Source organism: Flavobacterium sp. Arc2, from assembly GCF_041431385.1.
Lineage (GTDB): Bacteria > Bacteroidota > Bacteroidia > Flavobacteriales > Flavobacteriaceae > Flavobacterium.
This window is the reverse complement of record NZ_JASMRH010000005.1, coordinates 57,672-173,014: the sequence shown is the minus strand read 5'-3', so window position 1 is coordinate 173,014 and position 115,343 is coordinate 57,672. Positions and strand designations below refer to the sequence as shown.

The window sequence follows — 115,343 nt, the reverse complement described above, 5'->3', positions numbered from 1 at the left end:
TAGAATTTATGTCAAGAGGTCCTATTGTTGCTGCGATTTTAGAAAAAGACAACGCTGTTGAAGATTTTAGAACACTAATTGGTGCTACTAATCCAGCTGATGCTGCTGAAGGTACTATCCGTAAAGCATATGCTACTTCTATTGGAGAAAATGCAGTTCACGGTTCTGACAGTGATGAAAATGCAGCTATCGAAGGTGCTTTTCATTTTGCAGGAAGAGAGCAGTTTTAATCTCTGAATAAACATAAAGTATTTAAAAATAATAATTAAATGCTATAAAAAAGTCATTCAACATTAGTTGATTGTACTAAAAATATAGACGAATTGATTATTAATTATAATAAAAATGAGCCCGATATTGTATCGGGCTCATTTTTTTTTAGGCTCAAACTCACTCGAGAGCAACTATTGTATTTTACATGCTTTTTATTTTATGGATTCATGCTCCGCATATCTGTTCCCAGTAACTTTACGCTGTGATTTAAAATGTGCAACAGCATAAAAATCCATTCGTTGAGGACCTTCTATTCTTATGAATTCTAGATCCGTTTTCCTTAACGTACGGCTGCCAAGCACACCCAGCCACAAACAATTGAAATCTAAAAATTTAGTTTTTCTAATGGTAGATTTACTTCCCCATTTTTTTAAAAAACTCACCTTTAGAATTAAAAACTCTCTAAATTATTAATTAAAACTAATACTTCTTTTGGAATCGGAATTTTACTTTGGGTTTTGAAATCAAATAAAATAACCTCGTGGGTTTTTATTGCCGCCAATTTTTGGCTTTTTTCACTATAATAAAAAGATTTTAGGACGATTCTGTCATCCCTGATTTCTTCCGTTTTTGTACCAATATGAATTGTATCGGGATAGGTTACCGGAGCAATATATTTAACCGACTGGAATCCTAAAATAATACCTGCTTTCATTTTCTCGCCTTCAGAGGAAAAGAATCCAAGTGCTCTAAAATAATCAATCCTGGCTGTTTCTCCCCATCGAACATATACCACATTATTAACGTGTTGCAATGCATCCATTTCTCCCCACTGTACTTCAATAGTCGAAATAACAGGGTACTGTTTTAAAATATCTTTCATTTTTTCAATAGGTCTTTAAACAATCCACGGGCGATTACTATTTTCATAATTTCATTAGTTCCTGCATAGATACGGGCAACACGATTGTCAGCATACATACGTGCTATGGGATAATCCCACATATATCCATAACCTCCAAATAATTGTAAACATTCATCCACTATGCTTCCACACATATCCGTTGCCGAATATTTAATCATTGAAGCAGTTTCAGTAGTCAATTTATGATCCACTAATAACTCTATACAGCGATCTAAGAAAGCCTGATGTATTTGCATTTGGGTAGTACATTCGGCTAGTTTAAACTGGGTATTTTGAAACCCGGCAATCTGAGTTTTAAAAGCTTCTCTTTCGGTAGTGTAAGCGATGGTGTTTTCAATGGCACCTTCGGCTGTTGCTACTGCAAAAATCCCTACTGTTAGACGTTCACGTGCCAATTCTTCCATCATGATTTTAAAACCCATTCTCTCCTCGCCCAATCTATTCTCCTTTGGTACTTTTACATTATCAAAAAATAACTCGCAGGTGTCTTGAGATTTCATTCCTATTTTCTTGAAGGGAATTCCTTTACTGAAACCTTCCATTGCTGTTTCCATAATAAGCAAGGTAACTCCTTCCTGATCTGTATTGACATTTGTTTTTACTGCTACAATAGCCATGTCGCACATAAAACCATTGGTGATAAACGTTTTTTGCCCGTTTACTACATAATGGTCGCCTTTATCTTCAGCAGTGGTTCGAAGTGCTTTCAAATCACTCCCACAATTAGGTTCGGTCATCCCTATGGCAGTAATCATGTCGCCTTTGGCCATTTGCGGCAAATACTTCTGCTTTTGAGCCTCTGTTCCATATTTCAATAAATAAGGAGCTACAATGTCAGAATGCAGTGAAAAACCAGGGCCGCTAATTCCTTTTTTGGCAAACTCTTCTATTAATAAGGCATTAAATGTAAAGTCCAATCCTCCACCTCCGTACATTTCTGGCATATCAATGCACAACAATCCTAATTCCCCAGCTCGTTTCCATATTTCACGGCTTACCATACCCTCTTTTTCCCATTCATCAATATGATCGATTATTTCATTCGAAATGAATTCCTGAATCATTCCTTGCATCATTTTATGTTCTTCTGATGCGTAAATCTTTCTTTCTATTAGTATATTCTGTAACATATATTTTAGTTTTTTGATTACTTTATTTTTAATTTTCGTAGAAAACACGGTTGTTTCCTGCATTTTTTATTCGCTCTTTTAAACTTTCCGGCATCTTAAATCTCGCTCCATATTTCGATTCTAATTCCGCACTATACAAAGCAAATTCCTTGGCTCCTACATAATCAATGTATGACATGACGCCTCCTGTATGTATTGGAAATCCTAATCCTAAAATCGAACCTACATCAGCATCTTTGGGTTCTTGAAGCACTCCGGAGTCTAAGCATTTATATGCATCGATGACCATGGCGAATAATAACCTTTTACCCACTTCCTCTTCATCATAACTGGCTTGAGGAGGGTAGATTTTTGACCATTCTTTCCAAATCGATTTCTTTTCTCCTTTTGGATAATCATATAAACCTCTGCCTTCTTTTTTACCTGTTCGCCCATGAGTTTCAATAATAGTGACCAAAGTCTGTCGTAAATTAATTTCATGTGGCGTTAAATTTGAGTCTTCACTCATTATTGCCAACATTAATTTCAAATTAATCTCATCTGAAATCGCCAAAGGACCTACTGGCATACCTATCTTTCTTGCCACATTTTCAATTACGGCAGGTGGTACCCCTTCGGTAAGCATTGTAATTCCTTCATTTATAAATTTTCCAAAAACTCTTGAAGTAAAAAATCCCCGACCGTCATTTACGATAATAGGCACTTTTCCAATTGCTATTACATAATCCATGGCTGCTGCCAATGTTTTTTCGCATGTTTCCTTACCTACAATTACCTCTACTAACCGCATCTTTTCTACTGGTGAAAAGAAATGCAACCCTATAAATTTATCTGGTCTAGAGGAGGATTTCGCAAGTTGGGTTATCGGAATCGTTGAAGTATTCGAAGCATAAATCACCGTTTCATTAATCACTTTTTCGGTTTCGACAGTAATCGTGTTTTTTAGTTTTTCATTTTCGAAAACGGCCTCAATAATCAAATCACAAGACGCTAAATCAGTATTTGAAGCTGAAGTTTTAACTTTTTGCAATAGCGCATCAATTTTATCTTCAGTTGTATATCCGTTTTGTAGTTTTTTCTGCTCTTGTATCTTTATATAGTCTTTCCCACTTTCTGCTTTTGCTACACTCACGTCTTTCAGCACCACATCTATTCCTGCCTTTGCATTAACATAAGCAATCCCTGCTCCCATCATTCCTGCTCCTATAACTCCAATTTTTTTGAAAGAAACCCGGTCATAGCCTTTGGGTTTTGATTTCCCTCTGGCGGCATCGTTTATAAAAATAAAGGAAGCCCGAATGATATTTTTGGTTTCCTTACTGAATAAGGTATCCACAAAATAGCTTGCTTCAACTTCTAATGCTTTATCAATGTGGCAGGCTGCTCCGTAATAAATCGCACTGAGTACATTTTTTATATGTGGTAAATTTCCATGAGTTGTTTTATAAGCCATCGCATTCGAAACACTGAAAAATTCAGTAACTCCAGAAATTTGTCCCACACCCATTGGAGTTCCCGGTACTTTAAATTTTTTGTTATCCCAAGGTTGCATACTAGTTCCCTTCGTACGTATCCAGTCTTTAGCCAACATTACGATATCGTCTTCGGGATTGCATATTTCATCCACAAGGCCATCTTTTAAGGCTTGTTCTGCAGTTAGTTTTTTGGATTGTGTAATGTATTGGATCGTTTTCTGTGGGCCAAGCATCCTCAAAAAGCGTTGTGTACCTCCCGCTCCCGGGAACAAACCAACAGAACATTCGACCAATCCGATATAACTTTTTGAATGGGTACTCATGATCCGGTGATGGCAAGCTAATGCAATTTCGCATCCACCACCAAGTGCAAGACCGTTTATCGCAGCTACAACTGGTTTGCCACAAGTCTCCATTTTTCGTAAATAGGTATTGGTTTGCATGAGCATATCAAAACATTCCTTTTTTGATTTATCATAATTTAAAAACCATTTTAAATCACCGCCAGCTATAAAATCCTTTTTGGCGGAAGCAATAACAATCCCTTTAACGGCATCATCTGTTATGGCTTGGTTTATAGTCAAAAAGAATTCGGCCATCGTAGATTCATTCATGATGTTTACCGGTGAATCTGCGACATCCCAAGTAACAACTGCAATACCTTCACTATCAACACTATATTTTATATGTTTATTAATCATAATCTAAAGGATAATTAGTTTCTAAATACGTTCAATAATCGTTGCTATTCCCATTCCTCCACCAACACATAAAGTTGCCAAAGCGGTACTTTTATTTTGACGTTCTAATTCGTCCAAAGCAGTTCCAAGAATCATACAGCCTGTTGCTCCTAATGGATGCCCCATCGCTATTGCTCCTCCATTGGTATTTACAATTGAGTGATCGATATTAAAATGATCCATTAAACGCATTGGAACGACTGCAAAAGCTTCATTAACTTCAAAAACATCAATATCACTCACATTCATTTTGGCATTGCGCAATGCTTTATTAGTAGCTGGAATTGGCCCTTCAAGCATTATCAAAGGCTCACTGCCCAATACAGCTCCCATTCTGATTATTGCTCTTGGTTTTAACCCGAGCTTCTCCCCTATTTCTTTGGAACCAATCAACATTAATGAAGCACCATCCACAAGCCCAGAAGAGTTACCGGCATGATGCACATGATTTATTTTTTCGATTTCTAAGTATTTATCAATCGCCGTTTGATCAAACAGTTGTTCTCCCATTTTTTCAAATGCTGGCGATAAATTAGATAAAATATCTATGGTGGTATTTGCTCGAATGTATTCATCCTTTGCCAGATGAACCAAGCCATTTATATCCGTTACTGGAATTATTGATTTATCAAAAAAGCCGTTTTGTTGTGCAAACGCAGCACGTTTTTGAGAATTTACCGCAAAGCTATCTACATCGTTTCGGGAATATCCATATTTCGTCGCTATCAAGTCGGCCGAAATTCCTTGAGGAACAAATTTTCCAAAAGCGGCATCGGGTTCCATTAACCAAGCAGAACCGTCAATTCCCATGGGCACTCTAGACATGGATTCTACTCCCCCAGCAATAATCAACTCAGACCATCCTGATTTAATCATAGCTGCAGCCTGATTAATTGCCTCTAGTCCAGAAGCACAATAACGGTTTAGAGAAACGGCAGAGAGATGATCTCCATAATTAGAACATTGTGCAGCGACTTTGGCAACATTTCCTCCTTGTTCTCCTACCTGAGTGACACAGCCTACAATTAAATCTGCAACAAAACTAGTGTCTAAATTGTTTCTTTCTTTTATAGCGGTCAACAAGGTAGTTAATAATTGAACTGGACTGACCGCTGCTAAAGAACCGTTCCCTTTTCCAATCCCCCTTGGCGTCCGAACTGAATCGTAGATATATGCTTCCATTTTTATTAATTATAAGTTACCACTTGGTAACATAATTTAAAAAATGTTACCATACGGTAACAAATATACTCTAATTTATCTAAATTTAAATTATTAAAGCATTATTTTTGCAGGTAACCAATAGGTTACCTAATTTATTCGCTATGGAACAATACACTCAAGAAACCTATCACTTTGATTTAGCCGACGATAAAATACAAGCTATACATGCCTCTTTAACCACAGATGAAGCAACAACACCTAAAGAATTTGCGATAAAAGCTTACAAATACGTTCGCGATAACTGGCCGTATTATCCTTATCGCTTTAGTTTAATAAACGAAGAATGGCGTGCCTCTGAATTAACAACTCACAAAAGTGGTCATTGTATTGACAAAGTAATTATTTTGATTGCGATTTTAAGAGCAGAGAATATTCCGGCTAGACTTGGATTGGCAAAAGTAAAAAACCATATAGCGGTAGATCAAATTGTCGAAAAATTTGGTTCAGACGTGCTCGTACCTCATGGTTATATCGAAATCTACCTGAATAACAAATGGATAAAAGCAACTCCCGCATTCAACAAGGAACTCTGTGAGATGCTCAATGTAAAAGTTCTAGAGTTTGACGGAGAAAATGATTCTATATTTCAAGAATTTGATGAAAGTGGAAAAAAAGCTTTTATGGAGTACCTTGAAGATTACGGAACTTTTAATGAAGTACCTTTACCATATATGTTCCAATTATTACAACAACATTACCCCCGCATAATTGAATCCGGAATAACATTAGGTGGTGTATTACATCTATCCAAATTATAATGAAAAAAGACAGAGCAGCTACCGAAGAAAAGATTTACAAAGCCTTTTTGGATATTTTAAAAGAAAAAGGCCCTCAGGGAGTAGGGATAAATGCAATAGCTAAAGAAGCTGGAGTTTCTAAATCATTAATTTACCGTTATTTTGGTGGGATGAAAGGCTTATTGTTACGTTTTGCCGAAAAAGGGGACTTCTTTAAATCTTTATCAGTCATTGATGATAAAAAGGATAATTTAGAAAACTTAAAAGGTTTCATTAAAGAAGGAACCAAAGAACTTCGACAAAACACTTTAACCCAAGAAATTCTGCGCTGGCAATTGATTGAAAATAATGAAGACACTAAAAGTCTTTTTAAGTATTTCAATGCACAAGTAGGAAAAACATTTACTACAAATACAAAAGACGAATCCCTTAACGCCGCTTTTCATCTGATGTTAGGCGGTTATGTCTATTTTACGCTGTTATCAAAATTTAATAAAACATTTATCGCAACAGATTTAACCTCAGAAAAAACTTGGGAAAATTTTGACGATGCAATCGCCAAAACAATTGAACTATTCAGTAAAACGTAATATGAACCTAAAATCACTCCCTCTTATTGCAACCAAAATCTGTTACGACTGAAGACCTATCAATACACTATCTTTCTGAAAAGCACAATTATAAAGCTTTACAAATCTGTCAAATTACTCAAATCATGACTGAAAGGCTTAAATAAGCAGCGCAACTTCAGTCACACAATCGAGACTTAAATAGGAGTAATGTCATTTTAAAAACACAAATAGGAATTTTCGAAAATAGTTACATAATTACTATTTAGTATCACAAAAGGCATGTTGTTTGCTTTATAATAAAATGGGGTTCTGCTTTTGACTCAGAACTATATTTTTTTTTTGACTAATCTGTTTAAAATAAAGAATATAGTAAGAACAAAAATGGAGGATTATCGCAGAATCAAATTAAAATTAATAGCATCCATTAAAATAACGCCTATGAATACCTATTACTTACATGACGGAACAATACTTAGCGGTCCTTTTAATTTTGCCGAATTAAAAGCAAAAAAAATAACCAAAACCGCTTCCGTGTGGTGCGAAGGAATGGAAGATTGGAAACAAGCAGGAGAGGTGGAGGAATTAAAGAAATCATTGTTTTCCATACCCCCGCCAATTAAGTGTTTCGTTGGCCCTCCAACACCTTCAAAAAACGAATCTGAAAATGAAATTAAGAAGTTTGCACGTGTAAATAAAAAACCCTTATTTCTGGTTGCTGGAATGTTAGTTTTAATTATCGGAACCTTAATTTTTAATACTATACTAGAGAGTAGAACTTTAAAATTAGAGGAGAGAAACAACCAAACTGAATACAACAACCATCAGTATAAAATACAGGAAAAAGAAATTGAAGATCAGAAGAACTTTATTGCTGAACAAGAGAAAATAGAATCGGAAAGGATTGGAAAAGAAAGAAAGCTAGCCATCAATAATCGGCTTTCATCCATTAAAAATTTACTTACGGTCACACATTCCAATTTAAACAATTCCAAAAACGAATTAAATGATGCCCGAGAATTTCATTTTTTAAGAACAAATGGCGAACGCGAGGACGAAATTAGCTCAATAGCAAATAAAATTGTTTTTTGGCGGAATGAAATTGAAAAACTTGAAGATGAAATGAGTATGAAATATCTGGAACTTGAAAAAATACACTAATCCAATTCTCAACTTTTAGTAACTTCCTGTACTGCTATTTTTAAATCATAATCAAGAAACAGCCTTTATCCTAATCAGGATTAAAGGCTGTTTCTTTTTGCATTAAAATTTAAACAACACGATATCTTCACACCTAAAAATACACCAGAAGTCACAACGCCTAAAAATTACAATTAAAAAATTACTCACTAAATGTACTCATTTAAAAAAATATACTGTCCTTTAAAAAGCTTTAAAATAGTATATTTTATAAAAATAAAACATACGCCCCGTAAAAAATAGGGGGTGTTGTTAAAAATATCAATTATGAATATTTCGATATTTCAGTCTAAAAATACCGAATAACTAAAATCAGGAAGCCATTTTTTGTAATTGATAATTCTTTCAAATATGGATCAAAAACATTTATTAATCTTTCTTCTCTTAAAGAAAAGTTAATAAATTCGTCAAAATCAATGACTGAAAATAGTATCAACAACGAATTAATTTAAGCTATTTAAAACGTTGGATCAAGAACAAAATAACAACCAAAACCAATTAATCAATATTAACTAAATTATTTATCTAATGAAAAAAATCGAAGCTGTTATTCGAAAATCAAAATTTGATGAAGTTAAAGAAGCTTTACACAAAATCGAAGTCAATTTCTTTACCTATTGGGATGTTACTGGAGTGGGTAATGAAAAAGAAGGGCATGTATACAGAGGAATAACCTATAGTACCACAGACATTCAACGAAGATATATTTCCGTGGTCGTTTCAGATCAATTTTTAGAGAAAACGATTGATGCGATTTTAGAAGCGGCATCATCAGGAATGGTTGGCGATGGAAAAATATTTGTTTCTGAAATCCAAGAAACTTATAGAATCAGAACAAAAGAAAAGGGATCAGACGCTCTTAACTAACCAACCTCTATAACTAACTAATAAAAAAATATACTATGGATACGAATGCTGTATTAGACTTAATGTGGGTGTTAATCTGCGGAATTTTAGTGTTTTTTATGCAAGCAGGTTTTACGCTTGTAGAAGCTGGATTTACCAGATCAAAGAACACAGGGAATATAATAATGAAAAACTTAATGGATTTTTGTATTGGTAGTGTCGCTTTCTGGGCAATAGGATACTCATTAATGTATGGAGAATCAATACATTCTGTGATAGGAACTCCAAGTTGGTTTTTTGATACTGCTGCAGACATGCATAGTTTGTTTTTTCAAACTGTATTTGCCGCAACGGCTGCAACCATCGTTTCTGGTGCTATTGCTGAACGAACAAAATTCACTACCTATTTAATCTTCTCCTTATTAATGACTTTAGTTATTTATCCAATTTCTGGTAGTTGGGTTTGGAATGGAGGCGGATGGTTAGCACAAATGGGCTTTACTGATTTTGCCGGTTCAACTGTTGTACACTCAGTTGGTGGTTGGGCATCATTAGTTGCTGCTGCTTTAGTAGGACCTAGAATTGGAAAATATAATGCTGACGGAACCGTAAACGCAATACCTGGACACAATCTAACGATAGGAGCATTAGGGGTATTTATTTTATGGTTTGGATGGTTTGGTTTTAATCCAGGGTCACAATTAGCAATTTCTGGTGACAATGCTTTGAAAGTAGCTGCTATTTTTATCACAACAAATCTTGCAGGAGCTTCTGGTGCATTGGCTGCTATGTTCTTGACTTGGGCTGTGTATAAAAAACCAGATATCTCTATGACTCTAAACGGAGTATTGGCTGGACTTGTGGGTGTTACCGCTGGTTGTGCTGTTGTAAACCCAATGGGAGCATTCTTTATCGGACTTATTTGTGGTGGAACGGTTGTATTCTCAATTGAATTTATTGACAAAAAACTAAAAATTGACGATCCAGTTGGAGCTATTTCTGTACACGGTGTATGCGGCGCCTTAGGTACTTTATTAGTAGGTGTTTTTGCTACTGATGGTGGTTTACTTTACGGTGGTGGATTTGAAAAACTAGGTATTCAGGCTATCGGAGTGTTCTCAATAGCGGCATGGGCAATGGCTGCTTCCTTTATAGTTCTTTTTATTCTAAAGAAAACTATGGGATTAAGAGTTAGTAAAGAAGAAGAAATTGATGGTTTAGATATTCATGAGCATGGCTCAAATGTTTATAATGATTAACCCTTAAAAAAATGAAGTAAAACTCATATGTACAAAGCGCGAACTCTATAAAATACAACGCCAAATAATAAAAATAAAACCTGCAACAAACTACTTTTTTGTTGCAGGCTTTATTTTTTAAGATTCAGAATAATTAATGTGTTACTATTCTATCCGCTCTTTTTAAAAATCCTCTAACATAATATGTGACAACACCGTATTATCTTGTATCACTACATTGTTATAACTTGGATAGCCTTCGTTTTTTTATTAAAAGCCAGGCATTATCCTATGTTTCCTTAGTTTTACTAATGTAAATTTGCCTACAGTTTAAGTCCTTTCAGAATAATAGACAGCGCACTTTTTCAATATCAGGTATAAAAATGCTTTCTATCTAGCCTTCCTCAGGAGTACCAGTCAGCCAATACGTTCCTCTATCACATACTATCACTTTACCAACTCCATAATTTACTTTGAGATCCCGCCCACAAAATCATTGTAATCGTAAGGATGATTTTTTAGCCCCGCATTAGAGGCGTGAGAAACAATGAGTTTTTCTTTTTAGACTAACTGATATTTATGCCTAAATTTTGCTACTTCATAGGTTTTCGACTTGCTCCATGATCTCCTACCCTAATCGCTACTCTTTTATCAGACTGATTCATCGACAATCCTTTGGCTACAGCCCAAATTTTCAATACACCGTTCATTTTTAAACGGAAATCATAATGCAAAATTGATAAATCATGTTTTTGCACCACAAAGACCAACTTCTCTTTTGACTTTGCAATACCCCTTCTTGGCTCTAGTTTAGAACTAAAAGTAAGTTTTCGATGTGTTTTTTTCTAGAGACATATCACTTGCGATTTAGAATAAAACATTGATAAAAATTAAGATATTATATTTATGGATTAAAAATCTACTTTTGCATTATCTCTTAAGATCCAAAACATCACCTTCAACAATGCACTTTCATGAGGAATGTGCGACAGAATAGGTAGACTATTTATAAAAAATAACAGTATGTTAAATCTTGTGAAATTAATAAAAATACGTTTTAAAAGTTTAATAACTTTACAACTTGGAATTGATTCCTACTAATTGCCCATGTCAAAAGAAAAAATACGTCTAGATAAAATCTGCCTCAATTGCAATCATGTTGTCGATCAACGGTATTGTCCAAATTGCGGACAGGAAAACACCGTGAGTCGCAAGACTTTTCACCATATCTTTATTCATTTTTTTGAAGACTTAACACATTATGACAATTCGTTTTGGAAAACAATATTTAATTTGTTTTTTAAACCCGCCGCTTTAACTAAAGCATATATGGCCGGAAAACGTTTGTCTTATTTGAATCCCATAAGACTTTATATTTTTATTAGTTTTGTGACTTTTTTAATGATCTCTTTGTTTCCTAATAATACGGAAAAAGAAATAACCACAACTGTAATAAAACACGAACAAATAATCATCCCTACAATTGACTCTTTACATATAGAAGAGAAAAGTGTGGATGGATTAACAAAAGTTGGAATATTATCGCAGCAGAATAATGATACCATAAAAAAAATACTACAGCAAACAGATAAAATTGATAAAATAAACCACAACCAGCCCAGTCCTTCGGTTCCTAAAAAAGAAGTGGCTGATTTTGGATATAAATCCATCATCGAATTAGATTCTATTCAGAAACATGGTAGTAAAAAGGCACAAGTAAGCGACACAGAATATTGGTTTCTTAAAAAGTGGCTAACCGTAAAAGAAGAAAATACAAACGAACAAATTATTGAAAAGTTCACTGATTCATTTGTACATAATTTACCAACTTTGTTGTTTATGTATATGCCAGTTTTCGCCTTTTTTTTATGGCTTTTTCATGACAAGAAAAAATGGTATTATTATGATAGTGGTATCTTTACCTTGCATTATTTTTCGTTTTTACTCTTACTAGTACTAACCCTATTTTATACCGATAAAATCTTTCCTTTATTTGAAAAAAACCAAGTTATGGAATGGGCTCACTTTAGTTTAAAGTCGCTAGGGATATTTTGGATGATCTACTATTTCTTTCCAGCGCACCGTCGTTTTTACGGACACAAATTTGTAGTCTCTTTAGTCAAAAGCAGTGTGATTATCATTATTAATTTAGTTGTGATCACTTTTCTATTAGTACTTTTTGCATTGTACACCTACAATAACATTCATTAGTATCAGCAACTGACGTTTAGTTTTATGTGTGTCGATGTAATAAGTCAACATTAAGGACTAAGGTTCCACAAGCTATTTTGACTTTTAATTAATTATCCATTGTCTTCATCTAAATCATTATGATTATCACCACCAATGCTGTAATAGTTATTTTCTTCGTCCTCACTTCCTATCTTTTCTTGTGCATCGTCTAACTCTGAACCAGGAACATCTAAATCACTACCTGACATATCTTCCTCAAAACTTTTCTCGTTTAATTCTCTTTCGTTATTAATTTCAACTGGTATTTTCTTTTTGGTGATATCAGCAGGATTTATATCACCCTCTTTATGTCCCTTATTATAGATATCTTCACTTGGCGGATAGTTTAAAGATTCAAGATTTTTTTCTTGATCTGTTTCTTCCATTTTTAGAGATTTAGAGCTTGGTTTATTATCTTTATTTTCCATCTTTATTAAGGTTTAAACTTATTATTATTTAATATACTAAGTTAATCATTTTTTAATAAAACAGCTGTTCTATTTTTCTTTAAATAGTAACGGATAATTAACCTGCTACACTTAAAGTCTATTTGTTGCTAATTGAATAGTTACAAACTACTCCAATTTTCACAGTCATGCACAATTAAAAATAGCAGACTTATTTTTATAGTTTATACCTAATAAATCACTAATTTTAAACAGCCAAAAAAGTTCGTTTTCACGTGCTTTTATTATACTAATCTTAAAACAACAAAAAACATGAGTTTACTATCACAAAATATTATCCCAGGAAATCACGGTAAAATTTTTGGAACAAATGCTATGGAAGAAAAAGATTTAATAGAAATTAAAAATAGCCTATTAGAATTGGAGGGAATTAATGATGTAATCGTTAATATTGAAATTTTCCCAAGAGAATTTACGGTACATACTAAACAAATAGTTTCATTAACGGATATCGAAAATAAAGTAAAATCTGTAGGGTTCCATGCCATTCCAAAAGCCACGTTTGAGTTATAGTACTCAGTAATCAATTAAAACAGGACCAAAACCTGACTGTTTCAACACAAAAAAAGCACCTCCAAGTACTCTTTTTGTGTAAAAAAATAATTACTCTAAATTTGCTTGTCACTATTACTTATCGTAATATTGCAATATAAATATATAACGATGGGAATTACTAAAACAGAACATTTTACAGAAGAGCAAAATGAGCTAGCTATCTTAGCTAAAGCAATTGGCCATCCCGCTCGCATTGCCATCATTCAGCATCTGATAAAAGTAAATAGCTGTGTTTGCGGAGACATCGTAAATGAATTGCCTCTGGCACAACCCACCGTATCGCAACACTTAAAGGAATTAAAAAACGCCGGACTCATCAAAGGAAGTTTTGAAGGAAATGCTATTTGCTATTGCCTAGACGAAGAAGGCTTCTCTAAAATACGCGGTTTTTTCCAGCAAGTAAACACGTATTTAGAAAGCAAAAAAAATCAATGTTGTTAATTTTTAAATTATAAAAAAATGAAGTTATCAGAAATTAAAAAACAGCTAAGCACTTTAGAAAATGTTACTTTTCAATTGCCAAACGGCACTTATGTTCCAGAACATTTTCACGTCACTGAAGTAGGTTTAATTACCAAAAATTTCATTGACTGTGGTGGAAAAGTAAGAAACGAAACCGTGGTGAACTTCCAGTTGTGGGATGCTAACGATTTTGAGCACCGTTTAAAACCAAAGAAACTATTGGATATCATTACACTATCTGAAAAAGTTTTAGGAATTGAAGACTATGAAATAGAGGTCGAGTATCAAGCAGAAACTATTGGTAAATACGACTTAGGATTCAACGGAAAGGATTTTACATTATTGAACAAAAAAACTGCCTGCCTAGCAGAGGACGCATGCGGAATTCCGCAGGAAAAACAAAAAACAAAACTCTCTGAAATACCAACTCAAACGAACAGTTGTACTCCAGGAGGAGGTTGTTGTTAATTAAAACCTGCTTTTTATATGTCTCAATTAAAGACCAGCCTATTCACTTCGATAGAAAATGAAATTCGTTTTTTTAAATTCGAAACTATTTCTCCCGAACGTAAAACGGTACTATTACCTCTTATTGACTTTATCCAAGAGAAAGTGAGTAAGGAAAAAGAAGTCCGACTTAACTTTATTTGTACACACAATTCAAGGAGAAGTCATTTATCTCAAGTGTGGGCGCAAACAGCTGCAGCACATTTCAATGTGAAAAATGTATTTTGCTATTCAGGCGGGACAGAAGCTACGGCAGTATTCCCTATGGCAGCCAAAACATTAGAACAAGCAGGATTCCAGGTGAAACCCCTTTCTGAAGGTAAAAACCCCGTTTACAGTATCAAGTATAGTGAGAATGAACATCCTATTATTGGGTTTTCTAAAACTTATGACGACAGTTTTAACCCGCAATCCGCCTTTGCGGCGATACTGACCTGCTCACAAGCAGATGGTGGCTGCCCGTTTATTGCTGGTGCTGAGAAACGAATCCCAATTACTTTTGAAGACCCAAAGGCATTTGACAACACACCTCAACAAGAAGAAAAATACAAAGAAAGGAGCATCCAAATCGCAACGGAACTTTTCTACGTATTCTCACAAATAAAAAAATAATATGTCTGCAACTAATTGCGCTCCTGCAGTGAACAGAAAAAAACTTGGCTTTCTCGATAGTTATTTAACCCTATGGATATTCCTTGCCATGGCAATAGGAGTTGCCATTGGGAATTTTTTCCCTTCCAGTGGAGACTTTATCAATTCGTTTTCCAGCGGAACCACTAATATTCCCTTGGCAATTGGACTTATCCTGATGATGTATCCACCATTGGCAAAAGTAAAATACGAACAAATGGGAGAAGTATTTAAAAACACAAAAGTATTAGGTGCTTCCTTATTCTTGAATTGGGTCCTAGGCCCAATCTTAATGTTTGCCCTAGCGCTCATTTTCCTGAATGGCTATCCTGAATACATGATTGGCGTTATCCTTATAGGACTTGCTCGTTGTATAGCAATGGTTGTAGTTTGGAACGACCTTGCTGACGGAGACAGAGAATATGCAGCGGGATTAATTGCCTTAAACAGCATTTTTCAAGTATTACTTTATAGTGTTTATGCGTATATTTTTATCACCGTACTTCCTCCCTATTTTGGCTATACCGGTTTTGATGTCAATATCAGTATTGCCCAAATCGCAGAAAGTGTTGGTATTTATTTAGGAATTCCATTTGCATTGGGAATCATAAGTCGATATACTTTAATCTATTTAAAAGGCGAAGACTGGTTCCAGAATAAATACGTGCCTTTTATCTCCCCAATTACCCTTATCGCTTTATTATTCACGATTGTGATTATGTTTAGCTTAAAAGGAGAATTGATTGTTCAGATACCGATGGATGTGGTTCGAATCGCCATTCCACTAGTTATATACTTCACTTTGATGTTTGTTTTGAGCTTCATGGTTGGTAAATACTTTGGTGCCGACTATTCTAAAAGTACTGCTATTGCATTTACAGCAACAGGAAACAATTTCGAATTAGCAATCGCAGTTGCCATAGGTGTCTTTGGAATTAATAGCGGACAAGCTTTTGCCGGTGTCATAGGCCCGTTAGTCGAAGTCCCAGCATTGATAGCCTTAGTGAATGTCGCTTTTTGGTTTAGAAAAAAATACTATCCTACAACTGCATAATAATTAAATTATCCTAAAATATAAAGACCATCCTTTTATCGCAAAATAAGAGGGTGGTTTCTTTTTTAAGAGCTATTTCCCGTTATACGCTATATCTTTACACCTGCCGAAAAGGGCAGTTATAAAGGATGCCGCTTCTACCGGGGCTAGGGTATTTTGTATGAACATGACGCTTCAACTTATTCAAGCCCTAAATTTTAAATACAATAAAACAGTTATATTAGCATTACAATGCTTGTTTACTCAAATAAACCAGAATCAGTAATAATGGATAACGAATTAATTACTACAACAAGGTGGTGGAAAACAAATTGGAAATGGTTTCTACCAACTTGCATCGTACTATTTACAGTTGGCGCAATTGTGATTGGAACAACTAGCATCAACAGCACAGTAACTGATTTTGCTCAAGCTTATTCTGATAATTCACTTTATAATAAAGCTATTCAAAAAGGTAATGCAAACCAAAGAGTAAAAGAAGTCCTTGGAGCAATCGAACCTATTGATAAGTTAGCCATTCTAGAAGGAGATACAAAATACACGAATGATAATACAGCTGTAACAATAACAGTTAGAATCAAAGGCAGCAAGGCAAATGGTAAAATGGATATTTCTGCTTATAAAAATGGAACAGAATGGGAGTACAAAAAAATAACTGTTCGAATAAAACAACCCAAAGAAGAAATTGCGATTATAAACTAAAGTTATCGAATTAAAAAAGCAATTACAGCTTTGTTGATTTACCCACCGTTAAATAAATGTGGTTGTTGGGATATAGGAATTCCATCTTAGTGTTCTGTTTGTTGATTTTCATCTCTACATGACCTTCTGCATTTTCTAAGGAATAAAGCGTATAATTTGGATCTTGAGAATAGACCACAGCCTTGATGATTTTATATTTCAATTTCATATTGGTAAAAAAGAATACCACATCATCCTTTTTTCTATCGACGAACACAAAGGAATATTCGTTTCCTGAAATGTCACATTCCCCTATCTTAAAAGGGAACTCGTCAACACAATAGCGCTGCACATTAAAAACCTGTTCTTGAGAATACACAGAACTAGACAGCAGCAACAGCAAGATAAAATACTTCATTTTTTTGATTTTTTTTCAATTGTACTATTCTAATACAATCCGCTGCAGTAATACAAAAGACATGCCATTAAAAAACCAAGCAGCAACAGAGCACTCTTCTTTTTTACTTAAAGAGTCGGTTTACTTCTTTAGGATTTAAAAAAAAATCGTTTCTTTGAAAACTGTTTTACAACAGTTAAGAAAATTGTAAAACAACTGGAATTTGCATTAAAGTACAGATTAAAATAAATTTTAAATAAATCATGAGTTTAAAAAAAGACATTAACGTATTGAGACGAAAATTAATGCGTAGCCTTACTAAAAACGTTGGGAGTTCACAATTTGATAAAAATGTCGATTTGACCAAAGTGAAATTTAAAAAAATCTTAATTAGTAGACCAAACCCAAGATTAGGAAATCAGTTGTTGATTACTCCCCTATTACAGGAAGTCATTACAACCTTTCCTGATTGCGAAATAGATTTATTTGTGAATGGTGGATTAGCTCCCATTATATTTAAAAATTACACAAATATAAATCGAATAATTCAACTGCCTAGAAAACCTTTTAAGGATCTTACTAAATACGTTAAAGGATGGTTATCGTTAAAAAAGTACAGTTACGACATTGTTATTAATGTAGTAGAGAACTCTTCATCAGGAAGATTATCTGCTCAATTTGTGAGTTCAAAGTACAAATTTTTCGGCGATGATGTTGACGATATTCAATTAAAGCATAATGATTATGAACACATTGCAAAATATCCCGTTTACAACTTCAGACATTATCTAACCAAGCTTGGATTTAAAGAAAACAACAATCCTATCCCTAATTTAGACTTAAAGCTAAGCGATTCTGAACTTGCTGAAGCAAAAAAAACACTGCAAAGTATTGTACAAAACGACAAAAAGACCATTTGCATCTTTACTTTTGCAACTGCAGATAAATGCTACTCTGAGTCATGGTGGGCACCCTTCTATGATCGCTTAAAAGCGGAATATTCAGACTACAATATCATTGAAGTACTTCCCGTTGAAAATGTTTCTCAAATAGGCTTTAAAGCACCTACATTTTACAGTAGAGACGTTCGTGAAATAGGAGCTCTAATAGCAAATACAGAAGTGTTTATTGGTGCCGATAGTGGAATTATGCATTTGGCCAGCGCATCAAAAGCGACTACAGTCGGACTTTTTTCCCGTGATAATATCAACATGTACGCCCCTTACAATAAAAACAGTGTGGCCATAAATACCAACACTGAAAATATTGATAACTATATTACAGTATTAGACAAAATTTTAAGATAGTCTTGATTTTTAAAATTGACAAAAACTAGCAGAATCGGTCTTCGCGAATTAAAAAAAACGAATTTAGTATTTGCTCTAGATTTGGAATTTCCCGATTTGAAAAACTAATTCCCTGAAAAGTTACTTTATAAAGATGGATTCGATGAAACTCGAATCCATTTTTTTGTTGCTTAATCATTTGTTTTATTACTTTTACAATTCATAAAAACATAACTATGTCTGTCGCAAAAAAAGATTATAAAAGAATTACCACTAAATCATTGATTGAAATGAAAGCCAATGGAGAAAAAATCTCTATGCTTACCGCTTATGATTACACCATGGCTAAAATTGTGGATACAGCCGGTATTGATGTGATTCTTGTGGGTGATTCTGCTTCAAATGTGATGGCTGGACATGAAACAACTTTACCGATTACTTTAGACCAAATGATATACCATGCCTCTTCTGTTGTTAGAGCAATAGAAAGAGCACTAGTAGTGGTTGATTTGCCTTTTGGAAGTTACCAGTCAGATCCAAAGGAAGCCTTGCGTTCATCAATTAGAATTATGAAAGAAAGTGGTGGGCATGCAGTAAAACTGGAAGGTGGAAAAGAAATTAAAGAATCAATAAAAAAAATATTAAATGCAGGTATTCCAGTAATGGGGCATTTGGGTTTAACACCACAGTCAATCTATAAATTCGGAACCTATACCGTTCGCGCAAAGGAAGAAGAAGAAGCAGACAAATTAGTTGAGGATGCTCAATTATTAGAAAGACTAGGCTGTTTTGCTTTAGTTTTAGAAAAAATTCCAGCACATTTAGCTGAAAAAGTTGCCAAAAGTATTTCGATTCCAGTAATAGGAATTGGTGCCGGTGGTGGCGTTGACGGACAAGTGCTTGTAATTCACGATATGTTAGGGATGAACAATGAATTTAGTCCCCGTTTCTTAAGAAGATACATGAATCTATACGAAGGAATGACGACCGCTATTGGTCAATATGTTGCCGATGTAAAATCGAGTGACTTCCCTAATGAAAAAGAACAGTATTAAAAACAGAATATCAACTCCTTAAACTATTAAGTTTAAGGAGTTGATATTTAAAGTCGATTATACTTTTCTTACAATACCTAAATTATAAAATTCATTTTGAAAATAATTTCAAACAAAAACAATCTCCAAGTCTTACATGAAGACAACCATATTATTGTGGTTAATAAACGAGTAGGCGATATTGTACAAGGCGATAAAACAGGAGACAAACCTTTATCTGAGGTCGTAAAAGAATATCTCAAAGAAAAACACAACAAACCAGGTGAAGTTTTTCTTGGTGTGGTGCACCGTTTAGACAGACCCACAACTGGAATTGTAGTTTTTGCCAGGACCAGTAAAGCACTACCTCGCTTGAATGAGTTATTTAAAAACAGGGAAACGCAAAAAACCTATTGGGCCATTGTAAAAAATAAACCTGCCAACTCTCAAGACAAGTTAATCCATTTCATCAAAAGAAATGAAAAAAACAATACTTCAAAAGCGCATATAAAAGAAGTTCCAGACAGCAAGTTAGCCAGCTTGGACTATACCGTTTTTAAGGAATTAAACAATTACTTTGCGCTGGAAATTAACCTTCATACGGGAAGACACCATCAAATTAGGGCACAACTTTCTGCTATAGGCTCTCCTATAAAAGGAGATTTAAAGTACGGTTTTGATCGAAGCAATCCTGACGGTGGCATCCATTTGCATGCTAGAAAATTAGTCTTTGTACATCCGGTATCTAAAGAAACATTATCAATCATTGCCCCAGTGCCTAATGAAGTAATCTGGAATGCACTATAATTTTAGTTGATTAAAAAATCATTATTAAAATTTAAGAATTAACTTGCATATAAATTAATTACCCCTATTTATAATGAACTATAAGACTAATATAGAATATAGAAAAGAGACTTTAACAAAACTGCTCAATAACATTATAATCCATGAAGATGATATCATTAAAGCATTGTATGATGATTTCAAAAAGCCTGCTTTTGAAGCAGTCTTAACGGAGACCAGTTATGTTATTTCTGAATTAAAAGACACTATTAAGAACTTGAGTAAATGGGCGAAGCCAAAAAAGGTTTTTCCATCGCTACTCAATTTTCCGTCCAAAGATTATATTTACAAAGATCCCTATGGAAAAGTATTAATTATTGCTCCATGGAATTATCCGTTCCAGTTGGCTCTTTGTCCTTTGGTTTCTGCAGTTGCGGCAGGAAATCAAGTCGTACTTAAACCATCTGAATTAACACTTAAAACATCTGCTATTATTGCTGAAATAATAGCAAAAACATTCCATGTCAACCATGTGGAAGTTATTCAAGGTGGTGTGGATGTGTCCAAAAATTTACTATCACAACGATGGGATTACATCTTTTTTACTGGAAGTGTTCCTGTTGGAAAAATAGTTGCGCAGGCGGCAGCACAACACCTGACTCCCGTTACATTAGAACTTGGCGGAAAAAATCCATGTATTATTGATGAAACTGCTAATTTGAAACTTGCAGCTAAAAGAATTGTTTGGGGAAAATTTATAAATGCGGGACAAACTTGTATTGCTCCAGATTATATCATGATTCAGAAAGACATGAAAAGCAAGTTTATCGACTATATGAAAGAGGAAATAACCGCTGCGTATAGCAATAAACCCGAAGAATCCCCTGATTTTGCCAGAATTGTAAATACTAAAAATTGGAGTCGACTAACAGAAATGATTGACAACGATAAAGTAATTTTTGGTGGACAAACGAACGAGTCTGACTGTTACATAGCACCAACGCTTATTGATGAGTCTGATGTTGACAGTCTTGTTATGAAAGATGAAATATTTGGACCTTTATTACCCATACTTGAATATTCCAGTACTGCAGACATACATGCCGTGATTTCAAAATATGAGAAACCATTATCCTTATATATTTTCACTGAGAATAAATCATTTGCAAATAAAATCATTCAAAATTACTCTTTTGGAGGAGGTTGTATAAATGATACAGTAGTTCATTTTTCAAATAAACGCTTACCTTTTGGAGGCGTAGGCCATAGTGGTATTGGTGCCTATCATGGATCCTTAAGTTTTGACACTTTTTCACATAAAAAGTCAATTGTAAAAAAAGCAAACTGGTTAGATTTACCAATGCGATATGCGCCTTATAAAGACAAACTAGCAACGATCAAGAAATTATTGAAATGGATCTAATCAAAGAGAAGTCAGTAAGCGAAGCAATAGAATACAGACGTTCTGTACGTGTCTTTAAAAAGGAAGCCCTTGATGATGAGAAAGTAAAAGAATGCATTCGTCTGGCTACTCTTGCCCCTACAAGCAGTAATATGCAGCTGTGGGAATTCTACCAAATTACTACAGCCGAAGTTTTAGAAAAAATTACGGAGGCTAGTTTTAATCAAAATGCAGCCAAAACTGCAAGCCAAATGATTGTCGTGGTAGCTAGAAAAGATTTATGGAGAAAAAGAGCACAGTCAAATGTAGCCTTTTTAAAATCTCAGTACGGAGAAAAATCACCTGTAGACTATTCGAAAAGAGAAAAATTTGCCCTGAACTATTATCAAAAAATTGTTCCTACGCTCTACTTTGACTTCATAGGAATTCTGGGTGCTCTAAAGTTTCTTATTTTTCAAGTCATCGGACTATTTAAACCTATTTATAGACAAGCTAGAAGAAGCGATATGCGAATAGTAGCCCAAAAAAGTGCTGCTTTAGCCGCGCAAAACTTTATGATTAGCATGGCCTCCATAAATTATGACAGCTGTCCTATGGAAGGCTTTGATTCTCTAAGGGTAAAAAAAATATTAAATTTACCAGCCGCAGCTGAAATAAATATGATTATAGGCTGTGGAATACGGGAAGAATCTGGCGTTTATGGTGAACGCTTCAGGGTTCCCTTTGAAGAAGTCTATTTTAAATTATAACCTCACTTTACAATTTTAAACCAATACAAAACCAACCAAAAAATGAATCAAAAAAAAGACCGAATAGAAGAAATAATACGCAATGGATATCAGTTGGATTTCGAAAAAGTTTTTAATAAAGCATTTGAAAATTATAAAAAAATAGCCCTATATGCGGGGCTTATGATATTTGTATTTACCGTTATCTTGATGACAATCGCAGCAAGTATAACTATAAGCCTTTTAGGGCTGGCAGCACTATCTCAGGAGTCTATGAAAGAGTTGAGTATAAATCTAGAAAGCCTTAGCGGATTGAATCTAATTATCTACGTGGGAGCATCTGTTTTGTTTTCATCTTTAACTAGCCCATTAACTGCAGGTTTAATAAAAATGGCTTATTGCGCAGATCGAGATGAGGAATTTCACGTTTCAACCGTTTTTAGTTACTACACACCTAAGTATTTCTCTCAAATTTTTACAGCAACATTTCTAATTTTGCTAGTCAGCAACGGAGTATCAATGTTATTAAATTATAGCGGAGTTATTCTGGTGGGACCTATGATCTCTGTTGCGGTATCTTTTTTTACAATGCTAACCATTCCACTTATCATTTTCAGTGATTTAACAGCGGTAGATGCGATACGATATAGTTTTTCAATTGTACTAAAACAACCCCTAATTCTTCTTGCCTTGATAATTGTAGCTATTATAGGTGCAATGGTTGGCTTTATTGGATGTTGCATCGGAGTATTTTTCACAATACCCTTTGTTTACTCTATGTACTATGCAATGTACAGCGAAATTATCGGTTTTGATCATGAGGAGGAATTATAGAAAAAATTACAGACAACTAATTTGTTTTAAATAATAGGAAACGCGATTTTATTTATCATAAAATCGCGTTAATGTCATAAAAAAAACATTAAATTACCACTCTGTTATTTTCATTTCCTCAATTCAAAAAAAATATTCTCTATGGTGTTTTACTATAGCTTTTTTCATACGATTCTTTCAAACCATACCCCTTATTGCTGGCTATCCTCACCAAAAGCCATACTGTCAACTGCTGGCATGATTGAAATGATTTTTTCAAATAAAACATCTTTATTGTGGTTTTTTTTATTAATTTTTATTGCCTTCTTATTTTTTACTCTTAACAAAACAAAAACAAAATTAAAGAGCACATTAATAGAAAAAAATAATGAAGAATATATACGCAATAAAGAATATCAACTCTATCTTCTCTTCTTTGGATTTGTAAATATTATAGCTGAAATTAATTATGAAATTTTTAGTGTAAGACCAAAAAGCTTATTCTTTTTTAATATCAGTACCGCTTTATTTTTTTTAATTATATATGTAATTAGTACCAAATCGGCTTTCCTTTTCCGGAACATACAAAGAATCTTCATTGTATTTTACCTGCTCTATTTTGGTTTGATATGTAAAAATTTACTTTTTGCACCGACCGATATCATACCTATCCTCGCTTTTATTGTAACTTTTTACTTTGCTTATACCGTTTTTAAACCTATAAAATTATATTGGTTTTTTGTAGCCTCCACTTTTTCATACATTGTCATTGTTACTTACTTAGAAATATTACCCATTAAAACAACTATTGCATTGTTCAATTTTTCTTTAATTGTTTTTACCATAAATTATATTCAGCATATTGTAGGTTTAAATGTTAAAGACAAATTCCGTTTTTCTGATCAAATAATAAATAATGGAAACTCTCTTATTGTTGTATCTACTAGAAAAGGGGAAATTTTATTTTGCAGCGAAACGATTACTCCTATTTTAGGATATTCCGTAGATGAAGTTATGGGAATGTTATTTTGGAAGGTAACTGAAGATCCTGATTTCATTGGGGAAAAATTTCATACAAATACGACTTCCGAAAGAGTCTTTGTACGGAAACTAAAAACTAAAAGTGGAGCATACAAGCACATAGAATGGCATGATAAAAGATATTCTGAGGATCTAATAATTGGTATCGGGCATGAAGTAACGCAACAAATAGAAACACAAAAACGATATGAAAACATTGTTGAATCTGCCTATGATATAATTTATGAGCTAGACCGTGATGGTGCTTACGTTTTTATAAATAAAAATTCTGAAATAATCACTGGATTTAGTTTAACAGAATTGTATGCCTCGAAATTTAATCATTTAATCAAAGATAGTTTTAAACAAAGAGTTCTTGAATTCTATTCTAATCCCTCATTAGAAATGGAAAACTTTCCTACTTTAGAATTTCCAATTACTACTAAAGATGGAGGTGAAATATGGCTTTCTCAAAAGGTAACAATCAATAGAGATGAAAGCAGAAAAATAACTGGATATTCAGTTATAGCTAGAGATATTACCTTCTTAAAAAATATTGAAAAAGAAAAAGCAGAAAGACAACTAAAAAATCTAAAATACAGCGCTGCTTTAAAAGGGTTCACGGCAAAGAGTTATTCTAATAATGAAAGTTTAGAATACAAATTGCAAACAATTTTAGAAATCAGCTCTAAAACAATAGGAGTCAGTCGAGCAAGTTATTGGAATTATTTTGAAAACAGAATCAGTTGTGTACAACTATATGATTTTACAACTAATAAATTTTCAAGTGATCAGGAAATAACTAAAAAATCATCCCCAAAATACTTTTTAACGGTTGAAAATAAAATACAAATTGTCGCTTCAGATATATGCACAAATGAAATCACTATGGAATTATGTGGTGATTATATTTATGAAAACAATATTGTTTCACTGATCGACACTCCCGTTTTTATTAATGGTGAACTAAAAGGAATTCTTTGTATTGAAGCTACAGAAGAAACGAGACAATGGGATAATGAGGATATTAATTTCTCAAGATCTGTTTCTGATATCATTGCAATTGCGTTTGAGTCAAAAATGAGATTAGATATCGAAAACAGATTAACCTATAAAAGTGAATTGCTGGCAGCAATGACCAAGTGCACGGAGAAATTTTTAAATAGTAAAGATATCGATGCTATTTTTTCTGATGTATTGATCATTATGGGTAATGCCACTAAATCACATCGTGCCTATTATTATGAAAATGATTCCGCTACTAAACTAATAAGCCAAAAATACAGATGGATATTTAACAATACGTGTTTAACGCAAAATAATCCTAACCTTCAAAATATGCCTTATGCCTTTTTTGAAGAATTAATTGAACCCATATTAAATAATGAAATTTATGAGGCTACCGTATCAAAAATAAATAATTTGTCATTAAGAAATAAATTATTGAATGTCGATGTAACTTCGTTAATCCTTTTTCCAATTTTCATACAAAATAGATTTCATGGCTTTTTAGGGTTTGATGACACCTCTGAAGAAAAGAAATGGACGGAAGATGAAGTTAACATTCTTCAAACATTAGCTCGAAACATTGCATCATCTATCGAACGTATCGCAGGAGAAACAGCAATTTATGAAAGTGAAGAAAAGTTCCGTTTGTTAGCTAATAATATACCGGGGACTGTTTATCTTTCAGAGAACGACGAAAAGTTTACAAAAATATACCTCAATGATGAGATTAAAAAATTAACAGGCTACGATAAAATCGAATTCTTGGAAAAAAGAATTTTTTATATCGACCTAATTCATCCTGAAGATTACCATAAAATACTTAGTGAGTCCAGAGACCATTTATCCAAATCTGAACCTTTCCATTTCACGTACCGAATCATTACTAAAACTGGTGAAATTGTCTGGGTAGAAGAATTTGGTGATGCTGTAATCAAGAATGGTAAAATCACTTACATTGAAGGTATAATGCTGGATATCACTAAAAAAAGAAGGACTGAAGATGCCATAAAAGGACTTGAATACGCTGAAGCGGCTAATAAAGCTAAATCAGAATTTCTAGCTAATATGAGCCATGAAATCAGAACTCCACTAAATGGAATCATTGGCTTCACCGATCTATTAATGAAAACAGAACTTGGAGAAGTTCAGGAAAAACATATGATTACCGTTAATCAATCAGCTCATTCCTTATTAGGGATCGTAAATGACATCCTTGATTTTTCTAAAATTGAAGCAGGAAAACTTGATTTGCATATCGAAAAACATAAAATTAAATATATTTTAGACCAAATTATTGATCTAATCCACTATGAGTCCAATCAGAAGATGCTACACTTAGAACTCGTACTAGCTCCTGAAATACCAACCCATTTATGGATAGACAATATACGTTTAAAACAAATCCTAATTAACCTTTTAGCTAATGCAGTAAAATTCACGGAAAAAGGCTTTGTAAAATTAGAAATTTCAGTGATCAAAAATAATAAAGCCACTACTACAATCCGTTTTGCGGTGCTTGATTCTGGAATAGGGATTTTACAAGAAAATCAAAAGAAAATTTTTAAAGCATTTTCACAAGAAGATAGCTCCACAACTAAAAAATTTGGTGGTACTGGCTTAGGCCTTACAATTTCAAATAAGTTATTAGGACTAATGGACAGTCAGTTAAAACTCAGCAGTGAAATTGGAATTGGCAGTACTTTTTATTTCGATTTGGATTTAAAAACGTCTAATGATGTAGAAGTAGAATATACTCCTATAGATAATAAAGATATAGTTGATATTTTTACTATTCAAAACAATAAACGTTTGGAAGCATTGACAATAATGTTAGTTGAGGACAATAAAATTAATATGTTATTGCTCAAAACAATTATTAAAAACGTCCTCCCCAAAGCAATTATTCATGAAATTCCGAATGGGCAGGTTGCTGTAAATGAGTATGAAAACATTATGCCAGATATTATCTTTATGGACATACAGATGCCATTAATGAATGGTTATGAAGCTACAAAAGCAATAAGAAAATTAAATACAGGCGCATCAGTTCCCATAATCGCTATAACAGCAGGAACTGGCTTAGAAGTAAATGAAAAATGTATTGAAGCAGGTATGAACGATTATATATCAAAGCCAATTATAAAAAGAGTAATAGAAGACGCAATAATAAAATGGACTTCATCATAGAGTTATGAAAAGTTTATTTTTGATTAAAAAATTAATTATCTTCGGTTCCTCTTTTATAAAAAAAGAATAAAAATTGAAATTATATGAAATGGCAAGGTAGACGTAAAAGTGATAATTTAGAAGATAGAAGAGGAATGTCTTCTGGTGGAAAAACAATTGTAGGTGGTGGAATCATCGGGGTTGTAATCTTATTGTTAAATGTTTTTGGAGGTGAAAACGGTCAAATGGTGGGTAATATCTTAGAACAAACTCAAGGAAAACAGACTGCACCAACAGAACAAAGAGACCTAACAGCAAAAGAACTAGAAGAACAAGATTTTATTAATGCAATTTTAGTTGATAACGAAGATGTTTGGACGAAAATATTTAATGAAAACAACCTCAACTATAAAAAACCAAATTTAGTCCTATTTACTGGTGGAGTTGAAACTGAATGCGGTAATGCAACGTCAGATTCTGGCCCATTCTATTGTCCTGCTGACCAAAAAGTATATATGGATTTAGCATTCTTTGAAGAATTAAAAACTCGATTTGGGGCTCAAGGTGGAGATTTCGCCACTGCTTATGTAATTGCGCATGAGATTGGACACCATGTTCAAACCTTACTAGGAACATCTAATAAAATGCGTGAAATGCAACAAGGAAAAAGTAAGGCTGAAGCCAATAAACTATCAGTAGCATTAGAATTACAAGCTGACTTTTATGCAGGCGTTTGGACACATTACAACCAGAAAATGAATGATATCTTAGAAGATGGAGATCTTGACGAAGCCCTGAGCGCTGCACATGCAGTAGGCGATGATGCTATTCAATCTAAAATGCAAGGGCATATTGTGCCAGAATCCTTTACACACGGAACATCTGAGCAAAGAAAATACTGGTTTATGAAAGGCTATAAAACGGGTGACATCAAACAAGGAAATACCTTTGACGAAATAAGATAAATTGTAATTATTCAATTTAAAGTTAAAAATCGGGACTCACTCCCGATTTTTTTTGTTTTTGAACTACTTCAAATGATAGCAAATTTCATTTAAAACAAAATATCATACTATTCAAAATACCATTCCTCGACACTTTTCTTCCAATCGTCTCTATCAAAATACCTGTTGACTTATAAAAATCATTGCACTTGTTTATATCGATAATTTTATATCAAATAAGTGAACAATATGAAAAACACAAATCAACTAGGATTATGGATGGATGACACTGTTGCCTATTTAGTTCAATTTACCACAAAACCTTTTACAATTCAAACAATTGTGCGTGAGTTCCATACAGAAGATAAAAAATCAAATCTGATAAAAAAAATTTTATTGCTGAGTAGTTATAAAGAAACCGGTTTAAACAAACACTATAATAAAATTGGGAAGGAGCTATTAAAATATGAGAAAATAATCCTCTTTGGTCCTTCTGAAGCAAAGCTCTATTTTTTTGATTTTTTAAATAAAGACGAACGTTTTTTGAACTTAAAAATAGAAGTCAAGGATGCTGATAAAATGAGTGTAAATGAACAGCATGAGTTTATAAAAGAATACTTTGGGAAACTTGATATTCTTAAATTATAATCCCATTTCATAGCTATACTGAAGTCCCAAAACAATTGTAACAAACTACTTTTATAATTACATTCTCGATAAAGTAATACTAAAAACAACTCCCCTATTTGATTTGGTATGACCATTCTGCTGCTTGCCTTTCTTTTATTAGATTGAAACGAAATAAATTTTATATTTAAACAAAGTCAAACAATCAAAAGCAGATAGGAAAAATAAGCAGTACCTTCGCGTCAACTTAAAGAAGTACTCAAAATAATAGTGTTTACTTCATAAACACAATTTATGTCATTCAACTCATTAGGCTTATCTGATGCTTTATTAAAAGCGATCAGCAAAAAAGGGTACACAACCCCTTCTCCAATACAACAAAAAGCGATTCCACCTATTTTAGAAGGAAAAGATGTATTAGCATCTGCACAAACAGGAACAGGAAAAACAGCAGGCTTCACGCTACCCATTTTACAGACATTATCACAAGGAAAACACTTAAGTCACAGACCTATTCGTGCCTTAATATTGACACCTACAAGAGAATTAGCTGCTCAAATATTGGCTAACATAAAAGAATACGGTGAATTTTTAGATTTACGCTCTGCCGTTATTTTTGGAGGTGTGAATCAAAAACCACAAGTGGCTCAACTACGACAAGGGGTAGATATTTTAGTCGCCACACCTGGTCGATTAATCGATTTGCAAAATCAAGGTTTACTAACGCTTTCTAAAGTGGAGATCTTAGTTTTAGATGAAGCAGATAGAATGTTAGACATGGGGTTTTTAAGAGATATCGAGCGCATACTGAAAGTATTACCTGTAAAAAGGCAAAACTTAATGTTTTCGGCAACCTTTTCAAGAGATATTAAGAAATTAGCGATGGGTATTTTGAATAAACCAGTTCAGGTTGAAGCTACACCAGAAAATACTACTGTCGATGCCATTACTCAAAAAGTGTATCCTGTTGCAAAAGAGAAAAAAACAGAATTAATCATCAAGTTGATTACAGAAGGAAACTGGAAACAGATTTTGGTCTTTACACGTACAAAACAAGGTGCTAATAAACTTACTGAAGCTATGATTGGCGCTGGTATTCAAGCAGCAGCCATTCACGGAAATAAAGGACAAGGAGCACGTACCAAAGCTTTAGCCGGCTTTAAAAACGGAAGCCTAACCGCTTTAGTTGCGACAGATATTGCAGCTCGTGGTCTAGATATCCCATTATTACCACATGTTGTTAATTTTGAATTGCCTAATATTCCCGAAGATTACGTTCACCGCATCGGTCGTACAGGAAGAGCTGGAGCAAATGGAGAAGCGATTTCTTTATTTAGCCCAGACGAAACTACCTTTTTGCGCGATATCGAGAAATTGATTGGCCTTAAATTACCAACAGAAAATATAGCAGGTTTTGAGCCAGATCCTAAAGCATCGACTCAACCTATTAAACAAGGTCAAGGTAGACCACAACGCAATTCCACGCCAAGGAAACCAAAAACAGATTCTACAAACCGTAGCAGCAATAATAGCTTTGGCCCAAGACGTCCTAGTCAAAATAATGACAGACGTTCCAACTAAGAAATTAAATTTCCTTTTTTTAGGAGCAGAATGATTTCGTTTTTTTAGACGTCTTCTCCCGCTATACACTACAATCCTTGTGAGGGCTAAACACTAGCCCACACAGGGATTTTCGTTTCTATCGGGGCTATGTAGAGCGCTTAATTTTCAATAATAACATTTTGCAAATACATCTCACAATTCTAAAACACTTAGATCATTTGCAATAAAAATATTATTTATATATTTGATACTAATTCGCTATGCTATAGCGTTTTTCTACCCTATGTTGGATGAATACTCGCTATAGAATATTGATTATTTGTAATTTAGGCGCAAGCTGCGAGACTGAGCTGAACTCAAAGAATAATGCAATATTTATAAATATGAATATCATATGAAAAGTACAATTGACAATGTAGAAATAGATGAAATTGAAAATTATCTATCCTACATTCGTCCGCCAAAAGAAATTAGAGAAAAACTTGACATTTCTTATCGAATAGAAAAACAAAGTGTAATTATTTTTGAAATTCGACCAAATTGGCAAGACGTAAATATTAAAATGCATATCGACATGGTTAAATCTACTTTCGTAAAAAAAGATAATAACTGGAAAGTTTATTGGAAACGAGCGGATTTGAAATGGCACTTATATAAACCAAATCCAATTGTTCCAAACTTATTCGATTTTATTAGACTAATTGAGAAAGATGAGTATGGTTGTTTTTTGGGGATAATACGCCAACACCTAACATCGCATTTCCGTGCCCATTCCAATAATAAATCCCATTACGTAAGCAAATAATGTGATTCCACATTCTTCGGAATGACAAAATAGTGTGTACTCATCCTTAACTCTAAATTACCCCGATAGCGCGAGCGTCCCGCTCGATAACGCTAACAAAAGTAAATAATTATAAATTTCTGATAGGCACGAGGAGGAAAGAAGTTGAAAGGTATTTTGAAAATCTGATATTCAATTAGCCCCCGTTTTTTATTCTAAAATATTTTGAAAAAGTGAATTTCAAATAAAAACAAAAATGAACTTAAATAAGAAAGATGAATACGATTATAAAATTAATTAGAAACAAAAAATTAGCTTTTAAAATCTCTTTATTTTACGTCTCATTAGGAACTTTATCGGTTTGTTCAATTTATCCAAAAGATTTATTTTATGGAGATTGGTCACTTTATGGATTACTATTTACATTTCCGGTATCAGTAGTTAGTTTTAGCTTTAGATATACAGAATCAAATTTATTATATCCAGTTTTTATAATACAGGTAATAATGCTTTTTACAACTTTCTTTTTGCTAAGTTTATTCATAAAAGACAAGAAAATCTGAAATCTGAAATCTGTTCCTCTTTATATTAAAACTGTTATTTCAAAACACAACACTAATTTAAAGCATTAATTTACGAATTAGTATTCTATTTATACTTATTCAAATCTAGCTCAAGAATAGTACCTACTCTGCTAAACTCTTCATTAATCTTTGCATTCAAGATTAGTTCTTCATTTGTTACTGGATGGTTAAAAATTAACTGATGTGCATGCAGCATCATTCCTTTCATTTCAAAATTCTCCAACCATAATTTATTTTGTTTGTTGCAACCATGTGGACGACTTCCTAAAATGGGATGAAAAATATGTTTGAAATGTTTTCGTAATTGATGCATACGTCCAGTTTCAGGAATCGCTTCTACCAAACAATATCGTGACGTTGGTTTATTGTTAAATTCTAACTCAATTTCGGTACTTTGCAATCGATGAAAGTATGTTCGTGCATTTTGTATAATACCATCATCATTGGTTAAATCATAATCAATCGTTAGTTCTTCGGGTGACCAACCACGTAAAATTGCTAAATATTTCTTTTCGACTTCGCGTGTGGCAAAACGATCATTCATAATTTTTAAAACTGCTTTATCCAACGCAAATAACAAGACACCAGACGTTTTGCGATCTAACCGATGAATAGGATAAACATGTCGCCCTCCTATTTGATTTCTCAATTCTTGAATAGCAAAAACTTTTGCATCGCGCGCGTAAAATGATTTGTGGACCAACAATCCACTTGGTTTATTAATTGCTATAATATATTCGTCTTGGTAAAGAATTTCTAACATTTGGCAAAAATAAAAGAGATTTCGATAGAAATCTCTTTTATGACTTATTTATTTCTATACTTTTCTTTTTCATTTTAGCTCGAGAAACAAAATAGAAGATTACGATTGCTAAGATTGCATCCCAATGCTCTTATATACTGTTGATTATAGTATCCGTATTCTTAAAATTATAGCTAAAATTAATAAAAAAAAGCTACGCAAAATCTCCGACTTTAAGTATCTATTTTTCATTCTCCGACTGACCTTAAAATTCAAACATTTGAAAACCAAAATCGGTTACAAATAGAAAGTCACTTCCTCAAACTTCAAGACTTTGTGGAGCGTTGTCAAAAACATCTAAAATCAAAAATCGTTTATAAAAAATCTGAAATCTCACCCCAACCATCCATCTCTATCTAAACTTCTATACTGAATTGCTTCGGCAATATGGGACGAAACAACGGTAGGAGCAGCATCAAGGTCAGCGATCGTGCGTGCTACCTTCAAAATACGATCGTAGGCCCGAGCAGAAAGATTCAGTCGCTCCATTGCGGTTTTTAAAAGTTGTTTAGAAACATCATCAAGAGCACAATATTCTCTAATGTGTTTGGTATTCATTTGAGCATTGTAATGTATGTTGTCCATTTGCTCAAAACGTGCGGATTGTAATTCTCGGGCTGCAGTCACTCTTTTTCGAATATCAACACTGCTCTCCGCCTTTTGATCATCGGATAATTTTTCGAAAGGAACAGGAGTTACTTCGATGTGAATGTCTATTCGATCTAATAAAGGTCCTGAAATTTTACTCAAATAGCGTTGCATTTCGTGTGGCGAAGAAGTTTGTGGTGAATCTGGATCATTAAAAAAACCACTCGGACTAGGATTCATACTCGCAACCAACATAAAAGACGAAGGATAGGTAACCGTGAACTTCGCTCTGGAAATAGTCACTTCCCTATCTTCTAGTGGCTGGCGCATCACTTCGAGAACATCGCGTTTGAATTCAGGCAACTCATCAAGAAACAAAACTCCGTTATGAGCCATTGAAATTTCCCCCGGTTGTGGGTAACTTCCACCGCCCACTAAGGCCACATTTGAAATCGTATGATGCGGACTCCTAAACGGCCTTTGATTCATCAAGCCTACTTCTTTCAACTTTCCGGCTACACTATGAATTTTAGTAGTTTCTAAGGCTTCTCGTAAGGTCATAGGTGGCAATATACTAGGTAATCTTTTGGCAAGCATAGTCTTTCCAGCACCAGGAGGTCCTATTAAAATAATATTGTGTCCACCTGCCGCAGCGATTTCCATACATCTTTTTATAGACTCTTGTCCTTTAACATCGGAGAAATCAAATTCTGGAAAATCTAAATCTTTATAAAATTCGGCTCTAGTATCGATTGTAGTTGGTTCTAAATTCCCTTTTCCTTCTAAGAAATCGATAACCTCCTGAACATTCTCAACACCATATACGTCTAAACCCGCAACGATAGCCGCTTCTTTTACATTTTGCTTTGGAAGAAAAAAACCTTTAAAACCCTCTTCTTTGGCTTTGATGGCAATAGGTAAAGCACCGCGGATAGGTTGTAAACTACCATCTAGCGAAAGCTCGCCCATAATGATATATTTGTCGACATCGATCGCTTGAATTTGTTGAGATGCTACAAGGATTCCTATAGTTAAAGTTAAATCATAAGCAGAACCTTCTTTCCGCAAATCTGCAGGAGCCATATTGATTGTAATCTTTTTACCAGGCATGCTATATCCATTATTTTTTAATGCAGCAGCAATTCTATAGCTACTTTCTTTGATAGCATTATCAGGTAAACCCACTAAGTGGTAACCAATTCCTTTATCAATATTCACTTCTACTGTGATAGTTGTGGCCTCAACGCCAAACACGGCACTCCCAAAAACTTTTACTAACATAAAGGATAATTTTATTAAAAATAATGAATTTTCGAATACCAAAATAAAAATTAATACAACTTCTCTTCTAAATAATTAATCGCTTTAAAATCGCTCTCTACTGTCAATTTTGTAACAATTAAAATTTATTTTAAAATACGAACTTTCAACTTTTAGTTAATTTTATAATTGCTAATTATAATCAAACGACATCATGGACTTAAAATCAGGATTACCATTTTGGCTCATAAAAAACGGGCTTAGTAAAGACTATTTGACTTTAGACAATGATATTGAAACTGAAGTACTAATTGTTGGTTCTGGAATTACTGGAGCACTCAACGCACATTTTTTATGCGAAGCGGGTGTGAAATGTGTCATTGTAGATAAAAGAATGTCTTCAACAGGAAGTACTACTGCCAGCACGGCCCAGTTACAATACGAAATTGATACTTTTCTCTTTGATTTAATTGAAAAAGTAGGTGAAGAAAATGCGGTCAAAGCCTACAGAAAATGCCTAGAATCCATCTACACTTTAGAAAAAATCATAAAAAAGCTAAAAATTGATGGTGACTTTAATTGGAGATCCAGTTTATATTTAGCTTCAAATGCTGCTGGTTTGAAAGATTTGGAAAAAGAATATGAAATTAGAAAAAAGCATAAATTACCCGTTACTTTATTAAACCAAAAACAACTCAAAAGTAAATTCAATATTGACAAAAAAGCAGCGCTTTATAATGACTGTTCGGCACAGATAGACACCTTTAAGCTGTGCAATGAGATTCTAGATTACCATAAAAGGAATTCTGGCCTAGTAGTTTACAGCCATACCGATGTGGTCAAAATCGAAAATAAAAAGGATTACATTCTTGCCCATACAGCAAAGAAAAACACTATAAAGGCAAAAAAAATAGTCGCTGCTCCGGGGTTTGAATCTGAAAAACTATTAAATCAGAAAGTGATGCAACTGAACTCAACCTATGTTCTGGTAAGCAAACCTCTAAAGCCAGAAGATTTATGGGAAGAGAAATGTCTAATTTGGGAAACTGCCAGACCGTATATTTATATTAGAACTACTGAAGATAATAGAATAATGGTAGGTGGTTTTGACGAGCCTTTTCAGGATCCTGAAAGGAGAGACAAACTCATGGAGAAAAAAAACGAAGCTATTTTAAAAAGATTTAAAAAATTCTTTCCCGACAGTAAGATCGAAATTGATTTCTATTGGTGTGGTACTTTTGGAGAGACTAAAGATGGACTGCCATTTATCGGGGAGCACAAAGATCATCCCAATATGTATTTTGCTCTTGGTTATGGAGGTAACGGAATCACTTTTAGCGTTATCGCTGCCGAAATGATTAAAGACCTTTATTTAGGAAATCCTACAGATTCAGACTTATTTGCCTTTGATCGATAATCAAGATAATACAAAAATAACTTTAGTGAAAAAGGGAGTTAAAAACTACACTTAGGGCTATAAATCTTTATCATTTACAGCCCTGAATATTCTTCTGAATTCTGAATTTAAACTGCTGGAAATAAAATTCACAAAAGACTTTCCACAGCAGTTAATGGCTTTTCTATCGATTTTTGGATATATTTTCTTATATTTGCCGCTAATTATTTGCTTTTTCAGGGTTAAAAACGAATTATTATCAATAATTCTTACGACCAAATCTACGATTTCATATTCCTGAAATCAACTAGAAAAAACATACCTTTATTGCAGTTTGCTGCATCTTTTGCCTTTTGGAAAAATTCCATTTACAGGCTACTTAATAATCTGAAATAACAAGAAATGCACATTATAGATTATATAATCTTTGTCGTTTACATGCTGGCTATGTTAGGTGTTGGTCTCTACTTTTTTAATAAAAATAAAACTGCCGAGGATTTTTATGTTAGTGGAAGAAACATGAGTAGTTGGCATATCGGTTTGTCCGTAGTAGCTACTGATGTAGGGGGTGGATTCTCAATTGGTTTGGGAGGACTTGGTTTTACAATGGGAATATCAGGATCCTGGATGTTATTTACAGGACTGCTTGGTGCTTGGTTAAGTGCCGTTTTTCTGATTCCGAAAGTAAGCCAGCTGGGGCACAAATATAAATTTTTCACTTTCCCACAAATCTTTGGTCATTTCTACAATGGAAAAGTCGCTCTTTTAGCCGGAATTATTTCTGCCATCGGGTACATCGGATTTACTAGTTCTCAGGTTTTGGCTGGAGCCAAATTAGCATCGGCAACAATTGACGGTTTGAACATTCAGACTGCCTTAATTGTTATGGGAGTTATTGCAGTGGCTTATACTTCCATAGGAGGATTAAAAGCAGTGATTTACACCGATACGATTCAATGGCTAATCCTTATAGGTGGATTAGTTTTTATAGGAATACCAGTTGCCTACAATGCAGTTGGAGGTTACGATGCCATCAAAGCAACTTTAGATCCTAAATATTTATCACTGACCAATGTAACCTGGTACCAGTTACTAAATTGGTCTGTCACCATTATTCCTATTTGGTTTGTTGGAATGACGCTATACCAAAGAATTTATGCTAGTAAAGGGGAAAAAGAAGCAAAAAAAGCCTGGATAATTGCTGGAGTTTTCGAATGGCCCATAATGGCTTTCATGGGAGTTATTCTTGGAATGTTAGCCAAGGTAGCTGCAACCAAAGGAATGTTTGACGGAATTACAGATGCGGCCTCAATGGACAGCGAAATGGGATTACCTATATTACTGGCTACCATTTTACCGATTGGATTAATGGGACTAATGCTTTCCTCTTATTTTTCGGCTATACTTTCCACTGCTGACAGCTGTTTAATGGCTGCCTCTGGAAATATCGTTACTGATATTATTTCTAAATTTTCAAAAAAAGAGTTAACTCATAAAAAGGAACTTCAGCTTTCACAGATCGTAACACTACTAGTTGGTGTTTTTGCAATCTTATTGGCTTCCCAAATGCAAAACGTATTGGAATTGATGCTGTACTCCTACGCCTTTATGGTTTCTGGATTATTCATCCCCGTCTTAGGTGCTTTATTTTGGAAAAAAAGCCACCCAATAGCTGCTTTTTGGAGTATGCTTTTTGGAGGAGCAACGACAATTTTACTTATAATTACCGAAAATAAGTTACCTTTAGGTATAAAATTACCCGAACATTTAGACGCAAATATTTACGGAATCAGTATTTCTCTATTATTGTTCGTTACAATATCAATTTATCATCATAACAAAAAAGAAAAACAAAATGGAATTCAAAATAATTAATAGTACTTCAGGAGAAGACAAAACATATACAAATCAAATCATTGCTCAGTTTCTTTTTACTCACTTAGAAGAATACGGAGATAAAGTGGAAGACATTCTAAAATGCATCGCTTACGTTATGAATCCTGACAAAGGAGGAAATATAGTCGTAGGTTTAGACGATGATAAGATTGTTGGTGTCGTTATTCTAACCAATACAGGCATGAAAGATTTTATCCCAGAGAATATTTTAGTGTATATTGCTGTTGACAATAGCCAACGAGGTAAAGGATTTGGAAAGAAATTAATGCAAAAAGCAATCTCAATTGCTGAAGGAAACATAGCACTTCACGTAGAGCCAAACAATCCTGCTAAAGGACTATATGAAAAATTAGGTTTTACTAATAAATACCTAGAAATGCGTCTTATCAAATAGTCGAAAATGGAGAATTTAAACCCATGCTTAGAACGACTTGTTCTACTGCGAAAGGAACTGCATAAATACCCGGAAGTTTCTGGAAAAGAAGTGGAAACTGCAAAAAGAATCACTTCTTTTCTGGAAAATTATCCTCCAGATGAAATCATAACAAATATTGGAACAACTGGAGTTATCGCCATTTACAACGGTGAAAAACCAGGAAAAACAGTATTATTTAGATGTGAGTTAGATGCCTTACCCATTGAAGAAATCAATACGTTTGAACATCGTTCGCTGAGTGATGGAGTTTCTCATAAATGTGGCCATGACGGTCATATGGCTATTTTATGTGGTTTAGCAACCCAATTACATCAACATAAACCGGAGACAGGTAGAGTTATTCTGTTATTTCAACCTGCGGAAGAAGATGGTAGCGGTGCGCAAAAAGTGTTTTTAGATACAAAATTTGAAAGATTTAAACCAGATTATGTTTTTGCCTTGCACAATTTACCTGGATATCCAAAAAATCAGATTGTTGTTAAAAACGACACTTTTACTTGTGCCGTGAATAGCATGATCATAAAACTGGACGGGGTAACCGCTCATGCCGGCGAACCTGAAAAAGGAATCAATCCTGCCTTAGCGATAGCATCGATTATTACTCAATTCAATACTTTTATTCAGGCTGATATTTCAAAAGAAAATTATTGTCTGATCACTCCTATTTATACTAAAATGGGTAAAAAAGCCTATGGCGTTTCTGCAGGAGCCGGAGAAGTCCATTTTACGGTAAGAAGCGACAGTAATTCTCAGATGAGAAAGATAGAAGCTACTTTAGAAAATATTGCCCAGGCTGTCGCAGATGAATATCGATTGAAATGCAGCATACAATGGACACAAAGTTTCCAGGCCAACGAGAATGATAAAACAGCCGTTAACTTCATCAAGGAAGTGGCCAAAGAAAATAAATTTGAACTAGTGGACAAACCTACCCCTTTTACATGGGGGGAAGATTTCGGCTTGTTTACTCAGCACTTTAAAGGAGCAATGTTCGGACTGGGATCAGGAACAAACACGCCAGCCTTACACAACCCAGACTACGATTTCCCTGACGATATTATTACAACAGGAGTATCTATTTTCCACCACATAAGCAAACAGATCACAAATGCATACTAATTCAACAATTGAACTTAATACCAGCGCTTATCAAAAGAATCTTTCTTTTCTTCGAACTACTTTTGGAAAAAAAGTACAAATTTCATGTGTTGTAAAAGGAAACGCTTATGGACATGGAGTTAAGGAAATTGTTACGATGGCCTATGCTAATGGAATAACTCATTTTTCTGTTTTTGATGTTCAGGAAGCGAAAACCGTAAAAGAAGAGTTAGAGAATAAAGCCACTGTTATGGTGATGGGACTCGTTCAAGACGAAGACATGGAATGGGTGGTCGATAATAACGTAGAGTTTTTTGTTTTTGATAAAGCCAGATTGACAAAAGCAGCTAAAACAGCAAAAAAACTCAATAAAAAAGCAATTGTACATATTGAGGTAGAGACAGGAATGCACCGTACCGGTTTTGAAAAAAACGAACTCAATGCAGTAATTGCTTTTCTAAGAAAAGAAAAAGAACATATTCTTTTTAAGGGACTTTGTACACATTATGCGGGTGCCGAAAGTATTGCAAACTATTATAGGGTCGATAAGCAAATTAAACGATTTGATGATATTTATCAATATCTTTGTAAGATTGACTTAAAGCCAGAAATTAAACATTCAGCTTGTTCAGCGGCATCAATTATGTTTCCCGAAACCAGAATGGATATGGTACGAATAGGAATCATCCAGTACGGATTATGGCCAAGCCCTGAAGTATTTGTCAATTATTTGAGTACAAAAAAGAATAAAATTGATCCTCTTCAAAGAGTTATTACTTGGAAAAGTAAAATAATGAGTGTAAAAAAGGTAAAAATTGGAGAATTAATAGGATATGGAACTAGCTTCCTTGCAGAAAGGAATATGAAAGTTGCAGTAATTCCCATTGGCTATTCTCATGGTTATAGTCGTTCTTTAAGTAACCAGGGAAGAGTTCTTATCAATGGACAACGCTGTATTGTAGTTGGATCTGTAAACATGAATATGATGACTGTCGATGTAACAAATATTGAGTCAGTGAAGAAAGACGATGAAGCAGTTTTAATTGGCTCCCAAAGTGACCTTTCAGTATCTGTAGCTTCTTTTAGTGATTATAGTAATCAACTGAATTATGAATTATTAACCAGAATTTCAAAAACGATTCCACGTAAAATTATAGAATAATGGCCTTTATAAAACTATACCGAAAAAAATTAGAGGAAAATTACACTTTCTTGAATAACATTTTTGAATCCAGACATATAGAATGGGGTGTTGTTACAAAGCTTCTTTGCGGTAATACAATTTACTTAAAAGAAATTATTGCATTGGGTGTAAGAGAAATGCATGATTCTAGAATTAGCAACTTAAAAAAAATAAAGGCGCTGGACCCTACCATACAAACCGTATATATTAAACCACCGGCAAAACGAAGCATTGAAAATATTGTACGTTATGCAGATGTTAGTTTCAATACTGAAATCGACACCATAAAAATGCTTTCTAAAGAAGCACAAAAACAAAACAAGAACCATAAAATCATCATTATGATAGAAATGGGCGACTTGCGTGAAGGTGTAATGGGTGAAGAGCTAGTTGAATTCTACGGTAGCATTCTAAGCTTACCTAATATTGAAATTAGAGGTATTGGTACCAATCTTAATTGCTTGAGCGGGATAATGCCAACGCAAGATAAATTAATTCAGCTGAGTCTATACAAACAATTGATTGAAGCTAAATTTAACATTATAATACCATGGGTTTCTGGTGGAACTTCTGTAGCAATCCCTTTGATGCTGAAAAATGCACGTCCTCTGGCAGTGAATCATTTCAGAGTTGGAGAAGCATTATTTTTTGGTAAAGACCTTTTCACTGGCGAAACTATAAAAGGAATGCATAATGATGTATTCAAGCTGTACTCAGAAATTATCGAGATTACTGAAAAACCAGATACACCAACAGGCGAATTAGGAGAAAGCGGAGTGGGTAATACCTATGTAATGGATGAAAACGCTGATTTAGGAGTTACTTCTTTACGTGCAATTTTGGATATTGGACTCTTAGATATGCAACCACAATATATTGAAGCAGAAGATCCAGATATCACTATCGTAGATGCTAGTTCTGATATGTTAGTAATAGACATTTCAAACTCAAAAAAGAATTATAAAATAGGTGATCTAATCTCTTTTAAGATACAATATATGGGAGCCTTATACCTTTTAAATTCAGATTACATCGAAAAAACTATTGGTTAGTATACCATTTAAAAATAACGAAGGGAAGATAAACAGCAGTTGTCTTCCCTTTTTTATTGGAATAAGTAGAAATTCGTCCTTACATAAAATAAACAAGTGTTAATTGTTAGGTTTTTTAACATTTAAAGACAATTATTCAATACTTTTAGAAGAAATTAACAAAAAACTTATGAAAAGAATAGTTACCCTCATCTTTTTATTAATTTTTATACCAAAAATTAATGCTCAAGAATACTTTCCCACTAACGAAGGTGTTCGAAACAAAAACAACAATTATACTGCATTTACCAATGCCAAGATTTTTGTAACTCCAACACAAATAATCGAAAAAGGAACTTTGCTCATTCAAAATGGGAAAGTTATTGCGACTGGAACTTCAGTAAACATCCCAAAAAATACGATTACAGTAAACTTAGAAGGAAAATCAATTTACCCTTCTTTTATTGATATGTATACAAGTTTTGGAATGGAGAAACCTAAAAAAACAGAAGGTAATCGACAAAGTCAATCGTACGATACCAAGCGAGAAGGCTATTACTGGAACGAGCACATCCGTTCAGAAGTCAATGCTTACGATAATTTTAAATATGACCAACCAAAAGCCGAAGAGTTACTGAAAGCTGGATTTGGTGTGGTGGGCACGCATCTACAAGATGGTATTGCCAGAGGAAGCGGTTCATTAATTGCTTTAAACAACAATGATCAAAGTAATCGATTATTAGCCGCTAAAATTTCTAATCATTTTGGTTTCACAAGAAGTGTTACTTCTAATCAAGCCTATCCTAGTTCATTAATGGGAATGATGGCATTATTAAGACAAGTGAATTACGATTTAAAATGGTATAAAAACGGTAATGCTGATACTAAAGATTTATCATTGACTGCCTTGGCTGAAAACGAAAAACTAATTCAAATATTTGCTACCGAAGACAAACTAAATAGCTTGCGAGCTTCAAAGATAGCTAAGGAGTTTGGTTTGAATTATATTATGAAGGGAATTGGTAATGAATTTGAAAGAGTTGAAGAGATTAAAAAAACTAATGCTCAATTTATTATTCCAATAAATTTCCCTGAAGCTTATGACGTATCTGATCCCAATCAGGCTAATCAAATGGAATTGAAAGATCTACGCTTTTGGAATCAAGCTCCTACCAACCTTAAAGTTCTTACAGACAACGGAATCGTTTTTGCCCTGACTACTGATAAATTAAAAAAAACAGAGGATTTTAGAACAAACCTACTTAAAGCTATAAAATTTGGTTTTGATAAAACAAAAGCATTAGAAGCATTAACAACAGTACCTGCTTCATTATTAGGAAAAAGTAATGAAATTGGAAGTTTGAAAACTGGAAACTACGCCAACTTTATTATCACCTCAGGCGAAATATTTAATGATGAAACTAAAATCTATGAAAACTGGGTTCAAGGGTCAAAATATGTTGTCAATGATATCAATGTTATAGATATTAGAGGAGAATATGATTTGGCTATCGCCGATAAAAACTACAAATGGAAAATTACTGGTGACATCAATTCTCCTAAATCTGAAATTAATTCAGCAGATTCTAAGAAATTAAGTTCTAAACTTTCGATTTCAAATAACTGGATTTCAAATGTGATAAAGTCAACAGATTCTACTCTAGCAACTTTCACACGATTAATAGGATATGTAGAGGACGTTCAATCTCTTTCTGGTAAAGCAATTTTATTTGATGGAAACGAAGTAAAATGGTCCGCTAATAAAACAGCCCCATTTGTGAAACAAGTGGATTCATTAAAGCTGCAAAAAAACAATGTTATTATGCCTATAACATTTCCTAATGAAGCTTACGGTAATATTAAGAAATTAACTGCCGCAACTTTACTATTTAAGAATGCAACGGTATGGACAAACGAGAAAGAAGGTATTCTTGAAGAAACAGATGTTTTAGTTAAGAATGGAAAAATCGGCTCTATTGGTAAAAATATTTCAGATGCATCGGCAACCATCGTTGATGCAAAAGGAAAGCATTTGACTAGTGGAATTATCGATGAACATTCTCATATAGCCATTTCTAATGGAGTAAATGAAGGAGGGCACAATTCTAGTGCTGAAGTATCAATTCAAGATGTAGTCGATTCTGAAGACGTAAATATTTATAGAGAACTTGCCGGCGGAGTCACTACTTCACAGTTACTACATGGTTCTGCAAATCCTATCGGTGGACAATCTGCGATTGTAAAATGGAAATGGGGACAGGATGCAGATGAAATGTTGTATAAAAACCAGCCAAAATTCATCAAATTTGCACTAGGTGAAAATGTAAAGCAATCCAACTGGGGAAATATAAACCCGACTCGTTTTCCTCAAACAAGAATGGGAGTTGAACAAGTTTTTACAGATTATTTTCAACGTGCAAAAGAGTATGAATTAACATGGAAAAACTATAATTCAAAAAAAGGCAAAGGAAATGCTCCAAGAGTAGACTTAGAATTACAAACCTTAGTTGAAATACTTAATGAAGAGCGATTTATTAGCTGCCATTCTTATGTTCAATCAGAAATTTTAATGTTGATGAACGTTGCTGATAAATTTAATTTTAGAGTCAATACCTTCACTCATATTCTGGAAGGTTACAAGGTAGCCGACAAAATGAAGGAACATGGAGCGGGTGCTTCCACTTTTTCAGACTGGTGGGCTTATAAATTTGAGGTAAATGATGCAATTCCTTATAATGGACCCATAATGCACAATGCTGGATTAGTGGTAGCTTACAATTCTGATGATGCTGAAATGTCAAGAAGATTAAATCAAGAAGCGGCAAAAGCAGTAAAATATGGAGATATTTCTGAAGAAGATGCTTGGAAATTTGTGACTCTTAACCCAGCGAAGCTATTGCACATTGATGATAAAGTAGGAAGTATAAAAGTGGGTAAAGATGCTGATTTAGTATTATGGAATAACAATCCATTATCTATATATGCGAAAGCAGAGAAAACTTTAATTGAAGGTATAGTATATTATGATGTTCAAAAAGATGAGCAAAAAAGAGTAGCTATTGCCAAAGAAAAAAACGAGTTAATCGGTCAGTTATTGCAAGAGAAAAACAAAGGTGCAAACACTCAAGAACCAAAAAGAAAAGAGAAAAAAGAGTACCACTGTGATAGTTTAGAACTTGAATTAATTGAATATTAAGAATCACGATTATCTAATAAATTAGAGCCAAATGAATACAAAAAGATATATAATAGTATTGGTATTAAGTTTATCAATCTTTGCAAATGCACAACAAACTCCTGCTCCAAAACAATCAAAATCAATATTGATTCTAAATGCGAAAGCGCATATTGGTAATGGACAAGTTATAGAAAATAGCGCTTTAGCTTTTAAGGACGGTAAAATCACTATGATTACTGATGCTACAGTAATTAGAATAGACAAAAGCGCCTACGATATTACTATTGATGCTAGTGGTAAAGAAGTTTACCCTGGTTTCATAGCTCCAAATTCTACATTAGGATTAGTTGAAATTGATGCCGTTAAATCATCTGACGATGAAAATGAAATTGGGCAATTTAATCCTAACGTACGAAGTATTGTAGCCTACAATGCAGAATCAAAAGTTATTGAAACCGTTAGACCTAATGGTGTTTTAATTGCTCAAATTACACCTCGTGGAGGGCGAATATCAGGCACATCATCTATTGTTCAGCTAGATGCGTGGACTTGGGAAGATGCGATTATGAAAGAAAACGATGGAATTCACCTAAATTTCCCATCAAGCTATAGTAGAGGTGGATCACGGTCTGAGCCAGGTAATATTGAAGAAAATAAAGATTATAAACCTCAAATCAATGAAATTCTTACATTCTTGGCAAATGCGAGAGCATATCAAGTCGATAATGTGAAAGAGAGAAATTTAATTTTCGAATCCGCAAAAGGATTATTTGATGGTTCTCAAACTTTATTTATTAATGCTAATGAAGAAAAACAAATTATCGATGCTGTTCAATTAGCTAAAAGTAACGGCATTAAAAAAATGGTAATTGTTGGTGGATATGAAGCTTATAAAACTGCCGAATTATTGCACGAAAATAATATCGGCGTACTTTTAAAAAGAGTTCATGATATGCCAGAACATGACGATGACGATGTTGATCTTCCGTATAAAGCAGCAAAATTATTAACAGATAAAGGAGTTGTTGTAGGACTAGAAAATAGCGGTTCTCATGAAAGAATGAATACTAGAAACCTACCCTTCTTAGCAGGTACCTGTGCTGCCTACGGTCTAGACAAAGAGCAAGCTTTACAATTAATCACTTCTAATACTGCAAAAATATTAGGAATAGATGCTCAATGTGGTACACTTGAAATAGGAAAAGACGCCACTTTATTCTTGTCTGCAGGTGATGCCTTAGACATGAGAACTAATAAAGTATCTCACGCTTTTATTCAAGGCAGAATGATTAGTCTAGAAACGCATCAATCTGTATTAAATAAAAGATACAAAGAAAAATACCACCAAAACTAGCTGTATCACAATAGCTTAGACTTAAATTCTAAAAACAGACACTTTACACCATAGTAAACTGTCTGTTTTTTTTTAATTTAGAGCAAAACGATAAATTTCGGAATCACTTATTTCCGAATACATTAGTAAATCGTAAAATTTACTACTCAAATCAACCATACCTTTAAAAAAACAGGGGGTAAAACACCAAAAACATAAAAATAAACAGAATTACTTCAATATTATAAGGGATATTGAATGATTTTATACTTTTGTCAAAATTTAATTCTAAATAACATGAGAAAAATCGTTTTAAGTATACTGCTGATTTCGCTTTTAGTAGTTACTCTATTTTCAACTTCCCTTCTATCTACAAATCCTCTTCCTGCACAAGCAACAGCTTTCGACACTGGGGATACAGCATGGATGATAGTTGCTACGGCACTTGTTTTAATCATGACGCCTGGTTTAGGATTTTTCTATGGTGGAATGGTAGGTAAAAAAAATGTAATCAGTACCATGTTACAAAGTTTTATGGCTATGATTATTGTAACAGTGCTTTGGGTTGTAATTGGATTTGGTTTATCTTTTGGGCCTTCAATTGGAGGTATTATTGGTAATCCTTTGCCTTATCTATTTTTCCAAGGCGTCAATATAAGTACCGCTTGGGTTACTGCGCCAACTGTACCATTTCTATTATTCGCTTTATTCCAAGCAAAATTTGCAATAATCACACCTGCATTAATCACTGGAGCCTTTGCTGAAAGAATTCGTTTTTGGGCTTATTTACTGTTCATGGTTTTGTTCATTATATTAATTTATGCTCCCTTATGTCATATGACTTGGCATCCAGAAGGAATTCTATATAAGTTGGGAGTTCTCGATTTCGCTGGGGGAACCGTTGTACATATGAGTGCTGGTTGGGCAGCTTTAGCTGGTGCAATGTTTTTAGGAAAAAGAAAAACTCAGAAATCAAACCCGGCACGTATTACTTATGTATTGCTAGGAACTGGTTTATTATGGTTTGGATGGTTTGGTTTCAATGCAGGTTCTGCTTTAGGTGCTAATGGATTAGCCGTACAGGCTTTAGGGACAACAACTGTAGCTGCGGCCGCTGCCGGAATGGCATGGGTATTCTGGGATAAAATTCTAGGACATAAATTATCAGCAATGGGGGCTTGTATTGGTACTGTAGTCGGTTTAGTAGCTATAACTCCAGCTGCTGGATTTGTAAGTATGCCACATGCAATATTCATTGGTATTTTTAGTAGTATTGTTAGTAATATTGTAGTCAGTAAATTTCCAAAAGGTAAAATTGACGATGCTTTAGATGTTTTTGCTTGTCACGGAGTAGGTGGTATGACAGGAATGTTATTGACTGGAGTTTTTGCTTCAAAAGCAGTAAATTCAGCGGTAACAGATCAAGGACTTATTTTTGGTGAGACAACTTTATTTTTCCATCAATTAATTGCATTGGTAGGAGTATCTGCTTTTGCCTTTATATCCTCATATATATTATTCTTTATTGTGAATAAAATCACGCCGCTAAGAGTAAGTGAAGACAAAGAAGAGTTAGGTTTAGACATCTCTCAACACGGAGAATTTTTATAATAGTAATTATAAAAGACTTGTAGTAAGATAAACCTAATGCAGAAAAAAATCCCGATCTAAATTTCAGATTGGGATTTTTTACTTTATAGCGGTTATGTATTCTAATATAGTCCAATGAAAATCGTGCTACTTTCATATTATACCGAAAAAACCGGCACAAGTTATCGGTATTATGCTAAATGAGTTTAGACTACTTAATAAATATAAAAGATATTATTTCTTGAATTTAGAAATTCCTGCTTTTAGCCAAGTTCCATACTCGTCTATACTCACATAACTAATAGTTGGATTTTCTTCATTTAAGCTATTACCCTCTAAATCCATTAGAACATATAAAGGCTGTGTATTAGTTTTATATTTTGATATCATAAAATCAGTCCACTTATCCCCTACTGTTTCAATTTCTGATCCAGTTGTTTTTGAGATAAATTGTTCGTCTTTAGGCAAATCTCGTTTGTCATCAACATATAATGATATAAGTACCACTTCATTGTTTAGAATAGGCAAAATCATAGTATCAGACCACACATTGTTTTCCATTTTTCTACAATTTACACAGGCATATCCTGTAAAATCAAGCATAATGGGTTTATTTACTGTTTTGGCATAAGCCAAACCCTTTTCATAATCATCAAAAACTACTATGCCATGAGGTCCACTTTTAGCACCTTCTGGCAAAATGATACTCGTAGCACTACTTCCTGATCCTCCTAATCCCGTAGGACTTTCACTGTACTCTAATGTAGGCGGGAAAGCGCTAATCATTTTTAAAGGTGCTCCCCAAAGCCCTGGAATCAAGTATATAGTAAAAGTTAATACTAACAATCCCATCATCAATCGCCCTACGGAAATATGCGTCAACGGACTATCATGTGGTAACGTAATTTTTCCGAATAAATAAAAGGCCAGTGTTCCAAAAATAGCAATCCAAATCGCTAGAAATACTTCTCGTTCCAATAAATGCAATTGCAATACTAAGTCAGCATTCGATAAGAATTTAAAGGCTAAAGCCAATTCTAAAAATCCTAGAACTACTTTTACCGTATTCAACCATCCACCTGATTTTGGTAATGAATGCAACCATCCTGGGAACATGGCAAAAAGCATAAACGGTAAGGCTAATGCCAATGAAAAACCAAACATTCCAATGATGGGAGCAATTCCCCCTTTGGAAGCGGCTTCCACTAATAGAGTACCCACTATCGGACCCGTACAAGAGAACGATACAATTGCAAGTGCCAAAGCCATAAATAAAATCCCAATAATCCCTCCTCTATCGGCTTGACTATCTACTTTATTTGCCCAAGAATTAGGTAACATAATTTCGAATGCACCTAAAAATGAAGCTGCGAAAACAACTAATAAAACAAAGAAAATAATATTAAACCACACATTAGTTGATAGCGCATTCAACGCATCAGCACCAAAAACCCAGGTTACTACAAATCCTAGAAGCACATAAATAACAATAATTGAAATCCCATAAATAATGGCATTTCTAATCCCTTTTGCTTTTGTTTTACTTTGCTTGGTAAAAAAACTAACCGTCATGGGTATCATAGGAAAAACACAAGGTGTCAGCAAGGCAGCAAATCCTGATAAAAACGCAATAAAAAAGATAGACCACAATCCTCTTTGTGTATCTGACTTAGGTTCTGCAGCCGCTTCTTTCTCAGGTGTAGCAACGACTATGTTACTTTCACCAAGACTCGGAGCTAATGAATCTGTCTTTATAGTTTCAGTTTCAGTAGTAGCTACAACAATAGCAGCGTCTTTTGGCACCGCGACCATAGCTGCGCTAACAGGTAGGCTAAAAGTAAATTTCTTTTCTAAATTGATACATACTTCTTTACAAACCTGATAATTCAACTCGGCTTCAATAGTTGAAGTCTTTGCATTCGTAACTTTAATAAGTTGTTTAATTTGAGCTTTATTTTGAAAAAAAGTTTCATTCACTTCAAAAATATCGTTGTAAGCCGTTTTAGTTTTACTTTCTTTCGCTTTCCCTACAAGAGTAAAATTACCTTTTTGGTTTTTAAAAAGAACTTCTAATGGCAGTGGCCCACCATCTGGCGTAAACTGGGAATACATATGCCAGTCCTTTTCTATTATTCCATCAAAAGTCAACAAATAGGTATTGTCTGATGTTTTTTCGATTTTTGTCGTCCATTTTACCGGATCCAGAATTTGAGCATTTACATTGGCAAAAGCCAAAAAAGTGATAAGGATAACTAATATTTTCTTCATTATTCTAATTCTATTTTTAATATATTTTGTGTTTTGTTATCAATTTTAAATCGCTCATCTTGCCTCACACCAACGACCCAAACAATTTTAGTTCCTGACCATAAGATCCAGACATTCTCTTTTTCTAACAACGATAATTTTTCATCTTTAAAAAGCTTACTCACCTTTTTAGATTTACCGTCCATACCAAAAGGTTGAAAATTATCTCCTTCATTCCACCTGCGTAAAACCAAAGGAAACTCTAATTTGTTTTGATCAACAAATATAGCCGTATTTGTAGGAATGTAAATGGCATCTACCTTACAAAGACTAAGTTTTAAGGGAATCTTAACGTCTTCAGTTCCTTCATCGATAAAATACTCCTCGTTACTATTACTTAAGTCAATTGGACTCAAGATTAATAAATCTCTATCTTTTAACAATCGAAACTCGGCCGAAAAAACATATTTCCCTGATTGGCTTTCGACTAAATTATAAATATCATCCCATGCAGAAAATCCAAATTCATGCAACCACTGGTATAAATAAGAGGTATAATTGGGTAATTTTCGCAATTGATTTAAATCAAAATAGATACCGTCCTCTTCTTGCTTCGCGACCTGCTGGTACACCATAATCGAAGCATCTTCAACCATGGCTTGTGATTCCTGCAAATAAGATTGCGTTTTTTGAAACGAAGAAATGAATTGTGGGTTTAGCTCTTTTAGTAAAGGAACTAAATCATGACGGATCTTATTGCGTAAATACTTATCGGAAGCATTGCTGCTGTCTTCTCTCCATTCTATGTTATTTTCATCGGCATAGTTTGCAATTTCTTCCCTAGAAAAAAGCAATAATGGACGTATAATTTTGTCGTTTTGTGCGGGTATTCCAACCAAACCTTCCAGCCCTGTACCTCTACTTAGGTTGATGAGGAATGTTTCTATATTGTCATCTGCATGATGAGCAGTAAGAACATAATCAAACTCTTCAGTTTCTAATAGCTCGTAAAACCAATTGTAACGCAAATCACGAGCTGCAACTTGTGTAGAAAGCTTGTAATCTTTGGCGAAAGCCTCAGTATCAAATTGGGTCAAAAACATTGGAATATTATTAGCACTAGCAAAATCTTGAACAAAATTTTGATCTCCGAAACTTTCTAATCCCCGTAATTGAAAATTACAATGAGCCAAAGCAACTGCGTAGTCTAGTCGCTTAAATAAATGAGCCATGACAATACTGTCTAAGCCACCACTAGTAGCCAAAAGAAGTTTTTTATTTTCTAAAAAGGGGAAGTTTTGAGCAATATGATTTTTGAGTCTATCTAACATAGTTCAAAAATAAAGATTAAAATTCAATATCGAATTATGAATGTCAATTATTGCAATACTTCACGCATTGCTTTTGCTTTAAGCAAACACTCTTCATACTCACTTTCTGGAATTGACAGCGCTGTTATGGCGCTACCTACTGAAAAGGACATATATTGATTTTCTTGATTGTATAAAATACTTCTGATGATCACGTTAAAATCGAAATCTCCGCTAGGTGTAAAATACCCCACTGCTCCACTGTACAATCCTCTTTTTGTTTCTTCTAAATCTTCAATAATTTTCATAGCCGAAATCTTAGGTGCACCCGTCATACTTCCCATGGGAAAAGATTTCTTTATAACATCAACAGCGCCATATTGATAATCTAATCTGGAAGTAACAGTAGAAATCATCTGATGTACTTGCATAAAAGAATAAACACCACATAACTCAGTAACCTGTACCGATCCTTTTTGTGCGGTATGCGATAAGTCATTGCGCACTAAATCTGTTATCATAATATTTTCGGCCCGCTCTTTTGGATCTGCTGCCAGGAGATTCTTCGATTCTTCGTCTTTAATAGGATCTAAAAATCGTTTTGAGGTTCCTTTTATAGGTTGTGAAATAAGAAGTTCCCCCTCTTTTTTCAAATACCGTTCTGGTGATGCCGAAAGTAAAAACTGCCGGTTATTTTTAAAGAAAACGGCAAATGGAGGTTGAGAAATTTCGTTGAGTTTAAGAAATTTATCCAATGGATTTATAATCGTTTTTTCAGCATAAAATTCCATACAAAAATTAGCTTCATACAAATCCCCCTGTTTAATATGGGTAAGCATTTTTGAAACCTTATCGAGATACTCTTCTTTTGAAATTCTTTGTTTAATTTCAACTGCTGCTGTTTGCAGTCCCAGGTCTGTTGTTTGCAGATGTATCTCATTGAAATCTTCCTCTAATTCATCATCACATAGGCTTAGATATTGAATTTCGACCTCATTCCCTTTCAACAAGAATATTTTCTTTGGTTGAAAGAAAAATAAATCAGAAAAATGCAAACCATCAAAATTATTCGATTGCAAAACCTCTACATTATTTTTTAATTCATAAGATAGATAACCAAACAACCAGTCTTTTGTCGTTTGCTGGTATTGTTTGAAATCCTCAAATGCATTATGATAGTCTGTTCTTATCGATGTAAAAGCATCTACTGCCACAACACAATCAAAACTGGAGTGTTGATGAGGATAATCATTACTATCCATAAAAACGACTTCACGAAACTGTTGCGACCAAATAAGTAGTTGTTTTTTAAACAATTTAGGATCTGAAATGGGCTTATGAATGGATGTTCTCAAGAAAATTTTGTCTTTAAAATTCAAAATTACAATAAAAAAAACCCTTTAATATGGCGTTATCAGAAAAATCAGTTGTTTTTTTCGTAAATTTACAATAACGCACTAGTATTAAAGTACTTAATAAAATTACGATTGTTTTTTTTCTGATAGAGACGGTAATAAAAGGGGAATATAGGGTTAAAATAAATGAGCTGTACCACATCAGAATATTTTAAATATTTAACCAATAAAACCTAGATATTATGAAAATTGCTACCATCATTATTCGAACTCTACTTGGACTACTATTTCTATATACTTCTATCAGTTATTTTTTCCACTTAAGCCCCGAGCCTGCATCAACAGGAGAATTCAAAGCATTCCAAGTTGGCTTAGTAGCCTCGACGTATTTATTTCCGTTAGCAAAAAGCGTTGAGCTATTGTGCGGATTATCGTTTATAACAGGAAAGTTCACGACATTAGCTAATCTTGTCATTTTCCCTGTAACCTTAAATATATTATTAATTAACTACTTCCTGACTCCAGAAAATCTTCCGCTCGCTATTTTTGTGTTTGTGGGGAATATATTCCTGATTTTTTCTCATTGGGAAAATTATAAAGGCTTATTTAAAGCTGACTAATTTTTTTATATAAAAAATAAAAACCGACTCTAGCTAAAAGTCGGTTTTGTTATTTGATGAATTCCTATTATTATTTAGTATGTTGCACCCATATTAAATCAGATGTTTTGTAACCAATACCTTCTGCTATTTTCAAATAGTCTGAGGTAACTTCTAACGGAATTGACTTTTCACGTGACAAAATCCATAAATATTTAAGGCTTTCTCCTGCGACCAAAGCGTATTTATACTCTTCATCAATAGCAATCACATTATAACCTCCGTAAAATGGCCCAAAAAACGACACTTTTAGCATAGCTACATCCTCGTCTCCCACAAACTTCGCTTTTCCGATGCTTTGTTTCCATTTGTCATTTTTCACATCATAACCTTTATTATCCACTTTTATCGTTCCATTGTCCTTTAATGAATATTCAGCTGTGGTATTGTTTAATCCTTTCTCAAATTTAAAATCCAATCTGGCGATTTCATACCACTTTCCCAAATATTTTTCTTTCTCGAAATTTTGAACTGCCTTTGCTTTCTCTGGAATCGTTTTACGTGAGCAGGAATTAAGAAAAACTCCTACTCCAACAAGTGCTAAAGCACCCACTATATGTCTCTTTTTCATACTAATTTGTTTTTATTAAAGATATTATGTAAACACCATTATGCTTTTATATAATTTAAATTAAAGCTTATAAAATTTAATCATTAAACAAAAAACCCGTCAAACATAGTTTGACGGGTTCATTAGTACAAAATCGTATAAACTATACGTGTAATGCTCTATTATCTGTAGCTGCTAATGCCGCTTCTTTGATCGCTTCCGCAAAAGTAGGATGCGCATGTGACATTCTTGAAATATCTTCAGCTGAAGCTTTAAATTCCATTGCAACAACTGCTTCAGCAATTAAATCAGCACAACGAGCTCCAATCATATGAACTCCCAGCACCTCATCTGTTTTTTTATCAGCAAGGATTTTTACAAATCCATCTAAATCTCCGCTTGCTCTAGCACGACCTAATGCTTTGAAAGGAAATGTTCCAGATTTGAAATCTACTCCAGAAGCTTTTAACTGTTCTTCTGTTTGTCCTACAGCAGCCACTTCTGGCCATGTATAAACTACACCAGGAATCAAATTGTAATCAATGTGTGGTTTTTGTCCAGCCAAGATTTCAGCTACCATAGCTCCTTCTTCTTCCGCTTTGTGCGCTAACATAGCTCCACGAACAACATCACCTATTGCATAGATATTAGGAACATTCGTTTGTAAATGATCATTTACTTCCACCATTCCTCTATCTGAAATTTTCACTCCTGCTTTATCAGCGTTTAATCCATCAGTGTAAGGACGACGACCTACAGCAACTAGAGAATAATCTCCTTCTAAATTGACTGTCTCTCCTTTGGCATTTTCTGCCTGAACAGTTACGATATCACCGTTTCTTTCCACAGACTTCACTTTATGTGAAACGTAGAATTTCATTCCTTGTTTCTTTAATACTTTGGTCAGTTCCTTAGACAATGAAGCATCCATTCCAGGAATGATTCGGTCCATGAATTCCACGACAGAAACTTGAGCTCCTAAACGTAAATATACTTGACCTAATTCAATACCAATCACACCACCACCAATGATGATAAGATGTTTTGGTACTTCTTTTAATTTTAATGCTTCAGTAGAAGTTATAATTCTTTCTTTATCGATTTTGATAAATGGCAAATTAGAAGGTTTAGATCCTGTTGCAATAATTATATTTTTAGCTTCCACTGTTTCGCTAGTTCCGTCCGCTTTTGCGATAGCAACGTGAGTAGCATCTACAAAAGAACCCAGTCCTTCTAGAACAGTGATTTTATTTTTGTCCATTAAATATTTCACTCCGCCAGATGTCTGGTCAACAACTGCTTGTTTACGAGCAATCATTTTCTCTAGGTTAATTTTTACGTCACCAGAAACTTCAATTCCGTGATCAGCAAAATGTGCTAATTCAGCATAATGATGTGAGGAAGATAACAATGCTTTTGAAGGAATACATCCTACGTTAAGGCAAGTTCCGCCAAGAACTGAATACTTTTCGATAATTGCTGTTTTGAAACCAAGTTGTGCACAACGAATTGCTGATACATATCCGCCTGGGCCAGAACCAATAATGACTACGTCAAATGAATTCATAGTATATTTATTTTTGTTGTTTTATTATAAAATGTTCCACAAAATTAAGGAATTAAGTTTTGTTTAAACTTTAATATTAAATATATTTTGTTAAGATTTTGTACAACAACTCATTTAATATTATGAAAACGATACGATCTTGACACTAAAATTCACTAAACTTCAACCACCGTTGTATTTTTAACTTCACTAATCATAAAAGTACTTTGAGTACTGCCAATATGCTGAAGGGTAGTCAACTTTGCAACTAAAAACTCTCTATAGGCTTCCATGTCTTTCACCACAATCTTAAGAATATAATCATAATCACCACTTACATGGTAACATTCTAAAACTTCTTTTAATTGCACCACCTCACTTTCAAATCTGGTTACAAATTCTTTGGTATGCTGGATGAGTTTTAGGTGACAAAAGACCACAAATCCTTTCTCAACCTTCCCTTTATTAAGCAATACCACGTATTTATCAATAATACCTTCTCTCTCTAATTTTTTAATCCTTTCATAAACTGCAGTAACTGATAGATTCAATTTTAATGACAATTCTTTTGTTGTCTTTTTACTGTCTGTTTGTAATAATAAGAGAAGTTTTTTGTCTATTAAGTCTAAAGTCATTTTGTAGTTTTTTTGGCGAAAGCATGAAATATTCCATAAAAATAGAAATTAAATCTACACAACCTCATTTTAGCAACATAAAAAACTGAGTTTAGTCCCGATTATTGACAATAAAAACTATATAAACGTCCTTTACATTATAAATAGCACTGTTATATAATGGATGATTTTATCACTTTTAGCCTTTTGTGCCTTACTTCTTTCTTTACCCTAATCAATCCATTAGGTACGATGCCTATTTTTTTAACTATGACCACTGATTTATCAGAACAGGAGCGCAGAGTCACAGCAAAAAAAGCTTCCATAGTTTCCTTTATCATTATCGTTTGTTTTGCCCTATCCGGACAATTGCTTTTCAAGTTTTTTGGAATCTCCGTAAACAGTTTTAAAATAATGGGTGGCGTCATTTTTTTCATGATGGGAATGGACATGCTGCAGGCTAGATTAAATACTGTAAAAATCAAAAAAAATGAAGTAAAGAAATATGTAAATGACATTTCCATTACGCCTCTCGCAATTCCTATGATTTGCGGGCTAGGTGCGATAACAAACGCTATTGTTTTAATATAAGATGCTAACTCAATGTCTAAAATAGTGATTCTACTAGTTTCTATCGCGCTTGTAGTCTTAACCATTTACATCATTCTATTGAGTTCATCTAAAATTATAAAAGTAATAGGACAAACAGGTATAAATGTAATGATGAGACTTATGGGACTTATCGTTACGGTAATAGCAGTTGAATTCTTTTTTAGTGGCTTAAAGCCAATCATACACGATCTAATGCAATAACTAACTTAAAAAAAAATATTATGAAATTTAACCCCGCAGACAACATTCAGGACTTACAGTATTTTGGTGAATTTGGTGGTGTAAACCCATCTATTTCTGACTCTTCTACCTATACTTTTCTTTCGGCAAAAACTATGTTTGACACCTTTGAAGGCAATATGGAAGGCTGTTATTTATATTCCCGCCATTCCTCTCCCAGTAATTTATATTTAGACAGAGCCATGGCCGCAATGGAAGGTACAGAAACGGCAAACGTATCGGCTTCTGGAATGGGAGCCATCACACCTACTTTATTGCAACTGTGCGGTGCTGGAGACCATATTGTATCAAGCAGAACAATTTATGGAGGAACGTATGCCTTTCTAAAAAACTTCGCACCAAGGTTTGGTATCAAAACGACATTTGTTGATATCACAAAACTAGATGTGGTTGAGGCTGCTATAACTCCGGAAACGAAAGTATTGTATTGTGAAACGGTAAGTAATCCGTTACTAGAAGTGGCTGATATAGCTGGTTTATCAAAAATTGCTAAGAAACACAATTTGACATTGGTTGTAGACAACACCTTTTCTCCTTTTTCTGTTTCTCCAGTTAAATTTGGTGCCGACATTGTAATTCACAGTTTAACAAAATACATTAACGGAAGCAGCGATACTGTGGGTGGAGTAACTTGTGCTTCACAAGACTTTATTAATCAGTTAAAAGACGTAAACAGTGGCGCCAGCATGTTACTAGGACCAACAATGGATAGTATGCGCTCTGCAAGTGTTATGAAAAACCTTCGTACGCTACACCTTAGAATCAAGCAACACAGTCATAATGCCGCGTACCTGGCAGAACGTTTTGAAAAAGACGGAATAAAAACGGTATACCCTGGTTTAAAAAGCCATCCAAGTCACGACTTATTTGCATCGATGATTAATCCTGAATATGGTTTTGGAGGAATGATGACATTAGACATTGGTTCTTTGGCGAAAGCCAATGCTTTGATGGAGCTTATGCAATCACGCAACTTAGGGTATCTGGCCGTAAGTTTAGGATTTTACAAAACATTATTCAGTGCTCCAGGAACCTCAACTTCGAGCGAAATTCCTCTAGAAGAACAAGCCGAAATGGGATTAACTGATGGTTTGATTCGTTTTTCAATTGGATTAGATAACGACATTGCAAGAACATACGAAATGATGAAAACCTGTATGCGAGAATTAGACCTATTATAGTCTAAGACTACTATAAAATAATTTTTTTAGTTTTTTTTTTACCAAAGCCTGCTTAAACGCCATTTAAGCAGGCTTTATTTATTTTGCCGCCAATTTTGCTTCCCTTTTACTAAGTTCTCAACAAACATACTTTTGTCGTGGTATAATATGACCATCCTGATTTACAATTGAAGTAATAAAAGCTTGCATTTTTAAAGTAACTCTAATTTTAAATACAAAAACTCCAGATTTCTCTGGAGTTTTGTTATCTATAATTGTAATTTTCTATTTTATAAGTTCGATTTTCTGAACCTCTTCTTGGTTTACACTATCAAAAAATCCTTGCTCGTGCATCCAATCATCACTATATACTTTACTCATATAACGAGAACCATGGTCAGGAAAAATGGCAATTACATTGCTCTTTTCGTCGAATTCACCATCTTCAGCATATTGTCTTATCGCTTGCAAAACAGCCCCAGAAGTATAACCTACAAATAAGCCTTCTTTTCTGGTTATTTCTCTTGCACAATGCGCACTTTCTTCATCGGTGACTTTCGTAAACTTATCGATAGTATCAAAATCTGTAGCAGATGGAATCAAATTTTTCCCTAAACCTTCAATTCTGTATGGATAAATCTCATCGTTGTCAAATTCTTTTGTTTCATGATATTTTTTCAATACGGAACCAAAAGCATCAACAGCAAGTACTTTAATATTAGGATTCTGCTCTTTTAAGAATTTTGCAGTTCCTGAAATTGTTCCTCCAGTACCACTACAAGCAACAAGATGAGTAATTTTACCATTCGTTTGTTTCCAAATTTCAGGTCCTGTAGAGTTATAATGTGCGTCAATATTTAACTGATTAAAATATTGATTGATATAAATTGACCCTTTTGTTTCTTCGTGTAATCTTTTTGCTACATTATAATACGAACGTTCATCATCTGCAGAGACATGTGCTGGGCAAACATAGACTTTAGCGCCTAAACTACGTAGCATATCAATTTTATCTTTGGATGATTTTGAACTTACGGCAAGAATACAGTTATATCCTTTTATGATACTAACCATTGCAATACTAAACCCAGTGTTCCCAGATGTCGTTTCGATTATGGTATCACCCGGAGATAATATCCCTCTTCTTTCTGCCTCTTCAATAATGTATAAAGCGATTCTGTCTTTCGACGAATGTCCTGGATTAAAAGCTTCTACCTTTGCATAGAAATTACCTTCTAACTTTTCTGTGACTTTATTTAGTTTAATAAGAGGTGTATCACCAATTAATTCTAAAACACTATTGTAAGCTTGTATTTCTTCTTTCATAAAAAAATAGTTAGTCGGGGCGAATTTTATTACACCTCGAAACGTTGCAATTTAACAAAATTTTTTGAATTACTTTTTAATTTTCTCTAAATCTAACAAAAAACTAAATTCTTTTGCCAATTCTTTAAGCGCTTCAAACCTTCCAGATGCTCCTCCATGACCTGCATCCATATTCGTGTCTAAAAACAAAAGATTGTTATCTGTTTTCAAAGTTCTCAGCTTAGCCACCCATTTAGCGGGCTCCCAATATTGTACTTGTGAATCATGTAAACCCGTAGAAATATACATATTAGGATAAGATTGGGCTTTTACATTATCATAAGGAGAGTATGATTTCATGTATTTATAATACCTTTTAACATTTGGATTCCCCCATTCGTCATATTCCCCCGTTGTTAATGGAATTGTTTCGTCCAGCATCGTGGTTGCAACATCTACAAAAGGAACTTGAGCGATAACGCCATGGTAAAGTTTAGGCGCCATGTTTAAAATAACTCCCATCAATAACCCACCGGCTGAACCGCCTTCGGCATATAAATGTTTTGAAGAAGTGTATTTTTGTTCAATTACAAATTTAGAACAATCTATAAAGTCCTTAAAAGTATTTTTCTTTTTTAATAATTTTCCACCTTCATACCATTGTCTTCCTAAATCTTCACCACCGCGAATGTGCGCTATGGCGTAAATAAAACCTCTATCCAACAATGATAATCTTGTCGATGAAAAATAAGCATCCATGGAATGCCCATAAGAACCATATGCATAAAGCAATAATGGATTTTTACCATCCTTTTCCATACCTTTTCTGTATACCATAGAAATAGGTATCAGAGTTCCGTCTTTTGCAGTAGCCCAAACACGTTCTTCGATATAATTATTCTTATCAAAGTTTCCACCTAGCACTTCTTGTTCTTTCTTAACTTCCTTTTCTTTTGTTTTCATATTGAAATCAATAATCGAAGCAGGCGTCGCCATAGATTGATAGGCATATCGTAAGATATCTGTATCAAAATCAACATTTGCAGAAGCATGAGCGGTATAGGTCTCGCTGTCAAAAGGCAAATAATACTCCTCTTGACCAGTCCAAGGAATGATTCTAATTTCGCTCAAACCATTGCTACGTTCTGAAACTACCAAAAAGTCTCTAAAAATATCAATATCCTCCAGTAAGACATCTTCTCTATGAGCAAGAACATCTTCCCAATTCTCCATAGCAGTCTTAGATTCAAGTGTTTTCATCAGTTTGAAGTTAGTCGCCTTGTCCTTGTTTGTAAGGATATAAAAATGATCTCCAAAATGAGAAATACTATACTCTAAACCTCTTTTTCTTTTTTGAAAAACCTTAAACTTCCCATTTGGATCGTCTGCTAATAAAGTCATAAACTCAGTAGTCAATGTGCTTGAAGAGCTAATCAAAATGTATTTCTTTGATTTTTCTTTCCCTACAGCGACATCAAAAGTATCGTCTTTTTCAAAATAAACTACTTCATCTTCTGACGTATTAGTTCCTAATTTATGTTTTAGAACCGTATCAGAACGCAAAGTCTCAGCATCCTGAGTGGTATAAAAAATAGTCTGATTGTCGTTTGCCCAAGTGGAATTTCCAGTTGTATTTTCAATTTTATCGCTTAAGATTTCGCCTGTTATTAGGTTTTTTATCTCCAAAGTATAAATTCTTCTTCCCACTAAATCTATTGCATAGGTAGCAAGCTGATTGTCATTACTGATACTCAATCCGCTTAGTTTGAAATATTTTTTGCCGTTTGCTAACTCGTTGCAATCAAGCATAATTTCTTCTTTTGCCGAAAGGCTTTCCTTTTTACGAGAATAAATAGGATAGTCTTTACCAGTCTCAAAACGGGTAATATAATAATAGCCATTATATAAGTAAGGAACTGATTCATCGTCTTCCTTGATTCTGGCTTTCATTTCCTCAAACAGGTCTTTTTGCAAATCCTGTGTATGAGCAGTCATTTTTTGGTAATATTCGTTTTCTTTATTTAGATAGTCAATAACTTCCGGATTTTCTCGATCCTTCAACCAATAATAATTATCAACCCTGATATCCCCGAATTTCTCTAGTACTGTTGGTATAATTTTAACTACTGGTGGTTGTATGTTTTCTGTCATTTTTTGAGTTTTCATATTTGTAAAGAAGGCACAAAAATAAACAAAGCCACTCTATAACGTATCGGTTTTTCATCTTATTTAACATTGCTTATTCCTTCAAAATGCGTAATTTCGTATTTCAATAATTTTTAAATTATCAAAAATGGATTTAATGGGAATGATGGGTAAGCTTAAAGAAACCCAACAAAAAATGGAAGAAACTAAAAAACGCCTGGATACTGTTCTCGTTGATGAGCAAAGTACAGACGGTTTATTAAAAGTTACGATTACCGCTAACAGAAAAATAAAATCAATCACTATTGCCGATGACTTATTGCAAGATAAAGAGCAACTAGAAGATTATATGATTTTAGTAATGAATAAAGCAATCGAGAAAGCAACTAAAGTGAATGAAGCAGAACTTGATGCTGTTGCAAAAATGGATATGCCAATGATTCCTGGGATGGATAATTTGTTCAAATAATCCAACATAGTTATAAGAATATGAATTATGAGTTAATTTAAAAACTCATAATTCATATTTCATCATTTACATCTTTGACAAGGTTTCTAATACATAAGTATGCATGACTTCTCTATAATCAAGATGGGTTACCATTCTCAATTTCCCCTGTCCCATTGAACTAATGGATATGTTTTTTTGTTTTAGTTTCTCAATTAAAACTTTCTCGCTGTAATTAGGCGCCAACGTAAATATCAAAATATTTGTTTCTACAGGCTCTACCTTTGCAACCCATTCTCTAGTATTTAATACAGACGCTAATTCTTTTGCACGTCTGTGATCTTCTGCAAGACGACTGATATTATTGTCTAAGGCATATAATCCGGCTGCAGCCAAATAGCCAACTTGACGCATTCCGCCTCCTAATATTTTTCGGATTCGTAGCGCACGATGAATCGTTGCCTTATCTCCTAATAAAACAGAACCTATTGGCGCACCCAAGCCTTTGGATAAGCAAACTGAAATCGTATCAAATAGTTTTCCAAATGACTTTGGGTCTTGTTTTTTGGCAATTAATGCATTCCAAATTCGGGCACCATCAAGATGGAACTTTAAATTATTAGCTACACATACTTCTTTTATTTTTGTTAATTCGTCTAATTCATAACAAGCACCACCACCTTTGTTGGTCGTATTTTCAACACAAACCAAGCTCGTTAACGGATTGTGATAAAATTCAGGGTCATTGATAGCTCCTGCTACCTGATCAGCAGTGATCATTCCGCGATCACCATCAAGCAAAGAAAAAGACACTCCACTATTAAAAGACGCACCGCCACCTTCATAAAGGTAAACGTGAGCATATTTATCGGCAATAATTTGCTCTCCTGGATTTGTATGTAGTTTTATTGCCGTTTGATTAGCCATCGTTCCTGAAGGGAAAAATAGCCCTGCCTCCATCCCAAAAATTTGTGCAATAGTATCTTCTAATTCTATTACCGTGGGATCCTGTTTGTACACGTCATCACCTACTTCAGCATTGAACATATACTTCAACATTTCATGTGTAGGCTTAGTAATTGTATCGCTAATTAAATTTATTTCCATTGATTTATTTTTTATTTCTAACACGGATAAGTCTTGACTTGTTCTTAAGTAAAAATTTTTCTTATTTTTGTCCCACAAAATTACATAATTTATGACAACTACCGAACAAATTAAAGGTATTGTAGAGCGCCTTGGTGCGTTGAGGAGGTATCTTTGACGTTGATGCCAAACTAATTGAAATTTCTAACGAAGAAGAAAAGACTTTTGCTCCAGATTTCTGGAATAACGCAAAAGAAGCTGAACTAATTGTAAGAAATCTTCGAAATAAGAAAAAATGGATTGAAGATTACGATAAAGCAGTCGAAATGACTGACGAATTGCAGTTAGCCTATGAATTCTATAAAGAAGGAGAACTCACTGCAGAAGAATTAGATGAACAATATAGTCTCATTGCAAATCATATTGAAGCCATCGAATTCAAGAACATGCTTTCAGACGAAGGTGATTCTTTAAGTGCTGTAGTACAGATTACTGCGGGTGCTGGAGGAACTGAAAGTTGTGATTGGGCCGAAATGCTCATGCGCATGTACATGATGTGGGGAGAAAAATATGGGTATAAAATAAAAGAACTGAATTTTCAAAAAGGAGAAGCAGCAGGTATCAAAACGGTCACACTCGAGTTTGAAGGGGATTATTCTTTTGGATACTTAAAAGGGGAAAATGGAGTACATCGTTTAGTACGTATCTCTCCGTTTGACAGTAATGCTAAAAGGCACACTTCCTTTGCATCCGTATATGTATATCCGCTTGTAGATGATAGTATCGAAATTGATATTAATCCTGCCGATATTGAAATTACGACTTCCCGCTCCAGTGGTGCTGGTGGGCAAAATGTGAATAAGGTAGAAACTAAAGTACAGCTTTTTCACAAACCCACGGGAATTCAGATTCAATGTTCAGAGACTCGCTCACAACAAGACAACAGACAACGAGCCATGCAAATGCTCCGTTCCCAGCTGTACGAAATAGAATTAAAGAAACAATTGGCTCAGCGCGCTGACATCGAAGCCGGAAAAATGAAAATAGAATGGGGATCGCAGATTCGCAATTATGTGATGCAGCCTTATAAATTAGTAAAAGACGTGCGTACTGGTTATGAAACTAGCAACGTCGACGGTGTGATGAACGGTGAAATCGATGAATTCTTGAAAGCTTATCTAATGATGATGGGACAAAGAGACGAAGAAGAATAATTTTTACTTCTATTAATCACGTTTACTTGTTTAAACTTAAAAAATCCTCTTACTTTCGTTTTTCGAAATGTTTAGAGGATTTTTTAAGTTTAATAGCTCTTTTTCAGCCGATGCTTTATTACTGTTTACAAACCGTTTTGTAAAACAGTAAAATTTCCCATAATAATTGAAGGGTTCAGTTTGGGATCTAACCAGTTTACTATCGACTTCATGTTGTCTTCATCAATTGCAACACAACCAGCAGTAAAATAAGGCTTTTTTACACCCAAATGAAAAAATATAGCACTCCCTTTCCCTTTTATAATTGGGTTTGTATTGTATTCGACAACCATACAGTATTTATAAGCATCATTCTTTAGAAATAGATTTTCATACGATTTCGCATTGGTAGCGCCTTTTACATAGGTGTTGTAATCCTCTGAATTAGGGTCATCAATCCATTTATCGTCGGCAGTGGTTTGTTGATTTTCAAGTAGCGTATTTAATTGCTTTTCATAAGAAAATAATTTACCTAAACGAAATACTCCGGTTGGAGACTTTCCGTCGCCTTCCTTTTTATTAAGTGGCGCTGCAAATCCATTTTTACCTATACCCACTTCTACGGGATCAAATTTCAATACCCAATTTCCATCCTTTTTCTCTAAGGCTACAAAAACAGCACTATAGCTTTCTGGCTGATAATTGTAAACTACCAGCAATTGCTCTACGTTTTCTAGTTTATCCCTATTATTCTCGGTGATTACTAATGCATTTTTAACTGTAATAGTATTGTCCTGAGCCTTTGAATGATTAGACGAAAACAATACTAAAGGTAAAAAGAAAAACTTATTTAAAAATCTCATGTCATTTTTGTTTTTTAATCTCAAGATTCAAGATTCTAAAAATACCTTTTTTTGATTAATCTAAACTCCTTTGATTACAATTTATCCTTAAAAATTTAATTGGAATTTTTGATAAAAATAAATACCAGCCACCCAGAAGCAAAAACTGTAAAAATAAATAAAACAATACCCATAAAGGACCTATTATTCTTGTTATCAAAACGTTAATGTTATAATGATGTAAGTTATTTCTAAAATTGTGTAACACTTTCTCTTAAATATAACGCTATCTTTGATATTCAACGGTTTTGCTTTACACTGTACAGCAATTTTATTTTAAAATAAAAACAACCTGCTTCGTAAAGCCCTCTAGTTAATTGTTGAATATTATACATGTTAAAACTATCTGTTTTGCATTATAAATTACTTTGGCAGACGCCAAAAAAATTAATCTTCTTTAAATATAAAAAAGATCATGTCAATACAAACAACAAATCCCGCAACAAACAAAGTCCTGAAATCATTTGATGAAATGACGGATAAACAGGTCGATCATGCTATTGCACAATCTTCAAACACCTTTCAGGACTGGAAAAAAACATCTTATCCAGAAAGAGCGGCTGTTTTAAGCAAAGTAGCTTCCTTGATGAGAGAGAATAAAGCGGCTTTATCAACTTTGATTACCTTAGAAATGGGGAAAATCCTTTCTCAAGCAGAAGGCGAAGTTGAATTAAGCGCTAATATTTTAGACTATTATGCCAAAAATGGCGAAGCGTTTTTAGCAGACAAAAAATTAGAGCCAGAGCTTGGCGAAGCCTTAATCCGATCAAGCCCAATAGGCGTTTTACTGGGTGTTCAGCCTTGGAATTTCCCTTTTTATCAAGTAGCACGTTTCATAGCACCAAATATCATGGTCGGAAATACCATCTTATTAAAACACGCCTCTATGGTTCCTCAATGTGCTATTGCAATTGAAGATCTATTTAAAGAGGCCGGAGCGCCAATTGGATTATACACTAATTTGTTAATTTCTGGGAAAAGAGCTTCAGGAATTGTTTCTGACAAAAGAATTAAAGGGGTTTCACTTACTGGTAGCGAAGCTGCTGGCGCAAGTTTAGCTACAGAAGCTGGTAAAAACATCAAAAAATCAGTTTTAGAATTGGGAGGTAATGATGCCTTTATTGTTTTAGAAGATGCGGATATTGACAAAACTGTTGAATGGGCGGTGATTGGTAGAATCAACAATAATGGACAAAGTTGTATTGCTTCAAAAAGAATTATAGCTGTTGAATCTATCGCCGATGAATTTATCGAAAAATTTACAGCCAAATTAGCGCAGTTAAAAGTAGGCGACCCAATGGATCCAAAAACAGAATTAGGCCCTTTGAGTAGTGAAGAAGCATTATTGCACTTATTAGACCAAGTCGAAAGATCAGTTGCTGCAGGAGCTACCGTATTATTAGGTGGTAAAAGAGTAGACGGACCAGGAGCATTTATGGAGCCGACCATACTAACAGATCTAAACCCAAAAATACCAGCATATTACGAAGAATTATTCGGACCGGTTGCCTCTTTTTACAGAGTAAAAGATGAAGCTGCAGCAATTGTGCTAGCAAATGATTCCGATTTTGGTTTAGGAGGTTCCGTATTTACCAAAGATATCGAACGCGGAAAACGAATTGCAGATCAAATTGATTCTGGAATGCTATTTATCAATCACCCAACTTGGACACAAGCTGACTTACCTTTTGGTGGAACAAAAGGATCTGGCTACGGAAGAGAACTTTCTGAAATTGGAATTCATGAATTTATAAATAAAAAACTAATCCGTGTTAGTGGGTTACCTGATCCTTTCTAGAATGAAACAATACCTAGTATTTTTAATTATCTGAAAGCACATAAAAAACCAAAACATGTCCAAATTAAACGTAAGTCAAAAATTAATTCAGTCGCATCTTTTACATGGTGAAATGATTGCGGGTCAGGAAATTGGAATCCGAATAGATCAGGCATTATTGCAAGATGCTACCGGAACATTGGTCCAATTAGAATTAGAAGCCATGGGGCTAAAAAAAGCCAAAATAGAAGTTGCGGTGCAATATGTGGATCACAACCTACTGCAAACTGATTCTAAAAATGCTGATGACCATTTATTTTTACTTTCGGCAGCACAAAAATTTGGCCTTTGGTATAGCCGTCCTGGAAATGGCGTAAGTCACCCGGTACATATGGAACGTTTTGGAAAACCTGGAAAAACACTTGTTGGATCTGATAGTCATTCTTGCGCTGCAGGATCTTTAGGAATGCTTGCCATCGGAACCGGTGGTTTAGATGTTGCCGCTGCTATTGCTGGTCAACCCTATTTTGTCAAAATGCCAAAAGTATTAGGTGTAAAACTCATGGGTAAATTACCAGATTGGGTTAGTGCGAAAGATGTTATTTTAGAAATGTTAAGACGCTATGATGTAAAAGGTGGCGTTGGAAAAATTATAGAATATTATGGTGAAGGGGTAAAAAATTTAAGTGTGATGGATCGACATGTTATTGCTAACATGGGTGCTGAACTAGGCGCTACAACCACTGTATTTCCTAGTGATGCTGAAACCAAACGGTTTTTAATTTCCCAAGAAAGGGAATCTGATTGGGCGGAATTAATTGCCGATTCAGAAGCAACTTATGATGAATACGCTGAAATTAATTTGGACGATTTAGTTCCTTTAATTGCCCTTCCTACGAGTCCCGGGAATGTTGTCCCTGTGAGCGAAGTTGCCGGTAAAACAATTGGACAGGTCGTTATAGGATCTTCAGCCAATCCAGGATTAAGAGATTTTTGGATTGCAGGAGCCATCGTAAAGGATAAAACGATTAACAGTGCTGTTTCTTTTGATGTCAATCCTACTTCAAGGCAAACGATTCAAAACATGCTGAAGAATTTTACTTTTGCTAATTTGATTACTGCCGGAGCACGGTTTCATCAATCGGGTTGTATGGGTTGTATAGGAATGGGACAAGCACCCGCTACCGATACAATAAGTTTAAGAACGATGCCACGAAATTTCCCAAGTCGATCTGGAACAGAAGATGATCAGGTTTATTTGTGCAGTCCTGAAACGGCTGCCGCATCTGCCCTAACGGGAAAGATAACCGACCCCAGAGATTTAGAAAAAATCTATGGCATGAAGTATCCTAAGTTTGAGAATCCTGAAATAGAAATCATCAATACCGATATGCTCGTGGCGCCATTAGAAGATGGATCAGGAGTTGAATTACATAAAGGACCAAATATCAAATCGATTCCTGAAATCGAAGCTTTACAGCAGGATTATCGAATTCCTGTCTTATTAAAAATGGGAGATAATGTTTCGACGGATGAAATTTTGAAAGCAGGAGCTGACGTACTGCCTTTAAGAAGTAATATTCCTGAAATCAGTAAATATTCGTATAGCGTGATTGACCCTAGTTTTTATGATCGAGCCATGAAGTCTAAAAAAGAATTTGGCGGACATATCGTTGTTGCGAAAGAAAATTACGCCCAAGGTTCCAGTCGGGAACATGCTGCTCTTGCTCCTAAATTTTTGGGACAAGTGGCTGTTATCGCTCAAAGCTATGCACGTATTGCTTGGCAAAATTTAGTCAATTTTGGGATTGTGCCTTTAGAATTCATAAACGCTTCTGATTACAACAAAATAGATCAGGGAGATTTAATTCGTTTTAAAAACCTCCGTGATGATGTCGTGAATAGAAATAATGTAATAGTAATAGTCGAAAAAGCGGACGGAAGCACTTTAGAATTTGAAACCAAACACAGTTTAAGTGATCGTCAAATTAATGTCCTTGCAAAAGGAGGAATTATAAATGATTTCAGAACGAAAATATAAATTTGTTTTAAGCAAATCATACCTATAATAAAACGAATCTTAAAAAAAATTATAATCCTACAAAAAAATTTATCTTTTTCTGTAGGATTTTTTTGTTATTTTTGAATATTAAATTAATCTTTTTTTATGAAAAAATCACTCGCCCTTCTTGTTTTATTATTGTCAGTTTCTTTTTACGGACAAAAAAAAATATATTACACTGAAGATTTTAAAGAATTGCGCTCAACTGAAGGGGCTACGTATTACAGTATTTATGAAGATACTAAAGAAGGCACTACCAGAACCACTTATTTTATAGATGGAACAAAACGTAATTATGATGAATTTTCAAATTTAAAAAAACGTATTAAAGATGGTAACTCTATAACTTGGTTCAAAAATGGAAATAAAGAAAAAGAGTTAATTTACAAAAAGGGGAAAATTGATGGTGTTTCAAATCTCTATTATGAAAACAGCCAAATCAAACGTAGCGAAAATTACAAAAATGGTGAGTTTATTGACGGGAAATGTTTTAATGAAAACGGAACTGAAATTACTTTTTTTCCTTATTACGTACAACCTGAATTCCCAGGAGGAATAAAAGAATTTTATAAATATGTAGCAAAGAATTTCAAAAGCCCTAATACCTCAAAAGGTATTATGAAAATTGAATTTGTTGTTGAAACAGATGGGACTTTAAAAGATATTAAAATGGTACAATGGATTAATCATGGCATGAGTACCGAAGCCTTAAGAGTTTTAAATAATAGTCCGTTATGGATTCCGGGAAAAATAGATGGTAAAGACGCCCGTGTTAAATACGGCATCCCAATTACGATTAATTAAAATTCAAATAAACAACTCTTAATGTTTAACTCATTTAATTTTAGCTCCTAAAATTAAATGAGTTATTTTTTTTTATAACCATTCAATTAAAGAAACTCCAACTCCCACAGTAGTTTGGAGATTGTTGTAATCAATCAGTGTTTCACCATAACCGTGAGAAACTACCAAATACCCCTTTAAATTATTTCTAATAGGGTATGACCATGAAAAGGCAGCATTCCCCCTTGATTTTGAATTAAAGTTGAGATTATGACTACCTACAAAAGATAAGATATTACCATTTTTGGTATAGATTACATTCACATCTCCCCTACCTACGTAGTCTGCGATATCAGGATTGTCATCAATCGAAGCAGGCAAACGAAACCAAGGTCTCACTAACACAGTCAAATTGTTACGTTCAAATCCTGCATGCAGTATAATTCTGTTCCAGCTTCGGGAAAAAGGATCACTTTTACCATTAGATTCATGATTCAATGCAGCTCCCACCATTCTTGTTTTAAAACCAAACAACTTAAACTTCACAGGAAAATTTAAAATAAGTTCAGGCTCATAATTAACTTCTCTAAAGGGGCGAGAAAGTGCATTATTATATATTTGCCAATGCGATTTCTGAGTATATGCCACCCATAAATCACCATGTCCCCAGAAAATACTCTGCAAGACTTTAGTCTTAAAACTCAATTGAAATTTAGTCTCTACACTATTGTATTCAATACCTACAGGCGCTACGTAATCTGGATCTGTATTTCCAGATTCCGGCCGGTTATTAGGGTTATTCGACCACCGCGCAGGCAATACAAACATAGGTTTATAAGGAGTGATTAAAAAGGTACCTCTTACTGAAGTGGTATCAAGCTCCCATCTTTCCGTTAAATTTCGAAGTTGTGTTTTACTATTAAACAAGGCCTGAACCTGAGCATTTACGGTAAAACAAGAAAAAAGAAGCAGGAAAATAGAGAGTTTAATTTGAAAATATTTCATATTTTAGAATCAAAATTTAAGGTACAAAAATAGTAGTTTAGGATCTGATTACGTTATACTTTTATTGTAAAAAGTTATATAACTACTACTTTTGACGTTGTTAAAGTATTAGCAAACATTTGGAAATTTAAGTCTAAATCACTTTATTTGAGAATTGTACCATAACCCTTTCTATCACTAGCACTATGAAATCTTATACCGTCCAAGAAATAAATGAAGTCCTTAAAGGAGTCATTTCTGGAAGCACCTCACAAAAAATCACGGCACCTGAGCAACTAGAGGTTGCAACCGACTCTGAAATTTCATTTATTGGAAATAAAAAATACGAGAAACTTTGGTCATCATCTAAAGCTTGCGTTGCAGTTGTAAACGAGGACATTTCGATAGAACCGGGAGAAAACAGAGCTTTCATTAAAGTAAAAAATGCTGATTTAGCAATGTCTCAGGTTTTGGAACTTTTTGCTCATCCAATGCCCGTGTTTCATGTTGACATTCACCCAACGGCAGTAGTTGACAAATCAGCGACCATCGGAATTGGAACGAAAATAGGCGCTGGAAGTTATGTTGGGCCAAATGTAAAAATTGGAGAAAATGCAATCCTTTATCCTAATGTCACTATTCTAGATGAATGTACCATCGGTAAAAACACGGTATTATGGTCTGGAACAGTGGTTAGAGAGCGTTGTCACATTGGTAAAGATTGTATTATACACCCTAATGCAACTATTGGAGCAGATGGATTTGGATTTCGCCCTTGCCCTGAAAGAGGTTTGGTAAAAATACCCCAAATAGGAAATGTAATAATAGGTAATAATGTCGAAATTGGCGCCAACTCTTGCGTGGATCGTGGGAAATTCAGCTCTACGGTTCTAGGAGATGGTTGCAAAATCGATAATTTAGTTCAAATAGGTCACAACAGTAAATTGGGACGTTTTTGCATTATGGCAGGACACAGCGGATTAGCTGGTTCTGTAACTTTAGGAGATGGAGTAATTATTGGCGGAAGCGCCTCTATAAAAGACCATGCAACATTAGGTAGCGGAGCAATCGTAGGCGCTGGATCTGGCGTTACCTGTGATGTTCCTGCTGGTAAAACAGTGTTGGGTTATCCAGCAGTTGAGGCGCGTGATGCGCTGAAACAATGGGCTATTTTAAAACGATTAGTTAATGATTCCAAAAAATAAACAAGTAGATTTTATCATATTCATAAAAAAACAGGAGTTCGCTTCTGTTTTTTTTATTTTATCTCGAAATTAATTACAAAGTAACCAAAATAATAAATTTTATTTCGTTCGATTTTGTATTTTAGCACTAACTATTTATAACATTATTAAAACATGGATTTAAACTTCAATAAAAACGAAGATCACAATAAACTTTTATTGTCTCAATTAAAACAAAAAATTTCTAAAGTAAAATTAGGAGGAGGCGAAAAGAGGATTCAAAAACTGCATGGTGAAGGGAAAATGACAGCGCGAGAACGCATTGATTATTTACTTGATCCTAAAGCGAAGTCTATTGAAATTGGAGCTTTTGTTGGTGAAGGAATGTACGCGGATCATGGCGGATGTCCTTCTGGAGGTGTTGTAGTAAAAATTGGCTATATCGGCGGAAAACAATGTATTGTTGTCGCTAATGATGCCACTGTAAAAGCGGGTGCTTGGTTTCCTATTACCGCCAAGAAAAATCTTCGTGCACAAGAAATCGCAATGGAGAACCGCCTGCCAATCATCTATTTAGTAGATAGTGCTGGTGTTTATTTACCGCTTCAGGATGAAATTTTTCCAGACAAGGAGCATTTTGGACGTATTTTTAGAAATAACGCTCAAATGAGTAGTATGGGAATTACCCAAATTTCGGCGATAATGGGAAGTTGTGTTGCCGGAGGCGCGTATCTACCTATAATGAGTGATGAAGCCATCATCGTTGAAGGAACTGGTAGTATCTTCCTTGCAGGTAGTTATTTGGTAAAAGCAGCTATTGGAGAAAGTATCGATAATGAAACTTTAGGAGGTGCCACCACGCACTGTGAAATTTCAGGAGTGACAGATTATAAAGCCAAAGACGACAAAGACGCGCTTGACAAAATAAAAAATATAGTTGATAAAATTGGGGATTTTGATAAAGCAGGGTTCAGCCGAGTGAAACCAGCAAAACCAGCCTTAGATGAAAAAGAACTCTACGGTGTTTTACCAAAAGCCAGAAATGAACAATACGACATGATGGAGATCATCAACCGTCTTGTTGACAATTCAGAATTCGAACCTTATAAGGATGGCTACGGCCAAACCATAATTACAGGTTATGCCAGAATTGATGGTTGGGCAGTAGGAATTGTTGCTAATCAACGAAAAGTTGTAAAAACCAAAAAAGGGGAAATGCAGTTTGGAGGTGTTATCTATTCGGATAGTGCAGACAAAGCCACCCGTTTTATAGCCAATTGCAATCAGAAAAAAATACCTTTAGTTTTTGTTCAGGATGTTACCGGTTTTATGGTAGGATCTAAATCAGAACAAGGCGGAATCATAAAAGATGGTGCCAAAATGGTCAATGCAGTAAGTAATTCTGTAGTGCCAAAATTCACAGTTATTGTAGGTAATTCCTATGGCGCTGGAAATTATGCGATGTGTGGAAAAGCATACGACCCAAGGTTAATCTTTGCTTGGCCAAGTGCTGAACTTGCCGTTATGGGAGGAACACAAGCCGCAAAAGTATTAGCGCAAATCGAAGCTTCCTCATTAAAGAAAAGCGGTGAGGTCGTTGATGAAGCCAAAGAGAAAGCACTATTTGACAAAATAAAAGCAAGATACGACGAACAGGTTTCTCCATATTATGCCGCTTCCAGACTGTGGACAGATGCTATTATTGATCCTCTAGACACTCGAACTTGGATATCTATGGGGATCGAAGCCGCGAATCACTCTCCAATAGAGAAACAATTTAACTTGGGTGTAATTCAGGTATAAAAAACCCTTTTATATTTTTAGGAGCAGAACTACTTCGTTTTCAAAACAAGATTTCTCCCGCTATTCGATATATTCCCGCCAAAAAAGCGGGAGATGCCGCTACTATCGGGGCTATGTGATTACGGACTATTTTCAGAACCTACATATTTAAAAGAAAATAGACGCTCCATCTTTTATTGGAGCGTTCTTCTGTATATGTGAGAAAAGAATAACAATCAAGTAAAGTATTTTGTGTATTTCAATTTTAGAGTAGCTATACGAAGGTTCCTTTCGTAAAAAAAATATGTTAGTAATAATGTTAACCCAAAATCGTATATAATTGAAAAACAAAATTTTGAAAGGAATTAAATACTTTTTTATTCCTTTACTTTTATGTTTGCTTTACTCCTTCTCTGTAAAAACATACGACAACTACTCAGATAAAGAATATGTTCAATACTGGGAAGAAAATAAAAATTTGTTTGAGTCAGTTAGCCAGAATAAAACTTTAACCTTTAGAAACTTAGATGAGTATGTAAAGACAAACGATTTGTTCCTTTATGGCGAATTTCACGGAATAAAAGAAACGATAAAAATTGATTTTGAACTCATTGAGTATTTAAATAAGAATGCCGGAATGAAAATTCATTTGGCCGAGATCGATTTTAGTCAAGCTTATTTTTTAAATGAATATCTACAAACTGGAGACGAAAAACTTATTGATTACGTTTTAAACAGTTGGATAATCAATCATGGACACAATAATCTCGATTATAAAAACAAATGGATTCACATTCGTAAACTAAACGGTATAAATTCTAAAGATTCACAAATTAGAGTTTATGGAATTGATAAGGTTCAAAATATAAATATTACCAAGAATCACTTAAAAATTCTATTGTCTAAACTAAATCTTTCATCTGACATACCCCACGACGAGAATTTATTTTTAGAATGGGCAGAATATGAATTGCCAACACTGATTTCTTCAATAAATCTAAATTCCTCAACCATAGATTATGAGCGAGATATAGAGCATATAAGGAAAAATCTAGTTGACTATTCTAAAACAATGACAAGAGAAGATGTAATGTTTTTAAATTTCATTGACTTATACAAAAGATATAATTTTCAAGGACAAAAAATTTATGGGTGTTTTGGTGAAGCACACGTTTTACAAAAAGGAATGAATAAAAAAAATAATTTTGGAACACTTGTAAAAAATTTAAACTCACCTATCAAATCTAAAACGTATACTATTATATCACGGTATCTAGATAGCTATATGGATGCTCCATCAAAGTATTTACCCTTCTTTTTGAGAAGTAACAAAGAACACACAAAAACAGCCGTTTCTTGCGACAATCCTTTTTTGCTTTATCACTTCGGAATTTCCGATTTAAAAAAGATAACAAATGAAAATACTAATACATTTTTTGATATAAACAAACCAAAATCTCCTTATAAAAGTTCATTAAGAATAATTGAAAGCACAGGTTTATTAAGTCTAGTTTCGGGAATGAAAATTACAGATAAAAATACTTCAGCAACTGATTATGCACAAGGAGTAATTTTGATACGGAATTCTGATTGGGCTGAACCTTCGAAATAAAAAAACAAAATGAATGCTATAGTAATAATTACTTTATGTTTTTGTTCACTTGTAACAACTTTTAGAGCAATTTATCTTATTCTTACAAAAGAATTTAGAGGCTCTAAATCGAGCTGGATTCTTATTGTTATGATTGCTTTCGTTGGTCCTGTTCTATGGATTTTAAAAGGTAAAAAATTAGTTTCATCAACAAAAACCTCTCTTAATAATGACTCATCACTTTAGAAAAGCTACAACTTCAGAAATCCCTCAAATATGGGGCATTTTACAAAAGGCAATCGCACGCAGAAAAGAAGACGGCAGCAATCAATGGCAGGACGGTTATCCTAATCCGGACGTAATAGAAAATGACATTGATAAAAATGCCGGATATGTTTTGACCGAAGGAGATAGCATCCTTGGCTATTGTGCGTTATTAATCAATGACGAACCCGAATATCAAAAAATAGAAGGAAAATGGCTTACGAATGATGATTTTGTAGTATTTCATCGTGTAGCTATTTCAGAAAAACATTTAGGGAAAGGTTTAGCAAAAAAACTAATGAACTTAATAGCAGATTTTGCAATAAGCAACAACATCTATAGCCTTAAAGCAGATACTAATTATGACAACTTTGCCATGATGGCAATTTTTGAAAAATTAGGTTATAGCTATTGTGGCGAAGTGTATTTTAGAGGAAGCCCTAGAAAAGCATATGAGAAAGTACTACCAAAAACGAATTAGGATAAATTCAAGCAGACACGCAAAATTGCCGTTTCTTTGCATAATAGAACAACAAAAGACCGCAACCCTTTTTTAAAAACCATGAGAAAAATAATCCTATTCGTTTTTATTCTCCTATTTTTCGTCCAATGTAGTTCTGTAAAAAAACACAATAACCATTTAATGGCGCTGATACCAGTAGATCAGTTGAAATCGGATGTCGATTTTACGTATACGAAATTAAAAAATTTACATCCCAATCTTTATTGGTACATCAGTAAATCAGCTTTGGATTTTAAATTCGATAGTATAAAATCAACTATCACTCAACCTATTACTCCTCTTGCTTTTTATAAAAAACTAAGCCCTGTTGTAGCTGCAGTTAGACAAGGTCACACCTATCTCTATCCTGCTTCAAAACGAATGACGAAAAAGGAAACAAAAGCACTTGTAAAAAAAGGAATAGGCCCATTTTCTCAATTTGACTTTGATTTTTTTGACAACAAGTTGTATGTCGTAAACAATAAGTCCTATGACAAAAAAATACAATTGGGTTCTGAAGTGATTGCCGTAAATGGCACAAAACCATTGGATTTAATTCAGGAATACAACCGCTACTATAGCTCAGACGGTTACAATACCACTTTAAAAACCGCTACTTCAGGCAAACGCTTTACTTCTTATTTTACGGTAGAAAATGGCATTAAAGACAGCTTAACTTATACTTTAAAATACAACGACAGCGTTCAATTCATTACCATTAGACGTTACAAAGAAGATTCGATTAAAAAACAGGAACCAAAAGTTCGAAAAAGAGTGAGCAGCCTTGATAGAGCAAAATCAAGAGAAACCAGAAGAAAGAAAAGAGTAAATGGGTATAATCCAGATTTAAAAAATTACAACAGAAATCTGCATTTCATGGAAAAAGACAGTAGTGTCGCCATCATGAAAATTAGAAGTTTCAACAAAGGAGATTTCAGACCTTTTTACAAAGAAAGCTTTCGCAAAATTGACAACTATAAATCCAAAACCTTAATTCTGGATTTAAGAGACAATGGCGGTGGACGATTAAATGAAATTGTTGATTTATACTCTTATCTAGCCGACTCTACTTTTGTCTTTTTAGACAAGTCAGAGGTAGTTTCCAGATCAAGTCTAATGAAAGGCGCTTATTTTAATGGCGGTTCCTTTGGCTTAAAAGTACTAAAAGCGATATACGCTCCGCTGCTCTACTCTTACTTGCTATTGACAGTTCATAAAGACGACACTGGCAAAAACTGGTGCGCCACACATACAAGAGATCATAAATTGAATGCAAATCGCTTTCAGGGAAGAATTTATGTTCTGATAAACGGAGGGAGCTTTTCGGCTTCAAGCCTTATTTCTTCCAACCTAAAAAGTTCTAAAAGAGTAACTTTTGTAGGAGACGAAACGGGAGGAGCTTTTAATGGAACCGTAGCTGGATTTACTCCTGTCTTAAAATTACCCAATTCAAAATTAAAAATCAGAATCGGGATAATGATGATGGCTCCTCATCACAAAACTAAAATTAAAGGTCATGGCATTTTTCCAGACAAGGAAATCAGTTCTACCCTTGAAGATCGCCTGAAAGAAAATGACCCCGAACTCAACTGGATTTTAAAGGACATAAAAAAAGAGTTCTTAAAAAGCGATTCACAATAAAATAGTACTGATATTCGACCAAACCACTTCTTTTATAGTTGAAAGGCTACTACACACCTTCTTCAAATAAAATTCAAAAAATATTATTTTACAAGCTAAATTAACCCCCTGTTTACAAGTTGATTACAATAATATTTTCTATCTTTATGTACCTCAGTCTACCTTTTAAAGCACAAATTCTATTTTTGCTTTAGCCAATTTCATACTTTATTTTATGCAATACTAAAATCATAAGTGATTAATTTATTGAACTTCTAATATATAAAAATGAAAAAGTCAGCACTTTTATCCGTAATTACAATCCTACTATTTACACATTTAGCTGTTGCACAACAATTAGAGCATCAAACAGCAGTTCCTGATTATTCTAAAACATTGCTACTAGAGGGTGGATTAAACTTATCTCTTCCCGTTCATATCCAAATGTATCGTACTCATAGAGTTGGCGTTGGTATCAACATACGAGCTTCAAAGAAAATTTCTCCAAAAACAGAACTAGGTATTAGGGGAGAATATGATTATAGATTTGTAAGAAACATAGGATCAGACACTACTGGCACGGCTGAAGGAAGAGCTTTGCACAAAAATTTTAGCCTATTTGCTCTTAAACCAAACGTGCAATTTAGTTTTGGGCGAAATTGGTTCTTGGGTGCTGAAACAGGCGTGGGTTTTGCTATTTCAGATGAAAATAATAGAATTGGTCTTGGCTTTATATCCGAATATAATGGTGAAGCGCAGTTTGGCTCTTGCTCTGGAATATATCTTGGAAAATATTTTATTACTGGAACGAACGATCGAAAATTAGGCATATCGCTAAACCTAACCAACTTTATAGCTAAAGGTCATGCCGAAAATACACTCGGCTTGAAATTTAATTACTGTTTCTTGAAATAAGTTTCAAGAACAAAATAAGGAAAAATGCTATCGTAAAATAAGATCATTGTGATTCAAAGTTTAGAAAAAGCTATGTCTATATTTACGCACGTAGAAAAAATTGATACGATTAAAATTTCAACACAGATTAAATCATTTTAATGATAGGTAGAAAAAATGTAGAAACTAGAAAAACAAAAGAATTTGCTGGTTTTTTGACAATAAAAAAGCATCATGACTAGTACTCATAATGCTTTTTTTTATCAGAAATAAATTTAGATACTTTCTAACATTTCTTGTCTTTTTATTTTTCCGTTTTCTGTCTCGAAGAATTTATCAATATAAAAAACTTCTTTTGGCTTTTCATACTTATCCAATGAACTGTAAACATCCTCATCTAAAGGCAACTTTTCCCCTTCGATAACTAAAACTAGTTTTTCTCCTAAAATGGCATCTGCAATTCCACCCACAAAAAATCGGGAATGAATTCCATGTGATAATTTTTCTTCGATTTGCTCCGGAATCAATTTAATTCCACCGCTATTAACTACATTGTCGATTCTCCCTAAAAGAATAAATTGATGGTCATTTATCAATTCTACTAAATCATTAGTGACAATAATTTCATCAGAAATTTTTGGCGCATCAATTACTAGACAATTTTTATCATTTTGTGAAATTTTAATGTTAGGTAAGATTGAAAAAGCCTTCTCTCCTACTTTTTTGGCAGCAATATGTGTTACGGTTTCAGTCATACCATAAGTTTCATACACTTCTGTCTTTCCTTTCAAAAGTTTTTTCTCCAGCGCCTTACTCATTTTTGCACCACCAACGATCAGTTTTTTTACATCTTTCAATCCTGCCAATGAATTTTCAGCTTGTAAAGGAACCATGGCTGCAAAATCATATTTAGTTTCATTCTTTGTTAATGGATGTGAACTTGGTGCTATAAAATCTACATCTAAACCCAGAATAAAACTACGAACCAGCATCATTTTTCCAGCAATATATTTAGTAGGCAAACAATACAATGCTTTATCTCCAGGACTTAATTGAAAAAAATCACCCGTAGCCAAGGCAGAATTTACCATCATTTGCTTGTTTGTTCGAATCATTTTAGGAGTACCTGTAGTTCCAGAAGTTTGTAAATCTATATAGGGTTTATCATCAAACCAATCCAATAAAAAATCACCTATCGACTTCTCAAATTCATCTCCTTCTTTTATTAAACAGTAAGACACTCTGCATAAATCTTGTTTATCCATTTGAAATCCATTCAATTTAAAATGATTGTGTACGTTTTTATAAGTTACTTCTTTCATTGTTAGGTTGTTATTTTAAATAGTGTTGCTTTCTTGTGTTTTTATTTTTCCAGTCAATTTTTCTTTCCAACCAGTCCACTGGTATTTCTTACTAAAGATATATAAAAGTATTGGGTAAATAACAATCACAGGTAATATTACGTCCAGTCCAGCTTCAGGTTCTGAAATATCTTTAAATATAGAATGTGTTTGAAAAGCAGACCAATCTGAAGTAACTAATAAAGCGCTCACTAGATTATTAGCCGCATGAAATCCTAAGGCCAGCTCCATTCCTTCATCCATCAATGTCAGTACACCTAAAAATAGTCCAGTTCCTATATAATATATAAAAATGACATTTCCCATTTTTGAAACCTCTGGATTAGAAAGATGCATCGCACCAAAAATAACTGAAGTCATTATTAAAGGAAACCATTTATTCTTCGCCAAATTTGCAAAACCCTGCATTAAATACCCTCTAAAAACGTATTCTTCAGTACTAGTCTGTATCGGAATTAAAAGTACCCCGATAACGACTAATATCGCAAAAGGGACGGGTTTAAAATTCAATACAAAATCACCTGGATTCGTATAGTAAAAAAGTAAAGTTGAAATAATCGTAAAAGCAGACCATAAAGAAAAAGAGAAAAACACCCTTTTCCAATCTATTCTAGGCCTTGATGTTGTCACGGAACGCATCGTTTGTTTATGTACATAACGCACTACAAAATAGATACCAACCATGGTAAAAACAAATGAAATCAGAATGAGAAATAAAGTGAAATTGGGATCAAAAAATTGCATCAATTCTTTATTACCGCTCGGATAAGGTACTCCTTTTGTAACTGTTTCATAAATAATTGCCAACAGCAACGGAACCTGACCAACAAAGGAACACGTAATTATTATAACTGAACCAATTAAATATTTCCAAAATTTATTCTCTGAATTTACTCCTTGTTCTATAAACATGTATTATTTTAATTTAATTATATATGACTAGTTAGACGATCAAAGTTTACTTTTGTTCCCTCGAAACTACTTTATTTATTTTAATTTTCATTAACAAAGAAAAAACAATAAGATGATACAAATATACCATAATCCCCGTTGCGGAAAATCAAGAAACTGTCTCGCCTTTATAGAAGAGACAGAAAAAGAATATGAAATTATAAAATATCTAGAAAACCCTCCTACCCTCAAAGAGCTAGAAGCACTGCTGAAAAAACTAAATCTTAAACCATTAGATTTAGTACGACAAAAAGAGAAAATTTGGATAGAAAACTTTAAAAATAAAGAAATGACAGAAGAAGAAATCTTAAAAGTGATGGTCGAAAACCCCATTCTTATAGAGCGCCCTATTGTGATAAATGGAGACAAAGCGATCATAGGCAGAGACTTAAATAAAATGGCCGATTTCCTATAATTAAGACATCGCTTTTTTTAACAGATTTTTGTGATTTGCACATTAAACCATATCAAAAAATTGTAGTCAAATTTGCATAACTAAAATAAGTAATGATGCAGCACTCTTTAAAAACCTTTTTTACTCTCACTTTATTTCTAACCTTTTTCATGAGTTTTGCTCAGCAAGGAGGTCCAATGGTAGAAAGAATTAAAATAACAGGAACTGTTATTGAAAAACTAAGCAAACAACCTCTTGAATATGCAACAGTTACCTTTATCAACTCTAAAAATGCTAAGGTTGTAGCTGGAGGTATTACAAATCCAAAAGGAGAATTCAATATTGATGTAAATCCAGGCATGTATACCATTAAAATTGAATTCATTTCATTCAAATCAATTGAATTAAAAGATAAAGCACTTAAAGCAAGTAGTGATTTAGGTACAATCGCATTAAGTGAAGATGCTGCTCAATTAAATGAAGTAGTTATTCGTGCAGAGAAATCTACTGTTGAGATTAAACTTGATAAGAAGGTCTACAATGTAGGTCAAGACATGTTGGTTAAAGGAGGAACAGTAAGTGATGTTTTAGAAAACGTTCCTTCAGTTACTGTAGATGTTGAAGGAAACGTAAGTTTAAGAGGAAGCGACAATGTTCGTATTTTCATTGATGGTCGTCCTTCAAATGCATTAAATATGGCCGAAGCTTTGCGTCAGATTCCCGCAGATGCTATTGATAAAGTAGAAGTAATCACTAATCCATCTGCTCGTTATGATGCTGAAGGTGGTGCTGGAATTTTAAATATCATCCTTAAAAAAGGAAAAAATCAAGGTTTTAATGGTTCATTCATTGCTTCAGTAGGAATTCCTGAAACCTATGGTTTAAGTGCAAACTTAAATTACAAAACTGAAAAGTTAAATTTCTTTACTTCAACAGGATATAGTTATAGAACAAATGAAGGAGCAGGATTAACTAATTCGCAATACTTCAATACTGACGGCTCTACTAGTAAATACATTGACGAAGAACGCGATACAAAAAGAACCCGAGACGGAATTAACACAAAATCTGGTGTAGAATGGTCAATCACTCCTACTACTTTTTGGACCAACTCTATAAGTTACAGAGAAAATGGTGGTAAGAATAAAGATTTAGTTAGCTATAATGCTTTTGATAGCAATAGAGCTTTCACTTCGACAAGCTACCGTTTAAATGATGGTAATGACGATGGTAACGACTTTGAATACTCATCTAACTTAATTAAAAACTTCAATGATGAAGGGCACAAGTTAACGGTTGATGGATCGTATTCTAAAAGTAATGATAAAGATGATTCTACTATCAATGGAGTAAACACTACTTTTCCTGATCTATCTACCTACAGTACAACATTCAACAAAGAAGTTCAAAAACAATTTCAATTTCAAGCAGATTATGTTTTACCTATTGGTGAAGGAAGTCAGTTTGAGGCAGGATACAAAGGGAATTTCAATAACTTGAATAAAGAATATGATATCTTCTCTAGTGAAAATGGAAATAATGTTGGTAACTTTTTATCTAACACATTAGAATACAAAGAAAAAATTAATGCCCTTTATACCCAATATGGTTTCAAAGTAAATAAATTTTCTTACTTATTCGGTTTACGTTGGGAAGACACTAACATCGATGTGAACTTATTGGACACAAAAGAATACAACAATAAAAAATACAATAAGTTTTTTCCAAGTGCTTTTGTTAATTACGAAATTTCGGACCAAAGTAGTATCTCTTTGAGCTACAGTAAACGTTTATCTAGACCAAGAGGACGCTTTTTAGACCCTACTCCAAATATTTCAAGTAACATCAACATCTTTAGAGGTAACCCTGATTTAAATCCTTCTTTGACTGATAAATTTGATGTTGGTTATATCAAACGTTGGGATAAAGTTACTTTCAATACCTCTATGTATTTTGAAAACACAACAGATGTATTTTCATTTGTACGTTATGAAAGTGGTGAATTTGTAGATGGTACTCCAGTAATTCTTAGTACACCTATCAACATTGGAAAAGAGCAAAAATTTGGATTTGAGTTTACTTTAAATTACTCTCCAATAAAAAAATGGAAAATAAACAGCAGCTTCAACTTGTATAACACAAAAACAACAGGTGATTTTGTGTACACTAATTCACAAGACATTGTAATCACTGAAAATCTTGACAACAAAGCCTTTTCTTGGTTTTCTCGTGTGAACTCCCGTCTAACATTGCCTTACAACATTGAATGGCAAGCAAGTGGAATGTACTTTGGACCTAGTAACACAGCACAAGGTAAAAGTTTAGGTCAATATATGATCAATACTGCATTTAGCAAAGACATCTTAAAAGACAAAGCGACAATCGCTTTTAACGTAAGTGACATATTCAATTCGAGAAAAATGAAATCCGAAACTAATCTGTCTACTGTAAGTAACTATAGTGAGTTTCAGTGGAGAAAAAGACAATTCAATTTGTCATTCACCTACCGTTTAAATAAAAAGAAAACAGATAGAGATAAAAATGCGCCAAAAAACAACGAAGAAGAAGGTGGTGGGTTTCCTGGATAATAAATGATTTAATTGGTTAATTAATTCGATAAGTACGGGTTCGTTTCAATACGGGCCCGTATTTTTTTTCAAAAAAAGGCATAAAAAAAAGGACTCGTACAAACGGGTCCTTTTTTATGAGTCAATCAAACTAAACTGATTGTTCTTTCTTTGCTTTTCTTTTCTCTTTATATGCTTCCCAAGTTGCGCCACCTACCCAATAGGATACGAAACTAACTAGAAAAAACATTAACCAAAATCCCATTGTTAGGATGGTTAAAAAAAGTAAAAAACCTAAGTACTGTGAAAATTCAAACATGTTTTCCGGAATTTTTGAATGTAAGTACAAATGTATGTTTATTATTTTTTCTTCGCAATAAAAATCCAATTCAATTTTCATAAAAAAGTATTTATCCGTATTTTTGAGCTGAATTTAAGGAGCTATTCCCGCTATCCGTTACAATCTTATATGCCAAACAATGGCATATAAGGATTTTCACTGCTATCGGGGCTAGCACATCAGGTTCATTTCCACAAATTAAATGTTAAACTAACACATACAAATCAACAATAAAATGAAATTCAGAATAGAAAAAGACACCATGGGTGAAGTGCAGGTTCCAGCTGATAAATACTGGGGAGCACAAACAGAACGTTCTAGAAACAATTTTAAAATAGGCCCATCAGCTTCTATGCCAAAAGAAATCATAGAAGGTTTTGCATATCTAAAAAAAGCAGCTGCATATGCTAACTGCGATTTAGGGGTTTTGCCTGTTGAAAAACGCGATGCTATTGCAGCTGTTTGCGACGAAATTCTAGCTGGTAAATTAGAGGATCAATTTCCATTAGTAATTTGGCAAACAGGTTCTGGTACACAAAGTAACATGAACGTAAATGAAGTAGTTGCAAACCGCGCTCAAGTTCTTAAAGGATTTGAAATTGGCGAAGGCGAACAATTCATTAAAGCTAATGATGATGTCAACAAATCACAATCTTCAAACGATACTTTCCCAACAGGGATGCACATTGCAGCTTACAAAGCAGTTGTTGAAGTTACTATTCCATGTGTTGAAAAATTAAGAGACACACTACACGCAAAAGCAACCGAATTCAAAAACGTAGTAAAAATAGGTCGTACCCACCTTATGGACGCTACACCACTTACAGTAGGTCAAGAACTTTCTGGTTATGTGGCACAATTGAACTATGGTCTAAAAGCAGTAAAAAATACCTTAGCTCACTTATCAGAAGTAGCATTAGGAGGAACTGCAGTTGGTACAGGACTAAACACTCCAGCTGGTTATGACGTAACAGTTGCAAAATACATTGCTGAGTTTACAGGACATCCTTTTGTAACTGCCGAAAATAAGTTTGAAGCACTTGCTGCTCACGATGCAATTGTAGAATCACATGGTGCCTTAAAACAATTGGCTGTTTCATTAAATAAAATAGCTAATGACATTCGTATGTTGGCATCAGGACCACGTTCAGGAATTGGTGAATTAATCATTCCAGAAAACGAACCAGGTTCATCTATCATGCCAGGAAAAGTGAACCCTACACAATGTGAGGCTTTGACGATGGTTTGTGCTCAGGTAATAGGTAACGATGTAGCAATCACTGTTGGAGGGATGCAAGGGCATTATGAATTGAATGTTTTCAAACCAGTAATGGCAGCAAACTTTTTACAATCAGCACGTCTATTAGGTGATGCTTGTATGTCATTTGACGAACATTGTGCTCAAGGTATTGAACCAAACTACAAGCGTATTAAAGAATTGGTTGACAATTCATTGATGTTGGTTACCGCTTTAAATACTAAAATTGGATATTACAAATCGGCAGAAATCGCTCAAACTGCTCATAAAAACGGAACAACTCTTAAAGAAGAGGCTGTTCGTTTAGGGTACGTTACTCCAGAAGATTTTGATGCTTGGGTAAAACCAGAAGATATGGTTGGAAGTCTTAAATAGTTCTAATTGAAGTCATAAATTCAAAACCCTGCAATGTAACATTGCAGGGTTTTTTAATTTAATTTTATCTGTAAGCTAAAAGTATTGGAAGAAATGACCAGACACTCTTAATTCAGAATCTATTTACCGTCTACATAATCCTGTAAATAGCTGAATCTTGGGGTCAATTTTCCTTTTTCAGTCATTTTGGCTCTAGCCAAAATCCCATCTTTATCATTATTAAAAAAGGCAGGAATAACATATTCCATAAACATTGTTCCAAAACCTTCGCTGGCATCCTTCGGCAATTCACAAGGTAAATTATCTACTGCCATAACTACAATCGCAGCAGGATGAAAAACATCTACTTCTTTATGTTCAGAAGGTAAATAACCATAAAATGGTTCCGCAATTGTGGATGATCTTAGCGTACATGCAACTGGGCCATTAATGTCACAAGACACATCCCCTACTACTTTTATTTTACAATCTTTTGATTGCAGTATGTCTTTGGTAATAATATTTGGCGCATCATTTCCATGAAAATGCCCTGTAATAACAATATCCGAAACTTTAGCAAATCGCTCAAAATTACTAACGTATTCTGTTGGATTTTGATAGAAATCATTGCAGTCTAAAACTTGCCCGTCTATCCTTTTATTATAATCTAACACTTCAATCTGTGTGTAAACAGGCTGCGCATAATTTTTAGATAAATAGTTTTCAATGGAAAACTCCTTAATCTTCATAGCATCCAGAATCTCCTTGACACCGCCACCTACTTTTCCTGTTCCCGTAATTACAAATTTTAACGGAGGCAAAACCAGTCTTTTCAAATGATTGATCAACTCCTCTTTTCCAGATAACGTTTCCGCTTTTGCTAATTTAAATAATCCAAACTTTAAACCGAAAGCACGAATCGTATTATAAGCACCTACAATTCCAGCATACCTACCAAAACCAATTAACCTACGGTTATTCTCGTTAACTATCGTTTCGTGATCATACAAATCAATGTTTTTTTCAAGAATAGCCTGTAGCAATTCTCTATTGTATGGCTGCTTTTTGATCGTATGTGAAAAAAAGAAATAAGACTTCTCAGGAATTAAATAATCCATTGGAACTTCTTTAACACCAAATAAAACAGCACAATCATTAATGTCATCAGCAACTTCTATTCCCAAGTCTTTATATTGCGCATCGGTAAAAATTCTAATGTCTGAACTCTCCACTTTGATGGTAGCCTCCTGATAAAGTTCCTTTAAACGCAGTAATTCATTAGGTGAGAAAACAACTCTTCTGTCTGGCGGACTTTTTCTTTCTTTTATAATTCCGAATTTCATATATATTTAAGGCTTTCGTTTTGACTTATTCTAATTTCGTAAAATCTAATTGTTACAAATATAACACTTTAAACTAAAATTGTTTGATTTTTATAAATTAAATAATCCTTCCATGTATTAAAAGCTGAAGCCCAAAACGATAGTAATAAATAGAAAAAAACTTTAATAAAATACTGTTAAGGTTTAAAAAAAACAATAACAACAAAGTTTGATTCTATATATTTGCGTTTCAACTCCACCATATAATGATCTTTATAAAAAAAGCAAATATACTACAAATACTCATGCTGACATTGGTTTTGAGTTCCTGTAAACAAAAGAATGAATCGACCAAAGTATTAGACCAAACAACTAAAACTAAAAAAGTTGAATTAATAAAAAAAGGCCCAAAACTTTCAGAAAGCTATATAGCTTCTAAGAAAACTTCAATCACTCATTTTTATAATAAAAACTGGCCCCATAATAGTCTCAACGGAGGCTTTCTGGTAGCTAAAAACGGGCAAATCATTTTTGAAAAATATGAAGGCTTAGCAAATAACAAAACTAAGGAGGCGATGAGTAGCACTACTGCACTCCATATTGCATCCGTCAGTAAAGTAATTACCGCAACCGCAGTCTTAAAATTAATAAATCAAAAAAAATTAAGTTTAGATCAAAAGGTAAATACCATCTTAAAAGAATTTCCATATCCTGACGTAACCATAAAAACGCTCTTAACCCATAGATCAGGGATGCGTAATTATGCCTATTTCACAGAAAAAAAAGGAATTTGGGACCGACATAAAATACTTACGAATCAAGATATTTTGACCATTATGGCGACAAAAGGGATTGATTTAGAATTTAAAACAGATACCCGCTTTAGTTATTGCAATACTAATTATGCCATGTTGGCATTAGTTATTGAAAAAGTGACTGGACTTCCTTATAAAACGGCAATGGAGCAAATTATCTTCAAACCTTTAGGAATGAACGACACCTATGTATTTGATTATGAAAAAGACAAAGAAACAGCTACTCCATCGTACAGAGGTAATTTTTCTAAAGTAAATTTAGATTATTTGGACGGTATATACGGTGATAAAAATATTTACTCTACACCCCGAGATTTATTAAAATTTGACATGGGGAGAAATTCTCCTGAATTCTTTCCCGCAAAACTTTTGGAAAAAGCCTTTATTGGGTATAGCAACGAACATAAAGGAAAAAATAATTATGGCCTAGGAATACGAATGATTAACTGGCCAACAGGACAGAATTTTTATTTTCATAACGGCTGGTGGCATGGTAACACTTCTGCTTATATTACCTTACCAAAGGAAAAAGTGACTATTATTGCGTTATCAAACAAATTCAGTCGTATGACTTATAAAGTACGAAATCTCTCCGCACTTTTTGGTGATTATCCTTTCAAATTAGATGATAACGGAAAAGAGGAATGATATTTGATGTTTAATATTGTGAATGCAAATGGCAGATTTCAGTTAAAATAGAATACCTTTGCACTTTCAAATTAATCCTTTGAATAATAAAAAAGGGGTCGACTGGTTTTGACAGCAAGTCGAATTGAAAAGTAAGCACGTGGAGAACTGGGACAATTCTCGTTAATAAAAGGTTCCAAAACACATACACGGCGAAGGAAACTACGCTCTTGCTGCATAATCTGAATTATAGTAAGATTAGCCTCGTCCCTATCAGATAGGGAAGCAGGATTTACCTCGAAAGCTTTGGTTTATAGCGGTCGATTAAGGTGAATCGTAAATTTAAACCTAGATTTCCATAAGCTTCGGGTGGACTTCGAAATAAAGGAGATAAGTATTGAGTGGCTGTTCCTGGCCTGGCTCACTATCGAAAATTCAATCAGGAAATAAACGTGTAGAAAGCCTTTTAGTTGCTTGTTTGGACCCGAGTTCGATTCTCGGCGACTCCACAATAACCTTTGTAAACGCAGTGTTTACAAAGGTTATTTTTTTTAAGGGCCATAATGAGGGCATAGTTTTTAATATTACTTTTAGTATTAATCTCTAAATTATATAACGCTATTCTTAAAAATATACTCTTTCGCTTTACGATTTATATCTTCTTTAGTACTGACTCTCGATGTAGTTATCCAGCTATCAATTTCTGATTTATTAGAATACAAACGTTTTCCAGTTTTAAAATGCGGGATTGATTTGCTACGTACCAAAACATAAATTGTTGCAATAGCAAAGCTAAAGTACCTTACCGCTTCTGAAGCATTTATTAAATCTTTATGATTGCTTGGAGAGGCCCAATTCAACTTTTCTAGAACTATTTAAATTCAATGTCGCTATTCACAAATATATACTAACTAAAGCTTCTTATAAAAAAATTAATTTGAACGATTTAATTGAAAACCTACACCAAAAAACAAACGTATTTTATTGACATCATTGACCCAGGAAATATCAAAATTTACAGGTCCTAAAATCGAATTGTAACCCAAAGTTACTCCTGATGAAAGTAAATAACTCTCCTCATTAAGATCTTGCCACTTTCCTTTAGCACTACCTACATTACTGATATATTCGTTGAAACTGTTAAATCCTAATACTGCAAAATCAACATGAGGAATGACATACAATTTTGTTTTAAAATTATACTGTAGTCCAAGGTTAAACTTCATAAATTGAGTAACCGAAAGCTCGGATTCATTAAGACCGGGTAAAATGAAATTATCGCTTCTGGGTGCTAGTTGGTTGCCACCAAGAAAATATTTTGCTCCGAGGCCAAAGTCAAAGAAAGATACGTCTTTATCCTTTTTATGATCCACTACGATAAAATTTGCAGAACCTCCAAATATAGCAGTGGCAGTGCTAGAAATAGACATGCGTTTTTCATAGTTAACTCCAAATTTAGTATAATTACTAGTAGAACCATCTTCAAGTGGTAAATTAGAATCCGAAAATTTAACCTCTATATCATTATATAAAGACCGACCAATATTAGCTATAAATAAAACTCCTTCTGTAGCATAAGAAGATTTGTTTAAAGTATTGTATATATAATGCGCATTCAACTGAACGACATTGAACGAATACGATTTAAGCTTGAAAAAGTTGTCTTCTAATTCTGGATCTACTTTGGGTTTTAAATGTGTATTTTGATAGTTCAAACCAAAACCAACGTAACTCGTCATGGATGTAATATTCCTATTAACTTGATTTTCAAACTCAAAAAAACGGAAACGGATGTCATCTACTTTTTCGCCACCAATGTAAACCTGCTGTGTTATACGTTGTCCTAAAGCCTCAGTACGCCACCACCAATCTCTATCACTTCCGAAATTTTTCTGGTGTTGTATTCTAAAGCGTGGTTGTTCTGCAATATCAAGAGTTAATAAAGAACGAGAGGCTGCACCTATAATATTTCTACCAGTATAATTCACTAATATACCTACACCATGGTAATCATCATAGTGTAGCGATCCTTTTACTTGATGTTTTGAACGCTCAAAACCGTTTAATTGCAGCCCTAATTTATCCTCATCAACTAAAGGCTCAAACGTTATCTGACTAAAAATTGTAGTTCCCATCGCTCTACTCACACCATCAACAATATCTTGTCTCTTATATTCTTTATTGGTTTGAATATTAGTTCTTGCTTTAACAAGAGCTAAATTAGTCTTACTTATGTCATTGTAAATAATAGTGTCTAATACAATTTTATCTTCTACGTGCGGCAATTGCACGCTACGCTGATTGTATTTTTTTAAGCGAATAGATAAAGCTACTAGCGCGTCAAGCTTATCAGCTACGGCTAACTTTCCTTCTTCATAAATTAGTTGACTTTTTTGAAAATCACTAGTGGTATAAGTCAGATGCTCTGTGTGATCTACAAGAATATCACATAATGCGCGGTTAGCCGGGTTTTTGATGTTACTACTTAACATTCCGGCCTGAAATAGCAAAAATGAAATATTTTCTAATTTGTCTTTGTCCATCATACCGTTACCCACGTCACTTCCTATTATTATTTCGGCTCCCATTTCCTTTGCAATATCAACTGGAAAATTGTTGAGCACGCCCCCATCGATTAATAGCGTTTCATTATAAGGAACTGCCGAAAAAACACCTGGAATTGACATACTTGCGCGCATTGCAAAAGCTAACGAACCACTTTTTAAAACCACTTCTTTTCCTTTAACAATATCTGTCGCCATTGCCCTAAACGGAATTTGGAGTTTATCAAAATCAGTGATGTCGTAACTTGGAAATGTTAACATCGAAATGAATTGTCGTAAATTTTGGTCGTTTAGTATAAACTTTCCTAACTTAATTTTACCTTTTACCCAATCTTGTTCGATTAAGTAGCGATTAAATTCTGTTTTCTCTTCAACACTCACATTTTTAAGAGATACACGTCCACCAATAAGTCTCTGCCATGAGATATTTTTTGTTAAAGTAGCAATACTATCTCCAGAATAACCCATGGCATATAATCCACCCACCACGCTTCCCATACTATTTCCTACTACTAAATCTGGAACGATTCCTAGTGAGTCTAGTTTTTGTAGTAAAGGAATATGCGCTAAACCTTTGGCACCGCCACCACTCAAAACCAAAGCTACTTTTGGTTTTCTATCTTGCGCTAAGCCTTTAGATGAAAAAGCGATAAAAGAAAATAATACAAAATAACGGATATATTTTATTGAGAATAAACTAATTTGCATAAGGTGTATTGCTTATAAATAAAAAAAGTCAGAGTAATGAAATTCAATGCGCATTTTTATTACGCTAATTCATTTTAGTAAAGAAAACAAATTAAAAATTAAATAGCACAAAAACTAAAAATTTACATCATCGAAACAAACAATATTACTTCATTTTTTGTAGAAGTAGTGATAAATACCATCCCTTTTTCTATTATATACAAGTAATCCTTTTCCCTACATTAACAATTTGTTAATAACATTATGTCTATTATAGTTGGGGTTCGATTGACAATGATCCCATTCACGCCACAAAAATAATTATAACCATTTGATTATTAGTCTTTTTTTTTTACAATCTACACTACTTCACAACTAGAAAAATGCACAATGGGGAAATTGCAAGAATTAGCAATAAAGCAAAGTTCGTTTGCTTTTTTATGTAAACTTACTGCTTCGGTAACTTGTTCTTTATTTCGAATGATAACCTGAGGAAACAAGCGCACTTCAATAAATCGACCTGAACCATTCTCTAAAACCTCAAGCGTTGCCTCAGCCGCATCGGTATAAGACACCACTTCGATTCCGTTTTGAGCACAAACATATAAATACGACATCATATGGCAGGAAACGACGCTGCTTAGCAGCATATCTTCAGGATTATACAACGCAGGATCTCCTTTGAATGCTTTGGCAGCAGAAACATTTAAAATCGGTTTCCCTTCGATTGTTATGCTATGGCTTTTACTGTAAATTTTAGAAGTTGAAACCTCCTGATTTTCATTGGAAAACCAATTCAATTTTGCTTTAAATAGATGCTTGAATCCCATTGCCTTATTTTTATTTCAAAAGTAATAAAAACGGAGCGTTTTGTCTCCTTATTAGTTTTTTAGTAAATCATCTAATTTTAATCTGAACGCATCACTGTTCCAATCTGCAGGGCCTATTTTTGCTATTATCACATTCTTATGCTGATCAATTACATAAGTTGCGGGTATCGTTTCAGACTCCATATCTATAGGTGGATTAGAAACCGATTGAAATATAGGTAGCTGTAAATTTTCTTTAAGCAAAAAGGCATTCGCTTTTTCGAATGAATCAGTAGTCACAAATAAAAAGACTACTTTGTCCTGATAATCGGCATATAGTTTGTCCATACTTGGCATTTCGGCAATACAAGGCGGACACCATGTGGCCCAAAAATTAACGAAAATAATTTTTCCTTTATATTCTTCTAAGGAAACTGTATTTCCATTGCTATCGAGCAATTGCCATTGGTAAGTTGAAAGCTTTTTTTGTTCGCTTACTTCTATCGTTTTTGGAGAAAAGGACAGTAAACGACTAGCTTGTATTTTTAAAAAAGTCCCTAATGGACTAAACAAAAGCAAGCCTAAAAAGACAATAAAAGCAATATTTTGAAGCGTTGATTTTTTAGGTGTTTTAAAGCGCATTTTTTATTTTTTAATAAAGTTTAATGAAAGATTCCTTCAGAATATTTTTGGATTTGTTAAGAGCAATAGTATACCTAAAATTTTAGATTCAATAAAAATCATCAATGCCGTACCTATATTCAAAGCCGCAAATAACTTCTGTTTTATAGACTATCAATTAGCATGCTAATTTAGACTTTCTATTGTTTTTTTGTTGGTGATATATTTTACATAGTATCGTTCTCTTTTACTATTTAATCATTTATTACAAAGCCAACTGACACTATCATAAATTATGTATTTTTGCTTAGCAAATATCTGAAAAATAAAGTGAAAAATAAACTACTCAACATACCTCCAATACCAGCCGTACTTTTTGCAATAATAAGTGTTCAGTCTGGTGCAGCAATTGCAAAAGGGCTATTTCCTGCTATTGGTGCAGCTGGAACTGCCTCCCTGAGAATTGGTATTTCAGCGATTATACTCTTCGCAGTTTACAGACCCAATTTATTCAAGATTACCCCTAAGCAATGGAAAGTTGTAATTCCCTATGGTTTGTGCCTAGGAGCTATGAATTTAATTTTTTACATGTCAATAGAAAGAATTCCCATTGGACTGGCAGTCACACTAGAATTTATAGGTCCTTTACTGGTGGCTGTTTTTGGTTCAAAACGTTTCATTGATTATTTATGGGTACTTCTGGCGGCAGCAGGAATTGTTTTGATTGCTCCATGGACAAATAACGGAATAAACGTTTTAGGTGTTTTATTGGCTTTACTGGCAGGAGCCTTTTGGGCTTTTTATATCGTTTTGGGAGGAAAAGTTTCAAAAGTAATGAAAGGCGGAGAGGCCGTTGCGACTGGAATGCTCTTTGCTTCGCTATTGATTGTCCCTTTTGGAATTATGGGAAACGGACTCAGTAATATCACACCTACATTTCTCTCTTTAGGAGTAGCGCTTGCACTTTTATCCAGTGCTATTCCTTTTACATTAGAAATGAAAGCACTTGGCCAACTTCCTGCCCGTACATTTAGTATTCTAATGAGTTTAGAACCGGCAGCAGCTTCTATTTGTGCTCTTATATTCTTACAGGAATACCTTGCTCTTAACGAGGTAGTAGCTGTTGTATTTGTAGTAATCGCTTCCGTTGGATCCACACTTACGACCAAATCCCAAGCTAATGTATAGCTCCAAAAAAGAAATTTTTTTATTTATTTTTTTAAAATTGACATAAGCCAAGGCATCATTCTGGCGGTTCTGTTCTTTAATTAATTTTATTTCCCACTTCTCGAATTTCTTTCCGCAGTTCCCTAAACATATCCTTTAAACTCTCCGCACTCAAATCATCGGGTATAAATTCATTAGTAGCAATACTGCAGGCATACTGCCAAATTTCCAGAATCTCCGAAGCTTTAATCTCATAAGGCAAATAAATCGTATTGTCAGAATGCAGCATCAGTGCATTTTTTCCGTTTTTGTTCAATCGCTTGTACACTATTCCCTGACTTTTAGTGATTACGATATACGTTTTTCCGTCCATTACATCACCCAATCGTTCTACATATTGACCTACAATAAACGAACCTTTCTTATGTGGCGGCATGGAATCTCCATCTACAGGAAAGGCCCGGAATTTTCCGTTCCGTAAAAAAGGAAGCGAAATATGCTGCAGGCTTTCTATAAACTCCGGATCTGCATAACCGCTAAGATATCCTGCCTGTGCTTTATGAGGAACGATTTCTATAATATTTTCCCCTTGCTGGTCAACGGTTATCGGCAACAATATCCTGTTGTCTCCCAGTTTCAACAAGTCTTCAATAGGTATTTTCTGCACGTCAACCGAGAGTAAAATATCAATACTGACATGAAAATAATACGATATTCTCTTCAAAATATCATACGGAGGTTCAGAGCTGCCGTCTTCATATTTAACATACCTTCCTCTTGTTATTAAAAGATTTTGAGCCAGTTTTTCCTGAGAAATACCTTTCTTAATTCTTAGCTGTCTGATGTTATCGGAAAATAAAGACATAGTAATTTTGTTATAATTTGTAACAGCAAATATACTTTATTTTGTTATAATCTGTGCTAATTTTGTAAATCAAATTTGCCGGAAAAAATTTTAGATGAAATGGATAGATGTACAATTTGAAAAACAAAATCAATATGGCAAGGTCAATAGTACACATGGATATGGACACTTTTTTTGTGTCCTGCGAAAGGTTAACCAATACAAAATTAAATGGTTTACCGCTAATCATTGGAGGTGGTGATAGAGGCGTGGTCGCTTCTTGTTCCTATGAAGCCCGAACGTTTGGTGTTCGCTCTGCGATGCCAATAAAAATGGCACTGCGTCTTTGTCCACAGGCAAAAGTAATGAAAGGCGATATGGAATTATACTCTAAATTATCCCATGATATTACCCAAGTTATTGAAGAGAAAGCCCCCATTGTAGAAAAAGCAAGCATCGATGAATTTTATCTGGATATTACGGGAATGGATCGGTTTCACGGCTGTTACCAATGGACTAACGAACTCGCACAGTCAATTACAAAAGAAACAGGATTACCACTAAGTTTTGCATTATCTGTTAACAAGACAGTTTCTAAAATTGGAACTGGAGAATCTAAACCAACAGGGAAATTAGAAATTCCGGAAACGATGGTGAAATCTTTTTTAAATCCGTTGTCCATCCAAAAAATTCCCATGGTAGGCGATGTTACTTTTCAATTGCTGTCGCGCATTGGTATTCGAACCATACAAACATTATCAGAAATGCCGGCAGAAGTACTCCAGCAAATGATTGGTAAAAATGGTATTGATATCTGGAAAAAAGCAAATGGTATTGACAACAATCCGGTGGAACCTTATACGGAAAGAAAATCCATTTCGACAGAACACACCTTTGGGCAGGATACTATCGACATTCAAAAATTAAAATCAATACTGGTAGGCATGGTGGAGAAACTGGCTTTTCAATTGCGTTCCGAGGAATGGCTTACCTCAACGGTAGTGATAAAAATACGCTATTCTAATTTTGATACCGAAACAAAGCAATGCCGAATCCCATACACTTCGGCTGATCATACTTTGACAAGGAGCGTCACCGAATTGTTCGACAAACTATACCAGCGTCGCATGCGGTTGCGGCTAATTGGTATTCGCTTTAGCGGATTGGTTCGCGGAACTTACCAAATCAATATGTTTGAAGATACGGAGGAAATGCTGTCGCTGTATCAGGCGATGGATCGAATGAAAAAACGCTACGGTTTTGATGCTGTGGCTCGTTGTGCCGGCGCCACTCTCAAAGTAAAAAACAAGTAATGTACCTCAACTGCCACTCTTATCACAGCTTGCGTTATGGCACTATTCCCTTAACCGAATTAGTGCAACTGGCCGCCGCATGCGGTGTAAAAGCCATGGCCTTAACAGATATCAACACCGTTACTGGTATTTATGATTTCATCAAAGAATGTAAAGCTGTTGCTATAAAACCAATCGTCGGAATTGAATTTAGGTACAATAACAAACTGCTTTATATTGGCTTAGCCAAAAATGCTCTAGGTCTTGCCGAAATGAACCGATTTCTGACGCAACATAATTTCGATAAAACGCCCCTACCCGCTCAAGCACCAGAATTTCTTAATGTAAGTATCATCTATCCAGTCGAGAATGCTCCTGACGTATTTAGGGATTTTGAATTTTTGGGTATGCGTCCAGAGCAGCTTCCCTTGCTATTTCATAATCAATGGAAAAGCAAACTGGAGAAAATGGTCGTTTTGCAGCCAGTGAATTTCAGGACAAAGAGAGAATTTAATCTGCATAAAATACTTCGGGCAATTGATACCAATGTCATTTTGTCAAAACTTACCGAAGCCGATTATTGTAGGACATCTGAAACGATGATTCCATTAGAAGAACTGCTGGAGAAATTTAGCGATTACCCCCAAATTATTGAAAACACCGAAAGCATCATTACCGAATGTAATTTTGAATTCGAATTTAAAACACCCAAAAACAAAACACATTATACAGAAAGTGGAGAAAATGATATCCAACTCCTAACAAGCCTTGCAAACCAAGGGTTAATAAAGAAATACGGCAACAATAATCTTCCAGCACGTGCCAGAGTAGAGAAAGAATTAAAAGTCATCCATGAATTGAAATTTAGCGGTTATTTTTTAATCACCTGGGACATTATTAGATACAGCAACAGCATGGGATTCATGCATATTGGGCGAGGGAGTGGTGCAAACAGTATCGTGAGTTATTGTCTGGGCATTACAGACATTTGCCCGCTAGAACTGGACTTGTACTTTGAACGTTTTTTAAACCTGAATCGCAAAAGTCCGCCCGACTTTGATATTGACTGGAGTTGGAAAGAACGGGATATTATTCTCGAATACATTTTTAATCGCTACGGTCGAGATCGTGTGGCTTTTTGTGGTACCAATGTAGAATTCAAGTACCGCTCGATATTTCGGGAAGTGGGTAAAGTTTTTGGTTTACCCAAAGAAGAACTGGATGCACTGGCAAAAAATCCAATGCAGCTGCACGATACTAATTCTGTAGTTGCTCTGGTACAGAAATATGGCATGCTACTCGAAAAATATCCCAATCAACGCAGCATGCATTCCTGCGGTATCTTAATTTCAGAAGAGCCAATTACAAATTATACGGTTTTAGAAATGCCTCCGAAAGGCTTTCCCATTGTTTTGTTTGACATGCACATTGCTGAGGATATTGGCTTTGAAAAATTTGACATCTTAAGTCAGCGCGGTATCGGTCATATTGACGACACGGTGAAACTAGTTAAAAAAAACCGCGGAATTGAAGTCAATATTCGAGATACGGCATTGTCAAAAAATGAAGCAAAGTGCAATGAATTTTTAAGCACTGGAAAAACCATTGGCTGTTTTTATATCGAAAGCCCTGCCATGCGTGGCTTATTGCGAAGACTAAAATGTGACAATTATAAAATATTGGTCGCTGCATCCTCCATCATTCGTCCCGGTGTGGCACAAAGTGGTATGATGAAAGAGTACATTTTTAGACACAACCATCCCGATCAGTTCGAATATTTTCATGAAACATTCAAAGAACATCTGGGAGAAACCTATGGCGTTATGGTGTATCAGGAAGACGTGATCAAAATTGCACTGCACTTTGCAGGAGTCCCTGCTTCTGATGGGGATATTCTGCGTCGGGCGATGAGTGGCAAAGGACGCTCCATGGCAGCATTGCAGAAAGTAAAAGACAATTTTTTTGCTTGTTGTGCCCAAAAAGGACATCCTCTAGCACTCAGTCAAGAAATATACCGACAGATAGAATCCTTTGCGGGCTACTCTTTTTGCAAAGCCCACTCAGCCTCTTATGCGGTCGAAAGCTATCAAAGTTTGTACTTGAAAGTATATTACCCCGTAGAATTCATGGTGGCTGTAATCAACAACCAAGGCGGTTTTTACAGAACGGAAGTGTATGTGCATGAGGCTAAAATGTCTGGTGGCATCATTAGTACTCCTTGTGTAAATAAAAGCGAATACGAAGCTACCGTTTATGGAATTGACGTCTATCTGGGTTTGATGCATCTTGAAGGCCTCGAATCTAAAACAGCGCATCGTATTATTGCAGACCGCAATACGAACGGAGAATACCAATCACTCGAAGATTTCATCAATCGCATTCCGATAGGTATAGAGGGAATCCAAATATTAATTTTCATCGGTGCCTTCCGCTTTACCGCCAAGACAAAAAATCAATTGCTTGTAATCGCCAGATTGATACTAGTGAATTTCAAACCGGAAAACCGGAATTTAATGCTGCTTCAAGAACCAGTCAAAGAATATACGCTTCCCGTATTAGAACGTTCTCCTTTTGAAGATGCATTCGACGAGATAGAACTACTCAGTTTTCCAGTCTCCTGCTCCCCTTTCGACTTATTGCAAACAAAATACCGCGGTGATGTATTGGCCAAAGATTTATTGAAGCATCATAAGAGAACCGTAAAAATGCTGGCGTATCTTATTTCTCGAAAACACGTGCCTACTAAAAGGGGAACTATGTATTTTGGAACCTGGATTGATGCCGAAGGAGAATTCTTTGACACAGCTCATTTTGCTGATAGTTTACAGAAATATCCTTTTCAGGGCGGAGGTTGCTATTTGTTATTGGGAACTGTCGAAGTGGATTACCACTTCCCCACTATTACCATCACCAAAATGGCAAAAATGCCGTTCATCCCCGATCCGCGTTATTCTAATTCTAAAGACAGACAGTACAAAGCGCATCAACAAATTAAAGAAGATGTGAGCATGACCCATCGAGCCCCTTATCCACAGGAAGTCAATCTGCCAAGGCATAAGATGTCTTAGAAACTTTTATGATGAAATTTTTAAAGTGGAATTTGTAATTAATCTAAATGATAAAACTTTAAAATCAAAAATTTCAAAACAAAATAAAGCACGCTTACAACCACTACAAAAGAAAGTAGGAAGCTAATCAGATTCACTACAATATTAGGAATAAACTTCAATCTGGGGTGCGTAAAATAAGGCTCACGATGTAGTCTTTCGTGGATGTTTTCTTTTACTATTTTGATTTTTTTCTTGATAACAATGTGTTTTTACGAGCTATGATTACCGTTATTAATCGACAGAACAATAATAACTTTACAGCTGGATACTATTTACAAAATCCTTTTTGATCCTACTAAATTAAACAATTAATTCAATATAAAGAGTAATTAGGAAACGGAAAGAACATGGCGTTTACATCTTCATTTTATCCTTTAATCGAATTCTCTGTTGTTTCAGACTGTTATTTCATTGGAAAATGGAACTTGAGCCATCGCTCTTTCGGCAATTGCTGTGATTGATAAGGAAGGGTTGACACCTGGGTTTGCTGATATCATAGCGCCGTCAATGACAAACATATTTTCATACCCAAAAACTTTGTTGTTTTTATCTATCACTCCTTTTGAACTGTCTTTTCCCATAACCGCACCTCCTAATACATGAGCGGTTGTTGGAATACCAGCAACGGCTTCTAAAACAAAAGAGGTGGCTTTTCCATTAATTATCTTGCTGTATTTATCAGTCAAATCTCTCGACTCCGGGATATCAGCAGTTGGTTTCACTCCTGAACTGACATTGGAAGACATTCCTCCAAAAAAGTTATTCTTAAATTTCAACGTGCTGTCTATCGATTGCATGAATAACAAAACGGTAGTGCTTTTTGACCAACTATTTCTAAAGTAAATCTTGAAATAACTCAAAGGATATCTTAGCAGTTGTCGTATCATATTTACAAAACGCGTTGCTGCATTTTTTCCGTGAGAAATAGGGAAATGAAGTAATTTCCAGAAACCAGATCCCTCAGCATAACGCACAATTTCTAAATGACTATTATCATCTGTATGCAATAAACTTCCTATCGCCACCCCTTTTGACAAATTTTTATTTTTATCCAAAGTAGAAACGCTAATCAAGGTTTCATTGTTTGTCCTAATGTCGTCTCCTAATTTATCTGACAATAATGGAAGGGACTTCATTTTAAGTTTAAGCAAGAGTTTTACGGTTCCCAATACACCGCCTGAGAAAATCACCCCTTTTGAAGTGAATTCCTTTTTCTTCTTAAAAAATTGAGTGCTGGATCGAACCGAAATTTTAAATCCTGTTGCTCCCTCCTTATTATCTAAAGGTTTTACATCATAAACTTCATTTTCGGCTAGAATTGTAGCTCCTAGGTTTTGAGCTAAATAAAGATAATTTTTGTCTAAAGTGTTTTTTGCATTGTGCCTGCAACCTGTCATGCAGCCTCCGCAAAAAGTACATCCTGCTCGATCTGGACCTTTGCCTTCAAAATAGGGGTCTTTCACTTTTTGTCCTTCCTTGCCAAAGAAAACAGCCACGTCTGGATGTTCAAATTGATCTTCGCGTCCCAATTCTTTTGCCAATTCTTTTAAAGCAATATCACCATCAAATAATTTAGGGTTTTTAGAAGCACCTAGCATTTTAAGCGCTTGTTGGTAGAAAGGTTTAAGTTCTATTTCCCAATCCTCGAGCTCACTCCAACTTCCTGTCTTATAAAAATTAGTTTTGGGAATGGGCAAAGTATTGGCGTAGACCAAAGAACCACCACCAACTCCTGTACCAGATATAATCACAACATGCCTGAAAATACTCATTTTCATGATGCCAAAGAAACGCAAATAAGGCATCCACAACCATTTCCTTAGATTCCAATTAGTCTTGGCAAAATCATTCGCTTTGTACCATTTTCCTTTTTCAATTACTAATACTTTATACCCTTTCTCTGAAAGTCGTAAAGCACTTACTGAACCGCCAAAACCGCTTCCTATAATTATATAATCAAAATCGTATTGCATATTTTTTGCTATTGTTTTAAACGGATTTTTTTATTTTCTTTTTTGGCTCGGTCTTTATGTAATTTAGAGAATAGATTTCTGCTAAAACCCCTAACTTTTTCATAGTAATTCATTTTTCATAACTACTTCATATAAAAACTGATAATTGTAATAAAAAGACCTGCTGGCTATAAAAATAAAGCTTTTCGTATAATAAAAAAACTTACATTTATAAAATGCTAAAAAAATTACTTAGTTTCCTGTTTTTAATAGCCCCGCTACTAAGTAATGCACAAGAATATGTGGATCTCTTAAACATAAGCTATTCTAAATCAGGAGATACTTCTTTTGAAAATAGTGCTAAAAACACCGCTATTTCTATTTTTGACTCTAAAGTAACTTTACCAATTGTTTTAAATGAAAAAACGGCTCTTATAACTGGGTTTGATTTTAACATTAAAAAACTACAATTATTTCCTGATTCTAATTACAGTGAACTATACTACACCCGCCTTAAATTAGGTTTTACTACTCAGCATTCTGATCGTTGGACTGGAACGTATGTCTTACTTCCCATACTAGCTTCTGATTATAAAAACATAGGCTCAGATGATATTTATATGGGTGGAATTGCGGTATGGACGTATAAAAAGCGCAAAAACTTTAATTATAAATTTGGACTATATACAGGAAATGAAGCCTTTGGTTTTTATATTACTCCCTTACTAGGCATTTATTACATCAGCCCTGATTCTCGTTTTGAAATTAGTGCTTTACTGCCGGGACTTTTTGATATGAATTTTGGTGTTTCCAGTAAAACGAGACTGGGAATCGACTACAAAGGAAACTCTGAAACATTCAAATTAAAAATGACAACGCGCTAACAGCTTATTCAGAAAACAACTCCTTAGAGTTTTCATCCTATGTCCAAAATAATTCATTGGACAAAAACCTTCTTTTACGTTTAAAAATTGGGGATTCCACAAACAGTTATGATCTATACGCCGTTAACGATAAAATTGATTTATCAATTACTCCTTTTAAGTTTGGAAACCACAGAACTAAATTAAACTCTGAATTAGATTACAGTCCTTTTTTAAAGGTCGAAGCGATTTATCGATTTCCTATTTCCAAGAAACAATGCAGAAAATCTTTTTCTATAATAAATAATCAGAATTCTTTTTATAATCTTGTTTAGAATTATGAAGCATGTAAAAATTTAAAGCTTAATTAAAATGAACAAAGACTCAAAAACACTACTGAATTCAGAAGCAGCACAATTAGCAAAACTTCAAAAAATCGTGCAACAAACTATAGAAGACGAGAAGCTGATAATTAATAATTTGCTAAATCCACCAGAAGATGTACTTACCAAAGGTCAAAAAATATCTGATAAAGTAGCCCGTTTTGGTGGAAGCTGGGCATTTATCATCTCTTTTTTTGTTATTTTATTTGTGTGGATATTACTAAACACCGTTACTCCCATAAGAGATAATTTTGATCCCTATCCTTTTATATTAATGAACTTAATATTGTCTTGTATTGCTGCGCTTCAAGCTCCTGTAATTATGATGAGCCAAAATAGAGTAGAAGAAAAAGACAGGAAACGCAGCGAGAATGACTATTTAATCAATTTGAAATCGGAATTAGCCATTAGAGCTTTACATGAAAAAGTCGATCTATTAATTGAAGAACAAATCAAAGTTTTATTTGACAGTCAAGCAAAACAATTAAACATATTGAAATCAATTGAAAAAAAATTAAATATTAGTAAACCAACAAGTTTAGAACCATAATTCTGTATTTGAAAGTTCATTTTAATAATAGCTTATATTACTTTAAATTGGGAGCTACTAATTAGAAATCCAAGTATTATCCTTTGGTGTGGCATCCATAAAAAGTCCGCCATCTAGTGTTACCGACTTAATTTTTCTAGTTCCTTTAAAACTAATTGTTGCCATTTTTTGGTTGGCTTCCCAAACCGCAGGCGTTTCATGAACTACTTCTTTAGTTCCATCTGTATAGATAATATTTACATCAAATGGAATCGCAAAACCGCCTTCGTTTTTTATCGAAATTGTTTGTGTTTTGGTATTCGAATTCACATTTGCAACAGCGATATCAATATAGTTATTAGTAAAAAACCAGTTGTTAAAGAACCAATTTAAATTTTTACCTGAGGTCGAATTTATCGAGTTGAAATAATCCCAAGGAATAGGGTGTTTTCCGTTCCAATCTTCCATATAGGTATGTAATGTTTTTTTGAATAAATCATCCCCTAATAAGTCTTTTAAAGCTAAATAAGAAAGAGATGCTTTCCCATATGAATTATTACCATAACCCGCTCCTGACAGTTGAGTTGACATCGAAATTATAGGCTGATCTTCTTCGGCTGACTTATCATTTATATAGCGATTTACTCTAAATTGCTTGTAAAATTTATCAGCAGCTTCTTTTCCGTGCTCTGAAATTCCAATAAGGTACTCCAGGGTCGTTGCCCAACCTTCATCCATAAAAGCATAACGGCTTTCATTAATTCCCATGTAAAAAGGGAAATAGGTATGTGCGATTTCATGATCTTGTACTAACTGCGCAAAAACAGCATCTCCAGTCTGAGAATCGTTTACCATCATTGGGTATTCCATATCAGCAAATCCCTGAAAAGCAGTCATTTTAGAATAAGGATAAGGAATCCCTGGCCAGTTGTTAGAAAACCAAGCCAAAGCATAATTATTGTTTTTAACCGAGTTAATAAAATCAGTACCTTTTACATCATAAGCTGCTTGCGTACTTACACGACGATTGGTCTTATTGTCTACGATGACGCTTCCTGCATCCCATAAATAATGATTACTCAAACCAAAACATACATCTGAAATGTCATTCGCTTCAAATTTCCAAGTATTCCAGTCGTTTTGCAAAGTAACTTTACCTTCTTTCATTTCTTGCTCATTTGCAATATGAATAACGGCATCAGAGGTATAGGATTTTTTCAATCTACTTGAAAATTCAGCTTGCAAAACTTCATCAGGATTTAGTAAATCTCCCGTCGCATAAACCACATAATTTTTAGGTGCTTTTATCGAAAAACTATAATCATTAAAGTCATTGTAGAATTCCTGACGATCCGTGTGTGGCAATTTATCCCAGCCATTATAATCATCATAAACCGAAACTCTAGGGTAACTATATGCTACAAAAAATGTAGTTTCATCAATTTGTCCTTCACGACCACTTTCCTTAGACAAAGGATAATTCCAGTCGATATCTAAAGTAGTTTTGCTATTAGGTGCCAATGCTTTTTTTAGTTTAACGGTACCAACAGTTCCCCATTTTTTAGCATTTTCATTATAAACTTCGCCATCTATTTTAAAAGAGGTAATTGTTAATCCTGCTGATAAAAAGTCAGGACTTACTTCGCCTCCTCTTGGTGAGGTAGGTTTATGGAGATTGTTTACAAAACGAATAACTATCGTTTTTAAAGTATCGTTGCTATTATTTTCATAAACAATACTTTCAGTTCCACTTACCATTTTTGTAGTTGGATCAACACTAATTTCCATAGTATATTTTCCGTGGTTTTGCCAATACTTTTTTCCTGGCTTTCCGTCTTTGGAACGACTAGCATTTGAATAAGCCTCTTTTATATTTCGTGGAGTATAGAGCTCTTGAGCAAAACTATTTTGTGCAAAAAATGAAGCTACAAACAGTATTAATAAAAATGATTTTTCTCTCATGATTAATTTTTTAGAATAAAACAAATACTAATGTACTATTAGTAGTAATCAACTCCATTTTGTAACACTAATTACCTGAAAATAAAAAAACAGACGAAAAATCTATAGAGCGTAACTCCATAAAAATACCTAATCTTAGAAAATTAGGCGGTAACTCAGTTAATTAATCTGAAATCCTGAAATAATAATCGCCCATAAACTGTTTCTATTTAAGAATGACATGATACAATTAGCTCCAAAAAACAATTTTCAGTAAAATAATTTCATTCCTTTTTGGCAAAAAGACTAATAATAGTCTCCGAAAAAGCTCTTTTAACTGCGCTAAATCATCAAAAAAAGACTGTTAATTTTTCAATTCAATAACGTTCCCATAACAGTAAATAATGTACTTTTACTACCGATAAATTCAAATTTTAATATATGAAACAATTTTACAAATCAGCTTATTTATTGGCTTTTCTAAGTGTTTTTTGTTGCTTTTCCTTACCTGTATTTGCACAAGTAACATCTCCAGTAGCACAAACATTACCTTACTTACAAAATTTCGGTGATCTAACAAGTACTTCAACAACTTATCCACCTGGTTTTCAAGGCTGGTCTACTAATAGTTATCCGGGAGCTTCTTATAACACAAGCGCTAGTTTAGCTGCAGACAAACCACTGACTGCTAATAGCACTGCTTCAACCACAAGCGGAAACATCCACAATTATAATGGTAAAATTGGTTTTTTAAATACCGGATCTCTAGATTTGACTATTGCGTTTGCTTTTAGTACCTCCGATAAATATGGAATTGAGTTAAAATACGATGCAATGGTCATTCGTAACCCTTATGATGGGAACTCCAACAATAGAATCTCTGAGATGATAGTTCAATATCGTATTGGTAATGACACTCCTTTTACCTCACTGCTTCAAACAGCTTATTTAAACGATGGAACTAAACAAGTAACAGGAACTTCAGGATTAAATTCGACACCTATTAAGGTTATTTTACCAGCAGAATGTAACAATCAGCCGCTTGTACAAATCAGATGGATTTCTAAACAGAATTCAGGAGCAGGTTCACGACCATCATTTGCGATTGACAATATAAGTATTAAGAATGATACAGCACCTCCGGTAAACGATACAGATTATCCAAAAATAAGTAATATCCTATCTAATGATTTTGATTTTTCTACCAAAATAAATGAAACTGGTAAAACGTATTTTGTATTATTACCTTCAGGAAGTGCTAAACCAAGTGCTAGTGAGATAAAAGCAGGTCATGATGCGAATGGAACTCCAGCTTTACAATCGGGAGTTTTGAATATAACCGATGAAAGTTTAGTGTATACAATAACAATTAGCGATTTAATATTAGGTACAAATTATTCTTTATTTTCAATTTCTGAGGATAATTATGGTAATCAACAAGCAGATAGTAACCAAATAGATGTAAAAACATCTAATACCCCAGTTCCTTCATTAGTCACTACGACTAAAACTCTTGATTTTAATTTTACTGAACAAAATTTTGATTCACAGCTTTTGAGTTATAAAGTTCAAGGAACTAATCTAAACACCTCTGTCACCCTAACTACCACTACAAATTTTAGTTTATCTAAAAGTGCAGATGGAACTTTCCAATCATCAATATCTTTTGCTAAGGAGGATTTTGACAACGAGAACAAGCCTACAGTTTATGTGCGTTTTAGTCCTACTACTACAGGGGATTTCACAGGGGAAATTGCCCATCAATCTACGGGAGCGAGCAATAAAAAAATAGCTTTGTCTGGTACAGGAATTAATCCATATTTTCAAAATTTTAATGATGTAAATGTGCTTAGCAACAGCGGTTGGACTTCCTACAGTGTTGCAGGAGATAAAATTAAGTGGGAGAGCACAAGCGTCAAATTTAATAGTTCTCCAGCTGCAGTACAAATTAATGGTTACGCCGAATCTGGTCCAAGCAAGGACTGGTTAATCTCACCTAATTTAAGATTAGACAATTTTAATAAATTCCCATTAGTTTCTTTTTACTCCCGCAAATATTATGAAGGTACCGTTTTAAAATTAATGGTTTCTACTAATTATGATGGAAAAAGTAGTCCTGAAACAGCTACTTGGACTACGTTAGATGGAGATTTCCCTACCACTACTGCTGTGTTTAAACAGTCACAGTATATTAATTTAGAAGCCTATAAAACGAACCACACTTATATAGCTTGGGTTTATGAAACTCCTACAAATGGAGGTAATAATGCAGCAGAATGGACTGTTGATGATGTTAGCATTACGAATGAATCTACATTTTTAGCTTCAAATCCAAATTTGAATTTTGGCGAAATAAATCCTAATGCAACCTCAGAGAGCCAATCATTTGTATTTATGGCCGGAGGATATGGAGACATTACTATCTCAGCGCCGCAAGATTATCAAATATCTACAGATAATGCAACCTTCAAATCCCAAGTAGTTGTTGCAGCCGCTGCTGCAATTGCAGGTAAAACACTTTATGCGCGCTTTTCGCCATCAGTAAAGGCCTTAAATATTACTGGAGCTCTTAGCATTCTTGGAACCGGACTAGACCAAAAAATTGGATTTTTTACTGGTTCTTCCTTACCTAAAACTGAAACCTTTGATATAGTGAGCTACAATTTAGAATTTTTTGGTAGCGATATAATAGGTTCGACTGGAACAGAATTTGGTCCAATAGATGATGCTTTACAGGTTGAAAACGTGGCTAAAGTAATGAACAAATTAAACGCCGATGTTTATGCGGTACAGGAAGTGTCTGACATGGCTTCTTTGGATAACTTAATTCAAAAAATAAGTGTTAATGGTAAGACTTTTGACAAAGTCATTTCACCAGTTTGGTCTTACTCTTTTAACCCGCCATCAGCTGATTTTCCTGATCAGAAACTAGTGGTTATCTACAATACTCAAACTGCTAAAGTAAAAAGCACTAAAGTTTTACTGAACACTTTATATAATGACATTCGCGCAGGAAAAACTACATTGTCAAATTATCCTGGCGGAAATAGTCAAAGTTTCTTTTCATCAGGTCGTTTGCCTTACTTGGTTACTTTAGAAACTAATATCGCTGGCGTAAAAAAAGAAATCAATATTATAGACATTCACGCTCGTGCTAATAGCGGTGCTGACATCAGTAAATACAACATGCGTAAATATGATGCTGAAGTATTAAAAGACAGCTTAGACGCTCAATATCCAGATGCTAATTTTATGATTCTGGGAGACTATAATGATGATGTGAGCACCTCTGTTATTGCAGGAAATCCTTCATCATATCAAAAAATCGTTGAAGATACCGATAGATATAATGCGCTAACTTTAGAACTCAGTAAAGCTGGAGCCTATAGTTATTTATCCTCAGGAGGATTTTTAGACCATATTATAATTTCTAATGAATTAACAAAGGACTATGTCCCTAATTCAATAGCAGTTTATGACCCAAGAGTAGACATATCTAATTATGTAAATACAACTTCAGATCACGGACCAGTTATTGCCCGTTTTGACCTTAAAAAAGCAGAACAAACTGTAAGTTTTAGTGCCATTGATTCTAAAACTTATGGAGCGCCTAGTTTTGACTTAAGTAGTTCATCGACTTCAAATTTAGACATTACCTATTCAAGTTCAGATGAAACTGTTGCCAAAGTTACAAATGGAAAAATTCAAATTATTGGTTCGGGAACAGTTTCTATTACTGCTTCACAATCAGGAAATGAATATTATTTGGCTGCGGTCGATGCAAATCAATCATTCACGATAAACAAAGCAGCTTTAACTGTAAAAGCAGATGATAAAACAAAGTTCTACAAAGAGGAAAATCCAACACTGACGGCTGCTTATAATGGTTTTGTATACCAAGATAATATCACATCAGTAAGCAAGTTAGCTGTTTTGAGCACTACTGCAAATACAAATTCTATTGTAGGTAGTTATCCTATTACTGCTGACTTAGCCGAAGCCAAAAATTATACATTCACTTATAGTGCTGGTACTTTAACAGTTCAAAAAGAGAACCAGTCACCAATTGTAGAACAAACCATTTCAAACCAGTCATTAATAGTACCAGATCAAAAAAACATTAATCTTTTAGAAGTTTTTTCTGATCCGGATTTAGATGTGCTAACGTATGAAGTAACAAATGAAAACAGTACGGTTGCAGAAGTGACAATTAACGCAAGTACTTTGACTATTTTATCTAAAGCTACTGGAGGTACTTTAGTTACTGTAATTGCGAGAGATGGTAAGGGTGGAATGATAAGTACATCATTTAGTGTAAATGTTAGTACTGTTTTATCGATAACAGATCAGGAATTAAAAGCTTTTTCAGTAAAAACATATCCAAATCCAGCTAAAGAAGAAACTTATGTATCAATTAGAACTGATAGTCCAAAAGATATAGAATTGAGACTCTATAGCGTATCTGGAAAAATGATTGGAAATCCATTGGAGATAAAAGGAACTTTAAGTGAAAACATTACAAGGTTAGAGTTAAGCAATTTACAATCTGGAATTTACTTTTATACCTTGAGTGTCGATAACAAAATCGTATTCAAAGAAAAAATTGTAAAAAAATAGAACTTAACACTGCATACTTTTCTATCCGTAAAAAAACCGTCTCGTTACAATCAACGAGACGGTTTTTAATTTATGAAAACTTAATTACAAAATATAATCGGTCGTAATGAAATTAGACTGATCACTGTTCAACAAAGCTTGTAAAATTTCATTATTATAGTCATTGTCTTTTGAAGCTACGAAAGTTCTAATAGAGAATGAACGCAAGGCATCGTGTATACTTAAGGTTCCTACAGCCGAATCTTTACGTCCTGTAAATGGATAAATATCCGGTCCTCTTTGACAAGAACTATTTAGATTTACACGACATACCAGATTAACTAAAGTATCGATAAGCGGTGCAATGGTTTTAATGTCTTTTCCAAACAAACTTACTTGTTGACCGTAGTTTGACTCGGCCATATCATTTAAAGGCTCTTGAATGTCTTTAAAAGAAATAATAGGCACTACAGGTCCAAACTGCTCTTCGTGATACACACGCATCTCTTTGTTAATAGGATATAAAACCGCAGGAAAGATATAATTATGAGAATGCTCCCCTCCTTTTTCATTAATTACCTGAGCTCCGTTGTTTAGAGCGTCGTCAATTAATTCTTGGATATAAGCCGGTTTTTCTTTTTCTGGTAATGGAGTCAAGGAAACAGCTTTGTCCCATGGATTTCCAAAAACAAGTGCATCCACTTTGGCAGCAAAACGTTTGTTGAACTCTTCTGCAATACTTTCATGAACGTATAATATCTTTAAAGCGGTACAACGTTGTCCGTTGAAGGACAAACTTCCAGCAATACATTCTTGAATAGCTAAATCTAAATCGGCATCCGGCAAAATTATCGCAGGGTTTTTGGCTTCCAAGCCTAAAATTAAACGTAATCTATTTTTATTAGGATGTTGGTCTTGCAAAGCAATAGCCGATTTACTATTTCCGATTAATGCTAAAACCGCTACTTTTCCAGATTTCATAATGGGAGCTGCCACTTCTCTACCACGACCATAGACAATATTGATTGCACCTGCTGGAAAACTATTTTTAAAAGCTTCTAATAAAGGTGAAATTAATAAAACTCCATGCTTTGCAGGTTTGAACACTACAGTATTCCCCATAATTAAAGCAGGAATCAGTAATGCAAATGTTTCGTTTAAAGGATAATTGTATGGTCCAAGACACAACACAACTCCAAGCGGTCCACGGCGTATCATAGCATTTACACCTTGACTTTTAGTAAAGTGGGCACTATTGCGGTCTAATTTTTTATAATCTTCAATTGTATCATAGATGTACTCTACTGTTCTATCAAATTCTTTTTGAGAATCAGGAAGTGATTTCCCTATTTCCCACATCAAATACTTCACGATCTCGTCGCGAGTAGTTTCCATTTGAGTAACAAAACGAGTCATACACTTGATACGATCAGCTACTTTCATTGTAGGCCACAATCCTTGACCGTTATTAAACGCTAAATCAGCTGCTTCAACGGCTTCAAGACCTTCTTTTTCTCCCATAAATGGAATAGATCCTAATATGGTTGGTTCGTATTTTTCAGTAGATGAAATTGTGGAGAAAACGGCTGATGTTTGACCGTCCCATTTTTTCAACTCACCATTCACTAAATAAGTATCTTGATTTAATAATGTCTTAATCTGAAATTCTTCTGGTATTGCGTTCATTTAGTTCTTTTTGATGTTATTTTTAATAAGGTATAGCAATAGATTTTGCGCTCTAAAGTATCAGGGTGATACAATTTCGCCGTCCCAAGCTAAAATTCCGCCTGATAAATTAAAGGCATTCTCTATTCCTAATTCATTCATTATTTCACACGCTTTGGCACTTCTAGCTCCAGAACGGCAATAAACGTAATAGTTTTTACTCTTGTCCAAAGTCTCAATTTCAGAAACAAAAATAGGTCCTTGATGAATATCAATATTTATGGCATTAGAGATTATTCCGTCATTGTATTCATCCTCTGTGCGTACGTCCAGGATAACTGCATTGGCATCTCCTTCAAGTTGAGAGATCCAATCTTCTTGTGTTAAATTCATAATACTGTTTTTTGTAAATTTACAATGTTTTTTGATAACAATAAACTTACGAATTTAGAATTAAATAATAAATCCGTGAAAACGTTTTCGCGACTATTTAATAATCAGTCAATTATACATTTCACTATTAATCATCAAAAATAGCCCACTAAATCGATAGGAAAATTGCCGAATCTTCATAGAGTATGACGTGAAAAATAAGAAGGCTAACTACTACAGCTGTTCCTTTAACTTAAACAATAATTAACGTACTTTTACATTATTGCACACAAAAGCTAATTCAAACTAAAACTCAAAATGCAAGATTCTCTAAAACAAACGTTCCCCACTTTTTCTAATGAGTTGATTCATGATATTCAAAACAATGCATCAATTCAATCCTTTAAAGCTGGAGACGTAATCATGCGAACCGGTCAGTATATCAATAATACGATGTTGATAACCAAAGGTCAACTTAAGGTCTTTAGACAAGGTGAAAATGGAGGAGAGTTTCTAATGTATTATTTGCAACCAGGACAAGCTTGTGCTGTTTCAATGATATGTGCTACTAAAAGTCAAACGAGTCAGATTATGGCTAAAGCAGTTGATGATGTAGAATTAATTATAGTTCCGCTTTCATTAATGGAAAAATGGATGATGGAACACCGCAGTTGGTATGAATTTGTAATTTTCACCTATCGAATTCGATTTGAAGAATTACTAGAAGTCGTAGATAGCATCGCATTTAGGGCAATGGACGAGCGTTTAGAGTTTTACTTGAAACGCCATTCAGATACCTGTGGCAGCAAAGATTTAAAATTATCACACCAAGAAATTGCAACAGAATTAAATACTTCCAGAGAAGTAATTTCACGATTGCTAAAAAAAATGGAACAACGCGAATTAGTAAAGTTACATCGCAATCACATCGAACTTTTGACCTAAAAAAAAGGGCTATGTGACAATTGTTACTGTTTATAAAATAAATAGGAACAACCTTTGTAAGAAAAATTAAGAGATGGAATATATTGGTTATTTAGCTTCAATTATTATCGGTCTTTCTTTGGGGCTAATAGGTGGTGGTGGATCAATACTGGCTGTTCCAATTTTAGTTTATCTTTTTAAAGTACATCCGGAACAAGCGACAAGTTATTCCCTATTCATAGTAGGATTTACCTCTATGATTGGATCATTCAGTCATTATAAATTAGGTAATTTAAAAATAAAATCTGCTTTGGTTTTTGCAGTTCCATCTATTTTATCTTTACTTTTTGTACGAAAAATTATTTTACCACTACTTCCCGACACTCTATTTTCAATCAATGATTTTGACATCACAAAGAATTTATTGATCATGATTGTTTTTGCTTTTCTGATGATTGCAACTTCGGTTTCTATGATTCGAAAATCAAAAAAAGTCAAAGAAGCAAAAGAAATTAATTTTTTGATACTTGCTGTAATTGGACTATTCGTTGGATTGATAATAGGATTTTTAGGAGCTGGCGGAGGATTTTTAATTATTCCTGCTTTACTGTTTTTTGCTAATTTACCTATGAAGCAAGCCGTAGGAACTTCATTATTTATCATATTTATAAACTCTCTAATTGGGTTTGGCGGTGACTTACTAGGTGGTATCCAATTGGACTACAAATTATTGTTCATCATTTCAGCCATGGCGATTCTCGGGTTGTTTATTGGAACTCAATTATCTAAAAAAATTGATGGAGCCAAATTAAAACCTGCTTTTGGATGGTTTGTATTGGTAATGGGCATCTATATTATCGTCACAGAACTTTTCTTTAAATAAAACGCCATGTAACTTATATCACTGAATACCAGCGATTAATATCGTATTATTGTATTAACTTTAATACTTATCAATCATGCAAGAACATTTTCAAATACTAATTGTTGGTGGCGGTAATGCAGGACTGTCTGTTACTTCGCAACTACTTCGCAAGAAAAGCAACCTAAAAACAGGGATCATAGAACCCTCTGAAAAACATTATTACCAACCCGCTTGGACATTGGTAGGTGCTGGTATCTATGATATAAATAAAACAAGAAGAAAAGAAAAAGATTATATTCCAAAAAATAGTACTTGGATTATTGATTCGGTTACTGAATTCGTACCCGCGGAAAACAAAGTAATTTGCAAAAGCGGAAAAGAAATTAGTTATCAATATCTAGTTGTAAGCCCTGGTATCCAATTAGACTGGGACAAAATTAAAGGTCTTGAAGAAACCTTAGGTAAAAATAATGTAAGTAGTAACTACTCCTTTGAATTTGCACCTAAAACTTGGGAGTTCATCGAGAATTTTAAAGGGGGAACTGCCGTTTTCACAAATCCTTCAACACCCATAAAATGTGGTGGCGCTCCTCATAAAATAATGTATTTAGCCTGTGACTATTGGAGAAAAAAAGGCATTCTGGATAAATGTGACGTTCATTATATATCTGGAGGATCTGGTATCTTTGGCGTACCTGAATATGCAGAAACACTAAAAGAAGTATTAAAAAAATATAAAATACAAACTCATTTTGGCGCTAACGTAACAGCAATTGACGGGCCTACAAAAACAATTGAGTACGAGACTAAAGATACTGATGAAACAATAAAACAAAGCTTATCCACAATTGACGCTTCTTGTTACGCAATTGTTTCTACTGATGATAAAGCCGAAACAAAAACAGTTTCAATGCAATTTGATCTTTGCCATGTAGTCCCTCCACAATCAGCACCCGATTTTATTAAAAAAAGTCCGTTGGCTGATCCCAACAGTCCTTTAGGGTTCGTGGAAGTTGATAAATTCACTTTGCAGCATTCCCGTTTCCCCAATGTATTTGCCTTAGGGGATTGCATCAACGCACCTGCCAGTAAAACTGGAGCGGCCATACGAAAACAAGCTCCTGTGGTAGTTACTAATCTTTTATCGGTAATGGATGGCAAAGCTCCTGTAGAGAAATATGATGGTTATAGTGCTTGCCCTATTCCTACAGAATATGGTAAATTAATGCTTGCGGAATTTGATTATGATAACAAGCCAAAAATGACCTTCCCATTCGATCAGGCTAAACCACGGTGGACGATGTGGATACTAAAAACCAAGATCTTACCTTGGTTGTATTGGAATAAAATATTAAAAGGAACAGCATAATACTATCGTAATCTAACAAGAAACTCCCTTGCCATACCGTTGACAAGGGAGTTTTTATATGTAATTTTTTAAATAAATTAGTGTTCGCCGTAGCCTACGTTATCCATTTTCCCACTAAAGACTTTATATTGAATAATAAAATAAGTGATTACTAAAGCCAAAGCGATT

93 protein-coding genes, 1 other RNA gene and 1 pseudogene (2 of these 95 cut by a window edge) are annotated in these 115,343 nt (G+C 34.3%); 61 read left to right on the top strand and 34 right to left on the bottom strand.

Translation table 11 applies throughout. The annotated features are described in order from the left end of the window. Positions 1 to 230, top strand: partial view of a nucleoside-diphosphate kinase gene (locus tag QO182_RS04995; RefSeq protein WP_371540992.1) — the 3' portion only. 190 nt of this gene lie to the left of the window's left edge; the window shows 230 of its 420 coding nt (coding positions 191–420); its start codon lies beyond the left edge, outside the window; its stop codon occupies positions 228 to 230. Between the two features lie 434 nt (positions 231 to 664). Here QO182_RS04995 and QO182_RS04990 read toward each other — a convergent pair whose 3' ends face one another. From QO182_RS04990 to QO182_RS04975, 4 genes are read right to left on the bottom strand one after another with little or no spacing between them, the layout of a single operon-like run. Next, the gene (locus QO182_RS04990) at positions 665 to 1,096 is read right to left on the bottom strand and encodes an acyl-CoA thioesterase (protein ID WP_371560247.1); all 432 of its coding nucleotides are present in this window, start codon (positions 1,094 to 1,096) and stop codon (positions 665 to 667) included. Then, the gene (locus QO182_RS04985) at positions 1,093 to 2,268 is read right to left on the bottom strand and encodes an acyl-CoA dehydrogenase family protein (RefSeq protein ID WP_371560245.1); all 1,176 of its coding nucleotides are present in this window, start codon (positions 2,266 to 2,268) and stop codon (positions 1,093 to 1,095) included. Before QO182_RS04985 ends, QO182_RS04990 begins: the two co-directional genes overlap by 4 nt. A gap of 28 nt (positions 2,269 to 2,296) precedes the next feature. Then, positions 2,297 to 4,444, bottom strand: coding sequence for a 3-hydroxyacyl-CoA dehydrogenase NAD-binding domain-containing protein (locus tag QO182_RS04980; RefSeq protein WP_371560242.1), 2,148 nt, complete (start codon positions 4,442 to 4,444; stop codon positions 2,297 to 2,299). A gap of 21 nt (positions 4,445 to 4,465) precedes the next feature. Next, positions 4,466 to 5,671, bottom strand: a complete 1,206-nt coding sequence (locus tag QO182_RS04975; protein ID WP_371560281.1) for an acetyl-CoA C-acetyltransferase — start codon at positions 5,669 to 5,671, stop codon at positions 4,466 to 4,468. Positions 5,672 to 5,808: 137 nt separating this feature from the next. On the opposite strand from QO182_RS04975, the gene QO182_RS04970 reads away from it, so the two are divergent. The 5 genes from QO182_RS04970 (at position 5,809) to QO182_RS04950 (ending at position 10,318) form a co-directional block, all read left to right on the top strand. Continuing rightward, on the top strand, positions 5,809 to 6,465 hold the full coding sequence (locus QO182_RS04970) for a transglutaminase family protein (RefSeq protein ID WP_371540996.1): 657 nt from the start codon (positions 5,809 to 5,811) through the stop codon (positions 6,463 to 6,465). Then, the gene (locus QO182_RS04965) at positions 6,465 to 7,034 is read left to right on the top strand and encodes a TetR/AcrR family transcriptional regulator (RefSeq protein WP_371560241.1); all 570 of its coding nucleotides are present in this window, start codon (positions 6,465 to 6,467) and stop codon (positions 7,032 to 7,034) included. The genes QO182_RS04970 and QO182_RS04965 overlap by 1 nt, the downstream gene beginning before the upstream one ends. 420 nt (positions 7,035 to 7,454) lie before the next feature. Further along, positions 7,455 to 8,174 (top strand): DUF4339 domain-containing protein, encoded by a 720-nt coding sequence (locus QO182_RS04960; RefSeq protein ID WP_371560239.1) that lies wholly within the window; start codon positions 7,455 to 7,457, stop codon positions 8,172 to 8,174. A gap of 567 nt (positions 8,175 to 8,741) precedes the next feature. Further along, the gene (locus QO182_RS04955) at positions 8,742 to 9,080 is read left to right on the top strand and encodes a P-II family nitrogen regulator (protein ID WP_091086863.1); all 339 of its coding nucleotides are present in this window, start codon (positions 8,742 to 8,744) and stop codon (positions 9,078 to 9,080) included. Between the two features lie 35 nt (positions 9,081 to 9,115). Next, on the top strand, positions 9,116 to 10,318 hold the full coding sequence (locus QO182_RS04950; RefSeq protein WP_371536480.1) for an ammonium transporter: 1,203 nt from the start codon (positions 9,116 to 9,118) through the stop codon (positions 10,316 to 10,318). Between the two features lie 572 nt (positions 10,319 to 10,890). On the opposite strand, the gene QO182_RS04945 is transcribed toward QO182_RS04950, so the two are convergent. Continuing rightward, positions 10,891 to 11,055, bottom strand: a complete 165-nt coding sequence (locus QO182_RS04945; RefSeq protein ID WP_371536497.1) for a DNA polymerase ligase N-terminal domain-containing protein — start codon at positions 11,053 to 11,055, stop codon at positions 10,891 to 10,893. A gap of 349 nt (positions 11,056 to 11,404) precedes the next feature. Between QO182_RS04945 and QO182_RS04940 the strand changes: the two genes are divergently transcribed. Further along, complete coding sequence (locus tag QO182_RS04940) at positions 11,405 to 12,508, top strand: DUF3667 domain-containing protein (protein WP_371560237.1); 1,104 nt, start codon at positions 11,405 to 11,407, stop codon at positions 12,506 to 12,508. A gap of 92 nt (positions 12,509 to 12,600) precedes the next feature. On the opposite strand, the gene QO182_RS04935 is transcribed toward QO182_RS04940, so the two are convergent. Next, positions 12,601 to 12,915 carry a hypothetical protein gene (locus QO182_RS04935; protein WP_371536474.1) on the bottom strand — a complete coding sequence of 105 codons (315 nt, stop codon included), beginning with the start codon at positions 12,913 to 12,915 and terminating at the stop codon, positions 12,601 to 12,603. 333 nt (positions 12,916 to 13,248) lie between these two features. Here QO182_RS04935 and QO182_RS04930 point away from each other — a divergent pair, with 333 nt between their 5' ends. The 6 genes from QO182_RS04930 to QO182_RS04905 all read left to right on the top strand — a co-directional run bounded on the left by QO182_RS04930 (position 13,249) and on the right by QO182_RS04905 (position 16,906). Then, a complete protein-coding gene (locus tag QO182_RS04930; RefSeq protein ID WP_371536471.1) occupies positions 13,249 to 13,509 on the top strand; it encodes a heavy-metal-associated domain-containing protein in 261 nt (86 codons plus the stop codon). 150 nt (positions 13,510 to 13,659) lie between these two features. Next, positions 13,660 to 13,992, top strand: coding sequence for an ArsR/SmtB family transcription factor (locus tag QO182_RS04925; RefSeq protein WP_371536468.1), 333 nt, complete (start codon positions 13,660 to 13,662; stop codon positions 13,990 to 13,992). An 18-nt stretch (positions 13,993 to 14,010) separates the two neighbouring features. Further along, positions 14,011 to 14,481 (top strand): DUF6428 family protein, encoded by a 471-nt coding sequence (locus QO182_RS04920; RefSeq protein WP_371536466.1) that lies wholly within the window; start codon positions 14,011 to 14,013, stop codon positions 14,479 to 14,481. 18 nt (positions 14,482 to 14,499) lie between these two features. Further along, entirely contained in the window at positions 14,500 to 15,132 is a 633-nt protein-coding gene (locus QO182_RS04915) for a low molecular weight phosphatase family protein (RefSeq protein WP_371536464.1), read from the top strand. Between the two features lies 1 nt (position 15,133). Further along, on the top strand, positions 15,134 to 16,204 hold the full coding sequence (arsB, locus tag QO182_RS04910; RefSeq protein ID WP_371560235.1) for an ACR3 family arsenite efflux transporter: 1,071 nt from the start codon (positions 15,134 to 15,136) through the stop codon (positions 16,202 to 16,204). A 267-nt stretch (positions 16,205 to 16,471) separates the two neighbouring features. Next, entirely contained in the window at positions 16,472 to 16,906 is a 435-nt protein-coding gene (locus QO182_RS04905) for a cytochrome c oxidase assembly factor Coa1 family protein (protein WP_371560233.1), read from the top strand. 22 nt (positions 16,907 to 16,928) lie between these two features. Here QO182_RS04905 and QO182_RS04900 read toward each other — a convergent pair whose 3' ends face one another. Next, positions 16,929 to 17,303, bottom strand: coding sequence for a hypothetical protein (locus tag QO182_RS04900; RefSeq protein ID WP_371536457.1), 375 nt, complete (start codon positions 17,301 to 17,303; stop codon positions 16,929 to 16,931). A gap of 242 nt (positions 17,304 to 17,545) precedes the next feature. On the opposite strand from QO182_RS04900, the gene QO182_RS04895 reads away from it, so the two are divergent. The 11 genes from QO182_RS04895 to QO182_RS04845 all read left to right on the top strand — a co-directional run bounded on the left by QO182_RS04895 (position 17,546) and on the right by QO182_RS04845 (position 31,464). Beyond that, positions 17,546 to 18,589 carry a glycosyltransferase family 9 protein gene (locus QO182_RS04895; protein WP_371560231.1) on the top strand — a complete coding sequence of 348 codons (1,044 nt, stop codon included), beginning with the start codon at positions 17,546 to 17,548 and terminating at the stop codon, positions 18,587 to 18,589. Positions 18,590 to 18,804: 215 nt separating this feature from the next. Continuing rightward, positions 18,805 to 19,623, top strand: coding sequence for a 3-methyl-2-oxobutanoate hydroxymethyltransferase (panB, locus tag QO182_RS04890; RefSeq protein ID WP_371536452.1), 819 nt, complete (start codon positions 18,805 to 18,807; stop codon positions 19,621 to 19,623). A gap of 96 nt (positions 19,624 to 19,719) precedes the next feature. Next, positions 19,720 to 20,409: an RluA family pseudouridine synthase gene (locus QO182_RS04885; protein ID WP_371560229.1), complete on the top strand. Its 690-nt coding sequence runs from the start codon at positions 19,720 to 19,722 to the stop codon at positions 20,407 to 20,409. Positions 20,410 to 20,482: 73 nt separating this feature from the next. Further along, positions 20,483 to 21,811, top strand: coding sequence for an aldehyde dehydrogenase (locus tag QO182_RS04880; RefSeq protein WP_371560228.1), 1,329 nt, complete (start codon positions 20,483 to 20,485; stop codon positions 21,809 to 21,811). Then, positions 21,802 to 22,539, top strand: a complete 738-nt coding sequence (locus QO182_RS04875) for a nitroreductase family protein (RefSeq protein WP_371536445.1) — start codon at positions 21,802 to 21,804, stop codon at positions 22,537 to 22,539. Before QO182_RS04880 ends, QO182_RS04875 begins: the two co-directional genes overlap by 10 nt. A gap of 42 nt (positions 22,540 to 22,581) precedes the next feature. After that, positions 22,582 to 23,352, top strand: a complete 771-nt coding sequence (locus QO182_RS04870; RefSeq protein WP_371560226.1) for a hypothetical protein — start codon at positions 22,582 to 22,584, stop codon at positions 23,350 to 23,352. Between the two features lie 792 nt (positions 23,353 to 24,144). Beyond that, positions 24,145 to 27,546: a PAS domain S-box protein gene (locus QO182_RS04865; protein ID WP_371560224.1), complete on the top strand. Its 3,402-nt coding sequence runs from the start codon at positions 24,145 to 24,147 to the stop codon at positions 27,544 to 27,546. 83 nt (positions 27,547 to 27,629) lie between these two features. Beyond that, complete coding sequence (locus QO182_RS04860) at positions 27,630 to 28,490, top strand: neutral zinc metallopeptidase (RefSeq protein WP_371560223.1); 861 nt, start codon at positions 27,630 to 27,632, stop codon at positions 28,488 to 28,490. A gap of 228 nt (positions 28,491 to 28,718) precedes the next feature. Further along, complete coding sequence (locus QO182_RS04855) at positions 28,719 to 29,117, top strand: hypothetical protein (protein ID WP_371560222.1); 399 nt, start codon at positions 28,719 to 28,721, stop codon at positions 29,115 to 29,117. A gap of 273 nt (positions 29,118 to 29,390) precedes the next feature. After that, positions 29,391 to 30,677 carry a DEAD/DEAH box helicase gene (locus QO182_RS04850; protein WP_371560220.1) on the top strand — a complete coding sequence of 429 codons (1,287 nt, stop codon included), beginning with the start codon at positions 29,391 to 29,393 and terminating at the stop codon, positions 30,675 to 30,677. Positions 30,678 to 31,053: 376 nt separating this feature from the next. Next, positions 31,054 to 31,464: a DUF3024 domain-containing protein gene (locus tag QO182_RS04845; RefSeq protein ID WP_371560218.1), complete on the top strand. Its 411-nt coding sequence runs from the start codon at positions 31,054 to 31,056 to the stop codon at positions 31,462 to 31,464. Between the two features lie 627 nt (positions 31,465 to 32,091). On the opposite strand, the gene QO182_RS04840 is transcribed toward QO182_RS04845, so the two are convergent. Next, positions 32,092 to 32,790 carry a pseudouridine synthase gene (locus QO182_RS04840; protein ID WP_371560216.1) on the bottom strand — a complete coding sequence of 233 codons (699 nt, stop codon included), beginning with the start codon at positions 32,788 to 32,790 and terminating at the stop codon, positions 32,092 to 32,094. 372 nt (positions 32,791 to 33,162) lie between these two features. Continuing rightward, positions 33,163 to 34,698 (bottom strand): YifB family Mg chelatase-like AAA ATPase, encoded by a 1,536-nt coding sequence (locus tag QO182_RS04835; protein ID WP_371536418.1) that lies wholly within the window; start codon positions 34,696 to 34,698, stop codon positions 33,163 to 33,165. Positions 34,699 to 34,891: 193 nt separating this feature from the next. Between QO182_RS04835 and QO182_RS04830 the strand changes: the two genes are divergently transcribed. The 9 genes from QO182_RS04830 to QO182_RS04790 all read left to right on the top strand — a co-directional run bounded on the left by QO182_RS04830 (position 34,892) and on the right by QO182_RS04790 (position 47,839). After that, positions 34,892 to 36,094, top strand: coding sequence for an NAD(P)/FAD-dependent oxidoreductase (locus QO182_RS04830; RefSeq protein WP_371560214.1), 1,203 nt, complete (start codon positions 34,892 to 34,894; stop codon positions 36,092 to 36,094). A 381-nt stretch (positions 36,095 to 36,475) separates the two neighbouring features. Further along, positions 36,476 to 37,948 carry a sodium:solute symporter gene (locus QO182_RS04825; RefSeq protein ID WP_371536412.1) on the top strand — a complete coding sequence of 491 codons (1,473 nt, stop codon included), beginning with the start codon at positions 36,476 to 36,478 and terminating at the stop codon, positions 37,946 to 37,948. Further along, the gene (locus QO182_RS04820; protein ID WP_371536410.1) at positions 37,929 to 38,363 is read left to right on the top strand and encodes a GNAT family N-acetyltransferase; all 435 of its coding nucleotides are present in this window, start codon (positions 37,929 to 37,931) and stop codon (positions 38,361 to 38,363) included. Before QO182_RS04825 ends, QO182_RS04820 begins: the two co-directional genes overlap by 20 nt. Before the next feature lie 6 nt (positions 38,364 to 38,369). Further along, positions 38,370 to 39,524 carry an amidohydrolase gene (locus tag QO182_RS04815; protein ID WP_371560212.1) on the top strand — a complete coding sequence of 385 codons (1,155 nt, stop codon included), beginning with the start codon at positions 38,370 to 38,372 and terminating at the stop codon, positions 39,522 to 39,524. Continuing rightward, positions 39,514 to 40,665 carry an alanine racemase gene (gene alr / locus QO182_RS04810; RefSeq protein WP_371560210.1) on the top strand — a complete coding sequence of 384 codons (1,152 nt, stop codon included), beginning with the start codon at positions 39,514 to 39,516 and terminating at the stop codon, positions 40,663 to 40,665. Before QO182_RS04815 ends, alr begins: the two co-directional genes overlap by 11 nt. Beyond that, positions 40,665 to 41,738 (top strand): alanine/ornithine racemase family PLP-dependent enzyme, encoded by a 1,074-nt coding sequence (locus QO182_RS04805; protein ID WP_371560208.1) that lies wholly within the window; start codon positions 40,665 to 40,667, stop codon positions 41,736 to 41,738. Before alr ends, QO182_RS04805 begins: the two co-directional genes overlap by 1 nt. Positions 41,739 to 41,907: 169 nt before the next feature. Then, on the top strand, positions 41,908 to 44,913 hold the full coding sequence (locus QO182_RS04800; protein ID WP_371560206.1) for an amidohydrolase family protein: 3,006 nt from the start codon (positions 41,908 to 41,910) through the stop codon (positions 44,911 to 44,913). A 31-nt stretch (positions 44,914 to 44,944) separates the two neighbouring features. Further along, positions 44,945 to 46,249, top strand: a complete 1,305-nt coding sequence (locus QO182_RS04795) for an amidohydrolase family protein (RefSeq protein ID WP_371560203.1) — start codon at positions 44,945 to 44,947, stop codon at positions 46,247 to 46,249. A 276-nt stretch (positions 46,250 to 46,525) separates the two neighbouring features. Beyond that, entirely contained in the window at positions 46,526 to 47,839 is a 1,314-nt protein-coding gene (locus tag QO182_RS04790; protein ID WP_371536391.1) for an ammonium transporter, read from the top strand. A 213-nt stretch (positions 47,840 to 48,052) separates the two neighbouring features. Here the strand turns inward: QO182_RS04790 and QO182_RS04785 are convergent, their stop codons facing one another. From QO182_RS04785 to QO182_RS04775, 3 genes are read right to left on the bottom strand one after another with little or no spacing between them, the layout of a single operon-like run. After that, a complete protein-coding gene (locus QO182_RS04785) occupies positions 48,053 to 50,086 on the bottom strand; it encodes a cytochrome c biogenesis protein CcdA (protein WP_371560201.1) in 2,034 nt (677 codons plus the stop codon). After that, positions 50,086 to 51,396: a tRNA lysidine(34) synthetase TilS gene (gene tilS, locus QO182_RS04780; protein ID WP_371560199.1), complete on the bottom strand. Its 1,311-nt coding sequence runs from the start codon at positions 51,394 to 51,396 to the stop codon at positions 50,086 to 50,088. Before tilS ends, QO182_RS04785 begins: the two co-directional genes overlap by 1 nt. 47 nt (positions 51,397 to 51,443) lie before the next feature. Beyond that, on the bottom strand, positions 51,444 to 52,730 hold the full coding sequence (locus QO182_RS04775) for an anthranilate synthase component I family protein (protein WP_371560197.1): 1,287 nt from the start codon (positions 52,728 to 52,730) through the stop codon (positions 51,444 to 51,446). Between the two features lie 242 nt (positions 52,731 to 52,972). Here QO182_RS04775 and QO182_RS04770 point away from each other — a divergent pair, with 242 nt between their 5' ends. Next, entirely contained in the window at positions 52,973 to 53,350 is a 378-nt protein-coding gene (locus QO182_RS04770; RefSeq protein WP_371536384.1) for a DoxX family membrane protein, read from the top strand. 70 nt (positions 53,351 to 53,420) lie between these two features. On the opposite strand, the gene QO182_RS04765 is transcribed toward QO182_RS04770, so the two are convergent. The 3 genes from QO182_RS04765 to QO182_RS04755 form a co-directional block, all read right to left on the bottom strand. Then, positions 53,421 to 53,960 carry a lipocalin family protein gene (locus QO182_RS04765; protein WP_371536382.1) on the bottom strand — a complete coding sequence of 180 codons (540 nt, stop codon included), beginning with the start codon at positions 53,958 to 53,960 and terminating at the stop codon, positions 53,421 to 53,423. Positions 53,961 to 54,102: 142 nt separating this feature from the next. Beyond that, positions 54,103 to 55,506, bottom strand: coding sequence for a dihydrolipoyl dehydrogenase (gene lpdA / locus QO182_RS04760; protein WP_371536379.1), 1,404 nt, complete (start codon positions 55,504 to 55,506; stop codon positions 54,103 to 54,105). A 155-nt stretch (positions 55,507 to 55,661) separates the two neighbouring features. Beyond that, positions 55,662 to 56,120 (bottom strand): Lrp/AsnC family transcriptional regulator, encoded by a 459-nt coding sequence (locus QO182_RS04755; protein WP_371536377.1) that lies wholly within the window; start codon positions 56,118 to 56,120, stop codon positions 55,662 to 55,664. 159 nt (positions 56,121 to 56,279) lie between these two features. On the opposite strand from QO182_RS04755, the pseudogene QO182_RS04750 reads away from it, so the two are divergent. Further along, positions 56,280 to 56,912: pseudogene (locus QO182_RS04750) on the top strand (MarC family protein). 17 nt (positions 56,913 to 56,929) lie between these two features. Beyond that, positions 56,930 to 58,132, top strand: a complete 1,203-nt coding sequence (locus QO182_RS04745) for an aminotransferase class I/II-fold pyridoxal phosphate-dependent enzyme (protein ID WP_371560279.1) — start codon at positions 56,930 to 56,932, stop codon at positions 58,130 to 58,132. Positions 58,133 to 58,396: 264 nt separating this feature from the next. On the opposite strand, the gene QO182_RS04740 is transcribed toward QO182_RS04745, so the two are convergent. Next, positions 58,397 to 59,437 (bottom strand): PLP-dependent cysteine synthase family protein, encoded by a 1,041-nt coding sequence (locus QO182_RS04740; RefSeq protein WP_371536374.1) that lies wholly within the window; start codon positions 59,435 to 59,437, stop codon positions 58,397 to 58,399. 69 nt (positions 59,438 to 59,506) lie between these two features. After that, a complete protein-coding gene (locus tag QO182_RS04735) occupies positions 59,507 to 61,582 on the bottom strand; it encodes a S9 family peptidase (protein ID WP_371560195.1) in 2,076 nt (691 codons plus the stop codon). Between the two features lie 127 nt (positions 61,583 to 61,709). On the opposite strand from QO182_RS04735, the gene QO182_RS04730 reads away from it, so the two are divergent. Continuing rightward, positions 61,710 to 62,030: a YbaB/EbfC family nucleoid-associated protein gene (locus tag QO182_RS04730; protein WP_091086995.1), complete on the top strand. Its 321-nt coding sequence runs from the start codon at positions 61,710 to 61,712 to the stop codon at positions 62,028 to 62,030. A gap of 66 nt (positions 62,031 to 62,096) precedes the next feature. Here the strand turns inward: QO182_RS04730 and QO182_RS04725 are convergent, their stop codons facing one another. Further along, complete coding sequence (locus QO182_RS04725; protein WP_371536370.1) at positions 62,097 to 63,116, bottom strand: low specificity L-threonine aldolase; 1,020 nt, start codon at positions 63,114 to 63,116, stop codon at positions 62,097 to 62,099. Positions 63,117 to 63,207: 91 nt separating this feature from the next. On the opposite strand from QO182_RS04725, the gene prfB reads away from it, so the two are divergent. Next, positions 63,208 to 64,309, top strand: a protein-coding gene (prfB, locus tag QO182_RS04720) for a peptide chain release factor 2 (protein WP_371536368.1) whose coding sequence is annotated in 2 segments (ribosomal slippage) — positions 63,208 to 63,270 and positions 63,272 to 64,309 — 1,101 coding nt in all. Because the reading frame shifts where the segments join, the coding sequence is not laid out codon by codon here. Between the two features lie 125 nt (positions 64,310 to 64,434). Here prfB and QO182_RS04715 read toward each other — a convergent pair. Then, a complete protein-coding gene (locus QO182_RS04715) occupies positions 64,435 to 65,151 on the bottom strand; it encodes a L,D-transpeptidase (protein ID WP_371536365.1) in 717 nt (238 codons plus the stop codon). Positions 65,152 to 65,605: 454 nt separating this feature from the next. Between QO182_RS04715 and QO182_RS04710 the strand changes: the two genes are divergently transcribed. From QO182_RS04710 to QO182_RS04700, 3 genes are all read left to right on the top strand, one after another. Then, entirely contained in the window at positions 65,606 to 66,988 is a 1,383-nt protein-coding gene (locus QO182_RS04710; protein ID WP_371560193.1) for an NAD-dependent succinate-semialdehyde dehydrogenase, read from the top strand. Between the two features lie 55 nt (positions 66,989 to 67,043). Continuing rightward, positions 67,044 to 69,008 carry an aconitate hydratase gene (locus QO182_RS04705; protein WP_371560191.1) on the top strand — a complete coding sequence of 655 codons (1,965 nt, stop codon included), beginning with the start codon at positions 67,044 to 67,046 and terminating at the stop codon, positions 69,006 to 69,008. A gap of 126 nt (positions 69,009 to 69,134) precedes the next feature. After that, complete coding sequence (locus QO182_RS04700; RefSeq protein WP_371560189.1) at positions 69,135 to 69,833, top strand: energy transducer TonB; 699 nt, start codon at positions 69,135 to 69,137, stop codon at positions 69,831 to 69,833. A 72-nt stretch (positions 69,834 to 69,905) separates the two neighbouring features. On the opposite strand, the gene QO182_RS04695 is transcribed toward QO182_RS04700, so the two are convergent. Then, positions 69,906 to 70,817, bottom strand: coding sequence for a phospholipase A (locus QO182_RS04695; RefSeq protein ID WP_371560188.1), 912 nt, complete (start codon positions 70,815 to 70,817; stop codon positions 69,906 to 69,908). A gap of 185 nt (positions 70,818 to 71,002) precedes the next feature. Between QO182_RS04695 and lpxD the strand changes: the two genes are divergently transcribed. The 6 genes from lpxD to QO182_RS04665 all read left to right on the top strand — a co-directional run bounded on the left by lpxD (position 71,003) and on the right by QO182_RS04665 (position 78,654). Continuing rightward, positions 71,003 to 72,001 (top strand): UDP-3-O-(3-hydroxymyristoyl)glucosamine N-acyltransferase, encoded by a 999-nt coding sequence (gene lpxD, locus QO182_RS04690; RefSeq protein WP_371560186.1) that lies wholly within the window; start codon positions 71,003 to 71,005, stop codon positions 71,999 to 72,001. A gap of 153 nt (positions 72,002 to 72,154) precedes the next feature. Continuing rightward, the gene (locus QO182_RS04685) at positions 72,155 to 73,783 is read left to right on the top strand and encodes an acyl-CoA carboxylase subunit beta (RefSeq protein ID WP_371536353.1); all 1,629 of its coding nucleotides are present in this window, start codon (positions 72,155 to 72,157) and stop codon (positions 73,781 to 73,783) included. Positions 73,784 to 74,102: 319 nt separating this feature from the next. Next, complete coding sequence (locus tag QO182_RS04680; RefSeq protein ID WP_371560184.1) at positions 74,103 to 75,374, top strand: hypothetical protein; 1,272 nt, start codon at positions 74,103 to 74,105, stop codon at positions 75,372 to 75,374. A 208-nt stretch (positions 75,375 to 75,582) separates the two neighbouring features. Beyond that, entirely contained in the window at positions 75,583 to 76,098 is a 516-nt protein-coding gene (locus QO182_RS04675; RefSeq protein WP_371560182.1) for an N-acetyltransferase family protein, read from the top strand. Between the two features lie 81 nt (positions 76,099 to 76,179). Beyond that, entirely contained in the window at positions 76,180 to 77,760 is a 1,581-nt protein-coding gene (locus tag QO182_RS04670) for a S41 family peptidase (RefSeq protein WP_371560180.1), read from the top strand. 267 nt (positions 77,761 to 78,027) lie between these two features. Next, on the top strand, positions 78,028 to 78,654 hold the full coding sequence (locus QO182_RS04665; protein ID WP_371536341.1) for a hypothetical protein: 627 nt from the start codon (positions 78,028 to 78,030) through the stop codon (positions 78,652 to 78,654). 254 nt (positions 78,655 to 78,908) lie between these two features. Here the strand turns inward: QO182_RS04665 and QO182_RS04660 are convergent, their stop codons facing one another. Further along, positions 78,909 to 79,955, bottom strand: a complete 1,047-nt coding sequence (locus tag QO182_RS04660) for an AMP-binding protein (RefSeq protein WP_371536338.1) — start codon at positions 79,953 to 79,955, stop codon at positions 78,909 to 78,911. A 15-nt stretch (positions 79,956 to 79,970) separates the two neighbouring features. After that, positions 79,971 to 80,906: a lysostaphin resistance A-like protein gene (locus QO182_RS04655; protein WP_371560178.1), complete on the bottom strand. Its 936-nt coding sequence runs from the start codon at positions 80,904 to 80,906 to the stop codon at positions 79,971 to 79,973. Positions 80,907 to 81,018: 112 nt separating this feature from the next. On the opposite strand from QO182_RS04655, the gene arsC reads away from it, so the two are divergent. Both arsC and QO182_RS04645 read left to right on the top strand, forming a co-directional pair. Beyond that, positions 81,019 to 81,360, top strand: a complete 342-nt coding sequence (gene arsC, locus QO182_RS04650) for an arsenate reductase (glutaredoxin) (RefSeq protein WP_371560176.1) — start codon at positions 81,019 to 81,021, stop codon at positions 81,358 to 81,360. A 149-nt stretch (positions 81,361 to 81,509) separates the two neighbouring features. Continuing rightward, positions 81,510 to 83,927: a TonB-dependent receptor domain-containing protein gene (locus QO182_RS04645; RefSeq protein ID WP_371560173.1), complete on the top strand. Its 2,418-nt coding sequence runs from the start codon at positions 81,510 to 81,512 to the stop codon at positions 83,925 to 83,927. 130 nt (positions 83,928 to 84,057) lie between these two features. Here the strand turns inward: QO182_RS04645 and QO182_RS04640 are convergent, their stop codons facing one another. Then, positions 84,058 to 84,306 carry a hypothetical protein gene (locus tag QO182_RS04640; RefSeq protein WP_371536499.1) on the bottom strand — a complete coding sequence of 83 codons (249 nt, stop codon included), beginning with the start codon at positions 84,304 to 84,306 and terminating at the stop codon, positions 84,058 to 84,060. Between the two features lie 175 nt (positions 84,307 to 84,481). Here QO182_RS04640 and fumC point away from each other — a divergent pair, with 175 nt between their 5' ends. Then, a complete protein-coding gene (fumC, locus tag QO182_RS04635) occupies positions 84,482 to 85,879 on the top strand; it encodes a class II fumarate hydratase (protein ID WP_371560172.1) in 1,398 nt (465 codons plus the stop codon). 119 nt (positions 85,880 to 85,998) lie between these two features. On the opposite strand, the gene QO182_RS04630 is transcribed toward fumC, so the two are convergent. Then, positions 85,999 to 87,201 carry an NAD(P)-dependent oxidoreductase gene (locus QO182_RS04630; RefSeq protein ID WP_371560171.1) on the bottom strand — a complete coding sequence of 401 codons (1,203 nt, stop codon included), beginning with the start codon at positions 87,199 to 87,201 and terminating at the stop codon, positions 85,999 to 86,001. A 284-nt stretch (positions 87,202 to 87,485) separates the two neighbouring features. Here QO182_RS04630 and QO182_RS04625 point away from each other — a divergent pair, with 284 nt between their 5' ends. After that, entirely contained in the window at positions 87,486 to 88,643 is a 1,158-nt protein-coding gene (locus QO182_RS04625) for a serine hydrolase domain-containing protein (RefSeq protein ID WP_371560170.1), read from the top strand. Between the two features lie 94 nt (positions 88,644 to 88,737). Further along, positions 88,738 to 89,134: a transfer-messenger RNA gene (gene ssrA, locus QO182_RS04620) on the top strand. A gap of 96 nt (positions 89,135 to 89,230) precedes the next feature. Here ssrA and QO182_RS04615 read toward each other — a convergent pair. The 4 genes from QO182_RS04615 to QO182_RS04600 all read right to left on the bottom strand — a co-directional run bounded on the left by QO182_RS04615 (position 89,231) and on the right by QO182_RS04600 (position 93,324). Beyond that, entirely contained in the window at positions 89,231 to 89,482 is a 252-nt protein-coding gene (locus tag QO182_RS04615) for a helix-turn-helix domain-containing protein (RefSeq protein ID WP_371560167.1), read from the bottom strand. 72 nt (positions 89,483 to 89,554) lie between these two features. Next, on the bottom strand, positions 89,555 to 91,894 hold the full coding sequence (locus QO182_RS04610) for a patatin-like phospholipase family protein (RefSeq protein WP_371536320.1): 2,340 nt from the start codon (positions 91,892 to 91,894) through the stop codon (positions 89,555 to 89,557). Positions 91,895 to 92,232: 338 nt separating this feature from the next. Then, positions 92,233 to 92,703, bottom strand: a complete 471-nt coding sequence (locus QO182_RS04605) for an OsmC family protein (protein WP_371560165.1) — start codon at positions 92,701 to 92,703, stop codon at positions 92,233 to 92,235. A gap of 51 nt (positions 92,704 to 92,754) precedes the next feature. Next, the gene (locus tag QO182_RS04600) at positions 92,755 to 93,324 is read right to left on the bottom strand and encodes a redoxin domain-containing protein (protein WP_371536315.1); all 570 of its coding nucleotides are present in this window, start codon (positions 93,322 to 93,324) and stop codon (positions 92,755 to 92,757) included. Between the two features lie 309 nt (positions 93,325 to 93,633). Here QO182_RS04600 and QO182_RS04595 point away from each other — a divergent pair, with 309 nt between their 5' ends. Continuing rightward, positions 93,634 to 94,491: a DMT family transporter gene (locus tag QO182_RS04595; protein WP_371560163.1), complete on the top strand. Its 858-nt coding sequence runs from the start codon at positions 93,634 to 93,636 to the stop codon at positions 94,489 to 94,491. 76 nt (positions 94,492 to 94,567) lie between these two features. Here the strand turns inward: QO182_RS04595 and QO182_RS04590 are convergent, their stop codons facing one another. Beyond that, complete coding sequence (locus QO182_RS04590; RefSeq protein WP_371536311.1) at positions 94,568 to 95,335, bottom strand: XRE family transcriptional regulator; 768 nt, start codon at positions 95,333 to 95,335, stop codon at positions 94,568 to 94,570. Between the two features lie 134 nt (positions 95,336 to 95,469). Here QO182_RS04590 and dinB point away from each other — a divergent pair, with 134 nt between their 5' ends. Next, on the top strand, positions 95,470 to 96,627 hold the full coding sequence (dinB, locus tag QO182_RS04585) for a DNA polymerase IV (RefSeq protein WP_371560161.1): 1,158 nt from the start codon (positions 95,470 to 95,472) through the stop codon (positions 96,625 to 96,627). After that, positions 96,627 to 99,674 carry a DNA polymerase III subunit alpha gene (locus tag QO182_RS04580; protein ID WP_371560159.1) on the top strand — a complete coding sequence of 1,016 codons (3,048 nt, stop codon included), beginning with the start codon at positions 96,627 to 96,629 and terminating at the stop codon, positions 99,672 to 99,674. Before dinB ends, QO182_RS04580 begins: the two co-directional genes overlap by 1 nt. A gap of 437 nt (positions 99,675 to 100,111) precedes the next feature. Here the strand turns inward: QO182_RS04580 and QO182_RS04575 are convergent, their stop codons facing one another. Next, positions 100,112 to 101,689, bottom strand: coding sequence for a GMC oxidoreductase (locus QO182_RS04575; RefSeq protein ID WP_371560157.1), 1,578 nt, complete (start codon positions 101,687 to 101,689; stop codon positions 100,112 to 100,114). 215 nt (positions 101,690 to 101,904) lie between these two features. On the opposite strand from QO182_RS04575, the gene QO182_RS04570 reads away from it, so the two are divergent. Continuing rightward, on the top strand, positions 101,905 to 102,552 hold the full coding sequence (locus tag QO182_RS04570; protein WP_371560155.1) for a DUF6268 family outer membrane beta-barrel protein: 648 nt from the start codon (positions 101,905 to 101,907) through the stop codon (positions 102,550 to 102,552). Positions 102,553 to 102,903: 351 nt separating this feature from the next. Further along, positions 102,904 to 103,464, top strand: a complete 561-nt coding sequence (locus tag QO182_RS04565; protein WP_371560153.1) for a DUF1003 domain-containing protein — start codon at positions 102,904 to 102,906, stop codon at positions 103,462 to 103,464. A gap of 57 nt (positions 103,465 to 103,521) precedes the next feature. On the opposite strand, the gene QO182_RS04560 is transcribed toward QO182_RS04565, so the two are convergent. Then, on the bottom strand, positions 103,522 to 105,405 hold the full coding sequence (locus QO182_RS04560) for a M1 family metallopeptidase (protein WP_371560151.1): 1,884 nt from the start codon (positions 105,403 to 105,405) through the stop codon (positions 103,522 to 103,524). Positions 105,406 to 105,825: 420 nt separating this feature from the next. On the opposite strand from QO182_RS04560, the gene QO182_RS04555 reads away from it, so the two are divergent. Beyond that, positions 105,826 to 110,001: an MBG domain-containing protein gene (locus tag QO182_RS04555; RefSeq protein WP_371560149.1), complete on the top strand. Its 4,176-nt coding sequence runs from the start codon at positions 105,826 to 105,828 to the stop codon at positions 109,999 to 110,001. A gap of 84 nt (positions 110,002 to 110,085) precedes the next feature. On the opposite strand, the gene QO182_RS04550 is transcribed toward QO182_RS04555, so the two are convergent. Together QO182_RS04550 and QO182_RS04545 are read right to left on the bottom strand one after the other, a co-directional pair. Continuing rightward, on the bottom strand, positions 110,086 to 111,666 hold the full coding sequence (locus QO182_RS04550; protein ID WP_371536285.1) for an NADP-dependent glyceraldehyde-3-phosphate dehydrogenase: 1,581 nt from the start codon (positions 111,664 to 111,666) through the stop codon (positions 110,086 to 110,088). Positions 111,667 to 111,726: 60 nt separating this feature from the next. Next, positions 111,727 to 112,038: a rhodanese-like domain-containing protein gene (locus tag QO182_RS04545; protein WP_371536282.1), complete on the bottom strand. Its 312-nt coding sequence runs from the start codon at positions 112,036 to 112,038 to the stop codon at positions 111,727 to 111,729. A 297-nt stretch (positions 112,039 to 112,335) separates the two neighbouring features. Between QO182_RS04545 and QO182_RS04540 the strand changes: the two genes are divergently transcribed. From QO182_RS04540 to QO182_RS04530, 3 genes are all read left to right on the top strand, one after another. Continuing rightward, positions 112,336 to 112,962, top strand: a complete 627-nt coding sequence (locus QO182_RS04540; protein WP_371560147.1) for a Crp/Fnr family transcriptional regulator — start codon at positions 112,336 to 112,338, stop codon at positions 112,960 to 112,962. A gap of 73 nt (positions 112,963 to 113,035) precedes the next feature. Further along, positions 113,036 to 113,824, top strand: a complete 789-nt coding sequence (locus tag QO182_RS04535) for a sulfite exporter TauE/SafE family protein (RefSeq protein WP_371560145.1) — start codon at positions 113,036 to 113,038, stop codon at positions 113,822 to 113,824. A gap of 76 nt (positions 113,825 to 113,900) precedes the next feature. Continuing rightward, on the top strand, positions 113,901 to 115,175 hold the full coding sequence (locus tag QO182_RS04530; protein ID WP_371560143.1) for an FAD/NAD(P)-binding oxidoreductase: 1,275 nt from the start codon (positions 113,901 to 113,903) through the stop codon (positions 115,173 to 115,175). 77 nt (positions 115,176 to 115,252) lie between these two features. Here the strand turns inward: QO182_RS04530 and cydB are convergent, their stop codons facing one another. Continuing rightward, positions 115,253 to 115,343 carry the end of a cytochrome d ubiquinol oxidase subunit II gene (gene cydB, locus QO182_RS04525; RefSeq protein ID WP_371560141.1) on the bottom strand. The gene runs 986 nt beyond the window's last position, so only the last 91 of its 1,077 coding nucleotides appear in the window; the start codon falls outside the window, past its right edge; the stop codon is at positions 115,253 to 115,255.

Excerpts from the sequence above, each read along its gene's own strand:
- QO182_RS04815 (WP_371560212.1), top strand. The coding sequence starts at position 38,370 with ATGGAGAATTTAAACCCATGCTTAGAACGACTTGTTCTACTGCGAAAG.
- QO182_RS04535 (WP_371560145.1), top strand. The coding sequence starts at position 113,036 with ATGGAATATATTGGTTATTTAGCTTCAATTATTATCGGTCTTTCTTTG.
- QO182_RS04825 (WP_371536412.1), top strand. The coding sequence starts at position 36,476 with ATGCACATTATAGATTATATAATCTTTGTCGTTTACATGCTGGCTATG.
- QO182_RS04550 (WP_371536285.1), bottom strand. The coding sequence starts at position 111,666 with ATGAACGCAATACCAGAAGAATTTCAGATTAAGACATTATTAAATCAA.
- arsB (WP_371560235.1), top strand. The coding sequence starts at position 15,134 with ATGTCTGCAACTAATTGCGCTCCTGCAGTGAACAGAAAAAAACTTGGC.
- QO182_RS04700 (WP_371560189.1), top strand. The coding sequence starts at position 69,135 with ATGAAAAAATCACTCGCCCTTCTTGTTTTATTATTGTCAGTTTCTTTT.
- QO182_RS04645 (WP_371560173.1), top strand. The coding sequence starts at position 81,510 with ATGAGTTTTGCTCAGCAAGGAGGTCCAATGGTAGAAAGAATTAAAATA.
- QO182_RS04740 (WP_371536374.1), bottom strand. The coding sequence starts at position 59,437 with ATGAAAGAAGAAATACAAGCTTACAATAGTGTTTTAGAATTAATTGGT.
- QO182_RS04605 (WP_371560165.1), bottom strand. The coding sequence starts at position 92,703 with ATGGGATTCAAGCATCTATTTAAAGCAAAATTGAATTGGTTTTCCAAT.
- QO182_RS04685 (WP_371536353.1), top strand. The coding sequence starts at position 72,155 with ATGGATTTAAACTTCAATAAAAACGAAGATCACAATAAACTTTTATTG.
- QO182_RS04785 (WP_371560201.1), bottom strand. The coding sequence starts at position 50,086 with ATGAAGAAAATATTAGTTATCCTTATCACTTTTTTGGCTTTTGCCAAT.
- QO182_RS04565 (WP_371560153.1), top strand. The coding sequence starts at position 102,904 with ATGAACAAAGACTCAAAAACACTACTGAATTCAGAAGCAGCACAATTA.
- QO182_RS04830 (WP_371560214.1), top strand. The coding sequence starts at position 34,892 with ATGGACTTAAAATCAGGATTACCATTTTGGCTCATAAAAAACGGGCTT.
- QO182_RS04705 (WP_371560191.1), top strand. The coding sequence starts at position 67,044 with ATGTCCAAATTAAACGTAAGTCAAAAATTAATTCAGTCGCATCTTTTA.
- QO182_RS04870 (WP_371560226.1), top strand. The coding sequence starts at position 22,582 with ATGAATCAAAAAAAAGACCGAATAGAAGAAATAATACGCAATGGATAT.
- QO182_RS04655 (WP_371560178.1), bottom strand. The coding sequence starts at position 80,906 with ATGTTTATAGAACAAGGAGTAAATTCAGAGAATAAATTTTGGAAATAT.
- QO182_RS04730 (WP_091086995.1), top strand. The coding sequence starts at position 61,710 with ATGGATTTAATGGGAATGATGGGTAAGCTTAAAGAAACCCAACAAAAA.
- QO182_RS04855 (WP_371560222.1), top strand. The coding sequence starts at position 28,719 with ATGAAAAACACAAATCAACTAGGATTATGGATGGATGACACTGTTGCC.
- QO182_RS04860 (WP_371560223.1), top strand. The coding sequence starts at position 27,630 with ATGAAATGGCAAGGTAGACGTAAAAGTGATAATTTAGAAGATAGAAGA.
- QO182_RS04625 (WP_371560170.1), top strand. The coding sequence starts at position 87,486 with ATGCTGACATTGGTTTTGAGTTCCTGTAAACAAAAGAATGAATCGACC.
- QO182_RS04715 (WP_371536365.1), bottom strand. The coding sequence starts at position 65,151 with ATGAGATTTTTAAATAAGTTTTTCTTTTTACCTTTAGTATTGTTTTCG.
- QO182_RS04805 (WP_371560208.1), top strand. The coding sequence starts at position 40,665 with ATGGCCTTTATAAAACTATACCGAAAAAAATTAGAGGAAAATTACACT.
- QO182_RS04850 (WP_371560220.1), top strand. The coding sequence starts at position 29,391 with ATGTCATTCAACTCATTAGGCTTATCTGATGCTTTATTAAAAGCGATC.
- QO182_RS04575 (WP_371560157.1), bottom strand. The coding sequence starts at position 101,689 with ATGCAATACGATTTTGATTATATAATTATAGGAAGCGGTTTTGGCGGT.
- QO182_RS04530 (WP_371560143.1), top strand. The coding sequence starts at position 113,901 with ATGCAAGAACATTTTCAAATACTAATTGTTGGTGGCGGTAATGCAGGA.
- QO182_RS04800 (WP_371560206.1), top strand. The coding sequence starts at position 41,908 with ATGAAAAGAATAGTTACCCTCATCTTTTTATTAATTTTTATACCAAAA.
- QO182_RS04695 (WP_371560188.1), bottom strand. The coding sequence starts at position 70,817 with ATGAAATATTTTCAAATTAAACTCTCTATTTTCCTGCTTCTTTTTTCT.
- QO182_RS04915 (WP_371536464.1), top strand. The coding sequence starts at position 14,500 with ATGTCTCAATTAAAGACCAGCCTATTCACTTCGATAGAAAATGAAATT.
- QO182_RS04755 (WP_371536377.1), bottom strand. The coding sequence starts at position 56,120 with ATGACTTTAGACTTAATAGACAAAAAACTTCTCTTATTATTACAAACA.
- QO182_RS04770 (WP_371536384.1), top strand. The coding sequence starts at position 52,973 with ATGAAAATTGCTACCATCATTATTCGAACTCTACTTGGACTACTATTT.
- QO182_RS04880 (WP_371560228.1), top strand. The coding sequence starts at position 20,483 with ATGAACTATAAGACTAATATAGAATATAGAAAAGAGACTTTAACAAAA.
- QO182_RS04675 (WP_371560182.1), top strand. The coding sequence starts at position 75,583 with ATGACTCATCACTTTAGAAAAGCTACAACTTCAGAAATCCCTCAAATA.
- QO182_RS04570 (WP_371560155.1), top strand. The coding sequence starts at position 101,905 with ATGCTAAAAAAATTACTTAGTTTCCTGTTTTTAATAGCCCCGCTACTA.
- QO182_RS04795 (WP_371560203.1), top strand. The coding sequence starts at position 44,945 with ATGAATACAAAAAGATATATAATAGTATTGGTATTAAGTTTATCAATC.
- tilS (WP_371560199.1), bottom strand. The coding sequence starts at position 51,396 with ATGTTAGATAGACTCAAAAATCATATTGCTCAAAACTTCCCCTTTTTA.
- QO182_RS04660 (WP_371536338.1), bottom strand. The coding sequence starts at position 79,955 with ATGAAAGAAGTAACTTATAAAAACGTACACAATCATTTTAAATTGAAT.
- arsC (WP_371560176.1), top strand. The coding sequence starts at position 81,019 with ATGATACAAATATACCATAATCCCCGTTGCGGAAAATCAAGAAACTGT.
- QO182_RS04900 (WP_371536457.1), bottom strand. The coding sequence starts at position 17,303 with ATGAAGTATTTTATCTTGCTGTTGCTGCTGTCTAGTTCTGTGTATTCT.
- QO182_RS04955 (WP_091086863.1), top strand. The coding sequence starts at position 8,742 with ATGAAAAAAATCGAAGCTGTTATTCGAAAATCAAAATTTGATGAAGTT.
- fumC (WP_371560172.1), top strand. The coding sequence starts at position 84,482 with ATGAAATTCAGAATAGAAAAAGACACCATGGGTGAAGTGCAGGTTCCA.
- QO182_RS04665 (WP_371536341.1), top strand. The coding sequence starts at position 78,028 with ATGAAAAAGTCAGCACTTTTATCCGTAATTACAATCCTACTATTTACA.
- QO182_RS04630 (WP_371560171.1), bottom strand. The coding sequence starts at position 87,201 with ATGAAATTCGGAATTATAAAAGAAAGAAAAAGTCCGCCAGACAGAAGA.
- QO182_RS04790 (WP_371536391.1), top strand. The coding sequence starts at position 46,526 with ATGAGAAAAATCGTTTTAAGTATACTGCTGATTTCGCTTTTAGTAGTT.
- QO182_RS04600 (WP_371536315.1), bottom strand. The coding sequence starts at position 93,324 with ATGCGCTTTAAAACACCTAAAAAATCAACGCTTCAAAATATTGCTTTT.
- QO182_RS04940 (WP_371560237.1), top strand. The coding sequence starts at position 11,405 with ATGTCAAAAGAAAAAATACGTCTAGATAAAATCTGCCTCAATTGCAAT.
- QO182_RS04610 (WP_371536320.1), bottom strand. The coding sequence starts at position 91,894 with ATGCAAATTAGTTTATTCTCAATAAAATATATCCGTTATTTTGTATTA.
- QO182_RS04545 (WP_371536282.1), bottom strand. The coding sequence starts at position 112,038 with ATGAATTTAACACAAGAAGATTGGATCTCTCAACTTGAAGGAGATGCC.
- QO182_RS04960 (WP_371560239.1), top strand. The coding sequence starts at position 7,455 with ATGAATACCTATTACTTACATGACGGAACAATACTTAGCGGTCCTTTT.
- QO182_RS04875 (WP_371536445.1), top strand. The coding sequence starts at position 21,802 with ATGGATCTAATCAAAGAGAAGTCAGTAAGCGAAGCAATAGAATACAGA.
- QO182_RS04735 (WP_371560195.1), bottom strand. The coding sequence starts at position 61,582 with ATGAAAACTCAAAAAATGACAGAAAACATACAACCACCAGTAGTTAAA.
- QO182_RS04980 (WP_371560242.1), bottom strand. The coding sequence starts at position 4,444 with ATGATTAATAAACATATAAAATATAGTGTTGATAGTGAAGGTATTGCA.
- QO182_RS04710 (WP_371560193.1), top strand. The coding sequence starts at position 65,606 with ATGTCAATACAAACAACAAATCCCGCAACAAACAAAGTCCTGAAATCA.
- QO182_RS04820 (WP_371536410.1), top strand. The coding sequence starts at position 37,929 with ATGGAATTCAAAATAATTAATAGTACTTCAGGAGAAGACAAAACATAT.
- QO182_RS04765 (WP_371536382.1), bottom strand. The coding sequence starts at position 53,960 with ATGAAAAAGAGACATATAGTGGGTGCTTTAGCACTTGTTGGAGTAGGA.
- QO182_RS04835 (WP_371536418.1), bottom strand. The coding sequence starts at position 34,698 with ATGTTAGTAAAAGTTTTTGGGAGTGCCGTGTTTGGCGTTGAGGCCACA.
- QO182_RS04540 (WP_371560147.1), top strand. The coding sequence starts at position 112,336 with ATGCAAGATTCTCTAAAACAAACGTTCCCCACTTTTTCTAATGAGTTG.
- QO182_RS04845 (WP_371560218.1), top strand. The coding sequence starts at position 31,054 with ATGAAAAGTACAATTGACAATGTAGAAATAGATGAAATTGAAAATTAT.
- QO182_RS04640 (WP_371536499.1), bottom strand. The coding sequence starts at position 84,306 with ATGAAAATTGAATTGGATTTTTATTGCGAAGAAAAAATAATAAACATA.
- QO182_RS04990 (WP_371560247.1), bottom strand. The coding sequence starts at position 1,096 with ATGAAAGATATTTTAAAACAGTACCCTGTTATTTCGACTATTGAAGTA.
- QO182_RS04725 (WP_371536370.1), bottom strand. The coding sequence starts at position 63,116 with ATGGAAATAAATTTAATTAGCGATACAATTACTAAGCCTACACATGAA.
- QO182_RS04670 (WP_371560180.1), top strand. The coding sequence starts at position 76,180 with ATGAGAAAAATAATCCTATTCGTTTTTATTCTCCTATTTTTCGTCCAA.
- QO182_RS04950 (WP_371536480.1), top strand. The coding sequence starts at position 9,116 with ATGGATACGAATGCTGTATTAGACTTAATGTGGGTGTTAATCTGCGGA.
- QO182_RS04555 (WP_371560149.1), top strand. The coding sequence starts at position 105,826 with ATGAAACAATTTTACAAATCAGCTTATTTATTGGCTTTTCTAAGTGTT.
- QO182_RS04590 (WP_371536311.1), bottom strand. The coding sequence starts at position 95,335 with ATGTCTTTATTTTCCGATAACATCAGACAGCTAAGAATTAAGAAAGGT.
- alr (WP_371560210.1), top strand. The coding sequence starts at position 39,514 with ATGCATACTAATTCAACAATTGAACTTAATACCAGCGCTTATCAAAAG.
- panB (WP_371536452.1), top strand. The coding sequence starts at position 18,805 with ATGTCTGTCGCAAAAAAAGATTATAAAAGAATTACCACTAAATCATTG.
- QO182_RS04965 (WP_371560241.1), top strand. The coding sequence starts at position 6,465 with ATGAAAAAAGACAGAGCAGCTACCGAAGAAAAGATTTACAAAGCCTTT.
- QO182_RS04560 (WP_371560151.1), bottom strand. The coding sequence starts at position 105,405 with ATGAGAGAAAAATCATTTTTATTAATACTGTTTGTAGCTTCATTTTTT.
- QO182_RS04970 (WP_371540996.1), top strand. The coding sequence starts at position 5,809 with ATGGAACAATACACTCAAGAAACCTATCACTTTGATTTAGCCGACGAT.
- QO182_RS04895 (WP_371560231.1), top strand. The coding sequence starts at position 17,546 with ATGAGTTTAAAAAAAGACATTAACGTATTGAGACGAAAATTAATGCGT.
- QO182_RS04935 (WP_371536474.1), bottom strand. The coding sequence starts at position 12,915 with ATGGAAGAAACAGATCAAGAAAAAAATCTTGAATCTTTAAACTATCCG.
- QO182_RS04580 (WP_371560159.1), top strand. The coding sequence starts at position 96,627 with ATGTACCTCAACTGCCACTCTTATCACAGCTTGCGTTATGGCACTATT.
- QO182_RS04905 (WP_371560233.1), top strand. The coding sequence starts at position 16,472 with ATGGATAACGAATTAATTACTACAACAAGGTGGTGGAAAACAAATTGG.
- dinB (WP_371560161.1), top strand. The coding sequence starts at position 95,470 with ATGGCAAGGTCAATAGTACACATGGATATGGACACTTTTTTTGTGTCC.
- QO182_RS04920 (WP_371536466.1), top strand. The coding sequence starts at position 14,011 with ATGAAGTTATCAGAAATTAAAAAACAGCTAAGCACTTTAGAAAATGTT.
- QO182_RS04985 (WP_371560245.1), bottom strand. The coding sequence starts at position 2,268 with ATGTTACAGAATATACTAATAGAAAGAAAGATTTACGCATCAGAAGAA.
- QO182_RS04840 (WP_371560216.1), bottom strand. The coding sequence starts at position 32,790 with ATGTTAGAAATTCTTTACCAAGACGAATATATTATAGCAATTAATAAA.
- lpxD (WP_371560186.1), top strand. The coding sequence starts at position 71,003 with ATGAAATCTTATACCGTCCAAGAAATAAATGAAGTCCTTAAAGGAGTC.
- QO182_RS04930 (WP_371536471.1), top strand. The coding sequence starts at position 13,249 with ATGAGTTTACTATCACAAAATATTATCCCAGGAAATCACGGTAAAATT.
- lpdA (WP_371536379.1), bottom strand. The coding sequence starts at position 55,506 with ATGAATTCATTTGACGTAGTCATTATTGGTTCTGGCCCAGGCGGATAT.
- QO182_RS04925 (WP_371536468.1), top strand. The coding sequence starts at position 13,660 with ATGGGAATTACTAAAACAGAACATTTTACAGAAGAGCAAAATGAGCTA.